Origin of the sequence: Nonomuraea sp. 3N208 (assembly GCF_052245935.1) — a bacterium.
Classification (GTDB): domain Bacteria; phylum Actinomycetota; class Actinomycetes; order Streptosporangiales; family Streptosporangiaceae; genus Nonomuraea.
This window is the reverse complement of sequence record NZ_JBQQBR010000033.1, coordinates 1-114,720: the sequence shown is the minus strand read 5'-3', so window position 1 is coordinate 114,720 and position 114,720 is coordinate 1. Positions and strand designations below refer to the sequence as shown.

Sequence of the window (114,720 nt, the reverse complement as noted above, 5' to 3'; positions counted from 1 at the left end):
TCGGGAGCGACGCCTCACCGCGGAGATGCAGGCCGACCCCCGTAGCGCCGCCCGCGACAAGCTCGCCAAGCAGCGCGCGACGACCGACCAGGCCATAAGCGCCTTCCGCCCCCTGGCAGCCCTGGACGCCCCCAACGGGCAGGAGGGGCTCACCGACGCCATCGCCCGGACCGAACGCAGCCTCGGCCTCCTCGATCAGCAGCGCCGGGCGGTGGACGCCGGTTGGTCCAGCGCGCAGAATGCGTTCGACTACTACAGCGGCCTCCTCGAGGCAGACCTCAGCGTATTGACCGCCCTCAGCAACACCGACGAGGGCCAGGTGAACAGCCAGGCGCAGACACTGGTCGACCTTTACTGGGTCGTCGACATGATCGGCCGCGAAGACGCCGTTCTGGCTCGCGGCTGGAAGACGGGAGGACTGGCGCGGGGTGATTACGGCCTTGTCGCCGACGCCATCGGCACCAGGAAGCACCTCATGGAGTCCCGGGTGCTTCCCAGTCTCACAGGCAACGAGACCCCGTACGGAAAGCTGACGGCCAGCAAGGCGTGGGAGACCATGGCCGCTCTGGAAGGGCGGTTGGTCGCCTCCGGGAGCGGCGCCGGGGACAACCAGGTGACACTCCCCGACGACCGCGCCGAGTGGCGCTCCTCGGTGGACACCGTCACTGCGCAACTGCTGAAACTCCTCAACCTCCGGTTCGAAAATGTCGGCAAGATCGGCTACGGCCACGCCGACATGCTCTTCACGGTCTTCATCAGTGTCACCACCGTGGGTCTGCTCGCCTTGGGGCTGGTGATCTTCACCAGCTGGCGCCTCACCGCCATTCTTCGCCGGCGCATCCTCCACCTGCGCCAGGATGCCCAGGGACTCCAGGAACGGCTGCCCAACGTGGTCGCCCGGCTGGAGCGTGGCGAGGACGTCGACGTGGACGCGGAAGTACGCATGGTCGAGCCCACCCCCGACGAGCTCGGCGAGCTCGGGCAGGCCCTCAACATGGCCAGCCGCAGCGCTGTCTTCACCGCCGTGCGGCAGGCCGAACAACACCGTGGCTTCCAGCGCATGCTCCAGCGCATCGCCCGCCGTACCCAGATCCTCATCGGCCTTCAGCTGAAGAAGCTGGACGAACTGGAGCGTAGGCACGAGGACCCCGAAGTGCTGGAGGGCCTGTTCGACCTGGACCATCTCACCGCCCGGCTGCGCCGCTACGAAGAGAACCTGGTGATCCTCGGCGGCGGGCAGCCGCAGCGCCGCTGGCGCAAGCCGGTACACCTGCTCGATGTACTGCGCGCCGCGCAAGGCGAGGTTCAGGACTACCGCCGGATCTCAATCGACGTCGAGGGGGAACCCTGGATAGCCGAGCGCGCGGTGGGACCGCTGGTCCACGTCTTGGCGGAACTCATGGAGAACGCCACCACCTTCTCCAAGCCGCAGACCCCCGTCGAGGTACGGGCCGCACCGGTCAGCCGGGGCATCGCCGTGGAGATCGAGGACCGCGGCCTGGGCATGGAATCCGAGGAGTACGCCGCCGCCAACGAACTGTTGAAGTCGCCACCGCAGCTCGATGTGATGACCCACGCCGACGATGTGCGGCTCGGCCTGTACGTGGTCGCCCGGCTCTCCGCGGGCCTGGGCCTCAGGGTGGAACTGCGGTCGTCGGCCTTCGGCGGCACCCGTGTCATCGTGCTGCTCCCGAAATCGCTGGTGGTTGACCGCCCCCGTGCGGTACCCGTGCCGGCCACGATCCCCGAGGAAGTCCCCCAGGACGCCACCGGTTCGCGGCCACGCGCGCAGGAAGGTCAGGAAGGTACGGTCGGTCCCCGCCCGCCTCAGGAGGACGGGCAGTTGCCGACTCGCTCCAGGGGACGCGCGATGGCGTACATGGCGGCACCTGCCGGATCGCCGGATCGGGACGACGCACCGCCATCGTCCGACCGCCGGCCGCTGCCCCAGCGGGTGCGCCAGGCCAGCCTTGCCGACGAGCTCAAAGTCCCGGTGGACAGGGACGAAGGAACCGACCAGGAGACCTGGGCCGTACGCGACCGGCCCAGCCGATCCAGTGCCACGATCGGCGCATTCCAGCGGCAGTCCCGCAGGCGCCGGAGCGGTGACGACGCCCCCCAGCCCCGGCCGAGCGGATCCCCTGAGCCCAGTTCCCCTACGACGGAAGAGCGAAGATGACGCAGCGAACCACCGCCACCAACATTGACCTGGACTGGCTCCTGGACAGCCTGGTCGATCAGGTCGCGGGCACCCGGCACGCCATCGTGTTGTCCGACGACGGACTGGTGATCAGCCGGTCCCGGAGCATCGAACGCTCGGATGCCGAACGCCTCGCCGCGATCGCCACCGGCCAGCAGAGCCTGGCGCGCGGTGTCGGGCAGCTCTTCAGCGGCGGGCCGGTCCACCAGGTCATCATCGAGATGGCCGACCTGTGGCTGTTCGTCACAGCCGCGGGCCGTGGCACCCATCTGGCCGTCGTCGCGTCCCAGGACGTCGACGCCGAACTGATGAGCGTCGCGATGCACACCCTGATCCAGCAGGTCGGCCAGAAGCTGGGAACCGACGCGCGTCCCCCGCAGGGCCGTGACGTGGGGGGACACGGATGAAACACTGGACGGAGGGCTTCGAGGACGATGACGCCGACGAGCCCCTTGTCCGTCCCTATACGATCACCGGCGGACGAACCGCCCCCGAGCGGGACGACTTAACGCTGATCACCCTGGTGACGGCGGCTTCCGAGGTCTCTTCGGAAACCAGACGCGGTCTGAGGAGAATGCAACCGGAGCACCGCACCATTTTCGCTCTGTGCAATCGGCCCCTGGCGGTGGCCGAAGTCGCCTCCGCGCTGAACCTCCCGGTGTCAGTGACGAAGATCCTCATCGGCGATCTGATCGAGACCGGTCAGATGCGGGCTCGGCCACCGCTGGCGTTCGCACAAGCAGGCGGCTTTCCCGATATGGCAATCCTTGAGGCGGTGAGGGATGGGTTACGCAAACTCTGACCACGGGGACGATGCTCCCCTGGCAGTGAAGATCCTTATCGCCGGTGGTTTCGGCGTCGGGAAGACCACGCTGGTCGGCGCGGTGAGTGAGGTCGCCCCATTGCGTACGGAGGAGTACCTGACCCATGCCAGCGTCGGTGTCGACGATCTGGAAGGGGTGAGCGGCAAGTCCACCACCACCGTCGCACTGGACTTCGGGCGCATCACCATCAACAACGAGCTCGTGCTTTACCTGTTCGGCACCCCCGGGCAGGAACGCTTCTGGTTCATGTGGAACGACCTTGTCAACGGAGCGATGGGCGCGGTCGTCCTGGTCGACACCCGCCGGCTGGATGTGAGCTTCGCGTCGATCGACTTCTTCGAGAGCCGCGGTATACCGTTCGTGGTCGGCGTCAATTGCTTCCATGGTGTCAGGGACCGGACACAGGAGGAGATCCGAAGGGCACTCGATCTCGATCCGCAGGTGCCGCTGGTGCTCTGTGACGCCCGCGACCGGACGGCAGGGCGCGATGTGCTGCTAGCACTAATCGACCACCTGATGGCCGCCCCATCCCGCACCACACCGCATCCCGTGGCCTGACCGTCCCGGCACCGGGGCGCCGGCCTCGGCCCGTCCCTGCTCCCGCCCGGCGGCGAAGGAGGCGAGGCACCCTCGCAGCGAGGCCGGCTGGCTTTCTGTGAACCGCAAACAGCGACGCCGGCCGGTGTGCTCGACGCGACGTCATCGGCGGGGCTTCCGGAGGCCTGCGTCACGCCGCACTCAGGTTGAAGCGCGGTGGATGACGTGCGGAGACAAGGAGGTGGGGGTCAGGCGCGGCTTGCGGCCTGACAGGCTCGCCACCACTGCCTCGGCCAGAGTGCGGCCCACCTTCTCCAGGTCGAAGGCGACCGTGCTGAGCGGTGGATCGGCCACCTGGGCGAGGGGGATGTCGTCGGCGCCTATGACCGCCAGATCCTCGGGGGCGGTGAGCTTGGCGTGGCGCATGCCCGCCAGGAGAGCGATCGCGACCTCGTCGTTGTAGGCGCACACGGCAGTCACCGACTCCCGTCGCCACCGCCGCGCTGCGCGTGCCATGGCAGCGGTGTCGAGCTTGGTGTCGAGCGCCAGCGGAGGGTCGATGCCGGCTTGCGCGCAGGCCTCGGCGACCCCGAGCAGCCGCTCATCGGCGATCTTGCGGAGCAGAGCGTGCTCCGGCATGGCGTAGCCGAGGCGATCATGGCCCAGGGCGATGAGATGCTCGGCCTGGAGGCGGCCCATGCGCCGCATGGTGGGGTGGGCCTCCACCTCGGTGGTGAACACGATGTCCGCGCCCGCCCGGCGGACAGCCTGCGCGATGTCGTCGTCCAACGGATCGATGCTGGCAACCACCGAGGCGTCGATGGCGGCGCAGACATCGGGAAGCGACCGCCCGGGTGCTCCGGCCAGATGAGTGACCAAGGTCAGACCGGCGTGGGCCAGCGATGTGGCGAACTGTTCCACGAATCGGGTGATCCCGGGGCCGATCGACAGATGCGGGATGGACAGCAGGACGACGTCGCTGCGCCCGGCTGCCAGAGAGCGGGCCGAGCCGCGCGGCCGGTAGTCGAGCTGCTTGACCGCCTCCAGGACCCGGCGCCTCGTCTCTTCGGGGATCGACTGCCCTGGCGTGTCGTTGAGCACAAAGCTCACGGTCGCGCCGGAGACGCCGGCCGCTCGGGCGACATCGGTGATGGTGACCCGCTTTGCTGGGCGCCTCATGTCGGCTCATCGTAGGGGACTGTTGGACACATATGTGAACGGTGTCTCGTTGCGTAGTTGTTACGGGCGGATGTCTTGCGATCCGTGCGGCAGCCAACGATAGGTTACTAATGCGCTTAAGTAACGAGCTGCAGTTTCTCCGGCCCTGACTTCATTGGGAAGGGTGTTCATGGCGACTCCCCCCTCTCTCGAACCCCCCGACACCGAGGCGTCCGACGACCTGCCGCGGGTCAGCGCGAGCTACATCTTCTGGATGATGGCCGCCAACTTCGGCATCTCCATGGCGTTCGTGGTCCCGCTCGCCTTCTCGCTGGCGGTGCGGATCGACGAGCTCGCTCCCGGACGCGAGGAGGTGCTCGGGTACGTCACGGGCACCGCGCAAACGATCTACCTGGTGCTCAGTCCTCTACTCGGTGTGTGGAGCGATCGCACCCGCACCCGCCTCGGCCGTCGCCGCCCCTTCATGTTCGCCGGCCTGCTCCTCGGGTTGGCCGCGCTGGTCGGCATCGCGATCGCGCCGAACCTGCTGCTCGTGGGAGCCGGCTGGATTCTCGCGATGCTCGGCTGGGCGACCGCGTCGCAGGCGATACTCAACGTGCAGGCCGATCGCATCCCCGAGGCCCAGCGCGGCAAGATTTCCGGCTTCACCGGGCTGACCGGCCAGATTGCACCCATTATCGGGATCGGCATCACGTCCGCCGTGACGGGCAACACGTTCCTCGTCTTTGTCCTGCCCGGCCTCATCGGTGCCGTGCTGCTGGTGGTCTTCCTCTTCGTGGGCAAGGAGGAGGACACGCGCGGCGCCGTCCACACGACGGCCGTGTCGATACGAACGCTGGCGTCCAGCTACGTGTTCAATCCCCGCAAGCACCGGGACTTCGGCTGGAACTGGCTGGGGCGCCTGATGTTCTTCATGGGGCTGTACTTCAACACGACGTTCAGCACCTTCTTCTACGCCCAGCGCCTGGAACTGCCGGTGCGGGAGGTCGCGGGGACGGCGGCCATCATCGGAGTCCTCGGCGTCGCCGCGGCGGCTCTCGGCGCGATCGGCGGTGGCTTCCTGTCGGACAAGCTGCGCCGGCGGAGACTGTTCGCCCTCATCGGTTCGCTGTTCTTCGTCGCCGGCGGGCTTGTCGAGGCCTTTGCGTACTCCTTCCCGGTGCTGATGCTCGGATCCGTCCTCATGCAGCTCGCAATCGCGTTCTTCAGCGCTGTCGACCAGGCGATCGTGCTCGCTGTGCTGCCCAGCCGGGAGGAGGCCGGGCGGTACATGGCCGTGGTGGCGTTCGCGCACAAGCTCCCGAGCGCGATCGCGCCGCTCGTCGCTCCGTTCATCATCACGATCGGCGTGATCGACGGCGACAAGAACTACACGCTGCTCTACCTCACCGGCGCGGTGCTGGCGCTCATGGGTGGATTGCTGGTGTTCACGCGCGTGAAGTCGGTGCGATGAGCATGGGTGAGCGCGCACCGTACGACCTTCGCATCGCCGGCGGCGGCGACCGGTTCCCGGTCGCCGAAGAGCGACCGCTGCTGTCGTGGAAGTTGCCGCGGACGTGGAGCGGACAGGACGGCTACGACCTTCAGTTCCGCGTCGACGGCGTCGAGGAGATGGTGCAGAACGTCGTCTCGGCACGGCATCTGTTCGTCGAGTGGCCGCTGGCGCCGCTGCGCAGCCGGCAGTGCGTCGCCTGGCGGGTCCGTGCGCGTCGAAGTGGGCGGTCCTCGGAGTGGTCACCGTGGTACGAGTTCGAGACCGCTCTGCTGGACGGGGACTGGTCGGCGCGATGGATCTCCCCACAGGAAGACGACGCGGAGCCCCGTCCCGCCTACATCCTCGCCGGCAGCGTGGCGCTGCGTGAGGAGATCGCCCAGGCCCGGCTCTACTCCACCGCCCTCGGCGTCTATGAGGCGTTCGTCAACGGCAGGCGGGTGGGGACGGCGGAGCTGGCGCCGGGGTGGACATCGTATGCCGCCACGCTCTACGCCCAGGCGGCGGACGTCACCGCGCTGCTGCGCGGCGGCGTCAACGAGCTGGAGATACTGCTCTCCGACGGCTGGTATCGGGGCAGTGTCGGCACCTGGCGCAAGCGCGACTCGTGGGGCACCACCACCGCGGCTCGGCTCCAGCTCCACGTCCGCTACGTCGGCGGCACCGAAATCGTGGTGGGCACGGACGAGAGCTGGACCTCGCGCCGCAGCGCCATCGTCGCGGCCGACCTCATGGACGGCCAGACGACCGACTTCACCACTCCACCCGATACTCCACGCCCCGCCCGAGTGGATGCCGTCAGCGCGCCGCCGATCAGCTGGTCGCCGGCCCCGCCGGTGCGACAGGTCGAGCAGCTCGCTCCGCGTGCGGTAACCCCGCACGACAACGGCACCTACATCGTGGACTTCGGCCAGAACGCATCTGGCTGGATCATGCTCACCGATCTGGGCCCGGCCGGCACCCGCACCGTGATCGACTACGGCGAGCACCTCGACCCGACCGGAGATCTCACGACCACCCACCTGGACAGCCAGCGCCCGGGTGAGGTCGCGATCCCGTTCGTGCAGCGCGACGAAGTCGTCTCCTCCGGAAGGCCTGGCGAGGTGTTCGAGCCCCGGCACACGCTGCATGGGTTCCGCTACGCGCGCGTCCGCCGCGCCGGCGGAGACCTGGATCCGGCGAGCATCATCATGCAGGTGGTGCACACCGACCTGCGCCCGATGGCGACCTTTGCGTGCAGCGACGCCGACCTCAACCGCCTGCACGAGGTGGCACGCTGGAGCTTCCGCGGCAACGCCGTCGACATCCCGACGGATTGCCCCACGCGTGAGCGTCTCGGATGGGCGGGCGACTACCAGATCTTCGCGCCGACCGCGGCGCGCCTGTACGACGTCGACGGCTTCAGCCGCAAGTGGCTGCGATCGGTCCGCGACGACCAATTGGACGACGGCCGCGTGGTGAACTCCTCTCCGGACGGCAACCGCCTGAAGGTGCACGACGACCCGATGGTGAACGGGATCACCGGCTCCGCGGGGTGGGGCGACGCGATCGCCTTGGTCCCGTGGGTGCTGTATGAGACGTACGGGGACACGGCCGCCCTCGCCGAGAACTGGCCGGCGATGCAGCGGTGGGTGGAATGGGCACTTGCGACCGCGCGCGGCGCCCGGCATCCGTCCCGCGTCGAGCGGTCGGCCGAGCCGCTCGCGCACGAGGAGTTCATCTGGGACGGCTCCTTCCACTGGGGCGAATGGCTGGAGCCGAAGCAGCGCGCGGCGGACGGGTCCCTCATCGATCCGGTGATGAGCGATCCCATGGCGTGGTACATGGCCGACAAGGGCGAGGTAGGTACGGCGTACCTGTTCCGCTCTGTCCGTACCCTCGCCGCCGTGGCGGAAGTGCTGGGGCGCGCCGACGACGGGGCCCGCTACCGCGAGACGGCGGAGAAGGTACGGCAGGCGTGGCAGACGGAGTTCCTGGACGCCGAGGGCCGGACGCAGGCCGGCACACAGGCGAGCTACGTGCGCGCCCTGGCGTTCGACCTCGTGCCCGAGGACCTGCGCGACAAGGCGGCTCGGCACCTCGTGGACCTGATCGACGCCGCCGACGGCCACCTCGGCACGGGCTTCCTCTCGACGGCCGATCTGCTCCCCGTCCTCGCCGACTCCGGCTACCCCGACGTCGCCTACGCGGTGCTCTACCAGCGGACGTCGCCGTCGTGGCTGGGGATGCTCGATCGGGATGCGACGACCATTTGGGAGGATTGGGATGGAGTGTCCGAGGACGGCACGGCCACGGGATCCCTCAACCACTACAGCAAGGGCGCGGTCATCCGCTTCCTGCACACTCACACCCTCGGCCTCCGTCAGGCGCCGGACTCCATCGCGTGGGAGTCCTTCGTCGTGGCGCCCGTGCTCAATGAGGCGATCACCTGGGCCAAGGGCACGTTCGACAGCCCGCAAGGGCAGATCGCCGTCGACTGGCGGATCGAGAACGATCGCCTGGCCATCTCGGTCGACGTGCCCGGAGGCTCCGAGGCGCAGATCCGCTTCCCGGACGGCAGCACGTTCCACACCGGCCCCGGCCACTTCTCCGCACGACGCCCCCTTGCCTGACCACCACGCAAGTTCCCAGGTTGACCAGAACAGAAGGAGACCATCCATGTCCACCGCCGATGTATCGAGCAGATCCCTGGTCGAGCTTGTTTCCTTGAAGGGCCGGGGTGCGGTCGTGACGGGAGGCGGTCGCGGGCTGGGCAAGGCGATCGCGTCGCGCTTGGCGGAGGCCGGCGCCGACCTGCTGATCGGCGACATTGACGAAGAGCTCGCCGTGACCGCCGCCAAGCAGCTCGCCGAGCGCCACGGGGTGCGTGCGATCGGCGCCGCCATGGACGTCGCCGACACGGTGTCCGTGGCGGCGGCGGCCGACCGCGTGGTCGCCGAACTCGGCGGCCTGGACATCTGGGTGAACAATGCCGGCATCTTCCCGAGCGTTCCCCTGCTGGAGCTGAGCGAGGAGACGTGGGACCAGGTCTTCGCCGTGAACGCGCGCGGCGTCTTCGTCGGCGCCCGTGAGGCGGCCCGGCGCATGGCGGCAGCGGGCACGGGCGGTGTCATCGTGAACATCATCTCGACCGCCGGCTTCCGCGGTAGTGCCCCCGGTCTGGCCGCCTATGTCGGATCGAAGCACGCCGCGCGCGGTCTCACCCGCGAGCTGGCCCTCGAACTCGCGCCGCTGGGCATCCGCGTGCTCGGTGTCGCACCGAGCTACGTCCCCACGGAAGGCAACATGATGGCCGCCGCGGCCATGATGACCAGCGACACCCCGCCGACCGACCTCATGCTGAACAGCCCCATCGGCCGGGTCGGTGTTCCTGATGACATCGCACGCGTCGTCCTGTTCTGCGCATCGGACCTGTCGACCTTCATGACGGGCAGCACGCTGCTCGCCGACGGCGGCGAGACCGCCTGACCAGCTGTCGGCGGGCTCCACGCGAGAGCTGCGTCCCGTCGAATCTCCCTCGTGGCAGGTGCTGACCCCGCGGGCGGCCCTGTGCGCCTCGTGCGCCTCACGCCGGAGTGACCGCTACAGTGCCGTGAAGCGCGCGTCCAGCAGACGGGGGTGCCCCTACTCCGTGCTCGACGGTTTACGGCCCGTGAGCGGCTTCCAGCGTGCCCGCAGCGCGTGGGCCGCGGCCTTGGGTCTGCGGTCGCGGGTGAACACGCCCTTCTTGTTGCCGTCGACCCGGTGGATGCCGTGGGAGGTCTGGAAGTCGGCGAAGTTCCACACGTGCTCGCCGACGAACGCCTCGATCCGGTCGAAGACGCGGTGGTGCATCTCGAGGTAGGCCTGCTGGTACTCCTCGGTCCACGGGGTGTCCCAGACCGAGTGCAGGCCGGGCATGGTGTCGGCGCCGTACTCGCTCATCATGATCGGTTTGCCGTGCTTGCCGGCCCAGCCGCGCAGGTCGTGCTCCAGGTAGGTCTCGGCCGTGGCGAGGTCGCCGGTGGCGACGTACCAGCCGTAGTAGCGGTTGATGCACAGGACGTCGAAGAGGTCGGCGAGGCGGTCGTTCTCGTGCGTGGCGAAGATCACGGCCGCGTAGCTCACCGGGCGGGTGGGGTCGAGCTTGCGGGTGAGCTCCACCAGCGGCTCGAAGTACTCGCGCGCGCCCTCCTCGTTGGAGGACGGCTCGTTGGCGATGCACCACATGACGACGCTGGGGTGGTTCTTGTCGCGGGCGATCAGCTCGCGGATCGCCTGGGCGTGCGCCTCTTGGGTGGCCTCGCCGAAGGTCTCCGGTGAGAACGTGGGCTGCGGCGGGACGCCCGTGAGCCCGCCCTGCACGGCCAGGTTGAGCCCGACGGCGGCGGTCTCGTCGATGACGACGATGCCGTGCCGGTCGGCGAACTCCATCACCTCTTCGGCGTAGGGATAGTGCGAGGTGCGGAAGGAGTTGGCGCCGATCCAGTCCATGAGCTGGAAGTCGTGCACGAGGTAGGCGTTGTCATGCCCCTTGCCGCGCACGGGCGTGTCCTCGTGCTTGCCGAACCCGGTGAAGTAGAACGGCTCGCCGTTGATGAGGAACTGCGTGCCACGTACCTCCACCGTCCGTACGCCGAACGGCTCGGTGTAGCTGTCGATCACCTGATCGCCGTCGAGGACTTCGACGAGCAGGTCGTAGAGGTAGGCCGCGCCCGGCCGCCACAGTGTCACGTCGTCGATGCGCAGCATGCCGTGGGCCCCGTCCGCCGCCGCGACCTCCGCGCCGGTGGCGTCGAGCGCTCGCACCCGGACCGGCGCGGGCGCGCTGGTCTGGACCGAATACTGGACCGTCCCGGTGCTTGCTTCGAGGCCCGTCACGATCGTGATGTCCTCGACGTGGACGGCGGGACGGCTGTAGAGCCACACCGAGCGGGCCAGGCCCGCGTAGTTGTAGAAGTCGTGCAGGTACGTCTGCCGGCGCCGCCCGTCGGCGGTCACGGTGATCGTGCCCGGCGGGATCGTCGTGTTGGTCAGCTCGTTGTTGACGCCGATGGTGAGGCGGAACTCCTGCCCGGCGCGCACGTGCTCGGTGATGTCGGCTTCGAAGGGCGTGTAGCCGCCCACGTGCTCGGCCACCAGGACGTCGTCGACGTAGACCTGGCCCTGGTGGGTGGCGGCGTCGACGCGCAGGACGACGCGCTCGCCGGCCCAGCCGCGCGGCACCCGCACGTGGCGCTGGTACCAGACCCAGCCCACGTGGTCGCGGATCGCGCTGTCGGTGAACAGATCGTTGTAGCTGGCCGGGACCGCTGCCTCCAGTGTGGTGTCCAGCGGCCCGGTCCATGGTTGCGTCCCCGCGACCGAGAACCGCCAGAGACCGTCGAGATTCACCAGCTCACGGGAGGGGGTGGATCGGGGCTTCAGCATCGACATGTCAGATCTCTCCTCGGCGGGCGACCTCGCCCAGCCAGGCCAGGCTCGGCTTGGGGTGGCGTTCGAACGTCGTGCGATCGACGGCCATGAGACCGAAGGTGGGCTCCCAGTGGCCCCACTCGAAGTTGTCCAGCGCGCTCCAATGCAGGTAGCCCCGGATGTTGATGCCGTCGTCGATCGCGGCGAACACGTGACCGAGGGCCTCTGAGGTGTAGGCGATCCGTCGCGTGTCGTCAGGGGTGGCGATGCCGTTCTCGGTGATCAGGATCGGCGTGCCGCCGGTCGTCTCCCAGGCGTGCCGGACGGCGATACCGATCGCGTCGGGCCGGTAGGCGTTGCCGGTCATCGTGTTGTCCGGGCTCTGCGGGTGCGGGACGACGCCGTTCTCGTCAACGGCCTGGCTGGAGTAGGACTGCACGCCGATGAAGTCGTCACCGCGGGCCGCCTCCAGGTAGAGGTCCTCGCGGACGTGGCGCACCTCGCGGAGCTTGTCCTCGTTGCCGGGCGTCGGGGTGAGCGCCTGGCAGGCCACCGTCCACCCGACGGCCGCCCCGGTGTGCTGCTTCAGTACCGCGCGGGCCGCGTCGTGCACCTCGACCAGCCGCGCGCCGATCTTCGGGTCGGGGTCGGGAAGCACCGGCCGTGCGGCGCCCTCGACGGTGGGGCTCATCCAGTCCTTGGTCGACCGCTGGGCCTGAGCCTGTGCGTCGCGGGCCATCCCGATCATGAGGGCGAGCATGTTGGGCTCGTTGATCGTGCACACCCATTCGACACCGTCGAGGATGCTCGCGGCCTCCCGTACGTAGGTCTGGAAGCGCTCGATCGCCTGGTCGCCCAGCCATCCGCCGGTCTCGGCGAACCAGCGCGGGTTGGTGAAGTGGTGCAGGGTGACGACGGGGGTGAGGCCCAGGTCCAGGGCGGTGTCGATCATCCTGCGGTAGTGGGCGAGCTCGGCTCGGGAGAATTCCCCGGGAATCGGCTCGATGCGGGCCCACTCGATGCCGAAGCGGTAGGCGTTGAGCCCGGCCTCGGCCAGCAGGCGCATGTCCTCGGCATAGCGGTGGTAGCTGTCGATCGCGTCGCCGCTGTGCTGCATGCCGGGCATCTGCTGTTCGAGTGCCCACCAGTCGCTGTTGACGTTGTTGCCTTCCACCTGGTGCGGCGCGGTCGCCGCACCCCAGAGGAAACCGGAGGGGAGCTGGGGCATGGTTGGTTCCTTGCTCGAGACCATAGGTGTGACGCTGGCGACGGCGTAACGCTAGCATGAAAACCGAATCGCGCTACTAATTTGGAGGGACGTCCATGACGGCACCCGGCAACCGTGGTCCGTACGCGAAGACGGCGGCGGTGCGGCGGCGCGTTCTCGAAGCCTGCGTGGACGCGTTCGGCGAGACCGGCTTCTACGGCGCGACCATGAAGGACGTCGCCAAGCGCGCGGGCATCAGCCACACCGGGCTGCTGCACCACTTCCCGCGCAAGGAAGACCTGCTCCTCGGGGTGCTCGCGTTGCGTGACGAACGCGGCACCGAGTTCCTGGAGTCGGCCAAGGTGCTCGACCCGACGGCCGACCCCATTGAGACCCTCAACGGCATGATCGCCGTCATCGTCGACAACGAACTCCAGCCAGGGCTCATGGAACTGCACTGCGTCGTGTCAGGCGAGGCGACCTCTCCCAACCACCCCGCGCACGCCTACTACGCCGAGCGTTACCGTAATCTCCGCCGCTTCTATGCGGACACCTTCACGGCCCTGGCCGAACGCAACGGGCTGCGACCGTCGATCGACTCCGAGACGCTGGCCACCATGACCATCTCCCTCATCAACGGCCTGCAGGCGCAGTGGCTCTTCGACCGCGACTCCGTGAAGGTCGAGTCCGCGATCCGCCAGTTCTTCCTCTCGGTCATCCCGGGGCTGGCGAGCGAGGCCTTTTCTTAGGGCGGCATGACGACGAGGTCGTGCAGATCCCGGTGGGCGGCGCGCGGTGCGACCGAGGTGAGCTTGCCGTCCGCGTCCAGCAGCGCCTCAAGGAAATCGCGAGCACGTTCCGGAGCTCGTCTCCCAAGCTGTTGTTCGAGAGCGTCAACGAGCCGACTTTCACCGGCAGTTCCGGAGACGCCCAGAACGCCACGCTCCTCAATGAACTCAACACGTCCTTCCGGACCATCGTGCGCCAGTCGGGCGGCAACAACGCGACTCGGTTGCTCGTCCTGCCGACCCTGCACACGTCGGCCGACCAGGCCAGAGTCAACGAGCTGGTCAGCACGTTCAACGCGATGAACGACCCCAACCTCATCGCGACGGTCCACTTCTACGGATACTGGCCGTTCAGCGTCAACGTCGCAGGTGGCACGCGCTTCGACGCCACCGTTCAGCAGGACCTGACCGGCGCCTTCGACCGGGTGCACAACGCCTTCACCGCCCGCGGCATCCCCGTGATCATCGGCGAGTACGGCCTTCTGGGCTTCGACCGGCACACCGGCACCATCCAACAGGGCGAGAAACTGAAATTCTTCGAGTTCCTCGGCTACTACGCACGTACCAAGCAGATCACCACCATGCTGTGGGACAACGGCCAGCACTTCAATCGGACCTCGTTCCAGTGGGCCGATCCCGAGCTGTTCGCGCAGATCAAGTCCAGCTGGACGACGCGCTCGGGTACGGCTTCGTCGGATCAGGTGTTCAACGCGAGGTCGTCCGCCATCACGAGCAAGACACTCACGCTGAACCTGAACGGCACCTCGTTCGTGGGGATCCGCCACGGCAGCACAGACCTGGTACGCGGTACCGACTACACCGTCTCGGGCGACCAGCTCACGTTCACGGCATCCGCGCTCACCCGGCTGACGGGCTCACGGGCCTACGGCGTCAATGCGACGCTGTGGGCTCGGTTCTCCCAGGGCGTCCCGTGGCGGATCGACATCGTCACCTACGACACGCCGACCGTGCAGAACGCGAGCGGAACGACGAGCCCCTTCGCCATCCCCACCGCCTTCAGGGGTGACCAGCTCGCCACCATGGAGGCCAAGTACGCCGACGGCAGCAACGCCGGCCCCCACAACTGGACGTCCTTCAAGGAGTTCGACGTCACCTTCGCGCCCGACTACAGCAGCAACACCATCACACTAAGGCCGGCCTTCTTCGCCGAGGTCAATGACGGCTCACGGGTCACGCTCACCCTCCACTTCTGGAGCGGCGCGACCGTAACCTACTTCGTCACCAAGTCCGGAACCGCGGTCACCGGCACCACGACCTGATCGAGCGGGCTCCGCGTCCCCGGCGGGCCACGGTTCACGAGACTGGATCGTGGCCGGCCTGTATCCCCGGCCACAGGGTGTAACACCTCGGCCGACCGGATCCGCGGCGCAGGCCGCCTGAGTGTCTGACCTACGGTGCGGCGGATCGGCATCCAGGTGGGAGCCGGGATGCCGGTCAGGAAGTCGCCGACCAGCCGAGCGCACAGCTCGGGCCTCTCGTGCAGGAGCAGGTGAGAGGTCTGGGGGCTCGCGGCTAGTCACGATCAGCGTGGCTATCTCACGACCAGCAGGTGTTCGCCGCGAGGGACGAGTTGGCCTATCACCGGGAATCCGGGGATCTCGCCCGCGACGAGCAGGCCGCCCGAGGTCTGCGCGTCGGCGAGGAGCAGCCGCTCGTCCTCCGGCAGGTCGCCGAAGTCGCTGTGGGGGGAGATCCAGTCGAGGTTCCTGCGGGATCCGCCGCTGACGTAACCGTCGCGGATGGCCTCGCGGGCTCCGTCCAAGTAGGGCACGGCGGCGCTGTCGACGACGGCGGAGACGCCGCTCGCCCTGGCCAGCTTGTAGAGGTGGCCGAGCAGGCCGAAACCCGTGACGTCGGTGGCGCACCCGATCCCGGCGGCCAGTGCCAGCCGCGAGGCGTCACGGTTGAGTGTCGTCATCATGGCGACCGCCTCGGGGAAGACCTCCCCGGTCGCCTTGTGCCGCGTGTTGAGCACGCCCAGGCCGAGAGGCTTGGTCAGGGTGAGGGGGAGCCCGGCCTTGCCCGCGTCCACGCGCAGCAGGCGGTCGGGTTCGGCGAGACCGGTGACGGCCAGCCCGTACTTGGGATGGGGGTCGTCGATGCTGTGGCCCCCCGCGAGATGGCACCCCGCCGCCTGCGCCATCGCGGACCCGCCGCGCAGCACCTCGCGGGCGAGCTCCAGGGGCAGGACGCCGCGGGGCCAGCCGAGGAGGTTCAGGGCCATGACGGGCTCGCCGCCGACGGCGTAGACGTCGGAGAGCGCGTTCGTGGCCGCGATCCTTCCGAAGTCGTACGGATCGTCCACGACAGGGGTGAAGAAGTCCGTCGTCGCGACGATGGCCCGGCCTTCGCCTTCCATCTGGAGCACCGCGGCGTCGTCCCCCTGGTCGATCCCCAGCAGTATCCGGCCCGCCGCTGGAGACGAGGCCGGTGTGAGCCCGGCGACCAGGTCCTCTAATTCGCCGGGAGGGATCTTGCAGCTGCAGCCGCCCCCGGTGCCGTATTGCGTGAGCCTGATGGCGTTCATACGGTCTATGATCCGCTTTGGAGGCGTTTAGGTGTCTGGTGGCCCTCCTGGTCTTCAAAACCAGTGGCGCCGAGCATCTCGGCGCGGCGGGTTCGATTCCCGTCCGCCTCCGCTGATCAGTGCATTCGGGATGGTCGTGAGTGGATCGACGCAGTTCTGTGCCGCGGACGGACGTCATCCGGGCCGACCACTCGGCCGGCTCGATTTCCTCCGCCTTCCCTCATCGGATCCGCCCGGGGGATTACTCGGTGCCGGTGCTCTCCTGATCGTCCCAACGGCGGGCGTTGTCGTCGTTGAGCGTCCCCGGAGGATCCGGTATCACGCAGAACGGCAGGCCCGCCGGGTCCTGCATGACCCACCAGCGGCCGTGCACGTATTGCACGCGTTTGGCGCCCAGTCTTTCCAGCCGGGCGACCTCCGCGTCCAGATCGTCGGTGTGGATGTCGACGTGCACCCGGCTCGAGCCTTCCCCGAGCCGCTGGATCAGCAGCCCGAACTCTCCGCTGCCCAGGTCGGCGCCGTGGTACTCGGGATAGCGGGCGTAGTGCGTCAGCGTCTGACCGGTCGCGGCCTGCCAGAATCCGACCTCAGCAGCGTGGTCGGCCTCGTTGACATCGATCACGATCTTGCAGAGCCTGCTGTAGTGCGGCACGCGGGTCCTCTCTGCCTCGTCGAGCCCGACATCGATCAAGGCTCTCTCGCACCTCACGTCAGCGTACAAGAACCGGTCAGCGCTGGAACTGCTCCGTTGCCGGGGAAGGCGGCGAGGTTTCAGCCGGGGTGATGTTGAAGTTGTCGCGGAAGACGTTGTCGGGGTCGTAGCGGCGTTTGAGCGCGCGCAGCCGCCGCAGGGTCTCACCCGGGTATGCGTCGTGGAGGCGCTCGGGCCGCAGGTCGGTCTCGAAGTTGATGTAAATCCCGGAGAAGTGCGGCCGCATCTCATCCCAGAGGCGGTCCAGCCGGGCGCGGCTGGAGCCGAAGGCCACCAGCTGGAAGTTCGCCGACCGGCCCGCGTACGCGGTCGCGTCCGGGGGGACTTCGGAGGCGGCCCCGCCCACGGCGCGGATCTGGAAGAAGTACGGCTCACCGCCGGCGATCAGGCGGGCGGCGGCGTCCGCCAGCTCGGGCGTGAGGTGGTCGGCGAGGGCGGAGCGGGTCACCGGCTCGCCCTGGCCGGCGTGCGTGCCGGGTGGCACGTTCATGATCGTCGCGTACGGCAGGATCTGGATGCTGTAGTCGAGCAGCGGGGCCACGTCGGCGATGGGCTGGAGCCGGCTGATCACGGTCTCGGCGTCGCCGGCGTCCACCACGGTCATGAGCTGGGCGATCAGCGGCTGGCCCGGGCGGGGCCGGCCGATGATGAGTGAGCCGGTGACGTCCCGGGGCGCGGCCTCCATGGCGGCGCCCCAGCTTCGCAGGAACCCCGCCGTGTCGGAGGCGTCCATCACGAACTGCGCGAAGCCGACGTCGCCGACCTCGTCCACCTCGAACTCGAAGGCGGTGACGACGCCGAAGTTCGCCCCCGCGCCGCGCACGCCCCAGAACAGTTCGGGGTGCTCGGTGTCGTCGGCCCTGACCATGGTGCCGTCGGCCAGCACCATCTCCACGGCACGCAGACGGTCGATGGTGAGGCCGTGCTCGCGTACCAGCCAGCCGATGCCACCGGCGGTGGTGAGGCCGCCGACGCCGACGCCGCCGTAGTCGCCGGAGCTGAGCGCCCACCCGTACGGGGCCAGCGCCGCTGCCACGTCGCTCCAGCGGGCGCCGGGACCGACGCGGATGCGGCGGGTCCGCTCGTCGAGGATCTCGATGGCGTTCAGCCGGGAGACGTCGATGACGATGCCGCCGTGGTTGGTGGAGCGGCCGCTGATGCCGTGCCCACCGCTGCGGACGGCCAGCTTCACCGGTTGGGTGCGGGCGAAGGCCAGCGCGTCGGCGATCTCGCCCGGTGTGCCCGGCCGCAGGACCAGGCCGGGAGATCCGCCCCGCAGGTAGGTCGAGCGCACCCGGGCGTACCCGGCGTCACCGGGCTCGACCCGTACCAAGTGCGCGGGCACGGCGTCGTAGTCGATGTCCCGATGACGCCGCCGCCGTACCCGCAGGCTGGGGATCGTGGCCTCGGCCACGCCGCGTGCGGCACGGTCGGTGGCAACGGCCGCCCTGACCGCGGGCGCGATCTGCGCGGCGAAACGGCGCAGGTCGTCGACTCCTGCGCCGGCGAGCAGGAACGTGCTGATGCCGTGCTCAATGGCCAGGGCCGCTAGTTCGCCGGCCGAAGGCGGTCCGGAAACCGGGATGACGGCCAGCCGGCGGATCTCCCGTGGGTTCCGTCCGGCGCGAACCGCCGCCTCGTCGATGATCTTCTGCCGGACGGGCAGCTCCGCCACGTCGCCCAGGACGGTCAGCCAGCCGTCGGCCTGGGCGCCGGCGAGTTCCAGGAGCTCCGGCTGCGTGCCATCGAGCCATACCGGGATGGTGTGGGCAGGCGCCGGCCCCCGCTCGGCGCCGTCCAGGCGGTAGTGGTCACCCGTCAGGCGCAATGGCGCCTGCTCATCGGCCGCCCAGATGCCGCGCACGACCTCGATCGCCTCATCCAGCGCGGCGGCGGCCTGCGCGGGAGGCAACTGTACGGAGCCTTCCGCCTGGTCCGCTTCCCAGCGGCCCGACCCGCTCAGCGCCAGTCCGAGCCGGCCGGAGGCCAGCAGGTCCAAGCTGGCGGCCGAACGGCCCAGCACCGCAGGGGGCCGCGCTCCGGCATCGAGCAGGCCCGTGATGCCGATCGTGCGCGTGCGGGCGGCGACCCAGCTCATCACCGTCCACACGTCGAGCGCGGCGTCGTCGCCGAGGTTGCCGAGGGCGACCAGGTCCAGGCCGAGCTCCTCGCTCAGCGTGGCGTGGGCGACGGCCTCCTGCGGCGAGGAGGTGTCGATCAAGGCGCCGAACCGCAGGGGTTGGCTGTAGTCCACGGTCAGACCTCTGCCTTCGCCTGGCGGGCGGCGGCCACCAGCTCACGGGTGGCCGGCGCGACCTGCCGGCCGAAGATCTCCACGGTCGCCGGGTCGTCGCCCATGAGGATGTAGCCGGAGAAGCCGTACTGCCGGGTCAGCGTGGCGAGTTGCTCGGCCCACTGCTCCGGTGGGCCCGACAGCAGCCGGTCGCTGGGCGGGCCGAACTGCCCGCCGATGTTGAGCAGCCGGCGGATGGCGGCGGGATCGCGGCCGGACTCGACCGCGGCGGCGTCGATGGTCGCGTTCGCCTCGGCGAGCTGGTCCAGGCTCTGGAAGTACGGCAGCGACGGCAGCCAGCCGTCGGCCTTGCGGCCGATCAGCCGCAACATCCGGGGCTTGTAGGCGCCCAGCCAGATCCCGATGTCGTGCGCCGGGGCGGGGCCGCGCTTGGCGCCCTCGACCTGGTAGTACGTGCCGTCCACGCGCAGGCGGGCCTTGTTGCCGGCGTCCCAGACACCGCGGATGATGTCGATGGCCTCATCGAGCGCCTGTACGGACTCGGCGGGGCTCAGGCGGCGCCCGCCCATGGCCTCGATGGCGTCCCAGTACGCCCCCGCGCCCAGCCCGAGCTCAAAGCGGCCGCCGCTGAGCAGGTCCAGGCTGGCCGCCGCGCGGGCGAGCACGGCCGGCGGCCGCAGCGGAAGGTTGATCACATTGCCCGTGACGCGGATGCGCTCGGTGCGGGCCGCGACGTAGCTCAGCAGCGTCCAGGTATCCAAGAAGCCCGGCTGGTAAGGGTGGTCCTGGAAGGTCGCCAGGTCCAGTCCCGCCTCTTCGGAGGCCTGCGCCAAGTCCAGCACCTGCTCAGGAGCGGTGTTGGCAGGGGTGATGAACGACCCGAACAACAGGTCGTGGCCGTAGTCAGCCATGAGTCCCCTGACTCCCTTCATCGATCTGCCGCACAGACGTGTGGCTGCACAAACTGTATGTGGAGAATATGTGTTGTTGAACCACGCATCTTCCTCGGCTATTCCAGGCCATGGCAGCACGACAGCGGCCTCCGGCGCCGAAGCGCCGGAGGCCGCGATGACGACATACTGCTACGCGCCGGGGGAGGCGGAACCGGTGCTGAGCACCTCTTCGACCACTACACAGGGATCGGTGTCCGGCGCGATGTCGCGCACGCCGCAAGCCGCCCGCCGCAGCAGCTTCCGGAACACCTCACGGTCGTCCGCGTCCAGTGCCTCGAGAACGCGGTCTTCGATCGCCCGCACCCGCTGCTCGAGGTCGCGCAGCGTGGCGGTCCCCTTGTCGGTGGGGACGATCTTGCGCTGCCGCCGGTCGGCCGGGTTGAGCCGGCGCTCCACCAGGCCCGCCTCGACCAGATCGTCGATGAGGTACGTCAGCACGGTCCTGTCGATCCCTAGATGTGCCGCCAACGCCAGCTGACTGGGCTGATTACCGTGGACCACGGTGGACAACGTCTGATAGCCACGCGGTCCGTGCGGCAGATCACCCAGCACCGACTCCAGCGAGTCGTGGAGCGCCCGCAACAGCACCCCAAGGGACCAGGCGAAGTCTCCCTCGGCGTGCTCGGCCGCCGGTGACGACGTCCCGTTGGTGCTCATGAATTCGACTATACGGCCGGCGTGCCGCCGCGCCGCCCTGCCGCCCACACCGGCCACGACGCCTTCATGGTGGAGAACCATTTCTGGCGCAGCGTGACCAGCGTGCCCGACAGGGCGGACCAGGGCAGCCGGACCCGTACGTCAGCTCTGGCAGTGGACCGGGTAGGCGACTTCCATGGACGGCTTGTTGTGGTTCAGCACCTCAAGCCGGACGACGCCGTCGGTCTTCGGGTTCCGGTCCCAGTGGAAGGCCTGTGCCTGCAGGAACCCGGCATCCTGCGTCTTGCTCGTGACCGTGTTCTGCGCCTTGCCGTCGACGACCCACCGGTACGAGATCTCCGTTCCCGGGGCGGCGAGGAGCGTGGCGTGGGCGGTCGGGTACGGTGCCGCGGCGCAGTCGCCGTAGTAGGCCATCGGGGTGAAGCTGCCGAACCGTACCGTGCCGGGTTCGGGGGTCTGCGTCCAGCACGTGCGGCGGTAGGGGGCTTCCTTGGCCACCTTGCTGTGGTTGAGCAGCTCGATGCGGACCGTGCCGGTCTTGGTGCCCTTCGTCCAGTCGTACCAGAAGTCGCCGATCGACAGGAGGCGCCCGGCTCTGAGCTTCTCGGTCCTGGTCACACCGGGCTTGCCGTCGACCACGACACGGTAGCTGATCTCGGTGTCCCGGTCGGACATGACCCTCGCTCTGGCGGTGAGCGCGTAGTAGGAGGTGCAGTCACCCTGGTAGACCGGGCTCAGCACGTCGTGCATGACCACCTTGGCGGTGTCGGGCTCCTCGCACTTGACGGTGAACTGCCGCTCGGCGGGCTCGGACGGGCCGCCCTCGGCCAAGATGCCCACGCTGTGGCGACCGCCGGCGCTGATCGGCCAGATGGCGGAGATGTGCTGGGAACGGGGTTGGTCACTGGCCGGGAGGTCCACGGTGTGCTCCCGCCACTTGACACCGTCCAGAAGCCACCAGAAGGTGACCTTCTGCGCGGCTCCGGCCGGGAGGTTGATGCTTCCCGTGGCCTCGTACGCGATGGGCTCCGCGCAGCTTCCCTCGTAGTCCCCGGGCCAGAGGCTGAGGATCTGCGGCGTCGGCTTCTGACCGGGCTGGCCGGTGGGCGTCGAGGTCGGCGTGCCGGTGGGGGTGGGGGTGCCGGTCGCGGTGGGAGTGCCGGTCGGGGTGGGAGTGCCGGTCGGGGTGGGAGTCCCGCTCGGGGTGCCGGTCGGAGTCGGTGTCGGGCCGGGCTTGCAGGTCACGTGGTACGCGGCCCGCCCGGAGTCGTGGCCGCCCGGGTTGAGGATGTGGATGGCCTTCCAGCCGCTCATGGAGTTCCCCACGCTGAGCGGCAGTGTGACCTGGCGAACGCGCGGACCGCCGGCGGCGAAGTACAGTGACGCCGGCCGTCCCTCGCCGGTGGCGCTGTCGATCCACTGGTAGTCGACCTTGGCCGGGGTCCGCGACACCTGGATGGCGCCGGTGAACGTCACCGTCGTCGGGCAGGCGCCGTTGTAGGCCGCCGGGCTGACGTCGACGTCGGCGGCGGACACCAAGGGCTTGCCCGTGCCGGCCGGCAGCGGGTGGGAAGAGTCCCACACCGCGGCGGGCCCCTCACAGGCGAGCCTGAACCGGGCCTTGCTCGACAACCCCCGCTTACCGAGGATCTCCACCGCCTGCCACCCGGACGTCGTGCGGTCGAACGTCTGCCGATCGCGTACGACAACCTTGCGCGCGCCGTTGACGCGGAAGCTCTTGATCGCGCCCTTGCTGCCGTCACCGCGTACCCACCGGTAGCGAACGGTGCCCTTGCCCTTGGCCGCCACCACGGCGGAGAAGCCGACCGTGGTGGGGCACTCGCCGGAACGCTTGGCGGGGCTTGCCTTGACCTGCGCCACCGCCGTTTTGATCGCCGGCGCGGCGAGCGCGGGAGGAGCGGCCAGCAGACCACTGAGCACCGCGGCGCCCAGCAGCAACGCTGTCCTCTTCATGGGGGTCCCTTTCTCTGCTCTGGAAAGCCACATGATCGCGAACAGCGCTTGGAAATCACTGCAATCTCACTTGTAACAGAGGTTTTGGAATATATCATTCCGTTCCGCAGTGCGGCGGTCGCGACCTCAACTGTCCGAACCCAGCTCAAAGCGGTCGTGATGGCGTTTGGGGTGGGACGAGGAGGTGGTCCTGACGCCTCTTGACTAGGCATTGACAATCTTGCTGGGAGCTATGACACTCTGCGAAACACGTCAGAAGCGGTGACGCGATCCCGTCGTCATCGTCCGGCCGGGATGGTCGCCAGATCCTCAGCTGCCGGGGCGTACGTCGGCACGGGATGTTAGCGCAAACATTGATCTTCGTGGACCTGATGCGATCTGCCTCGTAGAAGGGTGCCCGTCGTGGCCCTCCGCCGAATGATCGTCGCGGGCGTCGCGTTACTGACGGCTGACGGTCTCAACTGGATGCCGCTCAACCAAAACAATCCGGTCGCCACACCGACCGCCGGCATGCAAACCCGCAATCAGCACGCGGTCATCTACTCCGCGAACAACGGCACCCGCGACGTGTTCATGGTCAACTACAGCGCCGGCTCCGACCTGACCGCCCGGCAGGACGCCACTTTCCAGGTCACGTACTAGGAACGAGTTCTTCCAAGGGAGGATCAGCATGACCAGAGGGTTATGTGTGAAGGCCATGAGCCTGTTCCGGGTGATCGCGGCCGCAGCCCTGCTCGCCGGAACTGTCATCGTCCATGCCGTGTCACCGGCACACGCTGCTCCGGTGACCATCACCAACGGCACCCAGTTCCGTGACACCAGCGGGAATGTGCTGCACGCCCATGGCGGCGGCGTACTGAAGGCAGGCGATTACTACTACTGGTTCGGTGAGCACCGCAATCCCGACAACACCTTCCGCGCGGTGTCGGTCTACCGGTCCACGGACCTGCTGAACTGGGAATTCCGCAACAACGTCCTCACCCAGTCGTCGCACGCCGAGCTGAACGTCGCCAACATCGAACGACCGAAGGTCATCTACAACAGCTCCACCGGCAAATTCGTCATGTGGATGCACAAGGAGAACGGATCCAACTACAGCGAGGCGCGTGCCGCCGTCGCCTCCTCCTCGACCGTGGACGGCAACTACACCTACCACGGCAGCTTCCGCCCGCTGGGGCAGCACATGTCGAGGGACATCACGCTCTACAACGACAACGGCACCGCCTACATGATCTCGGCAGCGGATGAGAACTACGACCTGCACATCTACCGGCTCACGCCGGACTACCTGAACGTCAGCTCGCTGGTGGGCAACTTCTGGAACGACGCCCACCGCGAAGCCCCTGCCATGTTCAAACGGGGCAACGTCTATTTCCTGCTGACGTCGGGAGCGACGGGCTGGAATCCGAACCAGGCGCGATACGCGACCGCGTCGAGCATCTCCGGCCCATGGACCGGGTGGACCAACGTCGGCGACGGCACGACGTTCAGCTCCCAGCCGGCGTATGTGCTGCCGATCCAGGGCTCGTCGACCACTGGCTACCTGTACATGGGGGACCGCTGGGCCGGTGCCTGGGGTGGACCGGTGAACGATTCCCAGTACGTCTGGCTACCGATCACGTTCCCCTCCGCCACCAGCATGAGCCTTACCTGGTACCCCCAGATCACCATCGACACCGCCACCGGCGTCATCACCGGGAGTGGCTCCACCCTCTACTACCGGATCACCGCCCGCCACAGCGGCAAGGTGATGGACGTCGTCAGTGCCTCGACGGCGAACAACGCCGAGGTGAAGCAGTATCCGTGGAACGGCGGCGGCAACCAGAAGTGGCGGTTCGAGGACGCCGGTGGCGGCTACTACCGGCTGGTGAGCCAGAACAGCAGTAAGTGCCTGGACGTGGCCGGCAGTTCCACGGCGGATGGGGCGAACGTCATCCAGTACACCTGTGGCGGTGGTGCCAACCAGCAGTGGCAGTGGGTGGCCACGGGCAGCTACTTCCAGCTCAGGGCCCGTCACAGCGGCAAGTGCCTGGACGTGGCCAACGCGTCCACGGCCGACGGCGCCGACATCCAGCAGTGGACTTGCGGGAGCGGCACTCACCAGCAGTGGTCCCGCACACAGTCCTGAGCCGACCCCAGGCACCGGACGCACGAGCAACCGGGGGCCGGGAGCGGGCGGCCCTCGGCGTCGAACAGTACGCGCGGGACGCTACGGTAGCGCATCGACGCGGCGTCAGCCTCAGCTGGATGGGCGTGTCCGGGTTAGGCCTGCTGCGGGGAGCGGCCGGTGCGTCATCTGACGACCCGGCCGCGGTGAATGACGCGCACGGGACTGTCCAGGACTGTCAAGTCGGTACGGGGGTCCTGGTCGAAGGCCACGACGTCGGCGGACGCTCCCGGCTCCAGACCGGGATATCCCAGGAAAGATCGTGCCGTCCACGACGCTGCGCCGATCGCTGCCACTGCGGGCATCGGCGCTGCCGCGAGGTGGCGTACCTCGCCGCTCACCCGGCCGTGCGGGAGTACGGGCGTCCCGTAACTGTCGGTTCCGGCCAGCACCGTCACGCCTGCCTCGTGCGCGGCGGACACCAGCGGCCCGAGGCGGGCGTGGGCGGCGCGGAACCAGTCGCGGAAGCGGGCCGAGCGCGAGACGCGCGTGACGTGCTCGAAGGTGCGCCAGACGGTGAACGTGGGCACGAGCGCCGTGTGCTGGGCAGCCATCCGGTCCAGGAGATCCACCTCGAGGCCTAGGCCGTGCTCCAGGCTGTCCACCCCGGCCTCGACCGCTGCCCTGGCGCCCTCGGCCGTCTGCGAGTGCACGGCGACCCGCCCTCCTACGGCGTGCACCCGCCGGGTGGCCTCGGCGAGCCGGTCGGCAGGCAAGTGGGGACCGTGCAGGCCGCCTTCGTCGACCACCCAGTCGGCGTAGATCTTGCACCAGCCGCCGGAGGCGAGTGCCTCCTCGACCGCCGCGTCGGCCATCTCCGCCTCGCCGACGTGCCGTATCCAGCCTTCGTAGAACATGCCGGGCAGCCCCAGCCAGCGGCCCGCGGACAGCACCCGCGGCTGGTCCGGCTCCGTGCCGAACCAGCTCGGCAGGCGATCCGCCGAGCCTGGCACGCGCAGCAGCGTCACACCCGCCGCCAGATGCTCCCTGCCGTGCCGCCGGAGCAGGTTCGCATCGAGCGGGTCTCCCGGCTGTTCGGCGCCGGGGTGGGTGTGGGAATCCACGAGGCCTGGCAGCAGCCAGGCGCCGTCCACGACAGTCGTGGCGCCCGGCACCAGCTCATCCGTCAACAGGCCGTCCTTGATCCAGAACTCGACGACCTCCTCCGACGGCAGCGCGATGCCGCGCAGATGCATCGACTCGGTCACGAGGACCGGTTTCCCCAGGCTGCGCTGTGGGAACCTCTCCGGACGTTTCTGCCGCCGGCATCGCTCTCGGCTCGATCGGAGTTCTTGACGCAACCGCCCGGTTGCCATAATGTGGCAACCGAACGATTGCTACTTGTTAGAGGTCGTCATGGGTTTTCCTGATCGCATCGAGCGGACCGTGGAGCTCGCTCACCCGCCGGACAAGGTGTGGGCGGCGCTCACCACGGCCGAGGGGCTCGGCGCCTGGTTCGGTAACGAGGCGACGATCGACCTGCGCCCGGGCGGGGCGGCTCAGATGAGATGGTCCGACGGGTCCACGGTCGACATGCGCGTGGAACGGGTGGAGGAGCCGACGGTGTTCGGGTTCACCTGGCAGATCGACGAGCTGCCCGACGATGATCCCCGCCGTTCCTATGTCGAGTTCACGCTCGAACCGGCCGGTGCGGGCACGCGGTTGCGGGTGGTCGAGACCGGTTTCGCCCAGCTGCCGGAGGATGTCTACCGCGAGGCGTATGACGGCCATGTCCAGGGGTGGGAGCGCGAGCTCGGCGAACTGGCCGGCTACCTCGGTGCCGGCTGATATCGAGGCGATCGCCGAGCAGGTCTTCATCGCCCTGGCCGACCCGAGCCGGCGTGCCATCCTGGCCGCGCTGGCCGCAGAGGGGCCGGCCACGGCCACTGACCTGGCCGGCCGGCTGCCGATCACGCGGCAGGCGATCGCCAAACATCTGGCGCTGCTGGCCGAGGCCGGCCTGGTGACGGCCGAGCCGGGGGAGCGGCGCCGGGTGCGCTACCGGCTGCGTTCCGCGCCGATGCAGGTGGCGCAGCAGTTCCTGGCTGCGCTGGCCCGTGACTGGGATGGCCCGCTCGAGGCGTTGAAGGACCACCTCGACCGAGATACGCGCGGGGACGCCACAACACCGCACGGCGAGAACCGAGGACGTCATCGCTGACCAAGGAAGGTGAACATCACGATGAAGACACCACCGATCGTCACACCGAGTGAGTGGGAGGCAGCGCGCCAGCAGCTGCTCGTCAAGGAGAAAGAGCTGACCCACGCCCGGGACGCGCTGGCCGCGGAGCGTCGGCGGATGCCGTGGCTGGCCGTGGAGAAGGACTACCAGTTCGACGGACCCAAGGGTAAGGCGAGCCTGCTGGACCTGTTCGAGGGCCGTCGTCAGCTGATCGTCTACCGCGCCTTCTTCGATCCCGGCGTGGAAGGCTGGCCCGACCACGCGTGCGTCGGCTGCTCCATGGTGGCCGATCATGTCGGCCACCTCGCCCATCTGAACGCCCGCGACACCACTCTCGCCTTCGTCTCGCGCGCACCCCAGACGGACATCGCGCGGGTGAAGGAGCGGATGGGCTGGACGATGCCCTGGTACACCCTGACCGACGAGTTCGACGCCGACTTCGGCGTGGACGAATGGCATGGCACGAACGCGTTCATCCGCGATGGCGACAGGGTGTTCCGCACGTACTTCATCAACAGCCGTGGCGACGAGGCGCTGGGGAGCACGTGGAGCTACCTCGACATGACCGCGCTCGGACGGCAGGAGGAGTGGGAGGACTCGCCCGAGGGCTATCCCCAGACTCCGCCGTACGAGTGGTGGAACTGGCACGACGAGTACGGCGCCGCCAAGCCGGCGCAAGGCTAGCCGGCGAGGCCGGCGGGCCCTTCCTCTGCACGGCCTCTCACGGTATGAACGAATCATCAACCGCCTGAGCAGGTCGCCTCGGAGGTGACGGCAGATGCGCCGTCGGAGCCTGATCCTGTCCGCCATGGCGTTATCCGCCGTGTTGCTCACCTCCACCGCCGCGGACGCGGCACCCGGTGGCCACGTGCGGGACGACCAGCCGTTGCCCGGCTACACGATCGACAACCCGCCCCTGGAGCCCATGATCGTGGCGGGGCGGCCCAGCCGGGTGCTGCAGGGCGTGCACGGGCATGCGGCCTTCGACATCGAGGTACCGCCACGGTGGAACGGTGGTCTGCTGATGTGGGCCCACGGGTTCCGCGGCGACACCCGAGTGCTCACCGTGGACCCGCCCGGGTACGGGTTGCGGCGGCGGCTGCTGGATCAGGGCTATGCGTGGGCCGCGTCCTCCTACTACGCCAACGACTATGACGTGCGGGCCGGCGTGCTGAGCACCCGCGGCCTTGCCGATCACTTCGGGCGCGTGGTGGGCAAGCCACGGCGGACGTTCCTGGCGGGGGTGTCCATGGGGGGTCACGTCACGGTCCGTTCACTCGAGCAGTACCCGGGCTACTACGACGCGGCCCTGCCGATGTGCGGGGTGCTCGGCGACCACGAGCTGTTCGACTTCTTCCTCGACTACCACCTCGTCGCGCAGGATCTGGCGGACGTGCCCGCCTACCCGTTCCCTGCCGACTACGCCACCTCCGCCGTGCCGAAGATCCAGGAACGGCTTGGGCTGGCCGGCTCGGGTCCGGTGAATGAGCTCGGCGAGCAGTTCCGCGCCATCGTCGTCAATCTCGGCGGCGGCGAGCGCCCAGGGGCGCATGCCGCGTTCGCGTACTGGAAGGACTTCCTGTTCGGGCTCGCAGGGCCGGCCGGGGAAGGCACGCTGGCGCAGGAGCCGGGCAGGGTGGCGACGAACCTCGACACCAGCTACCGCCCGGACTCGCCGGTGAACGTCGACGCGAGCGTGCAGCGGGTGCCTCCCGAGGATCCGGTGGCGCGCAGGACGCATCGGTTGACCGCCGTGCCCGCCGTCTCCGGCAGGATCGACGTGCCCGTGCTCTCCTTACACAACCTGGGCGACAACTTCGTGCCGTTCTCCATGGAGCAGTACTACCGGGCCGACGTGTCCCGTCACGGGCGCGACGAGTTGCTGGTGCAGCGGGCGATCCGGGCGGTGGGGCACTGCGAGTTCAGCGACGCCGAGGCCGGGGCCGCGTGGGACGACCTGGTCAGATGGGAACGCGGCGGTCCGCGACCTGCGGGGGACGACGTGACCGATGCGGCCACGGTGTCGAACCCCGGCTACGGGTGCCGATTCACCGACCCGGACGCCTGGTCCACCGGCACCCGCCCGCTGTTCCCTGCCTGCCCGGCGCAGGAGGAAACGGGAGCATCGTTCCGTGCTCATCTCGACCCGGCACGGCCATCATCCCCTGGGGTGGCTGCGCGTCAGTGAGGAGGGCTGGCGAACATGGACGCCTCGAATTGAGTGGAGTGCGGCGATTTTGGCTGACCACGGCGATCGTGATCGACGCTCCCGATGAGCTGGGTCAGTCGCGGCTGCGCGGTGCGCCGTACCAGCGCCAGTTCGTCCGGCGGGGGCGATCAGGCGTCTCCATACGTCCGGTAGCCCACAGAAGGGTCGACCACGGAGTATCGGTGATGGGTACGTCGGGGAACAGCCGCGCAAGGGCTCGCTCGCTCAAGTCCTGTGGGGGCTCCCAGGCGCGCTGCATTCCCTGAGTGATGTCGTGGGTGTGGACGAGGATCTCGACGACGCCCATCGCGGCGAACCCCTCCGGATCGGAGGCGCCGAAAACGTGCGGGGCCAACGCGGTAGGGGCGGTGGTGTCGACGACGGTTGCGAGCAGTCCGCCGCAAGCCTCCAGAACGGTTAGGAGTCCCTCAGGTCCCGCCTCCTTGTCGCCGAAGATGACATTGGCCGGCCCTTCCGGCCGACCGCGGGAGATTCGCAGCGGCACGCGTGGCACGTCCATCGGCTTCGCGAGTCCGAACCGCAGAGCGTAGGTGAGCAGGTCGTCCGCGAGGTGTTCGAGGGTCTCCCAGCATGTCCACTCCAGGCCGCTGGCCCGGACATGCCATTGGGCCGCAGGGACGCCAGTGAGGCCGTTGACACAGTGGGCGACGGCCTGGCGTACGTGCTTCCCGCTCACCAGCATGTGCGGCTCTCCGGACTGCGGCATGCCGCAAGCCTAAAAGGCCGGGTCGGTAACCTGCGCCCATGCCGAATGGTGAAACGTGAACGTGCTTCCCGTGCGCGCGGGCGGTCGCCTCGACGCTCTCGCCGCACCACACGGTGCTTCAGTAGGTCCAGTCCGAGTCGCCCTCCGGTGTGACGCCGTGGGGCGAATTGCGGAGCGGTTCGCCGCTCTCCAGTGCGTGCGCGACGTCCTCGAGGAAGTCCACGTAGGAAGGCCAGGCCCAGCTGCCGGTGAAGGTCAGGCCTTCCTCGTGGTAGAAGCTGCCGACCCGGCCCTTGCCGTCGAGCACCAGGTTGTCGCCGCCGCCGTCCATGGCGAAGGGGATCGCGCTGCCGTGCCACCAGAACCCTTCGGGGCCGACGTACCCCTTGGGCTCCTTGGGGCTCGACGGCATCATGTCCTCGGACACGTCGCAGCTGACCTTCCAGTCGTTCACGATCACGCACGCTGAACGCCAGCCAGGTGCCGCGCAGATTGCCGGCGATCGCCCAGCGCACCCCGAGGCCGGCCCCGACGTGGCCGCGACTGCGGGGGGGGGGCTTGTCGTGCCGCACGTGGGTTCCTTCCGTCGAACGCTGCCTCCATCATGCCGTGCCCGGCGTCGTGATCGACGACGCCGTTTACCCAAGCGCTGCTGGGGCCGATCCAGTCATGGCCCCTGATCAGTTTCGGCTGGTCGTGGGGCGTCGGTCCGGCGGCGTTGGATGCGATCGTGGCGGGGCCAGTGCACGTCGGTGGCCCAGCCCAGCCGCTCGAACAGGCGGATCACGCCGGCCGTGAGGTCGAGCTGGCCGCGTTCCCGGCCGTGCCGGGCGGAGCTGGGGTCGCTGTGGTGGCCGTTGTGCCAGCTCTCCCCGAACGACAGCAGGGCCAGCGGCCACAGGTTGGTCGAGCGGTCATGGCGGCGGGTCGTGAACGGCCTGCTGCCGATCACATGGCACAACGAGTTGACGCTCCACGTGACGTGCTGCAAGAGCGCGACGCGGACCAGACCGGCCCACAGGAACGCGGTCAGCCCGCCGTAGAGGGTGCCGGTGATCGCCCAGCCGATCAGGAACGGCAGCGCCAGCGAGACGGCGCACAGCGCGGGGAAGGCGCGCCCCACCCGAACCATCGCCGGATCGGCCAGCAGGTCGGGAGCGTAGCGTTCGGCGGAGGTCCGGTCGTCGATGAACATCCAGCCGAGGTGGGCATGGGCAAGCCCCCGTAGCTGCCCGCGCAGGCCGGTGCCGTACCGGTAGGGGGAGTGCGGATCTCCTGGCCGGTCGGTGAAGGCGTGATGGCGACGATGGACCGCTACCCAGTCGATGACATTGCCCTGGAAGCTCATCGACCCGGCGATGCCCAGCGCTACCCGCAGCCACGGCCGTGCGGCGAAGGACCTGTGGGTGAGCAGCCGGTGGTATCCGATCGTCACGCCGAGCCCGGTCGCCACGTAGAAGGCCACGGCCATGAGCAGATCCGTGAGCGTGATGTGCCGCCCCCACCCCAGGAAGATCGCGATGCCGAGGGCGACGAACGGCAGGACCACAATGGCGGTCGTCAGTCCTGCTTGGGCCTTGCCGACCGGGGCGTCCTCCGCTGTTTCCGGGAACGGAGACGCGCCGTCATAGTCCGTTCGGCGATTCACCGGTTGTTTGGTCAGAGTCATGGGTCTCCTTCGTTTCGCTACACGGTCCGCCCGTGTACGTAGCACCAGCGCCAGGCCGACCCGGGCTCCAGCGCACTGACCACCGGGTGGTCGGTCTCCCAGTAGTGCTCCCTGGCGTGGCCTCCCGGTGAGTCGTCGGAGCAGGCCACCCAGCCGCATGTCAGGCACATCAGCAGGCGTTGCCAGGTCCAGCCGAGTGCCAGACAGGGTTGGCATTCGGGCACGCCGTGCTGCGCAGCCGGGAGCCGGTCGAGGTGATCGCAACGCGGTCGCTGGCCGTTCAGGCCGGGGCCTGTCGTCGCGTTCGCGCTCTCTGCGCACGGCGTCATCGCGGCCCTCTCCGGTGACGGCGGCGCGGGGTGCGCCGCCGGTCGTTCACCCAGTCAAGGTGCTCAGCGAGTTGCCGGAAACGGCCAATCCGAGCAAGCTCCATCACCTGGGGCGATGGCGAGCCGGATGATCGAGCCAGCCGAGTTGCCGGGCCAGCCGCCTGGCGCTGTCGAGGACGGCGGCGATATGGGGAGAGGGATTGGCCTCATGCCACAGGAGCGACCAGGGGTAGTGGACCGTGGGTTCGGTCAGAGGGCGCCAGCTGGTGCCCGGCAGGTTGGAGCTTCGCGAGGAGGCGGGAAGACAGAAGACGCAGCGGCGCGCGAGGACGAGGTCGGCGGCGGCACGGCTGCTCTCGACGGTCCCCTCGTAGAGGGTCGGTGTGAATCCGGCGGATTCACACATCTCCCCGATGAACTGGTTGAATTCCGGGCTCTGTGCTTCCTCTCCGAGGAGCAGGGGTTCGTCCGCGAGCGCGGCGACGGGGACGCGGTCCAGACCCGCGAGGCGGTGGTCGACCGGGATCAGCACACCGAACGGGTCGAGCCGGATCAGTTCCGTGGCCACGCCGGGAGGGGGCTGGGACGCGCGGCCGATCCCGACGTCAAGCCGTCCGTCGGCCAGTTGCCGGTACTGCTCGGGGGCGCCCGCCTCGACCTGGTGAATGGTTAGGTCGGGATGGTGGAGCTGCACGTGGCGCAGGATCTGGGGCATCGTGTCGTAGCCGGCGTCGATGATGCCGGCGCGAAGCGTGGGCGTGGAGGCGGCGGCGTTGCGTGCGGCCTGCCCGGCCCGGCTGACGTGGTCGAGGATCTGGCGGGCCTCGGCGAGGAAGGTGACGCCGGCAGGGGTGAGGTTCACATGGTGGCTGCTGCGATCCAGCAGCCGCACTCCCAGCTCGCGTTCCAGCCGCTGGATCTGCTGGCTCAGGGCGGACTGCACGATGTGCTCCCGGGCCGCCGCCCGGCCGAAGTGCAGTTCCTCGGCCAGCGTCACGAAATAACGCAGCTGACGTAACTCCATGGCCGCCACCCCTTCCCATGCTGGGCGGCGCGGATGCGGACCGACATCACCACTTTAGGATGGGTAGCTGAACAGCATATTGCCTGCCCAGTGGGGTGTAGCTGCGCGGGCTTGGCGACGTGTCGCGGTGGGATCCCGATGGCGCAGCCGAACGAGGTCCCGTCAATACGATCCGCGTCCGGCCGCTACCCTTGCTGCGGAGGCCCGAGTGTCCCGCCGATGTTTTCGGGGGCGTCGGCCACAATCTGAGAGCGAGACGAAACATGAGTAGTGCTCGCAAAACCGGTGACCAGGCCGCCACGGATCCCGTCCAGCGCAACAAGGCCGACCAACAGGCTGAGCACGCGGCCAACGCGCAGTGGCTCAAGGACAACCCGGTCGCAGTGCCACAGGTGGGCGCATGTCGCTGGGCCGTCTACGATAACGCCGGCCACCTGCGTGGTCACCTCGTCGGCGACGGTCCGACCCGCGATACCCGTTTCAAGGCGATCGCCGCGGAGGATGAGGAGATGCCCGACGACAGCGCGCCGGGCGCCTACGGCATCACCCTGCACGATGCCGGGGCGCATCTTCTCGACGGCCGCGGTGAGCGCGATGACCTCGACCAGGGGGAGAGCGCCTGAGCATCGTCGTACCGGTGCCGCGACTCTACGGCACCGGTACGGTCTTGTCCCCGGCCTTTTTGGAGATCGTCCGCCGGAATCTTCGACGAAGACTTGAGCCGGTCAGGCGGTCAAGTCACCGATGCGACCCCGTCCGCCCTGGGGTCGCTGGCCGCGGCCCGCCCTTCAGGGGTCAGTCGGGCTGTCTGGACGTGGCCCGCATCGTCGTGGAGTGCGGGAAACTCGGCGGGATGGGGCAGAGCGTGTGCGGCGGCCTGAATGTTTCGGACAACCAGAGCATCTCGCGCTCGAACGCCGGCCCCTCCTGCCCGCCGGAAGAGATCCTCCTTTTGGGACTTCTTGGTGCCATTGGGGAAAGGAGTTCATCTGGCCGAAACCTAAGGCGGGATCAGTCTGGGTAGAGTCCCGCCATCCTCGACAACGTTGATCCCTTCATCGGCACCGCGGCGACCGACCTGCCTTCAGCACGCGGTCTGGCCGCCACTTGGTGGTGGCCGAAACCCCAGGTGGGCAACACCCACCCCGGTGCTACGTCGCCGCTGGGCATGGTGTCGGCCTGCGCCTACTCCGGCGCGTACCCGACCGGGTACGGCCGGTACGCGAAGAACACCGAGGGTGTGCCTGAGGAGATGTTCGAGCAGCTACAGGCATCCGGGTTCACCCATTTCCAGCAGTCCGGCACCGGCGCGATCCGCAAGTACTACAACTACGTTCGGGTCACCCCGATGGTGCAGCCGCTGGACGTGCTCGGGGAGGCTTGGCGGCTGCACGACGAGGTGGCGGAGGCGGGCTACTACGCGGCCACCCTGGACACCGGGATTCGCTGCGAGCTCACCGTGGGCACGAAGGTCGCCGTGCATCGGTACACCTTTCCTGAGCACAGCAGCGCCCGCGTAGTGGTCGACCTGTCCTGCGGTGGCCTGGCCATCGAGCTCGGCCAGACCGTGCCGTTGCGGGCACAGGTGGAGAGCCACGGCCACGGCCGAGCCCAGGGCACGGTGGTGATGGAGGGTGTCCCGCTGTCGGTGTACCTGGACGTCGACAGCCCTGGCTGGCGGCAGATGCTCTGGTACGACCGGCGGCTCATCGACGGCGGCACTCGCCTGGACTTCGACAGCATCCGGCACACCACGCTGCGACCTTTCGGCATGCTGTTCATGGGCCCGGCCGTAGCGGGGCAGACCATCGAGGTGCGGCTCGGGTTCTCGCTGCGCGGGTGCGAGCAGGCGCGGCAGAACCTGGAGCGCGAGTGCGGGCACGGGCAGCCGGCGTTCGACGTGGTACGTTCCCGGACCCAGGCCCGCTGGCGCGAGCACCTCGACCGTGTCCAGGTCGAGGGTGGCACGCCCGCACGCCGCACCGTGTTCGGGACAGCGCTCTACCATGCGCTGATCAAGCCGTGCATCGCCGACGACGAAAGCCCGTTCTGGCCGACCGCCGGACCGTTCGCGTTCGACGTCTGCACCATGTGGGACATCTACAAGACACAGCTGCCGCTGCTCGCGGCCATCGTCCCGGACCGATTCGAGGACCTGCTGGAGTCGCTGATCCGGGTCTGCGAGGAGGAAGGCAACTTCCCCGTCGGGTACCGGATGTCCCGCGGCGCCGACCGGTTCTTCCGCCAGGCCAGCGCCCTCGTCCACACCGCGCTGGCGGACGCCCACGCTCTCGGCCGGGCGGACCTGGACTGGAGCTGGGCGCTCGTGCACATGGTCGGTGACCTGCGTCGCCTGTACGGCGAAGACTTCTTCGAGCACGGAGTCGTGCACCCGATCACCCATACCCTCGACCTCGCCTACGGCCACCACTGCACGGCACAGGTCGCCCGGGCGCTGAACGACCGGCGCCTGGCCGACGATCTCGAGGACCGCAGCCGCCAGTGGTCCAACGCCTTCGACCCGAGCACGGGACTGCTGCGCGACTCGGAGTTCTACGAGGGCGGCAAGTGGAACTACTCGTTCCGGTTGCTGCACGACATGGCCGCGAGGATCGCCCTGGCCGGCGGTGACAAGGACTTCATCGACAAGCTGGACAGGTTCTTCGGCTTCGACGCCGCACCGGTGACGCAGCCCGGCCGGCGCCCGCAGGCGGCGGAGATGGCGGCCGGATACGCCCTGAACCGGTTCGAGGGGTTGAACAACGAGCCCGACATGGAGGCGCCGTGGGCGTACCACTACGCGGGCCGGCCCGACCGCACGGCCGAGGTGGTACACGCGGCGCTGACCTGGCAGTTCGGCACCGGACCCGGCGGGCTGCCCGGTAATGACGACTCCGGCGGCCTGAGCTCGTGGTACGTCTGGGCGTCGCTGGGGCTGTTCCCGATCGCGGGGCAGAACCTGTTCCTGGTCAACGCGCCCGCGTTCGCCCGGGCCGTGCTCCGGGCCGGTGGCAACGAGTTCGTCATCGAGACCAGCGGGCACCGCGAGACGCCGATCGGCGTCGACGGCATCGATCGTGACGCACCGGCGCAGTACGTCCAGTCGGCGACCCTCAACGGCAAACCCCTGCACGCAACGCACCTGAGCGCCGCCACCGTGCACCGTGGCGGCCGGTTGCACCTGCGGCTGGGCCCGGAGCCGTCAGAGTGGGGGCGCGGGATCCGCCCGCCGTCCCTGTCCGATCCGCCCGCGACACCGGAGGAAGCGCGATGACCCATACCAGTCGCCGTCTTGTCATCGTGGTCAGAGCTGACCCCGTCATCTGTGGTCACTCCGGCGAAGCCCGTAACCTCGCCGAGGTGGCGCTGACCCGCGGGTTCTCCGACGTACGGCTGTTGACCTGGCCGATTCCGACGCTGCAGGCGGTCGGACTGCCGCTCAAGCCGCTGGACCGGCTGCTGCCGTACAGCGCCGGGATCACCGTGGAGCGGCCGGAGGCCGTCGGGGACTACCGGGTGCCGGACGGGCGCCACCAGGCCGGCCTCACCGGCCGCCTCGTCGAGCTGCTCGCCGAACCGATCCCTACGACCTGCCTGTCCATGTACCTCTCTCCGCACACGTCGGTGGTCGTGGACGCGGTCGCAGCGGCGCGCGCGGCCGGGTTCGCGCCGAACGTCCACACCGTCGCGAAAGCAGTCGGCTCCGACGTGACCAACGTGATCAAGTCGTGCCTGCGGGAAGGCCGGTTCGGCGCGGCGACCGTGCTGTTCACCACGTTCCTGGCCAACGACGAGGTCGTCGCGGTCTCCGAGTACACCCGACAGGAGATCCTTGCCTCGGCCGAGCAGGTGGACGCTCAGTGCGGCACCACGTTCGCGGAACAATGCCGGCGCCGCGTGACCATCAGCTACCCGCCGATCGACTCCGCCGCCTTCCTCGACCTGGATCCGGCAGACGTGGACGCGGCACTCGCGCAACGCGGTCTGGAGCGTGACAGGTACATCCTGTTCCTGTCCCGGGTGACTCCGGCCAAGGGGATCTACGACCTGGTGTCCGCCTTCGGGCAGATGCGCTGCCGGTCGCGCGTGAAACTGGTCGTCGCCGGCACCGGGCCGGTGCTGGAGCACGTACGGGCGATGGCCGCGGGGGACGACCGGGTGGTCTTCCTCACCGATGTCGACGACCACGAGAAGCCGCTGCTCATGCGCGGATGTGCGGCCTACGCCCTGCCCACCAAGCCCGAGCCCGACTTCGTCGAGACGTTCGGCATCGCCCTGGCCGAGAAGATGCTGGCCGGCGGCGGACCGATCATCACCACCATGACGGGCGGGACCCTTGAGGCGGTCGGCGACACTGCCGTCATCGTCGAGCCGGGGGACATCGCCGGTCTGGCCGCGGTCGTGGACCGGGTGGTCCTGGACATGCCCGCCGCGGAGCGGCAGGACCTGGAGCTTCGCGCCCGCGCCCGCGCGATGTCCTTCGACCGGGTCGCGGTGTTCGACAGCCTCTTCCCGCGGAAGGCGCCCGCCTTTGGGGTTCGCTGACCGGCAGGCGCTCTGTGGGGCCGGCTGGGCGGCGCGCTCAGCTGACCGGCACTGGTCGGCTTCTGGCCGGGCGCGCTCTCACACTGAGGCCGCCTGCTCGTTCTGGACGATTTCCCGCAGCCTGTAGTGCTGCAGCTTGCCGTTCGCGTTGCGCGGCAGGGAGTCGCAGAACCGCACGTCGCGCGGGTACTTGAACGGGGCCAGGACCTGCTTGACGTGGTCCTGAATCTCCTTGGCCTTGGCGGCGTCGCCGCTCGCCCCCTCGCGGAGCACGACGAAGGCGCAGACCACCGAGCCGCGCTCGGCGTCGGGCCGGCCGACGACGGCGGACTCGATCACGTCGGGGTGGGTGTCGATCGCCGCTTCGACCTCCGGCCCGCCGATGTTGTAGCCCGAAGAGACGATCATGTTGTCGCTGCGTGCGTGATAGTAGAAGTAACCGGCCTCGTCCCTGGAGAAGATGTCGCCGGTGACATTCCAGCCGTTGAGGACATAGTTCTTCTGACGTACGTCGTCGAGGTAGCGGCAGCCGACGGGGCCGATCACACCCAGCAGTCCCGGCTCGCCGGGACCGAGCTCCGAGCCGTCGGGGGCGAGGACGGCGGCGCGGTAACCCGGCACGGGCTTCCCCGTGGCGCCGGGGCGTACGTCGTCACCGGCGGCCGAGATGAAGATGTGCAACATCTCGGTGGCGCCGATGCCGTCGATGACCCTGAGGCCGAGCCGGTCTCGTAGCTGCTCCCACGTGTCCTGAGGGATGTGCTCGCCTGCCGAGACCGCGGTCCGCAGCCCGGCGAGCCGCTGTTCCCTGCCTTCTCGCAGGATCGCCTTGTAGGCCGTGGGCGCCGTCGCGAGAACGGTGACGCCCTCCCGCTGGACGATCTCCGCGAGCTGCGGCGGGGTGGCGGCCTCGGTCAGCAGGGCGCAGGCGCCCGCTCGCAGCGGGAATACGACGAGCATGCCGAGGCCGAAGGTGAAGGCCAAGGGGGCGGAGCAGGCGACGACGTCGTCCGGGACCAGCTTCAGCGCATGGCGGCCGAAGGTGTTGTCGATGGACAGGAGGTCGCGGTGGAAATGCATGGTGATCTTTGGGGCGCCGGTGGTGCCGGAGGTCGGTCCGAGGAGCGCCACGTCATCAGCGGCGGTGTCTACGGCGGTGAACTCGCCCGGCTTGGCGGCGGCGCGGATGATGAGATCCTCCCGGACAGTGCCGCCGTATTCGATGACGGTCAGCGACGGCAGGACGGTGTCGCGGAGGGTGTGGACGTCTTCGGCGCACCGGTGGTCGACCAGTGCGATCGAGGGCCTGGTCCGTTCCACGATGGGGGCGAGCTCGCGAGCACGCAACGCGGCCATCGTGGTCACGACGACGCCGCCTGCTTTGAGCACGCCGAGCCAGGCAGCGACCGTCCACGGGGTGTTGGGCGAGCGCAGCATGACGCGCTGGCCCGGAACCAGTCCGAGGTCCTCGGTGAGCACGTGGGCGACTTGATTGGCCCGGGTCCGCAGCTCGCCGTAGGACCAGGTCTCTCCGCCCGGTGTCCGCAGCGCCGGCCGCTCGGCCCCGTACGTCGCGACGGGGACGTCGATGAGCTCGGCGGCGGCGTTGAGACGGGCCGGATACCGCAGCTCCGGCGTGGTGAACTCGATCGTCGGCCACAGATGGGCGGGGGGCAGGTGGTCGCGAGCAAAGGTGTCCAGGTGTGCTGAGGCCGAAGGATGCAACGGGGGATTCCTTCCAGAAGAACCGCCGAGCGGGGTCGGCGGGTCAGGCGGTGCGGGGGATCACCGGTCCAACCAGTCGCGCAGGTCGGCGTCCGCGACATCGGGCAGGTTGACCACGATGTTCTCCGGCGTCCGGGTGGTCATCCACACCAGCGGCTTGGTGCGCGAGAGGTTGCACTCGACGTGCGGCATGTACGGCGGTACGAAGACCCAGTCGCCCACTTCCATGTCGACGTAGTCCTCGAACTTCTCGCCGAAGTAGATGCGCGCCCGGCCCGACAGGACGTAGCCGCCGGTCTCGGCCTCGCCGTGATGGTGGGACACCGAGCGGTAGCCGGGCTCGTTGCTGACCTTGCCGAACCAGAGCCGGGTGGCGGGGGTGTGCTGGATGCTGACGCCGGAGACACGGACGGCGCCGCCTGAGTCGGCGGTGTTGATGTCCTCGTGACCGCCGCGAGTCACCACCGGGGCGACGAGACCGCTGGGCAGCCGGTACATCGAGTTGTCGCCGTCGAGGCGGTACTTGCTGAGGTCGGGCTCCATGAGGCCGGCTCCCTTTCGGTCGCTGTGGTCGGCTGGATACTTATCTCGTATTTTTCACGGTCGTCATGAATTGTCAATGAAGTGCGTGGCGTTCAGCACAAAGAAGCGAGCCAGGAGGCCGGCCATGGACGGCTCCGGTCCTCGTCCCGGGGAGCGTGCACGACCACGTAGCGCCCTGTCGCGGCCCGCCGCCGGGGGCGTCCGTCGAACTCCTCCCCCCAGACCTCGAAGCGGAAGGTCATGGAGGACGTGCCGACGGCTTCGACGTTCAGCATGACGGTGACCTGCTGGCCGAAGAACAGGCGTTGCTCGAAGTCGACCTCGTAGCGCACCCGAGGCGCGTTGCCGAAGTAATCGGTGATCCCGCGCTCGCGCATCAACGCGGCCTCGGCCGCCTCCACGAACCTGGTCACAGCCGTGTTGTGGTGGTGTCCTGAGGCGTCGGTGTCGCTCCATTCGACCCGCGCCACATGTTCGACGGCGGCCTTGCCGGTCACGCCCGGTCGCCGGTCGGCGAGGGAGAGGCCGTGGTCAGGACACACGGATGACCCCTTCCTGCGCGACCGTGGCGAGGTGGCGTTCTTGGCGGTCGAAGAAGCGGCCAAGTCCCAGACCACGGCCGTTCTGGGCCGCATCGGCCTCCTGGGCGTAGAGCAGCCAGTCGTCCATCGTGGCGGGGCGGTGGAACCACATGGCGTGGTCGAGGCTGGCGGTGGTGAGCCCCGGGCGGGCCCACGGCAGGTCGAGGACGCGCAGGATCGGCTCCAGGATGGTGTAGTCGCAGACGTAGGCGAGGGCGGCCAGGTCGCGTGCGCGTGAGGTGAGCCCTTCGACGGGTCGGAGCGGGTCGAAGGGCCGGACCCAGATCGCCTGGTGCGGGACCGGGTCGCCGTCCACCTGGAGATAGACCGGGCCGGGCACGTGCCGCATGTCGAAGCCGCGGCCCGACGACCAGTACTCCTTCGACTCCTTCGTCATGGTGCCGCCCGCCTCCGTACCCGGATCGGTCGCGTCCAGGTAGGCGGCGCTGGTCGGCAGCGCGTCGGGATCGGGGAGGCCTTCCGGCGCGGTCGCGGCGTGCTCGCCCCCTTGCTCCACGGCGTGGAAGGAAGCCATCGCGATGTACGCGAGCTTGCCGCCGGAATACCCCCGGACGTGCCGCGTGGAGTAGCTCCGCCCGTCCCTGAGGCGTTCGATCTCGTAGCGGATCTCGGCGCTGACCTCGACAGGGCGCATGAAGTAACTGTGCAGCGAATGCAGGGTCCTGTCGTCGCTGACCGAACGCATCACCGCGGCTGCGGCCTGCGCGACGAGGTCGCCTCCGTACGCCTTGGGCCAGGGGCAGTCCTGCGACCTGGCGACGTAGGCCTCGTCGAAGTGCTCCGGAGCCGTCGGGGTGAGGCTGAGCGCCGCCGTCACGATCTCCGAGGTGGGGCTCATGGATGTGGCTGTCCCTTCAGATCGATGGTCCGCGGATGCGGAACGGGTGAACCAGCGCGAATATATCGTATTCTTCGCGATCGTCAGATAATGTCAATATGCACACCGAGTCGAGGAGGACCGCCGTGAAGCCCATCGCCGTCAATCCCGCAGCCCTTCCGGCGCCGAGCGGCTACTCGCATGGCACGCTGCACGGGAACACGCTCTACCTGGGCGGCCAGACCGCGCTGGACAAGGACATGCGCATCGTGGACGGGGGCATCGTCGCCCAGTTCCGGCAGGCGTTCGGCAATCTGCTGACCACGTTGCGCGAGGCGGGCGGAGAGCCCGAGGACCTGGTCAGCATCACGATCTACCTCACCGACATCGCCGACTACCAGGCGCACGGCAGGGAGATCGGCAAGGTCTGGCGGGAGCTGGCCGGGCCTGTCTACCCGGCCATGGCCGGCATCGGATGCACCGAGCTGTGGCAACCGGAGGCCATGATCGAAATCCTCGGCACCGCGGTGATTCCTGACGAGAGGCTGAAGGTTCCCCAGGAGTGAGGTGCCGATCAGGTGTGGGACATGGAGCAGTCGGCCTCTAGAAATTACGCTTAATTGACGATCGTTCAGAAAACGCGATAACTTGGGAGTCCGGCCCGTCGTCACAAGAGGAGGACATCGTGCGGATTGCGGTCATCGGGGGAGGCCCTGGCGGCCTGTACTTCTCCGTGCTGGCCAAGCAGCTGGGACCGGGACATGAGATCACCGTCTGGGAGCGCAACGCCCAGGACGACACCTTCGGATTCGGTGTGGTGTTCTCCGATGAGACCCTCGGCGGGATCGAGCACGCCGATCCCGGTATCTACCGCCGGATGGAGGCGGAGTTCGCCCGCTGGGACGACATCGACGTCCACTACCGGGGACAGGTGCTCACCAGCGGCGGTCACGCCTTCGCGGCGCTGAGCCGCAAGCGCCTGCTGGAGATCATGCAGCAGCGCTGCCGGGAGCTCGGCGTCACGATCCACTTCCTCACCGACGCGCCGGACGTGTCCCAGCTCGCGGCGACCCACGACCTGGTGGTCGCCGCCGACGGGGTGAATTCGGCCGTCCGCTCGAAGTACGCCGACTCCTTCCACCCCGACCTGGAGCAGCGGGCCTGCAAATACATGTGGCTCGGCACCGACAAGGTGTTCGACGCCTTCAAGTTCTACGTCGTCGAAACGCCGTACGGCGTGATGCAGGGGCACGGCTACCCCTTCGACGCCCACGGCAGCACCTTCATCGTCGAGATGCACGAGGACGTCTGGCGCCGGGCCGGATTCGACGCCCTCGCCGCCCGCCCGTTCGCTCCCGGCGAGTCCGACGAGAGGTCCATCGAGCGGGTCAAGGAGATCTTCGCCGAGGAGCTGGGCGGCTGCTCGCTGCTCGCCAACAACAGCAAGTGGATCAACTTCACCACTGTCCGGAACGACAGCTGGCGCCACGAGAACATCGTGCTCCTCGGCGACGCCGCGCACACCGCCCACTTCTCCATCGGCTCGGGAACCAAACTGGCCATGGAGGACGCCCTCAGCCTGGCGGCATGCCTGCACGAGCAGCCCACCCTCGACGAGGCGCTCACCGCGTACGAGAGCGAGCGCAAGTCCGTCGTCCGGTCGACCCAGCGGGCGGCGCAGGCGAGCCTGGAATGGTTCGAGAACCTCGGGCAGTACGTCGGCCAGGAGCCCGAGCAGTTCGCGTTCAACATCATGACCCGCAGCCGCCGGGTCACCTACGACAACCTGCGGCTGCGCGACCCCGAGTTCGTGGCCCGCGTCGACGCCTGGTTCGCCGGCCGGCAGCCGCACCGCGCGGGAGACGGGTCCGGGACGCCGCCGATGTTCCACCCCTTGTGGCTCGGCGAGCTGGAGCTCCCCAACAGGGTCGTGGTGTCGCCGATGGACATGTACCGGGCCGTCGACGGCATGCCGAACGACTTCCACTTCGTCCACCTGGGAGGCAAGGCACTCGGCGGCGCCGGGCTGGTCATGACCGAGATGGTCTGCGTCTCCGAGACCGGCCGCATCACGCCCGGCTGCACGGGCATCTGGAACGACGAGCAGGCGGCGGCGTGGCGCCGGCTCACCGACTTCGTGCATCGCGAGAGCGCGGCGAAGGTCGGCATCCAGGTGGGCCATTCCGGGCGCAAGGGCTCCACGCGCCTCATGTGGGAGGGGATCGACCAGCCGCTGCCCGACGGCAACTGGGAGGTCGTCGCGCCGTCCGCGCTTGCGTACAAGGAAGGGGTCAACCAGGTGCCCCGTGAGCTCACCCGCGCGGACATGGAGGAGATCAAGCGGCAGTTCACCGACGCGGCGCGGCATGCCGACGACGCCGGTTTCGACCTGCTGGAGCTGCACTGTGCGCATGGCTACCTGCTGTCGTCCTTCATCTCCCCGCTGACCAACCGCCGCGCCGACGAGTACGGCGGCGACCTCGCAGGCCGGCTCCGCTACCCACTCGAGGTCTTCCGCGCGATGCGCCGGGTCTGGCCGCGGCACAAGCCGATGACCGTGCGCATCTCGGCCACCGACTGGGTCGAGGACGGCATCACCGGCGACGACGCCGTGGAGATCGCGCGCGCGTTCGCCGACGCCGGCGCGGCGGCCATCGACGTGTCCACGGGCCAGGTCACACCGGAGGAGAAGCCGGCCTTCGGCCGGTCGTATCAGACGCCGTACGCCGACAAGATCCGCAACGAGGTTGGCATCCCGACCATCGCGGTCGGCGTGATCTCCTCCTACGACGACGTCAACTCGATCATCCTGGGGGGCCGGGCCGATCTGTGCGCCCTAGGCCGGGTCCACCTCTACGATCCCAGCTGGACGCTGCACGCGGCGGTGGAGCAGGACTACGCCGGGCCGGGTGCCGCGTGGCCCGACTCATGGCGGGCGGGCCGCCGCAAGCCGCAGACGGGCCGGACCGACGGACCCAAGCCACGGCTGCAGCTCATCCGCGAGGGCGCGGCCACCACCCGGCACGCCCGATGGAGGCCCGAGCGCTGAACGGCGGCCCGCGACGTCAGGGCGTCTTTGTGTCGACCGTCAAAATCTCGCACCATTGAAGGGGGCGGGCTCTGGCGAGTCGGTACGATGAAGACCGTTTGATGCCGGGTAGGGAGCACGCCATCCGCCGGAGTGCGTCCGTGAGCGCGCAAGAGGTGCACCATGGTGGCCAACGAAGACGACGAAGCCAATGGAAAGGGCCAGAAGCCCCGTGCTCTGATCGTCACCGTCTACGGCCTCTACGCACGCGAAGTCGGCGGCTGGATGAGCGTCGCCTCGGTCATCAAGCTGCTCGCCCGGTGCGGCGTGGACGCGCCGTCCGTGCGTTCGGCGATCTTCCGTCTCAAGCGGCGTGGTCTCCTGGCCGCCGCCAAGGTCGACGGGACGGCCGGATACGCGCTCACCGAGGAGGCCTACCAGATCCTGCGCGAAGGTGACCGGCGCATCTTCGAGCGGCGACGGGCCACCTCCAGTGAAGGGTGGCTGCTGGCCATCTTCAGCGTGCCCGAGACCGAACGGGACAAGCGGCACCAGTTGCGCTCCCGGCTGTCCTGGCTCGGATTCGGCACGGTTGCCGCGGGAGTCTGGATCGCGCCCGCCCATCTGCTCGAGGAGACGCGAGACGCCCTCGAGCGCTACGGGCTGAGTGCTTACGTCAATCTCTTCCAGGCCCGCCATCTGGCGTTCACCGACATCAGGGAGCAGATTCCGGGCTGGTGGGACCTGTCTCGCCTGCAGCGCCTCTATGACGAGTTCCTCGATCAGTACGGCCCCGTGCTGGACCGTTATCGCGATCGTAAGGCCCTGGATCCGGCCCAGGCGTTCGCGGACCACGTCAGCGCCCTCACAGACTGGCGCCGGCTGCCGTACTCCGACCCGGGCCTTCCCGCCGAGGTGCTGCCCCCGGACTGGAACGGCGTCAAAGCCGCCGAGACCTTCTTCGAGCTGCACGATCGGCTGGCCAAGCCGGCCCACCGGTTCATCGAAACCGTACTGAAGGACGCGTAAGCCGCTTCCGTCGTGCTGGGCGCATGCCATGTGACCAGCGCGAGCTTCGCCATGCCCGTGGTCGCTCCGGTGGAATGTAACAGGTTCTTAATAGCGAAACCGTGACGGTCGATAGAAAAACGCTATAGCCTCATCGAACTCAAGCGACTCGCTGACCTGTGTCCACCCCCTGAGGAGACCTCATGTCCGAGGAGATCCCACTGTCCGCCACTCTGCCGCTCCGAGCCGCGGGGAGGGAATCGTGAGCAACAACGCGCCGCCTCCCGACTCGAGGTCGAGGCTCGTCGTCGTCGCGCTCTGCAGCGCGGCGATCATCATTGACGGCTACGACCTGATCGTTTATGGCACCGTCGTGCCGACGTTGGCCGACGGGTCCGCCGAGTGGACCCTGGGCGCGGCCGAGATCGGCCGGATCGGTTCGTACGCGTTGATCGGAATGTTGATCGGCGCGATGCTGATCGGCACGATCACCGACCTGGTGGGGCGCAGGCGCGTCATGCTCGGGTGCATCGCGTGGTTCTCGATCGCGATGGCCCTGGCGGCCGCCGCGCCGACCGTGGAGTTGTTTGGACTCGCCCGCTTCGTGGCCGGTATCGGCCTGGGCGGGGTCGTGCCGACGGCCATCGCGCTCACCATGGAGTACGCCCATCCGCGGCACCGCAGCACCACGAACGCGTTCATGTTCTCCGGCTACTCGATCGGCGGGATCCTGGCGTCGCTGACGGCGATCGCCGTGATCCCAGCGCTGGGCTGGCGGGCGATGTTCTGGATCGGCGCCATTCTCGGCGGGCTGCTGCTGCCGCTGGCCTGGCGGATGTTGCCCGAGTCGGCCAACTACCTGCTCCTCCGCGGCCGGGACGCGGAGGCCGCCGAGCTCGCCGCGCGATACGGCGTGACCCTGGAGGAAGCCCCCGCGCGGGCCAAGCAGGGACCGGCCGCAGCGATCAAGTCCCTCTTCGAACGGCGGTTCCTCGCCGGGACGCTCCTGTTCTGGCTCGGCACCGGCGTCGGGTTGCTGCTCGTGTACGGATTGAACACCTGGCTCGCGCAGATCATGCGTCAGGCCGGCTACCCACTGGGCTCGGCGCTGGCCTTCCTGCTGGTGCTGAACCTCGGCGCCATCGTTGGCACGCCGCTGCTCGGCATGGCCGCGGACCGGATGGGCTCCAAGCCGGTGACGGCCGGCATGTTCGTCGTCGCCGCCCTGAGCATCTTCCTGCTGAGCATGCGCCTGCCCAGCGTGCTGCTGTTCGCGCTCGTCGCGATCGCCGGGGCGTGCACGATCGGCACCACTATCCTGGTCAACGCGTACACGGCGAACTTCTACCCGGCCCACATGCGGGCGACCGGGCTGGGCTGGGCGCTGGGCGTCGGCCGGCTCGGCGCCATCTGCGGACCGATCTACGGCGGCGCCATCCTCGCCTCCGGGTGGGGCATCGAGGCCAACTTCTACGCGTTCGCGATTCCCGCCGTGGTGGGGGCCCTGACCATGTTCGTCATCCCGGCGCGGCGAGGCGTGACGAGCGAGGGCGGCATCGGAGCGGCCGCGCAGGAGGTCGATCAGGTGAGGTGAGGCGACCGGCTGTCCTGGGTGAAGTCGCCGTATGTCGGCTTGCCCGCTGGCTGGTAGACGTTGAGCACGCAGCCGCTGCTGGTCGCCTTCGACTCGACCAGGTGCAGCGCCGCCGCCACGCGGCCCGGCTCGAACAGTCGCTTGCCGCTGCCCAGGACGACCGGATAGGTCCACAAACGGAGCTCGTCGATCAGGGCGTGATCCAGCAGCGACTGGGCGAGAACGCCGCTCCCGTGGATTTGGAGCTCGCGGCCAGGACCGGCCCTCAGCTTGGCGATCTCCGCTTGGACGTCGGACTTGATGAGCGTCGTGTTGTTCCACTCGGCCCTGTCCAGGGTCGTCGAGACGACGTACTTGGGAAGGGCGTTGAGGCGTGCCGCGATCAGGTTGTCCTGGTCGGTGACGGTTGGCCAGTAGGCGGCGAAGATCTCATAGGTCTTCCGGCCCAGGAGGAATCCGTCCGCCTCGGCGAACCACTTCTCGCCGTAGGTCCACAGCTCCTCATCGGCGTAGGGAAACTGCCAGCCGCCGTGCTCGAACCCGTTGCTGGTGTCCTCGCGGGGTGTCCCCGGCCCCTGCATGACCCCGTCCAGCGACAGGTACGTCGCCAAGGTGATCTTCATCATCGTGCTCCCCTCGGTTGCCATGTCCACCCGAATGGAGACAGCCTCCGCACCCGAAACTCATCGCTTATGAGCGAAAACGCCTGTGGCGCTGGGAGCGCTACCGCGGAAGGTTGAGGCGATCTACCGCGGCGGGTTGACGACGCAGCGTGCACGCGACCCTAATCTGCGCACGGTCGGCATGTCGCAGCCGGAGGAGGGTCGGAGAGACTGTGGGACTGCGGACCGAGACGCGCCCGTGCTGGCCGTGGGCTGGCCGCATCCGCTGCCTGTCCCCGTACTCGACGGGCCCACCGCCACACTTGAAAGCGTCCCACGACGAGGCCGCCCGGCTGCGAGCCGTCAGGGGCGGACCGGCGCGGGGCCCACTGACTGGCCCGGCACCAGGGTGCAGGGGATGAGGATGTGCGGCGGTCTGTCCTGGACCCCTTCGAGCTGGTCGATCAGCGCGTCCGCGGCGAGGCGGCCGAGCTGGGGAGCCGGTGCGGCCATGACGGTCAGGGACGGCTCGATCATCTCGCCGAGTTCGCGCGTGGTCGACGCCGAGATGATGGACAGGTCGTCCGGTACGGTGCGGCCGAGTGCGCGCGCGCCCTTGACCAGCCCCGCCGAGGCGCCCTCGTTCACCAGGATCACGGCCGTGGTGTCCGGGTGGTTCTCGTGCAGCGTGCGCGCGGCCTCCCGCCCGCCGGCCGAGGTGCCTTCGACGGTGATGACGGCGGGGGGCCGGCCGAGTGCCGCCATCGCGTCGAGGTAGGCGGCTTCCGCCCGCATGATCCGGCCGGGCTCGTCTCCCGGCGCCGCCTTCGTACGCTGCGTGACCAGCGCGATGCGCTGGTGGCCGAACGCGCGGAGATGCTCGACCGCCTGGTCGATCGTGGTGGCGAAATCGATGTCGACGAACGGCAGATCGTCGTTCTCGGTCCGGCCGATCAGGGCGAAGGGGACTCGGGACGCGATGAGCCGGTCGACGCGGGAGTCGCGGAACTGGACCTCCATGAGCAGCGCCCCGTCGACGAGGCCGCCGGCGAGCAGGTGCGACATCTGCTCGTCGCCGTTCACGGGCCACAGCACGAGGTCGTAGCCGCGCTCGCGGGCGCTGTGCGCGGCGCTCATGACGAACTGGATCATCGTGGCGTTCGGCCGGGCTTCGAAGTCGGGGTGCAGCAGCGCGAGGATGTGCGTGCGGGAGCTGGCCAGCGCGCGGGCGACGACGTTTCGCCGGTAGTCCAGCTCTTCGATGGCCGCTTCGATGCGGGCCCGGGTCTCCGGCGCGACGGGCTTGGTGCCGTTGATGACGAAGGAGACCGTGGCGATGGAGACGTTCGCGCGCTCGGCGACGTCGCGCATCGTGACCATGGATGCCGCCTCCCGGCTGCTGAGGGCGCGTGAGGTGCGAGAAAACCCGCGAAGCACTGTGACTATATCCCAAGCGCCCTTCGTAAAAACGCTTAACTTCTTGTTGACATCACCTGACGATCGGCGCAACATACTTCACAAGCGACAGGCGGTTAAGCGCTTTGATTGATCAAATGTCCATAGCCCGGAGCGATGAGGCCTCCGTCCGCTCGTGCCGCGAAAGCGCAGGCGGACGGGCAGCCGCGGCTGGAGGCCGCGTTGGTGGACGGGGCGGGCAACCTGCGGGCGTTCGTCTCGATCGTCGTACCGATCAGCAAGAACGCGATCGTGACCGCCGCCCAGTTCACTTTCCTGTCGGCGTGGAGCGACTTCCTCTTCGCCCTCACCCTGACCAGCACACCCGAAGTACGGCCCATCACCCTCGGCATCTACGACTACATCAGCGCGAACACGCAGGACTGGAGCGCCGTCATGGCGACCGCGGTGCTCGCCTCCGTCCCGGCGGCCCTGCTGCTGATCTTCGCCCAGCGCTACATCGCGGCAGGCGCCGTCAGCGGCGCCGTCAAGTGAATCCATTGAGGAAAGGAACGTCTCATGCGACCGATTCGCGTCACGGTGTGGGGTGAGAACCGCCACGAGCAGGTCGAACCCCGTGTGGCCGAGATCTATCCGGACGGCATGCACAACGCCATCCGCCGTGGGATCGAGCACTGGCTGGGCGAGCAGGCGGCCGTCACCACGGCCACGCTCGACGACCCCGAGCACGGCCTGACCGAGGAGGTGCTCGCCGGCACCGACGTCCTCACCTGGTGGGGCCACGTCGCGCACGCGGAGGTGTCCGACGAGGTGGTCGATCGGGTGCACCGGCACGTCCTGTCAGGCATGGGCCTGGTGGTGCTGCACTCCGGCCACTGGTCGAAGATCTTCACCAAGCTCATGGGCACCACGTGCACGCTGCGCTGGCGCAGTGCCAACGACCGCGAGCTGGTCTGGACGGTGAACCCGGCCCATCCCATCGCCCGCGGCATCCCCCACCCCATCGAGATCCCCGCCCAGGAGATGTACGGCGAGCAGTTCGACATCCCTGCGCCCGACGAGCTGATCTTCATCAGCTCCTTCACCGGCGGCGAGGTGTTCCGCAGCGGCTGCACCTTCCGGCGGGGCAACGGCAAGATCTTCTACTTCAGCCCCGGTGACCAGGACTATCCGGTGTACCACCACCCGGACGTGCTGCACGTCATCGCCAACGGCGTCGAGTGGGCGGTCGGCGACCGGTCCCGGCGCGAGCTGCCGACCCTGCTCCGCTACGAGATGGGCGACTTCTTCAACGGTCACGGCTACCGCGGCGCCCTGCACAACAAGGAGAACTCCCAGTGACCACCTTCGCCCGCGTCGCCGATCCGGCGCGCCCGCTCCGCGTGGTGCAGGTCGGGGCAGGCTCGATGGGCCTGGCGTGGATGCGCACCCTGACCGCGTCCGACGACGTCGAGCTCGTCGGAGTGGCCGACCTCGACGTCGATCGGGCGCAGGCGGCCGTACGCGCCGTCGGCGCCGACGCCAAGGTGGACGTCTCGCTCAGCGGCCTGCTGGCGGCCACCGAGCCGGACGCCGTCGTGAACGTCACCGTCCCGGCGGCTCACAGCCAGGTGAACATCGAGGCGTTGTTCGCCGGGGTCCCGGTCCTGTGCGAGAAGCCCGCCGCGCCGACGCTGGCCGAGGCGGTCGTCCAGGTCGCCGCCGCCGAGGCGGCCGGCCGGCTGCTGATGATCAGCCAATCGCGCCGGTACTTCGCCGCCCTGGCGGAATACCGGCGCCGCGTTGCCGAGCTCGGCACCCCCGGCCTGCTCACCACCGGCTTCTTCCGCGGCCCGCGCTTCGGCGGCTTCCGCGACGAGATGGAGCAACCGCTGCTGGTGGACATGGCCATCCACGCCTTCGACGCGGCCCGCTACCTGCTGGACGCGGAGCCGGTCTCGGTCAGCTGCGAGAGCTGGAATCCCGGCTGGAGCTGGTATCGGGGCGACGCGGCGGCGACGGCGACGTTCCTCTTCGACGGCGGCACCCGATACGTGTACACCGGCGCCTGGTGCGCGGACGGGCTGGAGACGTCCTGGAACGGCCAGTGGCGCGCCACCGGCTCCGGGGGCACCGCGACCTGGGACGGCGAGAACCGCGTCACCTCCAGTGTGAGTGGTGCGGCGGACGTGCCGCCTGGCGCCAACGAGCAGATCGCCGGCGCGCTGGAGGAGTTCGTGGGGGCGCTGCGCACGGGTGTGGAGCCGTCCGGGGCGATCGCGGGCAACATCCGGAGCCTGGCCATGGTCGAGGCGGCGGTACGGTCGGCGGAGTCGGGGTCGCGGGTCCACATCGACGCGTTGCTGGACCAGGCCCATCACGACGCGCTGTCCCATCCCGTCCGCGAGGAGATCCGCGCGCGGCTGGAGTCCTGGGAACCGCGCCCGAGCCCGGCCCGCTGACGGGCCATTCCTGCTGCGTAGAGAGCATCTGGAGGGCGAAGGCCTTGGTCTAGTACGTACGAACGCGGAGGCCTGGTTCACTCCTATGCCGGATGGCGGTGGTCCCCGAGCAGGGATGATGGGCTCCCACACAATGGGGCAATGGCATACCCTCCACAGCCTCACTCGCAAGATCCGTGGGGCTCGCAGGCACAGGGAGCACCGCAGGAACACGGCTGGCCCGGGTACGGCCAGCCGTCGTCCGGCCCAGCGACCCCGCGACCCGGCTACGGACTGCCGGGCACCGGCCTGGGCCAGGGGCCCGGCCAGCCGGGACATGGCCCCCAGCCGCGGCAAGGGGGCCCGCCGGCCGGCTTCGGCCAGCAGCAGGGCCGGCACGGCCCACTCGGGTCATCCAACCCGCAGGGTCCGCACAATCCCTACGACCCCCAGGGCCTCTACGGCGGCTCCGAGAGCCCCTACGACCCCCAGGGCCTCTACGGCGGTTCGCAGAGCCCCTACGACCTCCAGAATCCGTACGGTTCGCAGAGCCAATACGGCCGCGGCGACCCGTACGGCACGCTCCAGGACCAGTACGACTACGGTCTGCCTCCCAAGCGCAACAGCACGCTGATCATCGGGTTGTCCATCGGCTTGGGCGTCCTCCTCCTGGCCGGCGGCACGGTCGGCGCGGTCTCCTACCTCAACTCCTCGGGCTCCAAGACCTCCGTCGCCCTGCCGGGCACCACGACGGAGGCACCCACGACGGCACCTTGGCAGTCCGACCCCCCGTCGGCCGCGCCGTCGGACGAGCCCACCGAGCCGGCCACCGAGCCCACGGGCAGCCCGGCCACCTCGGCGCGGGCCCAGCCGGGATCGCCGATCGCCCACACCGAGTTCGACGACTGGAAGTTCAACCTGACCGGCGTCAAGTTCGATGCCAACAAGGTCGAGGGCTGGACGTACGACACGTGCGATCCGGTGGACGGCGAGGGCGTGCTGGCCAGGAACAACTGTGAGCGCGCCGTCCAGATCGCCTACTCGGCGTACCGTGGGCACCTCAAGGCGGTGCAGGTCATCATGTCGTTCCCCAGCGACAAGGCCGCCAAGGCCACCGCCAACCGGCTGGCGAAGCTCACCTCGAACGCGGTGAACATTCGCAGGGACATGACCCACACCACGTACGCATACGGGAGGATCCGCACGAACGTGGCCAAGAAGTATGTGGTCGCCACGATCGTCACCGCGGACAACACAGCCAAGTCCAAGGCCGAGAAGTTCCACCTCTACCTGCAGGCCGACTCTGTCGGCTACTTCCTGCTGCGCGACGTGACCGTCACCAGCTGACCAGCCACGCCGCCCGGCGTGCGGCAGCCTGTACGCGGCGCGGATCCACCTGTTGAACTGCGCCGCGTCGGGGAAGCCGGCGGACGGGGGTTATCCGATGAGTTCCTGGATGCCGAGCACCGTGAGCAATGCGAGGCGTTCGGCGTCCTCGGTGCCGGGCTCGGCCGTGTAGATCATGATGCGCAGGTCGTTGCCCGCCACGGTGAGCACGTCGCAGTCCAGCGTCAAAGGGCCCACTCGGGGATGACCGATGGTCTTGCGCGCGGCCTCGTGGTGGCCGACGGCGCCGGAGTCCCACAGCTCGGCGAACCGTTCACTGTTCGCGCGCAGCTCCGCGATCAGCTGCCGCAGTCGCTGGTCGGCTGGATAGCGGCCGGCGGCCGCGCGCAGGTCGGCGACCACCGCGGTCTCGAACGGGGGCAGGGACTCCGGTGTGTGCCGGACCCGGCTGCCCGGGCCGAGAAAATGCCGCCACACGCCGTTGCGCTGGTTGCCCCGCCATCCGGACGGATCGCCCATCAAGGCCGCGTACGGCGGGTTCGCGATGAGCAGTGTCCAGGACGCGTCGTAGACCGCGACGGGTGTTCCGGCCAGCCTGTCCAGCAGCCGCTGGACGCTCGGGGTGAGGTACGCGGGTACCGTTTCCGGCCCCGGCGGTGCCAGCCCGGCCAGCCGGAACAGGTGTGCGCGCTCGATCCCCGACAACCGCAGGGCCCTGGCGAGGGCTTCGATGATCTGCGCCGAAGGGTTGGACGCACGGCCCTGCTCGAGACGGGTGACGTAGTCGACGGAGATCCCTGCCAGCAGGGCCAGCTCCTCACGGCGCAGTCCGGACGCGCGCCGGTGACCGCCGGCCGGCAGCCCGGCGGCCTCGGGGGAGACCCGGTCGCGCCAGCGGCGCATGGCCTGCCCGAATTCCGTCGTCATGCCCACCAGTGTGCACCGCCGACCCGGGGATGTGCCTGGTACCGGTTGTCCCAGGAAAACCCGGCACCGGTCCGGGGACGTCAGCCCGTGATCTGCCGGACGATGGTCTCGTCGGTGATCCGGGTGTCGCCCGCCAGCAGAAGGGCCTCGCTGAGGATGACCGCGAGGGGAGAGCTGCATGTGGTGATCCCTCGGTCTTGCGATGAGGACCGTCGGCCTTGATCCCCGCCTTCACCGCAGGAGAGTGTCGCATGCCACCGACAGAAACCGGACGCCGTCATTTGAGGGACCGGGCCGGGACGGCGGGCCTCTCTTCGGATCACGCCCCCGAGTGCAGGAATGCCGCCCAGGCCGAGGGCTGACCTGGCCTGGCCGCGCGCATGCGGCGGGTCGCCAGGTGCAGCGCGAGCGCGCCGGGGATCCGGACCGGAGCGTCGATCGTCTCCCGTAGTTCCCGGTGGAAGTCGGCGGCCATCGTGGCTGCGACGTGGTCGCTGATCTCCCACAGTGTGGCGACGGCCTGGGCGTAGCCGGCCAGCTGGAAGGCAGAGGCCAGGTGGATCGCCTCGTCGGCGAGCTTGGCGCTGCCGCGGGCGGTCGCGCAGGCGGAGAGATAGGCCAGCTCGGCGTCGTCGAGGTGGAGCCGGCTGATGTCGGTGACGCTCAGGGGCCCGTCGTCCAGCAGAAGGTGGCTCGCCGACGGGTCGTACGGGTTGCTGCTGGCGTGGCAGGCGAAATGCGCGACGGTCGCGCCGGGCAGCGCGGCCAGCACGGCGGTGCGGGACGCCTGCGGACCGATGAGCGCCAGGCCGCGCATTCGGGCGTTGACCTCGACGGCCTCACCCGCGGTCTCCGGCAGCGCGGCATGGCCGGGAGTCGCCGGCATGGCCACGGTCAGGCCGGCGCGACGTGACGGCACGGTACGGGAGCGGCTGTGCAGCAGGGCGCGCAGGGTGGGCGTGTAGGAGGTGACCACGCGATCGAGGACCGACGCTCCGGCGATCGCGTGATGGCCGGCGGCGTGCAGGGGAAGGGAGTTGAGCGGACCAGTCGGGGACCACCAAAGCCGAGGCCAGGACCCGTCCTCTGGAGGCTCGGTGAGGCCCAGGTCCCGCAGCACCGGTTCGGCCAGCACGTCCCACAGCCAGCCGAGGGTGTCGAGCAGCACCCCTTGTGCCTGGCCGGCCAGCAGATCCGGACCGGTCTGCACGGTGTGGATCGCGGCGTGGAACGCCTCGGCCTGCTCGATGAGCTCGGCGGCATGCAGGTCCGGCAGCGGCACCAGGCGGACGCCGTCGGCGCACAGAGCCAGTGCGTCGCAGCGGCGCGGGTGGACGTTGATGGTCACCACGGGTCCTTCGGCGGCGGCCGGCCCGAGGTCGGGCATGCCCAGCGGCAGCGGCATCAGGAACCGCCCGAACTCGGGCAGCGCCTGAATTCGGCCGACCAACTCGCTCCAGTCCGCGGCCATGACACGGACGTGCGCGAGTTCTTCCAGCGTCGGTTCATGGCCGACATCGGCGGCGGCCGCGCGGATCCGCTCGCGCAGGGCGACGAAACGCTCGGCCAGCCGGGAGTCGGCGGCCTGCAGGTTCTCCAGCTCCCTGCGCGCGTTGAGCGCGCTGGAGAGCAGCAGCGCGCGCCCGTCCTCCAGCGCTTCCAACGCCGCCGGAGCGTCGCTGTGGCGGATCGCGGACACCGCCTCCTCCGAGGACAGGCGGGCCAGGCCGCTCGACGGAAGGTCGTGCTCGCTCCGTGGGGCCTCCGCCATGGCGCGCAAACCGGCGCGGAACCGCGCCGCCGACCCCCACGCCAGGACGAGCCGCCTGGCCTGCGCCGATTCGCCGGCGAAGAGCCGGCGGGCCAGGCTGACGGCCTCCTGATAAGCCGATTCCTCGTGGGTGAGGTGGTATTGGTGGAACAGCGTGTGTGCGAGGTCCTTCAGCGTCGCCAGATGGTCCGGGTGATCCTCCGGCAGGGCGGCGAGCTTCTCGCGGTTGCGTTTCAGCGCGTCCTCGATCACTGCGAGGGTCTCGAACGGGGACAGCAGCGCGTTGCTCATCACGGACAGGTTCCCGACCATGGTGGCCGACATGTTCAGGGAGCTCATCAGCGATGGGAGCACCTCCATCGACCGGGTCAGCAAGGCGACCGTCTCCTCGATCCGGCCGATCCCGCCCGGTTCGCCGCGGCCGTGCTGCCGCCGGGCCAGCTGCGTCATGATCTGGTTCAGCGTCAGCGCGGCACGTTCCGGATGGTCGTCCGGCAGGTCCCGCAGCAGGCGTTCGCACAAGTCGAGCACTTCGTCGAGACTCGCCGTGTCGGCGGGCGTCGAAGGCGGCTCGGCCGGGGCGAACATCTGCGTCAGCATCGCATCGAGCTGATCGTCGGTGTTCAGGTGGCTGGATCGCCGGCGCATGAGCTCGAGCGCCTTGCGCTCGAGATCGGTGTCCCCGGGGTCGCGCAGGAAACCGGCCAAGAGGTCCATGAGCTGCGCGTAGTGACCCTGGCCGTCGGACGGGGCGATGCCGATCAGCCGGGCGGCGACGGTGAACATGTTGTCCGGTTCGTTCGAGACGTCGCCGCTGGTGGCCGGGATCGCCCGACCGATGAGGCCGGTGAGGTCGTCCACGCGGCGCTGCGTCTCGGGGTCGAGACGGCGGGCGGTGGGCCTCGGAGTGCGCAGCAGTTCGGCCCTGGCGAGCAGCCTCAGCCGGGCGCGCCGCTCAGTGCCGTGCTCGGGGGTGTGCTGCACGGCCCGGCGCAGGGCGGAGACGGCCTCGTCGAGTACGGCGGGATCGGCGTCACCGGTGGCGTCCATCCGGAGCAGCAGCGTGGAGCCCAGGTCGGTGAGCATCTGCGGAAGGTTCTGGTCCCTGCTCGTCGCCGTGTCCGTGGCGAGGCGGAACAGCTCGACGGACTCGGACAGCAGCGCCGGGTCCCGGGTTCCGAGGGACTTGGCCCGCACCGCCACGGCCAGGCCATTGGCGCAGCGGGCGTGGTTCGAGTGCTCTCGTGGGGTGCCCTGGAACGCCTCTCTGAACACCGCGACGGCTTCGTCGAGGTTCGGCGGCTCCGGGCTCTCGTCCGGTGGCGTCAGCGCATCGCTCAGCATGAGCGCGTACCCGAGATTGCTCAGGACCGTCGCACGGGAGGGGTGATCGGGCGGTAGAGGGTGCGCGGCCCGGCGCAGCAGCCCGATCGCCGCCTCGCCGTCGACGCGCCGTCGCAGCCGGGTGAAACGTTCGAGCACGAACATGGCCAGGTTCGACAGCGCCTCGGCGGACGCGTGCGCGCGCTCTTCCCCCACCGGCTCGTCCGGAGCGAGCGCTTCGCTGAACGAGGACCGCACCTGGTCGGGCAGAGCGTCCGGCCGGTCCAGATAGAGGGGCATCAGCAGGACGACCGCGCGGCCCCACTCCTCCTGTTGTCCCGCTTCCTCGGGCGTGACCGCCGCGCGCAGCCAGTGCAGCAGGCCGACCACGTACAACACCTCCTGATCCACGCCTTCCGGCACGGCGAGGAATTCGAGCAGCCGCTCGGCCTCGGCCAAGGCCTCGGGGTCGAGAACGCCGGTCTCGTCGCCGGTGCTCGACACCGAGGCGAACCGTGCGCGGAGCGCGGTGAGCAGCTGGTCGCGCATCGCTCGTCCTCTCAATCAGGTGGCCTTACGGAACCTCTCGCTGATCGTCTTTCCGCGTCCCGGCCGGATCGGGCGCGTCTCGTCGTCGAACCGTTCGAGCAGGTCGTCCAGGTAGACGTCCACGGTGGCCTCGACCAGTTCGGCGTACACCTCGGCGGCCGCTCTCGCCCGCCGCCACGCGACCAGCCCGGCGCACAACCCGATGACGGTGCTCGGCCACCACACCACGCCCAACGCGGCGTACAGCGCGGCCCACCCGCCCAGGGCGGTCGCCTCGTCGAAACGCTGCCTGCTCTCCGTGAGCGGCTCGCGCGCCGAGTCGGGGAGCAGCAACCACAGCCGTGGCCAGGCGGCGCCGAGATCGAGGCCGTACTGCTTGCGGACCCTGGTCCCGGGGGCGTGCAATCGGTCGCCGGTCCAGGTCGGCCGGCGTGGCTCGGTCAGCGCGACGGCGTTCCTCGTCTCGGCGAGCTCGCCGAGCCGGGCGTGATCGCCGTCGGCCTCGGCGTGTTGGTACTCCTGCCTGAGCCGGTTCCAGGCCCGCCTCCGCCGCTCGGTGAGCGCGGTCGCCAGCGGACGCGCGACGGACGGCCACCTCCCGACCAGCAGGTATTCGACGGGCTTACCAAGCGCTCGTGCGACGAATCCGACCCCCGAGGACACGACGAGCAGGGCGACCAGCAGCACCGCGGTCCGCGCCAGATCGGCGTGTTGCTGACCGCCGGCCGCCGCGGCGAACTCGAGCAGCTTTCGCCAGAGCAACCCGGCATCCGCCCAGTTCCGCTGTCCGAGGATGACCGCCGTCGTGGCGACGGCCGTAAACACCAGTCCGGGCAGGACGAGCAGAGCGACCCACCGCTCCGCGACCTTTTTGCCGAGTTCGGCGAGGAAGCCTGTCATGCCGCGTTCTCAGTTCTCGGCCACGAAACGCAGCGCCTGCTCGTGAATCGCGCAGGTGGGTAATTCCGCATCGACCTCGCGGTGTACGAGGCGAGCGCAGGTCCCCTTGGGGCACATGTAGTCGCCGATAACCGGCCTGCGTTCGGAGTCCAGCGGCGTGGGCAGCGAGGAGCGCGGGGACTCGATGTCCTCCGGCGCGGTCGTGGAGCCGCCGATGCCCAATTGGGCCAGGAATCGATCGATCGGCTCGCCACGACGAGCGGCCCGCACCGTCTGCGCCACGATGGCGCGGCGGTCGCTCGACGCCGGGCCGCGCAGCAGCGTGCGCAGCTGCGGCAGGGCGGCGCAGAACACGGCCAGCGCCTCCTGGTCGGGCTCCGCCGTCACGGTTTCCCTCCCGATGCGACCCCTAGCCAACGAAAGAGATCCTAACCGCATCGACGGTCACGCGGCGTCGCACGATCCGGTGTGGAGTTCGCGCAGGCGGGCACTCATGCGCCCGGCGCGTGCTGCCGGAGAAACGCTCTCGCCACCGCCTGCGCCTGGCTCGCTCCCGGGCTGAGCCAGAAGCCCAGATGGTCCTCATGTTCCATCCAATGCCGTTGCGCGTCGGGTATCCGCTCGGCCGCGAATTCTCCGTGCTCGAAAGCCACATCGCCGTCCTGCTTGCCGTGGATCAGCAGGGTCGGAGCCTTGATCTGCCCCAGAGGCAAAGCGCCACGCCGGGTTTGCGCAGCGTCGTTGTCCGTGCCCGTCCAGCGTTCCGGGTAGGGAAACGTCGTCGTGAACATCGCTTCGAAGAACGCCCGCACGTGCGGCGTGTTCACGATGTACGAGACCCGCTCCGTTCGCTGCTTCTCGGTGAAGGTGCTGGTCTCGTCCAACGTTGACGCGACGATGGTCTCGAACGAGACCTTCTCCGTCAGCAGGGTGAGCTTCTCTCCGACAGTCGTCAGGAATGCTCTACGCAGTGAGGAGCTCGGGTTGGCAGGCCGCGGCTTGCTCAATCCGCCGATGGAGATCAACCCCCAGACCCGATCCGGATAGCGTGCGGCGAAGGTGTAGCCCACCGGGCTCCCGGCCGAGATCGCGAGGACGCCGACCCGATCGATGCCGAGCTCGTCCAGCAGCGCGGCGAGCAGGTCGGCCTGCTCCTCATGGGTCCGGCCACTGTCCAGCGGTGTGCCGAGGTAACCCGGCCGCGAGGGGCTCAGGATGCGGAACCCGTCCTTCTGCAGCCAGCTGGCGAACAGCCGCCCCTGGTCGGCGCCGCCGAGCCCGGCGTGAAGGGACAGCAGCACGGGGCCTTCCGCGCCGTACAGGTCGTACTCGATGGGGCCGAGCCGTGTCTCGGCCGTCCGCAGATCGATCTGGACACCACGGATGAGCTCGCGGCGCGGATCGGTGTCGATGCCGCCGTCCCAGAGGAGGAGGCCGGCGATTCCCGCGGCCGGCACCCCGACGAGAACGGCGAGCACCCAAACGACGATCTTGACGACTCTTCGCTTCCACATCGCACCGGCACCCCTTCGGCATCCATGGCCTGGGTCACGGCAGCGTCTCGCGGACGACCGGGACGCGCCCGCCGAGATGCCACCGCACCCGGCCTCAATGGTCGTCCAGCCACTGGGGCACGGGCGTCCCACCAGGGGAGACTTCGCTCATACGACACCGGGACGAGAGATCCGGCGGTCTACCGCCACGGGAGTAGGAGTACTCCCCAGCTCATCGGATCGCCGGGCACGTTCACGGGCGCTCGCTAGGGCTTGCGTCCCACACCGCAGACCGCGTTGATCATCGCCGAGGGTGTCTGTTGCGGCCCCGGAGGCCGCCAGAGTGGCGTGGAGACCACGCCCGGCTCCACGAGTTCGAGCCCTTCGAAGAAGCCGGCCAGCTGTTCGGGGCTGCGGAGCGTGTAGGGGAAAGCGGCCCGCTCGTTGTAGAAGCTCACCGCCTCCACCAGCGCGGGGTTGGCGTTGACGCCGTCGGACAGCGCCAAATGACTGCCGGACGGCAACGCCGCGACATACTGGCGGACCAGGTCGGCGACGAGGTCGGAATCGGGCACCTGGCCGGCGATGCTGAGCATCATCAGGCCGATCGGCTGGGAGAAGTCCAGCGTCTTGGCCGCACCCTCGAGAATGGTGCCGGGATCGCGCACGTCGGCGTCGATGTAGTCGGTCACGCCCTCCGGGCCGCTGGCGAGCAGGGCGCGGGCGTGCACGAGCACCAGTGGGTCGTTGTCGACGTAGACGATGCGGGACTCGGGGGCGATGCGCTGCGCCACCTCGTGGGTGTTGTCGGCGGTCGGCAGGCCCGTGCCGATGTCGAGGAACTGCCTGATGCCCGCCTCGGCGACGAGGTAGGTCACCGCTCGCCGAAGGAACTCGCGCTGGAGCCTGGCCACCTGCGCGAAATCAGGGAACATGCGCAGGAGATTGTCCCCGGCCTCGCGGTCCACGGCGTAATTGTCTTTTCCGCCGAGAAGATAGTCCCAGACCCGGGCGGAATGCGGCTTCGTGCGGTCGATTCTGGGGTCCGCGTCCATTGCCGAAGCTTATACGATCTTCCCGATCAGCCGAGACCGATCAGCCCAGGCCGATCAGCCCAGGCCGCTCAGTCCATGAGGGCGACCAGCCGCTTCGGCGCGATCAGGCGGTAGCTGTCCCTGATCAGCTCGTCGATCTCATCCCAGTCCTGCTCCACGTCGAGCCGGGCGCCGACCCACCCCTTGCCGCCGACGTACGCCGGCACGAAGAAGCGCTCCGGGGCGGACGCCACCAGGGCCTCCTGCGCGCCCGGCCCGGCCTTGAACATCATCGTCAGCCCGTCCTCACCGGTCATCAGGAACAGCTTCTCCCGGACCCGGAACGAGGGCGCCGTGTGGCCACCGAACGGCTTCTCGACCGCCTCTGGCAGAGACAGGCAGATCTCCCGCAGCCGCGCCCCCACCTCGTCGTCGATCACGCACGGTATCGTACGCCTGTTCTACAACTCTCGGGAAGTTCGGCACGCGACCTCCGAGCCCCTGGCCGTGGGGTCAGGGGCGGGAGGTGGGCGACGGTGTGCTCTCGTTGCCGGCGCCCTCGACCTGGGTGGTGGTCAGCGGCGCGATGACGTTGGTCGCCAGCGCGGTCGCGGCCGTGGTGGCGATGGCGATGGCGGCGGCGGCCAGCGGCGCGGCCAGCGTACGCAGCATGCGGATGCTCCTGATGCGCGCCCACGGCTCACCGGCCAGCCGCATCAGCCGCCATTCCCACCAGAGTCCCAGCCCGATGCTGACGACCGCGATGTTGCCCACGGCGACGAGCGTGCCGATCAGCGCCGCATCCGCCGTGGATTGCGGCGTCACGGCCGACGTCGGAGCGGTGATGGCGGCGAGCGTCTGGACGTAGCCGGGCAGTTCGACGAGGAGCGCGGCCACCAGCAGCGCGAGCGACTTCGCGATCGGGTTGCCGCCGCGCACCCGCGGATAGAAGTAGCCGAAGATCATGCAGAGGGCGGGCAGTGAGATCAGCGCCATCGCAGCCAGCAGCGGCTCGGTGTTCTCGCTGCGCCAGATGTCGATGGAGACGATGACCCGTACCGTCGAGAAGGGCAGCGAGAGGAGCGTCCCCATGGCGAGCGCGGCCAGCGCGTTCTGCCACGGCGTCCGCCCAGCGACGGTGGCGAGGGCGTAGTCGGAGTCGACAGGCCCGGTGTGCTGGTCGCTTGCCCGTTCCAGCTCCGCGCGCTGCTCCTCGAAGGCGGCCGGCGAGCCGTCGCCCCCCTGACCCTGCCGCAGCAGGCCGGTCAGGGCCAGGCGGACGGAGCGGCGCCTGATCATGTCGCGGACGAGGGTCCGGTGTTCGGGCTCGGACACCGGTGTCGCGCCCGTCGCGGTGGCGCGGGGCAGCAGCCAGGCGATGCCCGCCCAGGCCAGCAGCATCGTCAGCCCGAGGTACTCGGGGTTCACGGCCAGTCCGCTCAGCACGAGCATGAAGAACACGGCCGTGTAATAGGCGGTCGCGGCGGTCAGGGCAGCGGTTTCCTGGCCGATGCGGCGTACCCGGACGATGAGCGCCGCCATGGCCAGCAGCAGCACGCCGAACGCCGCGAAGGAGTAGACCGAGCTCAGGATGTCCAGGACCCGCCCCGCGTGCCATCGCATCGTCGTCCACTCGGGGATGACCGCGTAGGACTGGACGCCGATCGTCGTCGACACGGTCACGGCGCATATGCCCGCGGTGCGCATGGACCATCGGTGGCTCGCCTCCGTGACCCAGCCGACGGCCAGGACAGACAGGCACACGGCGAGCAGCGCGAACCACACCGCATGGCCGGGGAAGATCCCGCCCACCATGGCCCGTCCCGCCAGCAGCGCGCCGACGGTCAGCGTGCCGAGCGCGATGACCGGTAGCGCACGCCGCCACCGGGGGACCGCCGCCACCACGCCCGTGGCGACCGCGGCGGCGACCGGCCCCCACAGGATGACCGCGTTGCCGGTGAGCGCCCACAGCGCCCACATGGAGAGCACGATGCCGGCCACCGCCGCCGCTCCGGCCGCGACCAGCGTCGGACGGACGTTGCTCACAGCGCGGGCGGCGGAGATGAGCGACAGAAGCGGAATGCCGACCGTCAGGATGAGCACGGTCCCGGCTCCAAGCGGAGAGATGGCCAAGACGTAGGCGACCAGCGGCATGGCCACGAGCACCCAGTTGCGGCGGCGACGCCACCATGCGCCCCCGAGCGCCCGGGCGAGGGCGTACAGCAGGGCCAGCACGGCCGCTCCCGCGAAGACGGCCTGCAGCGCCGTCCAACTCCGCGGGAGGAATTCGAGTTCAGGTGAGTCAGTCGCAACGTCCTCCGGCTGGGCGCCTTCGATGTAGGAGCCGGCCACTGCGGAATCTGTGAGGTAACCGGCCACGGACGCGGTCTGGCCGTCCTTGAGGAAAGCGGCCTTCATCGAGCTCCAGGCATTCATGCGCAGGTAGTGCCGGTCCTGGCTCAGCGGTGGCGAGCCGCGTGTGCCGCCCACCGTCCAGCCGGTGGCGGATACGACGAGCTCGTGCGCCGTCAGGGGAAGCCCGTCTTCGCCGTCGGGCGGCGAGAACTCGACGCCTACGAGGCCGCCCTCGTCGGGGTCGGCGAAGCCATAGGTCCGGCCGGTGAAGGTGACGACGGCCTGGCTCGCGCCGCGCTCCAGCCGTACGACGGGCGTGTCGAAGACGACCGCCAGGCTGGTGGAGTTCGGGTCCGGGGCGACGTCGCCCAGCCTCGTCTCGGCGAACCTGTCGGGTAGAAGAGCAGCGGCACCCGATCGCAGGGCGGCCACGTCGGGATCGTCGGCCGGCAGCCGGAGCTCGTGTGTGACCGTGAACTCGTAGGGAATGTCGTCCGGCTTGTCGACGGCGGTCGCCGCATCCCGGTGGGTGCGCCAGGCGCCGGGATCGGCCTGGGCGAGCGTGACGTACGTGGTCGCGATCCGCCGGAGCTCGGCCGGCGCGGACGGGGTGGGAGTGACCGGGCCCTTCGTGACGACGAGCTCGGCGCTGCCGACCTGGCCGTCGTCCTCGCAAGTGACGATCACTCGGTACTTGCCGGGACTCAGGTTCTCTTCGAGTTCCACCTCGCCGTACCCGGCGGTCTGGTCGAGACCCTGGTTGGGGACGAAGGCGTCGGAGATCACGACGGCGGCGTTGGTCTCGCAGGAAGCAATCACCCGCACCACATCGGTCCCGGCCTGCACCTGCGGCGGGTCCAGAGTCACTCGCAGCGGGGCGGGCGATTCGTGCTCGGCAGGGTACGGGTCCGGGATGGGCGGCACGTCCAAGCGTGCCACCGCCAGCAGACCGCCGGCGACGGCCAGGAGAACGACCCCCACGCCCAGCCACCGTGCCGTCCGGCGACGCGGCCGGGATTCTTCTTGTGCCCCCACATCACGCATGTTCCAGCCCAAGCCCGCGTAGCAGGAAAGGAAGATGCGAAATCGTGATCACTACCTCGAAGGACGCCACTACCGATGTTTTGTCGTCCTGCGTTGCTATAGATGGCGCCATCACCTGACACTTCGAGAAACAGGGCATTCGATGGCATCAGTGACGTTTCGCGATGAGACTGCGACCGGCCGGGGGCTGGAGGAGTTCTCCCTGCCCGGCCTGCCCGAGCGGATCTCGGCCCGCGAGCTCGTACGGCTGCGCGTGCGTGAGGAGGTGGCCCGCCACAACGCCGCCCCGTCCCATCATTTCCGCGGCCTGGTCAAGCCCAGCGACGCCGAGGTCGAGCTGAACGGCTACCGGATGCGCACCCCCCGCAGGCTGGACTGGGAGAAGCAGGCCGACGCCGCCGAGGCCGCGTTCGCCCGTAACGGATTCCTGCTGCTGGTGGGCGAGCGCCAGATCGAGGACCTGGACACCGAAATCGACCTGACCGTCGACCCGGTGGTGTCCTTCGTCAAGCTCGTGCCCCTGGTCGGGGGCTGACGTGAACTGGGACCTTCTCGACGACTCCCCGCTGCGTAACCACTACCACTTCGTCTACCTGGCCAACGATCACAAGGACCTGTTCGAGCGGTTCGACTCCGCTTTCGCCGCGGACGAGGCTTTCAAGGTCAATGAATATGACGAGGGAGAGTTACGCCTCTTCGCCGTGTGGGCGCAGATGCGGCTCAACCTTGGCTGGGACGGCGGCACCGACCACGACGAACGCCGGCTCGACGTCATCCGCCAGGTGATCGACCACCTGCCGCAGCTGCCCAAGGAGGTGGTCACCCAACTCTGGAGCGCCGCCAACGGCCTCATGACCTGGCGGCACACCAACTACGCCGAGCTGTACCGGCTGCCGCTGGCCGCGACCGCCCTGCTTCCCTACCACGAGCGACGCGACGTGCTGAACTCCCTGCCCAGGTGGTTCGCCCAGCACTGGAAGCCTGCCTGGGAGGTCCTTCGCGAACCGGTCCAGGCGCTGCTCACCGAACCGGAGAACAGCGATCCCGGCGCCACGGTCCGCAACATCATGTGGGAGGACGACGCGTTCGCCACCCGAATGATCGCCGATCACGCCACCCGCCTCACCGCCCCCGAGGTGCTGCCGCTGCTGCGGCACTGGAACACCGCCACCGCCTCCAAGCCCAGCGCCAAGTGGATCAGGCGGGCCACCGAGTTGCTGACCCCGCAGGCCGCCGAACTGATCAAAGACATCCTCGGCCAGGTCATCGCCCACCGCGAGGTCACACATCGGCACCCCACCCGCGACGGTGAGTGGACCGAGACCGTCTTCCTGCGCGAGCGCACCGCCGTACCGCTGCGCGGCATGGTGTGGACGTGCGAGCTGATCGACGAGCCGTGGGTGACCGCGCGGCTGGGCGACGTCGCCGTGGCGACCGGCACCGGGATCGGCGGCTCCGGCGCCAACGCCCGCAGTGAGATGCTCGCCAACGCCGCGATCGGGGTGCTGGCCAGGCGCGGCGGCCTTGAGGTGGTCGCCCAGCTGGCCCGGGTGCAGGCCAAGGTACGCAAGAAGACCATCCTGGGAGGCGTGGCCAAGACCTTGGACGCGGTCGCCGTGCAGAGCGGGCTGTCGCCCGAGCAACTGCTGGAGCGCACCGTACCGACCTTCGGCCTGGGCCCCGACGGCACCCGTACCGAACACGGCCTGCGGCTGACCCTCGACGGCGTCGTGGACTTCGCCGACCCCTCGGGCAAGATCCGCAAGACGATCCCCAAGGCGGTCCGCGAGCAGCACAAGGACCTGCTGGCCGAGCTCAAGGCCACCGCCAAGGAGATCAAGAAGGTCCTGCCCGCCGAACGCTTCCGCATCGAACGCGCCCTGGCCGCCGAACGCATCTGGCGCTGGAGCGAGGTGTGCGAGCACTACCTCGACCACCCGGTCACCGGCTCCATGGCCCGGACCTTGATCTGGCAGATTCTCCAGGGGCCGGCCGGGCTCCCGGTCCTCGTGGACGGCGCCTGGGAGCTGACCGACCCGGCCGGGCGCCGCATCCTGCCCGACCCCGACACCCCGGTCCTGCTCTGGCACCCCATCGCCCACGGCATGGAGGAAGTACGCGCCTGGCGCGACCACCTCATGGAGCACGGCCTGCGCCAGCCGTTCAAGCAGGCCTTTCGCGAGGTCTACCTGCTCACCCCCGCCGAGGAGACGACCCTCGACCACTCGCGCCGTTTCACGGGCCATCTGCTGCGATACGGCCAGGCCAAGGCGCTGCTGACCGGACGCGGCTGGACCGGCATGTCGCTGGGCCACTGGGGCTGGGAGTACGGCTCCGACCAGGCCGAAGCCACCAAGGAGCTCCCCGGCGGCCTGGTCGCGCACTGGGGCTTCCACCTGGATGAGGGCTCATTCGACCGAGACGACTTCGGCACGGTGTCCATCTGCGTCAGCGGCGATCTCCACTTCACCGACGACAGCGGGCGCCGGGTCCCGCTGACCGAGGTGCCCCCGATGACGTTGTCGGAGGCGCTGCGCGACGCCGACCTGGCCGTCGGCGTCACCTCCACCGGACTGGACCCGGAGGGTCATGGCGAGTACTGGCAGTCCTACGGGTTCGGCGACCTGACCGAGACCGCCCGCATCCGCCGGGACGCGCTGACCCGGCTGCTGCCCCGCCTGGCCATCGCCGGCCGCTGCACGCTGCTGGACCGCTTCCTGCGCGTCCGCGGAGACCTGCGTACCTACAAGATCCACCTCGGCTCGGGCAACATCCTCATGGAACCCAACGACGCCTACCTGTGCATCGTCCCCCGCAGCTCCGGCGATCAGGTCTTCCTGCCTTTCGAAGAGGACGGGGGCATGCTGTCGATCATCCTGTCGAAGGCGTTCCTGCTGGCCGCGGACACCGCCATCACCGACTCGTCCATCACCCGCCAGATCCGGCCCTGAGCGGCGCCGACCACCGCACCAGCCTGGGTGAGGTTCGCGGGCCGCGGACTCGGCGGTGAGCGGGCTGGTGCGGGCTAGCCCCATGTGAGGGGATCGAGGTGGAGATAGAACTGTTCTCGGTCACGGTCGAGGACGATGCCGTACCGATCGGCGAACGTCTCGTCCGCCCAGTTCGCCTGCCGGTCGTCGGTCCACGTTTCCCGGGCATTGGCGAGAAGGAGGGCGATGTCGGCGTAGGGGTCGGCCCGGCCGAGACGGCCGAGATCGATGAAGCCCGCCACGTTCATGGTGTCCGGGTCGAGGATGATGTTGGGCAGGCACAGGTCCCCGTGGCAGACGACCGTCTGGGCGGCTTCCTGTGCCAGGCGGTACTCGAGCTGTGGGGCGAGGCGGGCCAGCAACTCCTCGGCAGGTGTGTGCTGCTGGTCTTCAGGCAGGAACCCCGGGTTGACCGCACCTCGCCCGACGACATCACGTGCCGTGGCGAACATCTGGGCGAGCTCACGCGTGAACGGGCACTGCCGGGCAGGCAGATCGTGCAATCGGCGCACGGCATCCGCGATCGGGTCCCACGCCGCCTGAAGCTGCGGAGCCGGAACACGATCGGCGGGGACGCCTACGACGGCGCTGGTCACCATGCAGGCGCCGGCGGCGGTGACGCGCCAGTCGAGTACGCGCGGGCCCGGAATACCCTGCGTGCTGAGCCAGTCGACACGATCCCGCTCAGCCTCCAACGAGGTCACATGGTCGGCAGAGACGCACTTGGCGTATTGCGAGCCATCCTCCGAGCGAAAGACACCGGCCCCGGATTCGCCGTCGGTGACGGGGGTCCAGCTGCCCTCATCGCGGCCGGCGGACAGCAGTGTTCGGAACGGGGACGTTGAGTCGATCATGACGACTACCGTAGCCAGCGCAACCGCGCAGTCGAGGCGGCTTCAGGAGACGGGGTGTTCTGTCGTGCGGCGAAGAAGGCATCGAGTTTCGCCTGTTGCTCGCTGGTGAAGGCACGGCGGGGGAGGAAACCGGTGAACAGATCCGGCGTCTGACCGCGACGAACGCTGAAAATTGTCGTACCTTCTCGATAGCTTGGGCGATCATGACTGCGGTTGCGAATGCGGGTGATGGTGCCTGGCACGCCCGGTACACCTACCGGCTTCGCGCGTCGTCGGCCGCCCAGGTCGCCCTGCTGGGTGAGTGGGATCGCTGCCGCTGGGTGTGGAACCAGTGCGTCGCCGCGTCCAAAGCCGCGTACCTGCACAACAAGACCCATCCCGAAGATCAGCGGACATGCGGCCTTGCCCAGCTCGACAAGATGCTGACCGGCTGGCGCGGGGAGCATGCATGGCTTGGGTCGGGGGCGTCGGTGCCGCAGCAGCAGATCATCCGTGACTTCGCCAAGTCCCGCGCCAAGGCACTCAAGGACATCACGGAGCGGCTGCCCGTCCGGCAGCGGGCCGGGATGCCCCGCTTCAAGAAGAAGGACCTGGCCGAGCCGAGCCTGAACTACACGCGGCGCGGCTTCCGCCTCAAGGACGACCGCCTGCACCTGGCCAGGAACATCATTGTGACCGTGGTGTGGTCCCGCGACCTGCCCGCAGACCCGTCCAGCGTGCGCGTTTACCGGGACAGCCTCGGCCACTGGTATGGCTCGTTCGTCGTCCCCGCCCAGACCGAACCGCTGCCCGCCACCGGGCAGGCGATCGGCATCGACTGGGGCGTGAAAGAGGTCGCCACCACCACCAGCGACGACCACGACCTGCCACACCCCGAGTACGGCAAGAAAGCCCAAGCGAAGCTGGCCCGCTACGACCGGATGATGGCCCGCCGCAAACCCGCCCGTGGACAGCCGGGCTCGAAAGGCTATCGCAAGGCGAAGAAGCTGCGCGCCAAGCAGTACAAGAAGATCACCCGCCAGCGCCAGGACACCGGCCGCAAGTGGGCCAAGAAAGTCGTCCGCGACCACGACGTGATCGCGGTAGAGGACTTCCGCCCGAAATTCCTGGCCAAGTCCAGCATGGCCCGTAAGGCCGCCGACGCGGCCATCGGCGCGACCAAGCGCGCCCTGATCGAGATGGCCCGCAAGCACGGCCGCACCCTGCGGCTGGTCAATCCCGCGCACACCACCATGGACTGCGCACAGTGCGGAGCGAGAACCAAGCACGCACTGCCTCTTTCCGAACGTACCTACACCTGCGCCGCGTGCGGAGCCGTCTGCCCGAGAGACAAGAACTCCGCGCGCGTGATGCTGGTCCGGGCTGGTCTGAACCCGGCTGGTGCTGATCGCGTAAGACCTGACCGTCCGCTGGACGGTCAGGCAGCGTGAGCCAGGAATCCCCCACACCTTCAGGCGGGGGGAGCAGTCAAAAAGAACAGCCAGAACTCGCCCTCGCCCGTGCGAGATTGACGCCGCTGGCGATGACCCCGATGTGGCTGAAGGCCTGCGGGAAGTTGCCCATGAAGGCGCCCGTCGAGGGGTCGATCTGCTCGGGTAGCAGCCCGAGCGGGCTCGCCCGGGCGCACAGCGAGGCGTAGAGCTCCTCGGCCTCGTCGATGCGGCCCTGGTAGGTGAGGTTGTCGGCCAGCCAGAAGCTGCACAGCACGAAGGCGCCCTCATCGCCGGCGATGCCGTCAGGGGAGCTGTCGTGCAGGTAGCGGTAGAGCAGGCCGTCGCCGGCCGACAGGCGCTCGGCGATGGCGGTTGCCGTGGCCACCATGCGCGGGTGATCGGCGGGGATGACGTACCGCAGGGGAAGCGCGAGCAGGCTGGCGTCCAAGCCGCCGCTGCCGTCGAGATGCTCCCTCAGGGTCTGCGCGTCCTCGTCCCAGGCCTGCTCAAGGATGCGTCGTCGCAGGTTGCCGGCCATGTCTCTCCACGCTGCGATCGGTCCAGGCAGGCCGAGCCGGTCACCGATCGCGGCCGCACGGTCCAGGGCCACCTGGCACATGCCGGCGGAGTAGGTGAACACTCGGCCGTCGCTGCGTACCTCCCAGATGCCCTGATCCGGCTCCTGCCACGCCGTCGCCGCGGTGTCGGCGAGTTCGGCCAGCTTGGCCCACAGCTCGGGCTGCAGGTCACCTCCGGCGAGAAGCCACTGGTCGGCGCAGTCGAGCACTTCGCCGTAGACGTCGTGCTGGCGCTGATCCGCCGCGCCATTGCCCCATCGCACCGGGGCAGAGCGACGGTAGCCCTCCAATTCGGGGTCTATGACCTCGTCCGGCACCGGGTTGCCGGAGAGGCCGTACATGATCCGTGGTTGCCTGCTCTGCTCGAAGGCGTCGAGGACCCAGCCGAGGAAGGCGTCCGCCTCGCCGGCGAACCCGATGCGGCGCAGGGCGAACACGGTGAAGGCCGCGTCGCGGATCCAGGTGTAGCGGTAGTCCCAGTTGCGGACCCCGCCGATCGGTGCGGGCAAGGAGGAGGTGGGCGCCGCGACCAGCGATCCGTTGACCCAGTCGTCGCACAGCTTCAACGTGATCGCGGCGCGGCGTACCAATGACTCCTGCGGGCCTTGGTAGGTGAAGTGTTTCATCCAACGGCGCCACGCCTCGGCGGTCCCGCGCAGCATCTCCTCGGCGTCGAACCGGTGATGACGATGAACGCGCCCCCAGGACAACACGAGATCCAGGCGATCGCCCTGTTTGAGCTCGTGGGTGCTGGACAGTCCGTTCAGCGGGCGATTGGAGCGCAGGTGCAGGCGCAGGTCCGGCCGTCGGGGCACCTGTACGTCCAGCCCGCTGAACAGGGCCCGGGCTTGTCCGCCGCCGCGGGGCTTCACCTCGACGCGCAGACTGACCTCGCCCGCCAGAACGACGGCCGAACGGACCAGCTCGGCCCGGTCGACCGGGGCGTCATCGGTCAGATCGGCGCCAGAGCGCAAGGTCAGGGCATCGGTGATGCGGACCAGGCCGGTGGCGCTGCGGCACTCGGTCGTCAGCACCCCGGTGTCGTCCTCATAGAGCTGCCGTGCCTCCACCAAGTCCTCCGGCGCGACGGTGAAATGCCCGCCACGCGCGTGGTCCAGGAGGCCGCAGAACAGCGGCTCGGCATCGAAGCGGGGAAGGCACATCCATGGGATGGATCCGTCCAGGCCGACCAGCGCCACCGTCGCGCCGTCCCCGATGAGACCGAGGTCCTCCAGCGGCACATAGCCGTCACGCGTGCGAACCGGCCGGAAGGGTGGATCGGGATCGAGCATGCCGCCCCCTGTCTGGCGTGCCGCGGCCACGGCGGCACGAGCCGATACCTGCGCCTAGAACGAGATCAGCGGCTTGATGACGTCGTCGAGTTTCTTGTCCAGGACCTCGAAGGCCTGTTCCATGTCGTCGAAGTCGAACTCATGGGTCGTCATGCGGGTGGGGTCGATGCGCTTGGCCTGCAGCACCCGCAGCAGCCGCTCCATGCGCACCCGGCCGCCGGGGCACAACCCCGTGGTGATCGTCTGGTCCGCCATCCCGACTCCCCACTCGACGCGGGGGATGCGGACGAACTCTCCTTCTCCGAAATAGCCAATGTTGGACACCGTTCCACCCGGCTTGGTGATCTTGATGGCGGTCTGGAACGTCGCGTCCATGCCGAGCGCCTCGATGGCGGTGTCGACTCCCTCTCCGTGCGTGAGCTCCATGATCCGCTCGACGACGTCCTCGCGGGTGAAGTCCACGATCTCGTCCACGCCGTACGCGCGTGCGAGCTCCTGCCTCTGCGGCACGGATTCGACCCCGATGACCAGGCCCGCGCCGCGTAGCCTGGCCCCGGCCGCGGCCATCATCCCCACCGGCCCCAGAGCCAGAACGGCCACCGTCCCGCCGATCGGGATATTGCCCTTCTCCGCCCCCATGAAGCCGGTGGAAAGCATATCGGCGCAGTAGACGGCCAGGTCATCGGAAATGTCGTCGGGTATTTTCGCCATGTTGGCGTCGGCCTCGTTCACATGGAAATATTCGGCGAAAACTCCGTCCTTGGAGTTCGCGAACTTGAAGCCGCCCAGTGGCATGCCCGACTGCGACGGAAACCCGTTCTGGGAGGCCGGATCGCCCCAATCCGGAGTGATGGCGCCCACCAGGACACGGTCGCCCGGCCGGAAGACTTTGACTTCGCTGCCCACCTCGTGCACCACACCCACCGCTTCGTGACCGAGCGTGAGATTCTCCCGCGGGCCGATTCCTCCTGCGACGGTGTGGGAATCCGACGTGCAGATCAGAGCCTTGGTCGTCCGTACGACGGCGTCGCCGGGCCCCACCCGCGGAATCGGCTTCTCCATGAAACCGACGCTGCCGATTTCCCGCATGACGAACGCCTTCATAATCCCCGTCCCCCTTTTGACGCACCCCTGCCATCACCGCGACAGCGGCCCCCCAGCCGCCCGACAGGCGATGACAGCGATAGCCCTCTTACCCTGGGAGGCGCGACCAGTAACCGTCGTTTCCGGCCGGGGGCTGTCAGAAGGGGAAGGTGCGGTCCTGGTCGCGGACCGTGATCCACTGGAGCTCGCAGAACTCCTCGGCCGCGAAGCCCAGCCCGAACCGGCCCCACCCGCTGTCCTTGACACCGCCGAACGGCATGTGCGGCTCATCGTTGACGGGCTGGTCGTTGACGTGCACGATGCCGACGTCGAGCGCGGAGGCCAGGCGCAGGCCGCGGCGGCCGTCGCCGGTGATGATCGAGGCGGCCAGGCCGAAGTCGGAGCCGTTGGCGCGGGCGACGGCCTCCTCCGCCGAGTCGACCGACTCCAGCACCACCACCGGGCCGAACGTCTCGCCCTGCGCGATCTCGGCCTCGTCCGGAACGTCGGTGAGCACGGTGGCCGGGTAGCACGGCGGTTCGGGGACACCGCCGGCGAGCACGCGGGCGCCGAGCCCGACCGCCTCCTTGACGCGGCGGTCGAGGAGGGCCAGGGCCCACTCGTTGATCACCGGGCCCACGACGGTCGCCGGGTCGGACGGGTCGCCCGTCGGCAGCGCCGCCACCCTGGCCGCGAACCGCTCGGCGAACTTCGCGGCCAGCGGGCGTTCGACGTAGATGCGCCTGGCGCACATGCACACCTGCCCCTGGTGCACGAACGCGCCGTAGGTCGCGGCGTTCACGGCGTACTCGACGTCGGCATCGCCCGCCACGATGAGCGGGTTCTGCCCGCTGAGCTGGAGCACCACGCGCTTCAGATGCCGGCCGGCCTTCTCAGCGAGCCGCCTGCCGGTCGGGGTCGAGCCGGTGAAGTTGATGCGCTTGACGAGTGGGCTGGCGAGCAGCGCGTCGGCGACGGCGCCGGCCTCGCCGGGGGCGTGGGTGACGACGTTGAACGCCCCGGCGGGCAGTCCGGCCTCCTGGAGGATCTCCGCCCAGAGCGCCCCTCCCGTGTACGGGGACTCCTCCGACGGTTTCAGCACCACGGTGTTGCCGAGCGCGAGCGGCCCGATGCTCGCCCGGCCGGCGAGGGCGAGCGAGGCGTTCCACGGCGCGATGGCCGCGACCACCCCCACGGGACGGCGCACGGCCATCGCCTGGGTGCCAGGGGTGTCGGAGGGCAGCAGCTCCCCGGCCGGGCGGTAGGCCAGGTGGGCGGCCTGGCGGAGCAGCTTGAGCACGAACTCGAGCTGCACGCCGCCGAAGTGGCGGCCGCAGCCGGTCTCCGCGGCCAGGGCGGCGAGCACCTCGCCGCGGCGGCCCTCCAGCAGGTCGGCGGCCCGCAGCAAGATCCGCTGCCGCTCCACGGGCAGCGTCCGGGCCCAGCCGCCGAACGCCTCGTGGGCGGCGGCGACCGCGCGTTCCGCGTCCTCGCCGTCCCCAGCGGCGACCTCCCCGAGCACCTCCCCTGACCAGGGCGAACGGTTCGGGTACGTGCGGCCGGAGCCGGGCTCGACCCAGTCGCCCCCGATGAAGTGCCCGATGCGCGGCCTGGGCAGGCCCCTCCCGGCGCGCTCCGCTCCCGCCATGGAGCCCCCGATCTGCTCGCTGTGCGTTGTCCGGCCAGAAGCGTTCACGTGATGGGGACTGGCCGTCAACATCGTTCGAATGCTTAGAACGATAAGGCCGTATTCTGACGCCCGTGACCGATGACGCCTCCCCACGTCCGCGCCGAGCTCCGGGCCGCACGACGGCCGACTCCTCCGCCGCCTTCTCCGTGTCCCTGGAACGCGGGCTGCGCATCCTGTCCGCCTTCAGCGGCGACCGCTCCGTGCTGGGGATCGCCGACCTGGCGCGGGCCGTCGGGCTCAACAAGAGCACGACCTACCGGTACGTCGCCACGCTGGCCAAGCTGGAGTACATCCGGCAGGACCCGGAGACGAAGAAGTACTTCCTGGGCCCGCGGGTGGTGGATCTCGGGTTCGCGGCCATCGACTCCATGGAGCTCACCAAGGTCGCCGGTCCCCTGCTCCAGGCCCTGGCCGACGAGACGGGCTGCACCGCCAGCTTGGGGCTGTGCGACGGGCCGGACGTGGTTTACGTGGACCGCAGGCGCAGCAGCCGGCGCAGCTCCCTGGCCATGGACCTCAACCTGCACGTGGGCTCCCGGCTCCCGGCTTACTGCACGTCGATGGGCAAGGTGCTGCTGGCGTACAAGGACCCCGCGGCGCTCAGGCAGATCCTCGACCGCACCGACATGGCCCGCCACGGCCCCAAGACGATCACTAACAGGGAGCAGCTGATCGTCGCCCTCGCCAAGGTGCGCCAGAGCGCCGTCGCGGTCAACGACGAGGAGCTCGCCCCGGGGCTGCGGTCGTTCGCGTCGCCGGTGCGGGACCGCTCCGGCGAGGTCGTCGCCGCGGTCAACATCGCCGTCCATCTCACCGTCGCGCCGACCACCGTGGACGCGCTGGCCGGACGCCTCGAACCGGCGCTCAGGCGGACCGCCGCCGAGATCTCCCGGCGCCTCGGCCACCGCCCCCAGCCGTAGCCGGCGTTTCAAGGAGACAGATCGCGTTCGAACCTCCGGAACAGAGTGTTGCTCTGGTGTTAACGGGACCGTACGGTCGGCTCAACTTTCGCCACCCGAGGTCCGTGCGGCTCCCCGGCCACGGACCGAGTTACCCCCCAGAGCAACCGCGGTGTGCCCAGGATCAGTGACGCCTGCGCGCGCCGTCGACACAAGGAGTTTGGCGTGAGCGACACCGAGGGTCTGCTGCTCGGCGCGCTGGTCTTCTTCGGGCTGCAGCAGCTGCTCGCCGACTACGGTTTCTGGTACCTCGTGCTCCTGGCGGCCGTCGGCATCGCGGCCGCGCCCTGGCTGCCGCGCGGACTGTGGGGCCTGGTACGCGACAGGACTGGGCTGAGCCTGTTCCCCGTCGGCTACGTCGTACGGACGAAATAGAGAAAGAGGAACCACCTGTGGGACTGCTCGACAGCATCGACTGGCAACGGAAGATCTTCAAGAACGGCACGTGGACGACCGGATACGGCGGCGACTACGCGGTGACCGAGCCCGCCACCGGAGGCGAGCTCGGCCGGATGGGCCTGGCGACCCCCCAAGACGTCGCCGAGGCGGCCGCGAGCGCCGCCGAGGCGCAACAGCAATGGGCCGCGCTGCCGCACACCGCCCGAGCGGCCGTCCTGCGCAAGGCCGGCGACCTGTGGCAGCAGCACGCGGAGGAGATCAGCGGCTGGAACGTCCGCGAGGTCGGCGCGGTCCCGGGCATGGCCGGGTTCGCGCTGCACGTGGCGGCCGAGGAGTGTTATGAGGCGGCCTCGCTGCCCGGCCGGGCGATCGGCGAGCTGCTGCCGTCCGAGCAGCCGCGGCTGTCCATGGTCCGGCGCATGCCGGCCGGGGTGGTGGCGGTGATCTCGCCGTTCAACGTGCCGATCATCCTCGGCATCCGGTCGGTCGCGCCGGCGCTCGCGCTCGGCAACGCCGTCATCCTCAAGCCCGACCCGCGCACCGCGGTCACCGGTGGCACGCTGATGGCCCGTGTGTTCGAGGAGGCCGGGCTGCCGCCGGGAGTGCTGCAGATGGTGCCCGGCGGCGCGGACGTGGGCGAGGCGCTGATCGCCGACCCGCACGTCCGGGTCATCTCCTTCACCGGCTCCACCCCGGTGGGCCGCCGCATCGGCGAGCTGGCCGGCAGCCATCTCAAGCGCGCCCACCTGGAGCTCGGCGGCAACTCCGCGCTGCTGGTCCTGGATGATGCCGACGTGGATGCGGCGGTGAACCTGGCCGCCTGGGGGTCGTTCTTCCACCAGGGCCAGATCTGCATGACCACCGGCCGCCACCTGGTCGCCGACCGCCTCTACGACGACTTCGTGGAACGGCTCGCCGCCAAGGCCGACGCGCTCCCGGTCGGCGACCCGGCCACCGGCCAGGTGGCCCTCGGCCCCGTGATCGACGCCGGCCAGCGCGACAAGATCCACCGCCTGGTGACCGCCAGCATCGACCAGGGCGCGACTCGGGCCGCCGGCGGGACGTACGAGCGGCTGTTCTACCGGCCGACGGTGCTGGCCGACGTCCCGCTGACCGCCCCCGCGTTCGCCGAGGAGGTCTTCGGCCCCGTCGCGCCGGTCACCCGCGTCTCCTCGGCCGAGGAGGCCGCCAAGCTGGCCGCCACCAGCGAGTACGGCCTGTCACTCGGCATCGTGACCCGTGACGTGATGCGCGGTCTGGCCGTCGCCGAGCAGATCCCGACCGGGATCGTGCACATCAACGACCAGACCGTCAACGACGAGGCCAACGCCCCGTTCGGCGGCGTACGCGCCTCCGGCACCGGCTCCCGCTTCGGCGGGGCCGCCGCCAACATCGAGGCGTTCACCGAGACCCGCTGGATCACCATGCGCGGCGAACCGCCGCAGTACCCGTTCTGACCGGCACGTCCCGGCCGGCCCTCGGCCGGGACCCGCGTCACAGGAGTTTGTCCAGGGTGATGGGGAGGTCGCGGATCCGTTTGCCGGTGGCGTTGTGGACGGCGTTCGCCACGGCGGCCGCCGCTCCGACATTGCCCAGCTCGCCGATGCCGCGGGCGCCGAGGTCGCTCAGCAACGTGTCCGGATAATCCAGGAACTCCACAGCGATGGGAGGGATGTCGGCGTTGACGGGAACCAGGTAGTCGGCCATCGTGGCGTTGCCGAACCGGCCCGTCTCCGGCTCGATCCGCAGGTCCTCCAGCAGTGCCTGGCCGATCCCCATGACGACGCCGCCGGCGATCTGGCTGCGGGCCGCCTTGTCATTGACGATCGTGCCCGCGTCCACCACGCACAACCACCCCGTGACCCGCGGCTCTCCGGTCCACCGGTTGACCCGCACCTCGCAGAAGTGCGCGCCGAACGACCTGAACGCGTGATCCCGTACGGGGTTCCGCGGCGAGGTCGCCATGGCCTCGACGGCGGGCACGCCCAGCAACGTCAGGAGTTCGCCGAACGGCATCCCGCCCCCGGCACCCCTGACCTCCCCGGTCGAGAACGTGACCTCCTGACCGTGGAACGGCGACTTCCCATGCTCGGTCGCCAGCTTGACCAGCGCCTCTTTCGCGGCGTCTGCGGCCAGCCGGACGGCGGGCCCGTTGGTGGAGGTCGACCCGGAGCCGCCCGCGTTGGCCGCCGGTGGAGTGGCCGAGTCGCCGAGCTCGGGCACCACCCGGGCGACCGGGATGCCAAGGCGGTCGGCGGCGAGGACGGCGAAGACGGTGGACTGCCCGGTGCCGAGGTCCGCCGCCGTGCCCGACACCACGGCCCGGCCGTCGTCGCACAGCCGTACCTTGATCGAGGCCTGGCCTCGCCCCGCGCCGTACGTCGCCGTCGCCATGCCCAGTCCGATCAGCCAATCACCTTCCGTGACCGTCCCGGGCCGGGAGCTCCGCCGCGACCAGCCGAACCGCTCGGCTCCCACCGTGTAGCACTCCGCCAGATGCTTGCTCGACCAGGGCAATCCGTTGGCCGGATGGGTGGGGGTGTCGTTCTTCCTGCGCAGGTCGAGCGGGTCCATGCCGAGCTCGGCGGCCAGCTCGTCCAGCGCGCTCTCCAGCGCGAAGGAGCCGTTGGACTCCCCGGGCGCGCGCATGATGGTCGTGACCGGGACGTCCAGCGTGACGACCTTCCTGCTCACGTGCAGGTTGGCCGAGCCGTACAGGGCCAGGGAGAGGTTGGCCGGCTGCTCGTGGAAGTCGTTCGAGGCGGACTGGCTGGAGACGCCGTCGTTCTTGACGGCGACGAGCGTGCCGTCCCTGGTGGCGCCGAGCGAGACGCTCTGGGCGGTGAGCGGCCGGTGCCCAACCACGGTGAACACCTGCTCACGGGTGAGGACGGTCTTGATCGGGCGATCCAGGGCCCGGGCCGCCGCCGCGGTCAGCGGGGTGTGCGCCCACATGCCCCACTTGTTGCCGAAGCCGCCCCCGACGTAGGGGTTGATGACGCGGATCCTCGCGGAATCCATGGCGAGCGTCTCCGACAGCCGGTCCACGACCAGCCGTACGCCCTGGGTCGCGGTGTGGACGGTGAGCCGGTCTCCGGTCCAGAACGCCACCGTGGCGTGCGGCTCCATCGCGACGTGGGTCTCGGCGGGGGTGGTGTACGTGGCGGTGACCGTGACGTCGCTCGCCGCCAGCGCCTCGTCGATGGAGGAGATCCCGTCGGCCAGAACGTCCACGACGGATGTGCCGGTAGGCAGGCCGTCGGCGAAGGACGCTCTGGGGCGTTCTGCGTCGTACTGAGTGATCACCATCGCTGCGGCATCCCTGGCCTGCTCGAACGTCTCCGCGACGACCAGCCCGATGGCCTGGCCGTGGTAACGGATGCCGGTGTTCTGCAGCGGCGGGGTGAGCTCGGCGGTCTCCTCCTTGGCGTACGGGTGGAGCTCGAGCGGATGGAACGGGGTGTAGATCGCGATCACCCCGGGCGCCTTCTCCGCGAGGGCGGTGTCCATGGTGACGATGGTGCCGCGCGCGATCGTGCTGGTGAGCAGGTAGCCGTACGCGAGTCCGTCCAGATGATGGTCGGCCGCGTACACCGCCGCACCCGTGACCTTGACGGGGCCGTCCTCCCTGTCCACCGACCTCATCGCGGGCCTGCCAGTTCTGTCAGAGCACGCAGGATCACGCGCTGCACCAGTGTCACTTTGAACGCGTTGCCGGCCAGCGGGCGCGCTCCTTCCGCGGCGAGCGCGGCCGCCGCCTCATGGCTTCGGCCGGCGCGGAGCGCCGCCTCGACGGCAGGCAGCCGCCAGGGCACGGTCCCCACGCCGCCGACCGCGACCCGGGCGTCGTGGACGGCGCCGCCGCGGAGCTCGACCGCGACGGCGGCCGAGGCCAGGGCGAACTCGTAAGACTGACGGTCGCGGACCTTGACGTAGACCGAATGCCGGGCCCATTCCAGCGGTGGCACGATCACCTCGGTGATGAGCTCCCCGGGCGCCAGCACGTTCTCCATGTGCGGCGTGTCGCCGGGCCGCAGATAGAAGTCCGCGAGCGGCACCGTCCGCTCGCCGTCGAGCTCCGCGGCGCCGCGCAGCCGTACGGACGCGTCCAGTGCGACCAGCGCGACCGCGACGTCGCTGGCGTGCGTGGCGGCGCAGGAGGCGCTCGTGCCGAGGATGGCGTGGGCCCTGTTGTCGCCGTTCTGTGCCGGACAGCCACTGCCGGGTGCGCGCTTGTTGCACGGCGTCGCCACGTCGCGGAAGTAGCCGCATCGGGTGCGCTGCAGGAGGTTGCCGCCGATGCTGGCCATGTTGCGCAGCTGCGGTGAGGCGCTGAGCAGCAGCGCCTGTGAGATGAGCGGGTAGTGGGCGGCGACGGCGTCGTCGCGGGCGATGTCCTCCATCCTCTCCAGCGCGCCGATGCGCAGGCCGTCCGGTCCGAGCCGGATCCCGCGCAGGGGGAGGCGGTTGATGTCGATGAGCTGCTCGGGGGCGAGCACGTCGAGCTTCATCAGGTCGATCAGCGTGGTGCCGCCGGCGAGGAACGCCGAGGTGTCCCCGGCCATGCCGAGGGCGTCGGCGACGTCGCGAGGGGCGGTGAAGCCGAACGCGCGCATCAGGATCTCGCCTGCTTCACGGCCTCGACGATGGCCGGGTAAGCGCCGCAGCGGCAGATGTTTCCCGACATGGCCTCGCGAATCTGTGCGTCGGTGGTCGCGTGCCCCTCGCGCAGCACCGCCACAGCCGACATGATCTGCCCCGACGTGCAGAATCCGCACTGGAACCCGTCGCACTCGATGAAGGCCCGCTGCACCGGGTGCAGCCGATCGCCCTCGGCCAGGCCCTCGATCGTGGTGACCTCCCGGCCCTCCACCATGGCCACGAGGGTCAGACAGGACAGCACCCGCCTGCCGTCCACGTGCACGGTGCAGGCACCGCACTGTCCGCGGTCACAGCCCTTCTTCGTGCCGGTCAGCTGCAGGAGCTCCCGCAGGGCATCGAGCAGCGTGGTCCGCGGGTCCACGCGTAGGCGCTCGGCCGTTCCGTTGACCTTGAACGCCACCTCGACCCGGCCGTCCGCGGCCTGTCGTTGCGAGGAGAGATCCATACGGCCGAACGTTAAGGTCTCATGCTCATCCGGTCAAGAGTAGACATCGGATGATTGGTGGGGTGGATCCGCAGCCATAGCCGCAACCGAGGCTTTGACATGTCCAATTTCCTCCGATGACTGGCGAATGAATCCAGAGGAAGCGGGCGGGCCATCAGCGGCCCCGGGCTGCCCGCCACTCCGGTGCCAGAACCGACCAGACCTCCATATCGTGCCGCTTTCCCCGGTGCGGGTAGCTCTCCCGGAGCACGCCGTCCCTCGTCATCCCGAGCCGCCGGGCCACGGCGATGCTGGCCTGGTTCTCCGCCGAGGCCTGCCACTCCACGCGATGGATGCCCCGCTCTTCGACGGCCCAATCGATGATCACACGCGTGGCCCTGGTCACCAGACCTTTGCCCACCGCCGACGGCTCCAGCCAGCAGCCCGCCTCGGCGGTGCCGTGCTCGACGTCCATCGTCCGGAAGAGGACTCCGCCGACCAGCTTGCCGTCCATCCAGATGCCGTAGATCCGCCCCGCGTCGGCCGCGGCCTTGTCCGCGTACGACTGGAGGAACGAGCGGCTCGACGCCAGGTTCTTGACCACGTGCGGCAGCCCGATGTATTGCCCGATGAACTCCCGTCCCCGGTCGATGTGGGTCAGGAACTCCTCTGCTCGCCACGGCTCGAGCGGCCGCAGCTCAGCGCCGTCGTCGCCCAGCGATATCGCGTACATCGTCCCCCATCCCTCCGGAAATCAGGCGTATTGCGAAGAGATCTTCTCATGAGCTTCATCATGGACCCTCAGCAGCGGGATGGCCGCGACGAGCGTGCCGGCGAACAGGACCAGCGTGCCGCCCGTGCGGCCCAGGAGTCTGCCGGGAGTGATCACCTGACGGTGGCTGAGCAGGGCAATCGCAGCGTTGACATCGGCGATCTTCATCTCAAGCTGGAGCGCGAGTTCGTGGCGCAGGCTTCAGGCAGTGGGTGCCAGGTCCCGGCGGCGCAGGAACGCCAGCCCCGTCGCGGCCAGTGCCGCGGCCACCATCGTCAGCCCGAGCAGCGGTGCCCACGGTGACGTGGTGCTGCCCAGCAACATCGCCGGTACGTGCACGAACGGTGACAGATCCTGGACGAACCCGGTGGCCAGCTCGAACTCGGCCAGCAGGTCCACCACCAGGATGAGGCCGAGCACCGTCCAGCTCACGGCCGCCGCCACCCGGGGCAGCACGCCGAACAGGAGCGTCGCGAATCCGACCACGGTCCAGACCGCGGGCAGGTAGGCGAGCGTGGCCCCGGCGACGCGGACCGGGTCGCCGTCGTAGGTGAGCCCGGCCGCCGCGCCCAGCATGGCGAGCAGCACCGCGGAGCCCGCGATGGCGAACACCAGATGGCTCAGCGCCCAGCGCAGCCGGTCGACCGGGGTGGACAGCAGCAGGTCGGCCCGGCCCGCCGCCTCCTCGCCACGGGCGCGCAGCGCGGGCACCAGTGCCGCGCCGGCGACGAGCTGGCTGAGCACGTACATCATGAAGGTGAAGAACACATCCGAGATGCGGGCATCGGCACCACCGATGGCGGCGGCGAGTTCGCGGAACTGCGCTGTGTCCAGCTGCGCATCCAGGCCGCGGGCAGACACGCCGAGCAACGCGCCGAACAGGCCGAAACCGATCGCGAAGCCGGCGAGGGTGCCCCGGTGCAGCCGTCCGGCCAGGCCGAAGACGCCCGACAGCGTCCCGGCGCCGGGTCCGGGGCGCGCAGGCAGCAGGCCGCCGGCCACGTCACGCCGCGTGGACACCACGAACGCGGACGCCGCCAGGGCGGCGACGAACACCACGACCAGCCCCAGCACCCACCATCGGTCGCCGGCGTAGGGCTTGGTCAGCCGGACCCAGCCGAACGGCGACACCCACGCGAGCCAGGCGATGCCGCCGAGGTCGGCGAGCGAACGCAGCGCGAACAGCAGGCCGCCGAGGGCGATCGCGATGCCGCGCGCCGTACCGGATGAGGAGGTGAGCTGCGCGGCGACGGCGGCCATGACCGCGAATGCCCAGCCCCCGGCCGCGGTGGAGAGCCCGAACAGCAGCGAGGAGCTCGCAGGCAGCCCGTTGCCGACCAGGCCGGGAACCGACAGCAGGCCCAGCAGCAGATTGGCGGCGAGCACGACCGCGAGCGCGGCGGCCACCGGGGCGTGGCGGCCGATGACGCCCGAGGACAGCAGCTCGCGCCGGCCGCTCTCCTCCTCGGCCCTGGTGTGCCTGATCATCAGCAGGACGCTGATCAGCCCGCCGATCAGTGCGGTGGACGAGCCGAGCGTCCATGCGGTCAGGCCGCCGACGCTCGCGTCATAGATGACGCCGCGGGTGGCCAGCTGCGCGGGGTTGCTCATCGAGGCCGCCGCGAACGCGTCGCGGGCGGCCTGGTCGGCATACAGCCCGGCGGTGGCGGACGCGATGCTCGCCGGGAACAATGCGCTGATGGCGATCCACGCCGGCAGCAGCACGCGGTCTCTGCGCAGGATGAGCCGGATCAGCGTCCAGGTGCCGATCATCTCGCGGCTCCCTCGTAGTGGCGCAGGAACAGCTCTTCCAGCGTCGGCGGATGCGTGGTCAGCGCGCGTACGCCGGCCCTGGCCAGCTCGGCGAGCACTGGCGTGAGCGCGTCACCGTCCACCTGGCAACGCAGCCGGGCGCCGTCCACGGCGAGGTCGTGCACGCCGGGCAGCGCGGCCAGGCCGGGTGCGGGTCCGGCCAGCTCGGCCGTCACCGAGGTGCGGGTGAGATGGCGCAGGTCGGCCAGGCTGCCGGATTCGACGGTACGGCCGGCGCGGATGATGCTCACCCGGTCGCACAGCGCCTCCACCTCCGACAGGATGTGGCTGGACAGCAGCACGGTGCGGCCGCGGCGTTTCTCCTGCTGGACGCACTCGTTGAAGACCGCCTCCATCAGCGGGTCCAGGCCCGAGGTCGGCTCGTCAAGCACCAGCAGCTCCACGTCGGAGGCGAAGGCGGCCACCAGCGCCACCTTCTGCCGGTTGCCCTTGGAGTAGGTGCGGCACTTCTTGCGCGGATCGAGCTCGAAGCGCTCGAGTAACTCGGCGCGCCGCTGGGGGTCGAGGCCGCCGCGTACCCTGCCGAGCAGGTCGATGACCTCGCCGCCGGTCAGCGAGGGCCACAGGGTGACGTCGCCGGGCACGTAGGCGAGCCGCTGGTGCAGCCGCGTGGCGTCGTGCCAGGGATCGCCGCCGAGCAGCTCTGCCTGGCCGCTGTCGGCCCGCATCTGGCCCAGGAGGATACGGATCGCGGTGGTCTTCCCTGCGCCGTTGGGGCCGAGGAATCCGTGCACCTCGCCCGTCTTGACGGTGAGGTCGAGCCCGTTCAGAGCCCTCGTCTGGCCGAAGGTCTTGACCAGCCCGCCGGTGTGCACTGCGGCGTTCATCGTTGCCCCTCGAACTTCTCCAGGCCCGCCCGCGCCTGCTCGAACAGCTCGCGGCCGAGGAATTCCGGTTTGATCAGGTCGAGCTGGGCCTTGCCGACGCGCAGCGCGCCCTGCGGGCCGTAGAGATCCGTGCCGAGAGCACGGGAGACGTGCTCGTGCAGCACGGTGATGCCCAGCTTCATCGCCGTCAGCAGGGTCGCACGGGCACGGTGGTCGGCCTCGGAGTGGCCCTCGCGGGCCAGATTGTCCTCCGTCACGTTCACGAGCTCGTCGAACATGGCGGCGGCTTCGGGCGAGCCGTCCACGAGCGCGCGGCCGAGGTATTTCATCAGCGGCGGCGCGGTGCGATGGACGTTCTCAATGAACTCGGGCTTTTCCAGGTTGCGCTCAGAGACGCCGGCGTTGACCTGCTCGCGTACGTAGCTCAGGACGTACTCGTCGCAGGACTGCCTCAGCTCCTCCTTGCTGCCGAAGTGGTGCTGCACGAGGCCGGGGGAGACTCCGGCCGCTTGGGCGATCCCGCGGATCGTGGTGGCCTTGACCCCTTGCTCGGCGAACAAGGCCATCGCGACGTCGCGAATCCGGGCGCGAGCCGTCAGATCCTCTTCAGAGATTGGTCGCATGTCCAGCATGCTATACGAATGTATTGGAAGCCGTGCAACTGTCCAGCAGTGGGTCCGCGCGCTCGATCGAGTACGAGACGATGCTGCGCTCAACCGGCAGACATCCGCCATGATGCGCGCCGGGCTGGTGGAACGCCACGGTGGAGGGTGCTGGTCAGGAAGTCGGCTTGGCTTTCGGCTGTCCGAGTTTCTCGGCGGGCGGCTGCTGTACCTGGTCGGCGGGTGGGGCGGTGACTGAGACCTGGGTGCCGAAGTCGCTGAAGTCCGTCACGGTCGGGTGGCCCGTGTCGCTGAAGGCGACCTCCAGATGCCGGACCCGGCCCTGGTCGTCCACGTCCACGACTCCTGTGGCCCCCACTGAGGCGCCCGCTTTGAGGTCGGTGCCGGCCGTGGCCTCCAGCGAGAACGTGAACCGCTTGCCCGTCCAGCCCTGTCCTGAGGCGGTGCCGCTCTCGCGGACGTCGGTGGCCGATCGGAGCCGCTGGAGCGCCGCCTGGGGGTCCAGTGGGGCGAGCTTGACCAGGGCGACGGCCGGCGGTGCCTGCTCCAACTCGGCATCGCTGCGCGGAGAGACCATCCACGTGGTCTCGCCGCTCTCCCTGACGTACACCAGGTCGCCGACGAACCGGGTCTCCGTCCCGTCGGTCCTCGTGATGACACCCACCCGCCGGACGGGGTCGAAGGCGCCGTCGAACTCCCTCTCGCCGGCCGTGGTGTGAATGCGGTAGCTCTCCTGGCTGGTGTTCTCGACGGCGGCGACCACCTGGGCCTGCGCCGTGGACTGGGTCGCGGGCAGGACGACCGCGACCGCGGCCACCGTGGCGGCGGCGCCCAGCGCGGCGAGCGGGACCAGGACCCTGGCCAGCCGGCGTCTCGGCAGCGCCGGCATGAGGTCGATGCCCGCCGGCCGGTCCTCGGTCGCCTTGGTGAGCAGCGTGCGGATTTCATGCTCGTTCATGGACGGCTCCTCGTGTTGGCTTCTCACCGGATCCCACTCCCTTCCTCCTCGGTTCGGTTGACCAGCGTGCCGGGCGAGATCAGCCGCCGCATCGCCTGCAGGCCGCGGTGGGTGTGGGTCTTGACCGTCCCCACCGAGCAGCCCATCAGTTCGGCGACCTCCGCCTCCGGGAGGTCCACGAAGAATCGCAGCACCAAAGCCGTCCGCTGCCTGACCGGCAGCTTCGCCAGCGCGTTCCGTACGTCCTCCGCCACGGCCCCGGCGTCTCCCACGTCGCCCGGACCGGGCGGATCGGGCAGCTCAGCGCGGGGGATCTCGCGGCGCCATCGCGCACGCCACCACGATCGGTACGTGTTGACCAGAATGCGGCGCAGGTAGGCGTCGGGGTCGCTGCTGGTATCCAGCCGGTGCCACACCCGATACAGCTTGCCCAGGCAGGACTGCACCAGATCTTCAGCCAGGTGCCAATCCCCGGTGAGCAGGACCGCCGTTCTCAGGTGGTGGTCTCCCCGGTGCCGCACGAACTCCACGAATTCCGCGTCCACCCGCTCTCCTCTCCTTCATAGGACCACCTCCTGACACTCCCTGAGGTTCGTCCTGGGTTGACCGGAAGCCCATGGATATTTCATCGATGCCGAGCTGTGCCCGGTTGTTCCCTTCCTGTAACAGATGACCAGAATGAGTTGATCGTTCCTCTTCCCTTCAGCCTCTCCATGCACACCGTTCACTCGTGGGATCCACTCTGTCCGCCCGAGGGCAAGCCTCTTGGAACGTAAATAGAAGGGACCGCACCCGATGCAGCAAGAGTTACTGGGTGCCTTACGGAGCCGAGGACGTCTCGGCACGGCCGTCGTGGTCGCGGTGCTGCTGGTGAGCAGCCTCGTGACCGCCGCGTACGCCGACCCGGGGCAGGGGGAGCAGGATCGGGGGCGGCCCAGCCCGACGCCGACCACCTCCCAGAGCCCTCCGGCACTCACCCCGGCCGGCGGCTCGTACCTCGAGGGCGCGGTGAAGGTCGCGGCGGTGCCGACCGCGGCCGGTGACAGCGTCACGAAGCTCGACCTCGACGGCACCGCGCTGAACGCCACCCGGACGGTGGGCGTCTCCAAGCTCCGCTTCGACGTCGGCTCGAACTCGACCTCGGGGCTGTACCACAACCACGTGCTCGTCAACGGCGCGTACCGGAGCGACATCGGCGACTACGTCAACGAGCGGGCGACCATCGAGATCCCGAACGAGCACCTCGTCAAGGGCGAGAACACCGTCGAGATCGTCGTCGGCGCCATCCAGTCCTCGTGCGGCCTCAACTACGACGACTTCGTGCTGTTCGACGTGGGCCTCGAACTGCTCGGCGAGGTCGCGGACGGCGAGGACAACCCCTACTCCCTCTCCTTCGGCGACGGCGATTGCGGCACGAACGCCTCGCTGCTGAAGCGCGCCACGCTCAAGTTCTTCGTCCTGGGCGACCCGCAGGGCACCACGGGTCTGGCCGCGGACGTGGACACCACGACGCTGGCCAATGGCGAGCACGCCATCACCGCCACGACCGCGGCCGGGGTCACGGTCAAGAACACCGTGACCGTGAACAACGCCCCCGCCGGGGCGCCGCGGCTGCTGCCCACGGACGGCACGCTCGTGGCCGGCACCAAGCCGGTCTTCGCGACCGTCCCGGCCGCCGGCGAGGCCGGCGTCAAGTCCCTCACCGTCGATGGCAAGGAACCCGCCACGAAGGCCACTCTGGGCAACGGCGCCGCGATGTTCGCCTTCGACGTGGGTGCGGACTCGATCGACGACAGGTTCGACAACTTCCTGCTCGTCAACGGCAAGCGCATCGACCTGGGCGGATCCTGGGCGAGCCGGCGCGTGACCGTCGCGGTCCCGGCACGATTCCTGGTGCCGGGCGAGAACACGATCAAGGTCGTCACCGGGGACTACCGGGAGTCCTGCGGCAACAACCGCGACGACTTCACGATCTCGAACCTCGCGCTCGGCCTCGACGGCGGCACCGTGACCGGCCAGGACGTCAAACCGTCGTACGAGATGGGCGACGGCGCCTGCGGCAGCAGCCAGACCGCGCTGCGCGAAGCCGAGTTGCGCTACACGATCGACGCCCCGGCGGTGCACCTCGTCGAAACGCTCGGCTCGGGCAACGCCACGCTCAGCTTCAACGTGGGCGGCAACGCGATCGAGGCGCGCTATCAGAACTTCGTGCTCGTCAACGGCCAGAAGATCGTGCTGGACGGCGACTTCCTGAGCCGGCGCGTCGACTTCACGATCCCGAACGAGTACCTCGTGCCCGGCTGGAACACGATCGACTTCGTGACCGGCACCTTTCCGACATCCTGCGGCAACAACCGCGACGACTTCACGATCTCGAACATCGTCCTCACCCCGGCGCAGGGCACGGCAGCCGGCCAGATGCTCAAGACCTCGTACGGCATGGGCGACGGCGACTGCGGCGCCAACGTCAACCCGCTGAGGGAGATCGACCTCGAGTTCCTCGTGACCGCGCCGGCCCGCGGCCTGCGCGCGGACCTCGACACCACCAAGCTCGAGGACGGCAAGCACACCATCGCCGCGGCGTCGACCACGGGGGAGACCGCCACCCGCCTCTTGATCAGCGACAATACGGCGCCGAAGGTCGCCCAGAGCGTGCCGGGCGCGGACGAGAAGATCACCGCCTCGGTCGTGCTGGACGTCAAGCTGGAGGACGCCAACGGTGTCGTGTCGGGGCCGGACGTCAGGCTCGACGGCCAGCCGATCGCGCTGGGCGCCAAGGTGGGCCTCGGCCTGCGGGCCGGCAAGCACACGCTCTCCGTAACCGGCGCCGACGGGCTCGGGAACACCGCGACCCGCGAGGTCGTGTTCGAGTCCGCGGGCATCCCGGACGTGCCCGCCGAGCTGTCCCCGGCGCTGGGGGCCGTCGACGTGTCGGATCCCGTCACGCTCTCGGCCAAGGTGGCCGAGCCCGACGGCGGCCAGGTGACGGCGACGTTCTCCGAGGCCAAGATCCTGACCCCGAACCAGGTGTTCCAGGGCACGGCCCAGTCCGTCCCCACGACCCTGCGGGTCCCGGACGAGCAGCACGTCAAGGCCGACGGGCTTGAGCCCGCCGACGGCAAGACGCTCGACGCGCCCGCCGGACAGGATCTCACCTACCAGCGGTACGACATCCAGGTGAAGGGTCACGTGGACTCCCCGGTCCTGCGCTGGGAAGGCGCCATCGACCCCGAGCGCCTGGCGTCACTGCGGGTGTGGAACACGAAGGCCAAGGCATGGGACCTGCTGACAAGCGCTCGCGGCGCGGCCGAGGGCAAGACCGTGCTCAGCGCCGTCGTCGACGCGGACTACATCGACAGGCAGCAGGTTCACGTCATGGTGACGGGTGAGGACCCGTTCGCCGACGACATCGAGCCCGGTGACCCGAACGGCTTCGCCGACCCCGCCACGTACGACTTCTCGATCGCGCACTTCACCGACACGCAGTACATCTCCGAGGGGGCGGTCGAGCAGGAGAGCGCCGAGGAGCGCGCGGTGTGGGAGTCCGCCTACGCCGGCATCGTCAACTGGATCAAGGACAACAAGGACCAGCGCAAGATCTCGTACGTCGCGCACACCGGCGACATCATCGAGAACAACATCCGCAAGCCCGCCAACGAAGCCCAGCAGCGGCAGGTGACCGGCGAGTTCGAGGTGTCGTCGAGGCAGCAGCGTGTGCTGGACGACGCGAAAATCCCGAACGGTGTGGTCGCCGGAAACCACGACAACCAGTCGGGCACCGAGAACGGGCCGGAGGCCATCTACAACAAGTACTACGGCCCCAGCCGGTACCAGAACGCGTCGCAGGGCTGGCAGCACGCCGAGTACGGCGGTCCATGGAAGGAAGGCGACAACCAGAACCACTACGACCTGTTCTCCGCCGGCGGGCTGGACTTCGTCGTGGTCGGCCTGTCGTACGGGGTGACGAGGGAGGAGGCCGAATGGGCCGACTCCGTCTTCAAGAAGTTCGCCGGCCGCAACGGCATCCTGCTCTCGCACGACTACATCGTGCCGAGCACCAGCCCCGACGGGCGCGGCGCCGGGTTCGCGGCGCCCGACGGCTCGGTGTTGTACAAGACGGTGGTCGAGAAGAACCCGAACGTCTTCCTCATCCTCGCCGGGCACGAGCACGGCGTGGGCACCAACGTGAAGCCGAAGGTCGGCCAGGTCGGCAACGGCGTCGTCGAGCTCCTGGCGGACTACCAGTTCTACACGGTGTCGGCCGACCGCCTCGGGCTCACTGAGGTCGGCGGATACAACCCGACCGACCAGCTCCAGTTCGGCGCGAGCTTCTTCCGGCTGCTGCAGTTCAACGTCAAGCGGGCGGAGCTGAGCGTGGACACCTACTCCCCGCTGCTCAACGACTTCGGCGCCGGCGAGTTCGACCCGAGGCGCCGCTACAACGGCCTCGAGGACAACATGGTGTTGCCGGTCGACCTCACCTCCCGCACGACGACGTTCCAGACCGATTCCCTGGCGCTCTACGAGCCCACCAGGATCATCGGCAAGAGCACGGTCGCGTCGGGTCAGGTCGCCTCGGTGACCTGGGACCGCCTCAAGGCCAACACGGCCTACGCCTGGTTCGTCACGGCACGCTCCACCGGCGGCGGCGTGACCGCCTCCGAGCCGAGCGTCTTCATCACGAAGGACGAGCACGGGCGCCCCGGCACGTGGGGACCTGACTCACCGATGTACCGCTGGTTCGAGCGCTGACCCATCGCCGCCCCGGGCTTCCTGTCCGGGGCGGCTTTCACCCCCGATTCCTGGAGAAACGACACATGTCCCGCAGGAGCTGGTGGTCCGCCGTCGTCCTCTTCGGCGTCGTCGTGGCGGGCCTGGTGCATCCCGCTCCCGCGGTGGCGCACGACGCGACCACGAAGGCCCATGCCGAGGTGACCGGTACGGGCGCGAACGTCAAGGTCGTGCTCGACCTCGAGTACGACCTCCTCATGAAGTCGGCCTGGCTCTACGCGGAGGCCTACGAGGCGAAGGAGCGGACCGAGCAACTCCGTCAGCTCACGATCAATCGCGACGCCGTGACCGAGTACGTCACGGAACGCTTCGCCGTGGCCTACGACGACAAGGCCTGCACGCCCACGATGGCCGGCGACGCGGACGTGCGCATGCGCGGCAAGGCCGCCTTCGCGGTGCTGACCTTCGCCTACGCCTGCGGCGACGAGGCCGGGGGAGTCCACGCGATCTCGAGTGCGCTGTTCCCCGACGCCGAGACCTTCGTGCACAGCACGGAGACGATCGTCCGGTACGACCTCGCCGGTGAGAAGGGCTCCGCGGTCCTGGCCGCCGCGCACCCGACGCTGCGGGTCGGCGAGCACGACCTGTGGCAGCAGGTGGGAGAGTTCTTCCTGCTCGGCGCCGAGCACCTGGTGTTCGGCCTCGACCACATCCTCTTCCTGCTCGCCCTGCTCATCGGCGCGCGCGGTCTCCGCGACGTGGTCATCACGGTTTCCGCCTTCACGGCCGCCCACAGCATCACGTTCCTGCTGGCGGCGATGGGAGTCGTGGACGTTCCCGGAGAGATCGTCGAGCCGGTCATCGCGGTGTCGATCATTGTCGTGGCGATCGCCAACCTCCTGGGCCGCGAGGCGGACAGGCTGGGCAAATGGCGGTTGCCTGTCGTCTTCGCCTTCGGCCTGATGCACGGGCTGGGCTTCGCGGGCGCGCTGGACATCGACCAGAGCGGGTCGTGGGAGCTGCTCCTGTCGCTCCTGAGCTTCAACGTCGGCATCGAGGTGACGCAGCTCGCGATCATCGCGGTGTTGTTCCCGCTGCTGGTACTGCTGCGCCGGACGTCCGCCGCCCGCTGGGCGGTGGTCGCGATGTCTGTCCCCATCGTGGTGGTCAGCCTGTACTGGTTCTTCGACCGCATCCCGCTGCCGCTCTGACTCAGGTATCTGTTCGGCCGGGGAGGATCGGTATACCGTCGGGCGACACAGCCCCCCTCAAGGAGACGCCAACCGTGCGATCCCCGTTCCTGGCCTTGTTCGCGGCCGCGGTGGCAGTTGCCACGGCACTCACGCTCCACGCTCCTCCCGCCCACGCGGCCAGGGCGCAGGACGACCTGCTGGACAGGCTCACCGCCATCCCCGGACTCACCGTGGTGTCGGAGACCCAGCCGGTCGGCTACCGGTTCTTCGTCCTGGCCTTCACTCAGCCGGTCGATCACAGAAACCCCGGCAAGGGGACCTTCCAGCAGCGACTCACCCTGCTCCACCGGTCGACCGAGGCACCCGTGGTCCTCTACACAGGCGGGTACGGGCTGCCCGTCAATCCCGCGGCCTCGCGTACCGAACCGACCCGGCTGCTCGACGGCAACCAGGTCTCCGTCGAACACCGCTTCTTCCGCTCCTCGCGTCCGGCGCCGGCCGACTGGGACGACCTGACCATCTGGCAGGAGGCGACGGACGAGCACCGGATCGTTCAGGCGCTCAAGACGGTCTACTCGGGGAAATGGATCCAGACGGGCGCGAGCAAGGGCGGCATGACGTCCGTCTACCACCGGCGTTTCTACCCCGCCGACGTGGACGGCGTGGTGGCCTACGTCGCCCCCAACGACCGGGTGAATCCCCTCGATCACGAGTACGACGGGTTCTTCGCCGGCGTCGGCGCCGCGTCGTGCCGGACCGCGCTGGAGACCGTGCAGCGTGAAGCACTTCAACGGCGTGACCGGATGGTGGCGCTCCTGGAGTCGGACGCCGAGCGCAACGGCTACACCTTCACCAAGACGCTCGGCAGCGCCGACCGGTCGTTCGAGATGACGATCCTTGATACGGCATGGGCGTTCTGGCAGTACTCATCGGCGGCGGACTGCGCCGCCGTGCCTCCTGCGACCGCGACGGACGCGGAACTGTACGCCTGGATCGACTCCGTCGCCTTCTTCGGGTTCTACACCGACCAGGGCTTGGAGTACTACACGCCGTACTACTACCAGGCCGCCACCCAGCTCGGCTGGCCCGATCTCGCGTTCAAGCACCTGCGCGGGCTGATCCGCTACCGCGGCCTCTACCAGCCCAACTCGGTGCTGCCCGCCGAACTCCGTGCCCGGCACGACGCGCGTCCGATGCTGGACGTGGACTACTGGGTGCGGACGCGGTCGGAGCGGATGATGTTCATCTACGGCGAGAACGATCCGTGGAGCGCTGAGCGGTTCACCCCGAGCCGGCGTGACTCCTCCCTCTATGTCGCGCCCGGCGCCAACCACGGCGCCAACATCTCGCTCCTGTCCGAGGCGGATCGCGCGGCGGCGACGGCCACCCTGCGCCGCTGGGCGGAGGTGGCGCCGGCGCAGCGGCGCCAGGAGCCGGCGGCCATTCCGGACGACGACATGCTCACCGACCGCCGGACCCGCTGACGGCGAAGGGGCGGATCCGGCCTGGAGCCCTGGCGGCTGTCAGGGCTCCAAGGTCAGGCGTTCCTGTCATCCGGCGGCGGCGCGAACTGGCCGTAGCGGACGTCGCGGGTCTCGTCCCCGAAGGGCGCCTGGCCCTGCGGGGGCGCGGGGTACCCGTACTGGCTGGATCCGTACTGGTCGGGCCCGTACTGGCCGGGCTGCCCGTACTGGCCGGGCTGCCCGGACTGGACATGGCCGTTGTGCTGGGGCGATCCGTACTGTGCGGCTTCGTAGCCGTACGCACCCTGCGCCGGCTGCTGCACGGGAGGTGACACCTGGGCCTGGCCGGCCGGGAGCTGCCGCCACTGAGGCGGCGGCACCGCGCCGTACGAGGGCGGGGCGAAGGACGGCTGGGGGCGCCGGCGCCGGCGTCGGCGCAGGGCCATGACCAGCACGAGAGCGATCACGACGGCGAGCAGCACGCCGGCCCCGATGAGCACCCACATCAGGATCGGCTTGGGCGTCTCGTCCTTGCCCGCGGAGATGGCCTGCTGCGTGTCGCTGATGTACTTGGCCACGTACGGGTGGTTCGGGAACAGCGCCTGGACCTCGCGGAACTTCGGCAGCGCGGCCGAGTAGTGGTGCCGGAAGAAGTCGTTGAGCGCCTCGTTGTAGCGGGTCGACGTGATGGTCTGAGCGGGCTTGATGTTCTTCTCGCCCAGCTTCTCCTTGATGATGCCCACCGGCAGGACGAAGCTCTCGTTCTCCGAGGCCTCGCCGCCCTCGCTCACCGTGCCGGCGATCAGCATGCCGATGACCTTGCCGTCCTTGCTGAACACCGGGCCACCGGAGTTGCCCTTGTAGGAAGGCGCCTGCGTCTGGATGTACGGCACGCCGGTCTGCGTGGTGCGCTTGGCGTTGTACGGGCCCTCGGTCAGCGCCGGCTCCAGCTTGGACTCAAGGCTGAAGAACGGCGTGTTCGTGACCAGGCCGGGGAAACCGCTGATGTACAGCGTGTCGCCGGTACGCACATCGGCGTCGTCGCCCAGCGGCACGGTCGGCAGGTTCTGCTGCCCGTTGACCTTGAGCAGCGCGAAGTCCTTGCCGGGGTAGCTCTCGCCCACCGACACCAGCTCGGCCGGGACGGCCTTGGCGGTCTTGTCCACGCCACCGCCGGGCAGGCTCTGCATCACATTCAGGCTCTGCTTCAGGTTGCTGAGCTTCATGTTGTTCGTGTTGAACGTGATATAGATCTGCTGCGCGAGCTTGAGGATCTCTTCGTCGGCCGCGAGGTCGCCCAGGCCGCTGATGATCTCCTTGGCGTCCTGCTCGTTGAACTTCTTCAGCGCCTGCTGCGCGAACAGCTGGCTGAGCTCGGTCTCGCCGACCTGGACGCAGTGTGCTCCGGTGACCATGTAGCCGTCGGGAGTGACCCACCAGCCGGTGCACATGCCGCCGACCTCGGCGTCGACCGTACGCTCGGGGGTGGTCGCGGAGACGTAGGCGTCCACGTTGGCCGCGATCTGCTGGAATATCCACTTGGCGATGCTGCGCTCGTCCGAGGAGATCTTGCCCGCCGTCACGGCCGTGACGGCCTGCTGACTGAGCTGCTCGATCTGAGCCTGGTTGATCGTGTTGGACGGCACGGAGACCGTCGCGGTGTAGGTGAAGCTGGTCAGCTGGACCGCGGGCTGGGTCCGGGCGGCCAGCCAGGTGCCGACGGGCACGTCGGGCCGCTCATCGGGCGTGGGGTCGGCCAGCGCGGGTGACGCGGGCAACGCGACCGCCATGACGACCGCCGCCGCAGCGGCGATCTTCGTAAACCTTTTCCTGATATTTCCGTCCACAGCTGGAATGGTGGGGGACGGCTCTTGTGGGTGGCTTGGAGTCGACTGGGCTGCTGCTCTCCAGCCCTTCAAGACAAGGCAAGGCCCTTCAAAACACGGGAAGCTCTACCCGCCGCCCCAATCCGAACTCCCCTGCCTTGTCGTGCGTGACCATGGCGAAGGCGCCGCCGGGCACTCCGTCGAGAACGACCGCGCGGGAGGCGATGCTCAGGAGCGTGACTTCTTCGGCCCCGCTGATGAAGAAGACATAGACGTCCCCGAACTCCTCACTGTCGTCGAAGACCTCCGCCTCCCCCTGCTGCTCCCTCTCGAAGATGAACTCGTCGATCACATCGATCCACGGAAAGGCGTAGTCGTCTTCGGAGACCCGTGGATCCGCGACCAGTGGAACGTGGATCTCAACGACAAGATTGGCCATGCCCCTATAGTGCCTGGTTCCTGAGCGGGCGGACCGAGTCGCGGACGATGATGTGGGTGCCGAGCAGGACGTGCTCGGCCATGCCCGACCGGTCCTGCCCGCGTGCGAGTGCCAGGCGTACGGCGGTGCGGCCCAGTTCCTCGTGCGGCACGTGCACGGTGGTGAGGTCGATGTCGGCGGCCGGGGGCAGGTCGTCGAAGCCGACCATGGAGACGTCGTCGGGGACGCGCAGCCCGTGCTCGCGCAGCGCCTGGCGGGCGCCTGCCGCGATGAGGTCGTTGCCGGCGAAGATGGCCGTGAAGTCGCGTGGCCCGGCCGCGAGCCGTTCGCGGACCATGCGGTAACCCTCCAGCCGCTCCATCGTGCCCTTGACCTCCAGGCCGGGATCGTGCGGCACGCTGTGGTCGGCCAGGGCCTTGCGGTAGCCGGTGACGCGGCTCTCCGGGGTGGTGTAGCCGTCGCGCCGGCCGAGGAACAGGATGCGCCGGTGGCCTGCCGACAGCAGGTGGCTGGTGATGGCGTAGGCGCCGCCGGTGTTGTCGTACTCGACGACGAGGGCAGGCACGTCGGGGCCCAGCGGCGGGCGCCCGCACAGGACGAGCTGCGAGCCGGCGAGCGCCAGCGCGCGGGCGTATTCGGCCATGCGCTCGCGGTAGGCCTCGTCGTTGACGACGTTGCCGACGAGGATCACGCATTCGGCGTGCTCCTGACGCATGAGCTGCACGGTGGCGAGCTCGCGCTCCGGGTCGCCGCCGGTGGTGCCGACGATGCACAGCTTGCCTTCGAGCGCGGCCTGCGCGTGCACACCCTGCGCGACGTGGGCGTAGTGCGGGGAGACGACGGAGTTGACGATGATGGCGACGCTCCGGCTGCTCGCGCCGGCAAGCCCGCGCGCGTTGGCGTTGGCCACGTAGTCGAGCTCGCGGACCGCGCGCATGACCTTGCTCCGGGTGGCGGGCGCGCTGGGGTAGGTGCCGGACAGGATCCGGGAGACCGTGGCGACGGACACGCCCGCGTGTGCGGCCACGTCACGGATCGTCGTCGGCCGCCGCACCTCGTCGCCGGACGCCGCACGCCGGGCCATCCCACCTCCACCTGGCGCTGGAACACGCTGGGCATGAAACGTGCTGGTAAACCGCTTACATGCGATGGTTCCGCGTCGCGACCACACTGTCAAATCGCTGCTCGAGCGCCTTCTGGAGCAGGGCAAAAGCCCGCGCAGCCGGTTAGTCGCGGGTCGTCGCTGCAAACGTATCCCTCGATTGCAGTGGCCTCTTGACAGGCCTTACCCCTCATGCTGCGATCAGCCCTTAGTAAACGGTTTAACAACTGGCCGTTTCATCGCTGTTACGCCAACCGAGTGGAGCCCCCCATGGCGATGATGTCCCGACGAAACCTGCTTTTGAGCGCCGCGGCGGTCGGCGCAGCGGGGCAGGTCGGCTGGACCGCGGGATCGGCGCGTGCCGAGTCCGCAGCGGTCACCCCAGCGGCGAGCGGAGCGCTCGAGGACGGTGTCCAGCTCCGGTGGCTGGAAGGCGGCGCACCCCGGCAGCTCGCCGCGGGATCCACGTGGGGCGTGCCGTGGCCGAAGGGCGCCGTGCCCAAGGACCAGGCCTTCGCGTTGCGTACGGCCGCGGGGCAGCAGGTGCCCGTGCAGACCTGGGCCACCGGGTACTGGCCTGACGGGTCGCTCAAGTGGACCGCGCACGCCATCGGCACCGAGGTCGCCCCGGCCGAGCAGTACGTGCTCACCGCCGGACAGCCGGCCACGCCCGCGGCGGCCGTGACGGTCACGGACGGCGGCGACCAGGTCGAGGTGAGCACCGGCGTCATCCGGTGCCTGATCCCGAAGAAGGGCGACCGGCTGGTGAGCGCCATCCTGCGGGGCGACCGCGAGATCGCCCGCGACGGCGAGCTCGTCTGCCTGCGACAGGGCGAGCCCGAGGACGACGAGAGCGGCTCGGTGAAGCAGGAGAGGTTCACCGGCCGGACGGAGAAGGTGACGGTCGAGCAGTCAGGTCCGGTCCGCGCGGTGGTCAGGATCGAGGGCGGACATCGGCGCGGCAACCGGTCCTGGCTGCCCTTCACCGTGCGCCTGTACTTCTACGCCGGCAGCGACGGCATCCGCGCGGTGCACAGCTTCGTCTACGACGGCGACGAGCGGGAGGACTTCATCAGCGGCCTCGGCATCCGGTTCCAGGTCCCGATGCGCGACGAGCTGTACAACAGGCACGTGCGCTTCGCAGGAACGGGCGACGGCGTCCTGGCGGAGGCGGTGCGCGGCATCACCGGCCTGCGCCGCGACCCGGGCGCCGCGGTCCGCCAGGCGCAGGTCGCCGGGAAGGCGACTCCGCCGGTGGCGACCTGGGACACCCGGGTCAGCTCGCGGCTGCACCTCATCCCGGCCTTCGGCGACTACTCGCTGCGCCAGCTCACCGCCGACGGCTTCCAGATCCGCAAGCGCACGAAGAAGGGCCACGGCTGGATCCCGGTCGACGCCGGCGGCCGGGCCGGCGGGCTCGGGTACGTCGGCGGCCCCAGCGGCGGCTTCGCCTTCGGCATGCGCAACTTCTGGCAGCTGCACCCCACCCAGCTCGACATCCGCGGCGCGGCGGGCGAGAACGCCGAAGTCACCTTGTGGTTGTGGTCGCCCGACGCCGGGCCCATGGACCTGCGGTTCTACCACGACGGGATGGGCCAGGACACCTACGCCGAGCAGCTCGAGGGCTTGGAGATCACGTACGAGGACTACGAGCCGGGCTTCGGCACGCCGTACGGCATCGCGCGCACGACCGAGTTGATGTTCTGGGCGCTGGAGGCCACCCCGGCCGCCGAGAAGGTGGCGGAGCTGGCCCACGCCGTGCAGACGCCGCCGCTCGTCGTCGCGCCGCCCGCGCACCTGCACGCGGCCAAGGTGTTCGGCGACTGGTCGCCGGTCGACCGCTCGACCCCCGCCAAGGCCCGCATCGAAGACCGGCTGGACTTCCTGTTCGACTTCCACAGCAAGCAGGTCGAGCAGAGGTCCTGGTACGGCTTCTGGGACTACGGCGACATCATGCACAGCTACGACCCCGACCGGCACGTCTGGCGTTACGACGTCGGCGGTTACGCCTGGGCCAACTCCGAGCTGTCGCCCGACCTGTGGCTCTGGTACCACTACCTGCGCACCGGCAAGGCCGAGGCGTTCCGCTTCGCCGAATCGATGACCCGGCACACCGGCGAGGTCGACGTCTACCACCTCGGCAAATGGCGGGACCTGGGGACCCGGCACGGCGTTCAGCATTGGGCCGACAGCGCCAAGCAACTGCGCATCAGCACCGCCGGCTACCGGCGATTCATGTACTTCCTCACCGCCGACGAGCGCATCGGCGACCTGATGCACGATCTCGTCGACTCCGACAAGACGTTCCTGGTCCTTGACCCCATCCGCAAGATCCGCACGGGCCCGTACGAGCCGGACCCGCACGCCCTCTCCGTCGGCACCGGCACCGACTGGAGCGGCCTCGCCCTGGCCTGGCTGACCGAATGGGAGCGCGGCGGCGACCCGATCGCCAAGGAGAAGCTCCTGAACAGCATGCGCTCCATCGCCGCGATGCCCAACGGCTTCGCGCGCGGCGGCGGCCTGTACGACCTCGACGACGGCACCTTCAAGCCCACCGAGCCGGCCGTCAGCGTCGGCTCGCTCGGCTCGGTGTTCGGGCTGGTCGAGGTCTGCAGCGAGGTCATCCACCTGACCGGGGACGAGGCGTTCACCAAGGCGTGGTTGCAGTATTGCCGCCTCTACAACGGCACCGCCGCCGAGCAGACGGCGGAGACCGGGCAGTCGTGGGGAAACCTGAACCTGCGCCAGGCCCACTCCCGGCTCACCGCCTACGCCGCCGCCAAGCTCGGCGACGCGACCCTGGCCGCGCGGGCGTGGAAGGAGTTCGACACCGGCCACGCCGGATACCCCAAGACTCTGGAGTTCAAGGCGGTGCGCGTGGAGGGCTCGAAGGTGCTCAAGCCGGTCGACGAGACCTCCTTCGCCTCGACCAACGCCTCCTCGCAGTACGGCCTGGCCGCCATCCAGTGCCTCGCCCTCGTGGGCGACCACCTTCCCGCGTAATGGCGGGTTCCACGTCCACAGCGCCGGCCCTCGAGGGCCCCCGCCCAGGCCCGCCCAGGCCCGCCCAGGCCGAACATCACCTACGCCGGAAGCTAAGCTCCTTTGTCTATGTCAATGCGCCTCCCAACGCCCGATGACCGACTGTCCCGCTACACCGGGTGGACTCGCGCGCATTGGGAGGCCGTGGCCGATCACCTGCTGTCGTCCGTGGTGCCGTACGCGACGGACGACTTCGCCCAGTTCCGCCTGCCCGGCAGGACCAGCAGGTCGGGGCAGGTGAGTGACGGCCTCGAGGGCTTCGCCCGCACGTTCCTGCTCGCCGCCTTCCGGATCGCGGGCGCGGGCGGGGACGTGCCGGCCGCGCTGCTGGAGCGGTACGCGAGGGGCCTCGCCGCCGGGACCGACCCGGCGCACCCGTACGCGTGGCCGGCGCTGGCCGACATGTCGCAGCAACTCGTCGAGGCGGCTTCGGTGGCGCTCGCATTGCACGAGACCCGGCCGTGGTTGTTCGACCGGCTGCCGCCCGCGGAGCAGGAGCGGGTGGTGGCGTGGCTGGCCGGCTTCGTGGGACGGCGCACGCCGGACAACAATTGGGTGTTGTTCCGGGTGGTCGTCGAGCAGTTCCTGGCCGGGGTGGGCGGCCCGCACGAGCCCGGCGAGATCACCGGCGGGCTGGAGCGGATCGAGGAGTGGTACGCCGGCGACGGCTGGTACTCCGACGGCAAGGGCAAGAACTTCGACTACTACTGCGGCTGGGCGATGCACCTGTATCCGTCGCTGTGGGCGCGGATGGCCGGCGACACTGCCCGGCAGGAGCTCTACGCGGCGCGGCTGCACCGCTTTCTCGGCCAATACCAGCATTTCTTCGCCGCCGACGGCGGCCCGGTACACCAGGGCCGCTCGCTGACCTACCGGTTCGCGACGGTCGCGCCGCTGTGGCTGGGTGCGCTGACCGGCGCCTCGCCGCTTCCGCCCGGCCGGACCCGGCGCATCGCCAGCGGCGTGCTGCGTCACTTCGCCGAGCGGGGCGTGCCGGACGAGCGCGGGCTGCTCACCCTCGGCTGGTACGACCCCTTCCTGCCGGTCACGCAGGACTATTCGGGTCCGGCGTCACCGTACTGGGCGAGCAAGGCCTTCCTCGGTCTGCTGCTGCCGCCCGGGCACCCGGTCTGGACGGACGCCGAGCAGGCGGCGCCGATCGACCTCGCCGACCAGGCGGTGGCGATGCCCGCGCCCGGCTGGCTGCTGCACGCCACCCGCTCGGACGGCGTGGTACGGCTCGTCAACCACGGCAGCGACCGGGACCGCGTCCAGGACCCGAGCGGGTCGCCCGATCCGCACTACCTCAAGTTCGCCTACACCAGCCACACGGGCCCTGAGCTGGGGGAGTTCGAGGTGGGAGAGAAGGCGTCCGGCGTGGACAACCACCTGGCCGTCATCGCACCCGACGGGACCGCCTCACTCAGGCGGCGCATCGAACCCCTGGCCGTGTCGGACCGGTTCGCCGCCTCCGCCTACCAGGACGGTCCGGTTCGGGTGGTCACGGCCTCGGTCCTCGACGGGGCGGCGGAGATCAGGATCCACCGGGTCACCGCCCCCGCCGGACACCGGGTCAGGGACGGCGGCCACGCCCTGGCCGCGGCGGTCCCGCTCGACCTGCGCGAAGGTGACGGGGTGGCGCTGGCCCGGCGTCCGGACGGGCTGAGCAGCGCCGTACGCGCCCTGCACGGCTACACAGGCGCGGGCCTGGTGACGGCGGAGGGCACCAACGCCTTCGGCGCGCACTCGGCCACGCCGTACGTCGTCGCCGACGCCCACCCCGGTGGCACCGCCGTCTATGTCAGCCTCGTGCGGCTCGCGGTCACGGCAGAGGAGCCGCCCGCGCCCGGCGTGCACGTCGAGGGCGACCTGGTCGCCCTGGCCATGGCCGGCGGAGAGACGGTGAAGGTCCGCCTGGGCGACGTCCCCACCTGCGAACGCTGACAGGGCTGCCAACGCGCCCTGATGGGCCGGCCCGTAGAGTGGTCGTGCTTCTGTAACCGTTTACACTGATTCCTGCCCGATAGGAGCTGACTCCGTGCCACGGCGACCCGTCGCGGTCTTCGCCATCGCCCCCTGGGCGCTCGGCGGCGTCTTCCCGGCCGACCTCCTCACCCGGCTGGGGGAACTGGCCGACATCGATCCGGCGACGACGTTCACCTCGTTCGAAGGGCCGGCCGCCGCCGCGGCCCTGGCGGAGGCGCACATCCTGGTCACCGGATGGGGATGCCCGCGCATCGACGCCGGCGTGCTGGCGGCCGCGCCGCGGCTGCGCGCCGTCGTGCACGCCGCCGGCACGGTCAAGGCCCTCGTCGATCCCCTCGTGTTCGAGCGCGGTGTCATCGTGTCCTCCGCCGCCGAGGCGAACGCCGTCCCAGTGGCCGACTACACCATGGCCATGCTCATTCTCGGCGCCAAGCAGACCTTCAGCCGTGCCCGGCGGTACGCGAGCGCCGTCGAGGGCACGCCCAGGGACTGGCTGGCGGGCGAGGGCACTGGGCTCCATGACTGCACGGTCGGGGTGATCGGCGCCTCCCGGATCGGCCGCCTCGTCCTGCGGCGGCTCCGGTCGTTCGACGTCCAGGTCCTGCTCTACGACCCGTACGTGACCGCCGCAGAAGCGTCAGACCTCGGCGTCGAGCAGGTGAGCATGGACGAGCTCTGCCGCCGCAGCGACCTCGTCACCGTGCACGCCCCCGCCCTGCCCGAGACCCGCCACATACTCGACGGCCGCAGGTTGGACCTCCTGCCCGACGGAGCGGTCGTCGTCAACACCGCCCGCGGGTCGCTCATCGACACCGAGGCACTGACCCGCTCGTGCGCCGGCGGCCGGATCTCCGCCATCCTCGACGTGACCGATCCCGAGCCGCTGCCGCCAGGACATTCGCTCTTCGCCCTGCCCAACGTCCTGATCACCCCGCACCTGGCCGGAGCTCAGGGCCGCGAGCTACGGCGCCTCGGCGAGTTCGCCGTCGCCGAGGTGAGCCAGCTCCTCAGTGGGGCGCCGCTGCTCGGGCGGGTGGAGCCTGAGCAGCTTTCGTACATCGCTTGATCGTTTACGTGGGGGTGACGGTCACGAACAGGTGGACCCGGTCGGGCGGGATCAGCGGGCCGCTGTTGGAGATCCGGAGAGGGGGGCGGCCAGAACGTACGGCCTTCCCACCCTGATCCATCCGTCGGGCGCGTTGTACCGCACCGCGTTGTCCAGCCGGTTCGCCAGCAGGCGTTCGAGCGGGGCGCGGTCGCCGGAGGCAGGCGCCGGATCGAGGAAGGATTCGACTCGGATCCCGCCTGGGTGTCGGCCTCTGAATCGGCGGGCGCGACCTCGGCCATTGCGTCTGCTCGGCGTTCAGGCCGGGGTGTGCGCTGCGATATCTCTGAAGATGAGCGCTCCAAAGACCGCTCCGCGCCTCGGGGGAGAGTTCGAAGAAGATGGCTCGGCGGTGCGCCAGGTCGTGCGCGCTGAACGCCTCATAGGTATGTGGCAGATTCGCCTTGTTCTCCTGAACCCATTTCTCGGCCGGCGAGGGGGAGGTCGCAGCGGCTTGGGCAAGCGACGTCCTCCCGACGATTACGGACACGGCGACGCCTAAGCCGGCCAGCCGGAGGAACTGACGGCGACCTCCGGACGCGGCGTGAGACGCATTTTCGTCTCCCCCTGCTTCCTGTTCTCACCAAGGGTGCGCAGCAGACTGTAGGTCCCGCGGATCCCCAGGTGAGCGGCGAGCCGGATCGCCATGTCGCCGCCAGCCCATGCCCGTACTCCGCCGTCCCCGACCCTGATCAGAGTGGGAGCGTATGGTGCGCTTTCGCCGAGTGCTTGCTCACGCCACGCGACGACGTCCGGATGCGCGAGCGGCATGATTTCGAGACGGTGCTCGCCGATGTGCTTCACTTGCTCGGCGAGACCGCGACATCGGCCGCAAGAAGCATCAAACGCAAGGATCCAACGAATATCGGCGTCCATAACCGTTTCGCCTTTCTTTGAAATGAATGTGCCTGTGCATTTGAGAGGCCGTGATGTATGTCGCTAGCCGTCCTCGTAAGGGCAGCCGGCTAATGGCTCGACCGTGTGCTGGAAACCTCCGCTTCGGAGCCGCTCGAAAGTCAAGGTGTAGCAGCGGATGAACGTCGTCGAGCCGATGAGGTTCTCCTTCCCCGTGGTCACTGCGACTTTCAGAACGAGATTCTGAGTACCGCGAGCTGACGAGAATATCGCGACCTCACCGACGGAGCTCTTAACCTCGCTTGCGGCTGGCAGCTCGGTCCCCCAGCCCTGCTGCAGTCTGGCTGCGAAGAACTCCGCCGTCCGTTCATTATTGCTGGTCGCGGCGCTCACGGCATACGCTGTGTAGAGATAGTGGAAGATGAAGGGGCTGAGCGCTCCGATGACGAGGATGACCGAGAGGGCAACCAGAAGGGCGACAAGACGCCGGCTCGGCCGTCCATTTTTTTCCATCATATCCGCGCACTCGACTTCTGCTTCGAAATTGGAGATGCTGATCGGCCTGCTCATGCAGGCCGATCAGGAGTTTACCAGCCGGTGTAGTTCACGGCTTGAAGGTGACTCATGAAGACGCTGGCGTAAGCTCGCGCTCCTTCTGCGTTCGGATGCATCGAGGTGCGGCTCGCGCACCTGGCGCCATCGAAGATGCAGCCGGTCCACACATCCCCAACGTCACCGAAGTCACCGGGGCCTGTCTGGTTGAAAGTGATGCTGTTGATCCATCGTGTGCTTTCCGGCTTGCAGGATCCGTGGTTGTGGAACGTGGGCATCGGATCGGCAAACGACACCTCGATTCCGGCCGATTTCGCTGCCTGTGCCATCTTATTCTCTTCTGCCGTGAAGTACTGCGCCAGTCGCTGCATCATGTCCTGCTCATTCGATTCGAAATTGGTGCAGTCGGGCACCCCGGTGCTGGTGATCTCGGGATAACCCATCAGCACTATCTTCGCCTTCTTCGTGCGCAAGGGACTGTAATTCTGAACGCGGCTGTTGATCTGCTCTAGAATGTCTCTGACATTGGCCTGTTCGCTTAGCTCTGTCTTGTTGAACACAGCAGCGGTGACGTCCGCCTTGAGATCAGTCGGCCCATGCAGTATTGGTGGGTTGATGAACCCCAGCAGCATTGGGGCTACCGGCTGGAGTGGAGTAGCTACTACGGCCGATACTTCAACAAGTGGGGAAACCTGGCCGGCTGTTCGGGTGACCCTTGGCACGATACAATTGCCGTGAATTACGACACGGCCGCCGCATACGGTCGCAACACGACACTGCTGCATGCGGACCGTTGTATAGACCGGGACTCTACCGGAATCTATACCCGATGCTACTGGAGGAGGAACGGCGAATGACGATGAAGGGGAAAGGATCCGCTATCGCCGGTATCGTCGCCGTGGCAATGGGGACGCTCGCGGTCGTCGGTTTCACGGCCAGCCATGTGTCTGACAGCGGCGCGACGGCGCTGGCCACGGTCGACCCGACCGTCGGGCCCCGCCGAAGAGAAGCGGATAGCCGTCGTTGACGCCAAGTGCCAAGCGGAGGTCAATCTCGTAGGCATATACAAGACGGTCAGGGCCGCGTACGAGCAGCGGCTTCTCGATGAGAACAAGTCGAAGATCTCCGAAAGCAAGGCCATCATCGACGGCTGGAAGAAGAACGCAGCGGCAATCATGAAGACCGGCTGAGGCGATTAGGGGACCAGCACGTCTGGAACTCTGGGGGCCGCCGCTCGATTCGAGCGGCGGTCCGTGTCGTCGGACATGTGGGAATCAGCAATTCTCGAGAATCGACTCCATCGCGTTCTTCTCCGCCGACGTGACCCACACTTCGTACTTGGCCTTCACGTCGATCTGCCGGGAGATGTACGTGCAGCGGTACGCCTTGCGCGGCGGCAGCCAGGTGGCGGTGACCGAGGCGCTGACCCGCTCGTGCGCCGACGGCCGGATCTCCGCCATCCTGGATGTGACCGACCCGGAGCCGCTGCCGCCCGGGCACCCGCTCTTCTCCCTGCCGAACGTCATGATCACCCCGCACCTGGCCGGAGCTCAGGGCCGCGAGCTGCGGCGCCTCGGGGAGTTCGCCGTCGACGAGGTGGGCCGGTTCCTCAGCGGCGCGCCGCTGCTCGGGCGGGTGGAGCCGGAGCACCTCGCGTACATCGCGTGATCTTCCAAGGAGGGCGACGGCCACGTCGAGCCCGCCCTCCTGGCGGGGCCGTTGTTGGAGCTCCGGAGCGTGGGGCGGCCCGACCGTACGGCCGTCAGGGCGGCGAGCGCGACCTCGGCCATCGCGCGCTGCACCGTCAGCGGGGGTGCGCAGCTCGTTGTCCAGAGCGTCCATCCTGATGCGGTGGCAAACACCGACACCACGCGCCGAGCCGACTGCACAAGCCCACCAGTGACATGCGCACCAGCCAGCGCGCCGCTAGTGCGCCGCTAGTGGGCCACTAGTTTATCAACGAGCCGGTGGCCGGCGATCTACGTTTGCGTGACCAGCCGGTGAACTGTGCTCAGAAGATCTGTCGTCGGATTCGGTCTTGACCCAGGCTCCTTTCCGGGCGGTATCAGAACCCGTCCAAACGGAAGGAACCATGATGAAAAACCTGCTCAAGACCGCTGTGGTCGGAGCTGCCGTGGTCGCGTCGAGCCTTGCCATGGCACAGCCGGCGATGGCCAGCTCGTTCTCGTGGAACGTCGGCGACGGCGTCATCTCCTACGACGATGCCTCGAACAAGTTCTGCGTGCGGGCGTACGACTCCGAGGGCGCCCGCTCGGTGGAGGTAGAGCTGCCAGCCGGCGGCAGCACGTTCACCATCACCGACCTCAACAACTATTACGGTAAGCCGGGCGGCACGTGCAGGTACCTGAACAACATCTACAGTGAGAACAGATCCCTCACTGTGACCGCCGAGTCGTACTGGGGCGAGCGCGGCACCTGGGTGGATCGCGGGAGCAAATCGTTCACCACCTGACCAACCTGCGGGGAGCGGGCTCGGCGAGGACAGTACTGATGGATCGTTTACGTGAGGGTGACGGTCACGTCGAGCCCGCCCTCCTGCCGAGGGCGGGCCTCGAGCGTGCCGTGGTGCGCCTCGACGATGGCGGCCACGATCGACAGGCCCAGTCCCAGCCCGTCGCCGCCGGCCTTTCTACCGCCCTCCAGGCGCTGGAAGGGCTGAATGAGCTGGTGGACCCGGTCGGGCGGGATCACCGGGCCGCTGTTGGAGACCCGGAGAGTGGAGCGGCCCGACCGTACGGCTGTCTCCACCGTGATCCATCCGCCGGGCACGTTGTACCGCACCGCGTTGTCCAGCAGGTTCGCCACCAGGCGTTCGATGAGGGCGTGGTCCCCGGACAGGGGCGCCGGGTCGAGAGTGGACTCGATACGGATCCCGCCAGGGTCTTCGAGGGCCTGCCGTGTGATCGCGGCCAGGTCCACGGGCCCGCGCTCCTGCAGGCCCTGCTGGCTGCGGGCCAGGGTGAGCAGAGCCTCGATGAGCCGTTCCTGGTGCTTGCCCGCGGCCACCATACGTTCCAGCACGGTGCGCAGCTCCCGGCTGCCGACCTCCGGGTCGGCCAGCGCGACCTCGGCCATGGCGCGCTGCAACGTCAGCGGGGTGCGCAACTCGTGGGAGGCGTTGGCGACGAAGCGCCGCTGCGCGGTGAACGCTGACTCCAGCCGGTCCAGCAGCTCATCGAAGGTGTCGGCCAGCCGCTTGAGCTCATCGTCCGGCCCGGAGGCGGCCAGCCGCCGGTCGAGCCGATCGGCCGTGATGCGGCGGACGGTGGCGGTCATCTCGCCCAGCGGCCGCAGCACCCGCCCGGCCATGAGCCAACCCAGCAACATCGCCGCCAATGCCATGACGGCCAACGCGATCAGCGAGTTGACCAGGAGCCTGCGCAGGGTGCCGGACTGCTCGGCCTGGGGTGCCGGGCCGGGCACGTCGAACCCGCCCGGTGCGGGGGCGGCCGGCGGGGCGGGGAACGGTGAGTACTCCACCAGGAGGTAGATGAGGGCGACCAGCACCACGCCGGCCATCAGGAACAGGCCGCTGTAGAGCAGGGTCAGGCGCAGCCGTACGGTCCGCCTCATAAGCGGTATCCGGCCTGCGGGACGGTCTCAATCAGCGGCGGGTCGCCGAGCTTGCGGCGCAGCCGGCTGATCGTCACCTTCACGGTCTGGGTGAACGGGTCGGCGAACTCGTCCCAGCAGCGCTCCAGCAACTGTTCGGCGGAGACCACCGCACCCTCGGCGGCCAGTAACAGTTCCAGTACGGCGAATTCCTTGGGGCTCAGCGGCAGCCGGCGCCCGTCACGGGTGGCGATCCGGGTGCCGGGATCCAGCCGCAGGTCGCCCCGGACGAGCACCGGCGGGAGCGCGCGGGCCGACCGCCTGGCCAGCGCCCGGATGCGGGCCACCAGCTCGGCGAAGGCGAACGGCTTGGGCAGGTAGTCGTCGGCGCCGACGCTCAGCCCGGTCACCTTGTCGTCGATCGTCCCGGCGGCGGTGAGCATCAGCACCCGGGCCGGATGGCCGACGCCGGCCAGCGACCTGCACACCTCGTCGCCGTGCAGGCCCGGCAGGTCCCGGTCGAGCACGATCACGTCGTAATGGTTGACCGAGGTGCGCTCGAGCGCGGCAGGTCCATCCAGCACCACGTCAACGGCCATGCCGTCGCGGCGCAGTCCCGCGGCCACCGTCAAGGCCAGTTCCTCGTGGTCCTCGACCACCAACACCCGCATGATCTCCAGGATGCCTCTTCACCCCCTTACAGCGGGGTAACAGTCGCCGTTTCCGCCCTGTAACCGGTCCCGGGCTTGGCTGGGTGCACCGAAGGAAAAGGAGGCATCATGGTCGGCTCAACAATCAGAAGGATGGTCCTGGCCGCGGCGGTCCTCGCCGCGGGCATGGGCGGGATGGCGGCCGCCGCGGACGAGGCGCCTGCGGGGAACGTCAAGGAATTCGTCGCCTGTATGCGTTCGCACGGGCTGCCCGACTTCCCCGAGGTGGCGCTCTCCTCGGACGGGCTGGTCAACCTGCACATCAAGGGCGAGCGGGTCGACGTCCTTTCCAAGAAGTATGGGGCCGCGGTCAAGGCGTGCGAGTCGCTGTTGCCCGCCGGCGCCTGGCTGCCGAATGCTCCCGCGGCACCGGCCGCGCCGTCACTCCCGTCCTGAGAGGGCGCGGAGGAGCCCGGGGAAGGCTTCGTCGATCTCGTCGCGGCGCAGGGCGTTCATGCGGGAGGTGCCCACGTAGTACTGCCGGATGAGACCGGCCTCGCGCAGCACGTTGAAGTGGTGGGTGGCGGTGGACTTGCTGACCGGCAGGTCGAACGTGCCGCAGCGCATGTCCTGGCCGCCGGCGTAGAGCTCGCCGACGATCCGGCGGCGTACCGGGTCGACCAGGGCCTCGAGCACCTGCTGCAGAGTGATCGTCTGAATGTCCGGGTGGGGCGGGATGCGGTCCCGCCCGGCTTGCCGCGTTGCCACCACGCCATCGTACGACACTCATCGAAGTACGATAAGCATCGAAGTTTGACAGGCGTCGTACTTTCCGCTTGAGTGAGGCCACCGATCAGAAGGGGCGATGCGTGATGGTGAAGACGGTGCGGTTCCACGAGGTCGGCGGGCCGGACGTGCTGCGGCTGGAGGACGTCGAGGTCGGCGAGCCCGGTCCCGGTGAGGTGTTGATCCGGGTGGACGCGATCGGGCTCAACCGGGCCGAGGTGTTGTTCCGCAGCGGCCACTACATCGAGCCGGTCAAGGAGTTCCCCGCCCGGCTCGGCGCCGAGGCCGCGGGGGTGGTCGAGGTCGTCGGCGCGGAGGTGGCGGGATTCGAGGCCGGGCAGCCGGTCAGCGTGGTGCCCGCGTTCTCGATGAACGACTACGGCGTCTACGCCGAGTACGCGATCGTGCCGGCGGCCGCGGTGCTCCGCCGCCCTGCCTTCCTCGACGAGGTCGGTGGTGCGGCGGTGTGGATGCCCTACTTGACGGCATATGGCGCGCTGGTGGAGGTCGGCGGGATGCGTGCCGGGGACACGGTCGTGCTGACCGCCGCCTCCAGCAGCGTGGGCCTGGCCGCGATCCAGGTCGCCAACCGCGTCGGCGCGGTGCCCATCGCCACTACCCGTACCCGTGCCAAGGCCGAACGGCTCCGCAAGGCGGGCGCGGCCGAGGTGATCGTCACTGACGAGGAGGACGTCGTCGAGCGGGTGCTCGACCTGACCGGCGGGCGGGGCGCCGAGTTCGTCTTCGACGCCGTCGCAGGTCCGGGTGTGGTCGGGCTGGCCAAGGTGGTCGCCCCCGGTGGCACGCTCCTGCTGTACGGGGCGCTGAGCGGCGAGGCGACTCCCTACCCGGGGTTCGAGCTAGGCATGCCAGCCCTGAACATGCGTACCTACACCGTCCACGAGACGACCACCGATCCGGAGCGGCTGCGCCGAGCCGCGGCGTTCGTCTCCTCCGGTCTGCGGAGCGGCGCCTTTGAGCCCGTTGTGGACCGGGTCTTCAGCTTGGACGAGATCGTCGCGGCGCACCGCCACCTGGAGGCGGGCCACCAGGTCGGCAAGATCGTCGTTGCCGTCGACCACTGATCTGGATTCCCGGTGATGCCGAGGCACGGCGCGCGCCGGGCGTCACCCGCCTGGCAGCAGACGGGCGCCGTCCACGGTGAACCCGACCGCGGCCCCGCGGCCGGGCCGGGCTCTCGCGAAGACCGTGCCGCCGTGTGCTTCGGCGACGTCACGCACGATGGCCAGGCCGAGCCCGGACCCGGGCAGGCCGCGGGCGGTGCCGGCCCGGTAGAACCGGTCGAACACGCGTACCGCGTCGTCGGTGTGGATGCCGGGCCCGCAGTCGGAGACGGTGATCGTGCCTTGGCGGATGTGCACCTCGATCGGCTCGGTGCCGTCGCCGTCGAACTTGGCGGCGTTCTCCAGCAGGTTGCTGATCGCGCGTTCAAGTCTCTGGCGGCGGCCGCGGACCAGAGAGCCGTCGGCGTCGATTCGCACCGGCCGGCCAGTGCGCCGGCGCAGGCGTTGCGCGGCGCGGTGGGCGACGGCCGCCAGCTCCACGGGCGCTTCGTCCTCGTCGTTGTACCGGGCGAGGGCGAGCTCGACGAGCTCGTCGGCCAGGTGGCTGAGCTCGCGAGCCTCGCCCTCGACGTCGTCGAGGAGCCGGTCACGGGCGTCGGGGGAGAGCTCGGTGTAGCGGCGCAGCACACTGGTATTGGTACGCAGGCTGGTCAGCGGGGTCCGCAGCTCGTGTGCGGCGTCCTCCACCAACCTGTCCTGGGCCTCGCGGGCGGCGGCGAGGCGGCCGAGCATCGTGTTGAACGCGGCCGAGAGCCGGCCGACCTCATCCGATCCGTCCACCGGCACCTCGCGGTCGACGAGGCCGTGGACGCTGACCTCTTCGGCCACCCCGGCGAGCCGTACCAGGCGCCGGGTGATGCGCCGGGCCACCAGCCAGCCCGTGGCCGCGGCGGCGAGCATGACCGCGAGGCTGAGCACCGCGATCTCGTTGGCCACGCCGCCCAGCATGCGGTTCGTGGGGTCGATGTGGATCGCGACCTGCAGGGCTCCCCGGCCCCCGCCGAGCGCGGTCGTCAACTGGCGGTAGCAGTGGCCGTCCACGACGACCTCGGCGGTGTGCGTGCGCCCGGCGGCGGCGGAGGCGGCAAGGCCGCGGGTGACGTCGGTGACCGGCAGCGTGATGGTCGGGCCGCCCAGATGCCTGGCCGTGCCGTCACCGGCCACGGCCTGCGCGACCAGCTCATACCTTTCGTCGTCGTCCCGGCGGGGCCCGGGACGCTTCGCGAGGGCGCCGGAGGAGACCGGCACCTGATCCTGGCCACTGGCGAGGGCCGCCGTGGTGTCCCGCAACGAGCGGTCGATCTCCGCGGTGATGCGCTCGGAGGCGGCGCAGTAGCTCAGTACACCGACCAGCGCCGACACCGCGGCGGCGACGACGGCGAAGGCGAGCGCGAACCGTGAGCGCAGGCTCATGGCCGCCGCACCGTGTATCCCACGCCGCGCACCGTGTGGATCACGTGGGGCGCGCCGGCGTCGGCGAGCTTGCGCCGCAGATAGCCGATGTAGACCGCCAGGTTCTTGGAGTCCGGACCGAAATCGTAGCCCCAGATCCGGCGGTAAATAGTCGAGTGGTCCAGCACGATCCCCGCGTTGCGCACCATGAGCTCCAGCAGGTCGAACTCGGTCCTGGTCAGTTGCAGTTCCGCGTCGGCCCACCACGCGCACCGGGCGGTCGGGTCGACACGCAGCTCCGCGATCTGGAGCACGGCCTCCGCCTGCTCCAGCCCGTCGCCCGCCGACGCCAGCGTGGCGCGACGCACCAGCGCCCGCAGACGGGCGAGCAGCTCGTCGAGCTCGAAGGGTTTGGGCAGGTAGTCGTCGGCGCCGGCGTCGAGGCCGGCCACCCGGTCCGGGGTCTCGACCCGGGCGGTGAGCATCAACACCGGGGTACGGTCGCCCTCGGCACGCAGCACGCGGCATACGGCCAGGCCGTCGACATGAGGCATCATCACGTCGACGACCAGGGCGTGGAAGGAGTCGCGGCGGGCCCGGGTCAGGGCCTCCACGCCGTCGGCGGCTGCGACGACGTCGTAACCTTCCAGCTCCAGCGCACGCGCAAGGGACTCGCGGATGGCACGATCGTCGTCGGCGATGAGGACACGATTCGGCACCCCTAAATGGTGCCTTATGCCCGGTCTACTTCAACCCCCAGTCGTGACGGGGCATGGTGGTCGCTAACGCACCGTCTGCGGCTCCCAGGAGAAGACGGCGGAAGACTTCGGGTCGGCGGTGACGCGCAACCAGTTGGCGGCGGTGTCGCCGTACGTCTCCAGGCGAGTCAGGTTGGGCACCCCGGCGTAGCCGGGCTCCACCTCGTAGACGTGCTCGTCGCCGTGCGCGAGCACCACCGGCTTGCCGTAGGCCCGTGCCTGCTCGGCGACGCGCGCCCTGATCTCGGCGAATCCGGCGGTGTCCACGGGCTCGGCCTGCATCATCAGCAGCACGCCGGGCGCCTGCGTACGGCGGGCGACGGCGAAGGCGTTGTCGATCCAGTCCAGCGCGGCGGCCTTGCGCGCCTCGAACTCGGCCAGCCGCTCCGCGGGCCGGTCGCCGCCGGGCAGCTGACTCCAGGGGGCCAGGTCGTTCTCGCTGCCGACCACGTGCACCGTGGCGAAGACCACGCCGGATCGGGTGAAGAGCACGTTCTCCCGGTAGTCGCGGTGGCGGGCATCGCGAGCCTGGGTGCGCACGCCCATCGGGTGGCCGCCGATGGTGCGTCCCGCGATGGGATAGAAGATGCGGCGGACCGCCTCCAGTCGTTCGGTGGGGACGTAGCCGCCGGCGGCGGTGCGATGGCAGTCGGTCCACTCGTTGTCGCCGGGCGTCAGCACGAACGGGTCGTCGAACGTGCCGAACAGCCCGGCCAACGTCTCGAAGCGGGCGTCGTCGCAGGTGGAGGAGCCGTTCTTGACGTCACCTGCGTGCAGCACGAAACGTACGTCCGGGTCGGCGTCGATGGAGTCGACCAGCTTCGGGAACACGGCCTGCTGGGCGTCGCCGTAGGGGGTGTCGCCGATCAGGGCGAACGTGACGGCGGGCCCGGAGTCGGCGTGCGCCGGGCCGGACGGCACGACCAGCGACGCGGAGATCAGGGCGGCGAGGAGCAGAGATTTGCGCATGCGCGAATCTCTAACAGCCGCCGATGAAGCCGAGCCGACGGGCCGGACAACCCGGGATGTGAAACCGGAGACACACGTGCAACCTTTCACCGGTTGGGTCGCGTTGGCATAGGGGCGAGAGGAGACCACATTGGATCATCACGACGGCTTCCGCGAGTTCGTGCTGGCCCGCCAGCAGTCGCTGATGCGGACCGCGTACCTGCTCATGGGAGACGCACATCTCGCCGAGGATTTGCTGCAGAGCGTGCTGTCCAAGGTCGTCGGACAGTGGTCCAAGCTGTCCAGGAGCGGCAACCCCGAGGCGTACACGCGCAAGGCGCTGGTCAACCAGTACATCTCCTGGAGGCGCCGCCACCGTCCCGAGTTGCCGAGCGCGCACCCGCCCGAGCGGAGCGCCTCCTATGACGATGTCACGCTGGATCGGATCGTTCTGCGGCAGGCGCTGGCCAAGCTAGGTCGCAAGCAACGGGCCGTGATCGTGCTGCGCTTCTGGGAGGACCTCACCGAGGCCCAGACGGCCGACGTGCTCGGCTGCTCGATCGGCACCGTCAAGAGCCAGACCCACCGCGCGCTGGCCCGCCTGCGCGAGATCGCGCCCGAGCTGATGGATCTGCACGTCGAGGAGGTGGCCCGATGACGAGGCTGCGCAACGCGCTGGAGGGTCTAGCGGCGGAGGCTCCGCTGGTGAGCCTGGCCGACGCGGCCATCGAGGGGCACCGGCGCAGGCGGCGCGCCACGTTGGTGCTGGGCACCGTCGCGACGGTCGTGGCGATGGTGGTGGTGACGACGGCGGGGGCCGTCATCGCCTGGCCGCGTACCGACCAGACGGCCACGCAGAAGCGGACGGACACGGTGCCCGACCTGCCCTCCGGCAAGGTGGGGCCGATCAGCCACGCGTTCCAGACGCCGTGCGAGTTCGACGAGGCGGCCCGCACCGCCGACTGCAGTGCGGTGGAGTGGCGGGTGGTCACCCGGAGTGGGGAGACGTACCGGGTGCCGGACGCGCTCGTCTCGACCCGCACGGACCAGCAGGCGCCTCTCGCGATCAGCCGGGACGGGCGCATGCTTGCCTACTACGAACGCAGGGCCCAGACGTTCGTCGTCCACAAGCTGGAGAGCGGCAACAGGACGGTCGCCTCCGTCACGGTGAAAGAAGACCGGATCGGCATCGGGGCCATGCTCGCGGTCTCCGACGACGGCCGGTACGTGGCCTTCGACCCACGCGAGGGAAGCAAGGAACCCGGCCTGCTGATCGATCTGGCCAACACCGAGACGGTGTCGATACCCGGCAAGTACGAGGTGATCAGCATCAAGAACCGCGTCGCCGAGCTGATCCGTTACCGCAAGACCGACCTGTGGTTGATGCCGGTCACGGGCGGAGGCAAGCCGGTGCGCTTCGACGGCGTGTTCATCCACTTCAGCGAGCTGTCCCCGGACGGCCGCACGGTGGCCGCCGTCGAGTTCTCAGACGCCAACAAGCGGGGCTTCGGCAGGCTCACGCTGCTCGACGCCAAGACGGGGCGGACCCTGCGCAAGGTGACCGTGCGCGGCCTGCCGAAGAACGGGGCCGTCGACGGCACCAGCCTCTGGCCGAGCCGCTCCGAGGTCCTGGTCACCGTCAACGACAAGGGGCACATGTACTCCTATGCGGTCGACGTCACAACCGGGCGGGCGAAGCGCTGGGCCGACTACTCCAACGTGCACCGCGCGGCTCTCGTCCTGCCCGGAGTGAGCTAAAAGCGGCGGCCCGGCGGGGGAGCACCCCCC

Annotated in this window: 99 protein-coding genes, 1 tRNA gene and 1 pseudogene (1 of these 101 only partly in view); 46 read left to right on the top strand and 55 right to left on the bottom strand. The window is 69.3% G+C overall.

What is annotated here, in order from left to right:
- The 4 genes in view from ACTWPT_RS40520 to ACTWPT_RS40505 are tightly spaced (each overlapping or abutting the next) and all read left to right on the top strand, a layout consistent with a single transcriptional unit that may run on beyond the window.
- Positions 1-2,179, top strand: the 3' portion of a protein-coding gene (locus ACTWPT_RS40520) for a nitrate- and nitrite sensing domain-containing protein (protein ID WP_443182834.1). The gene continues 101 nt to the left of window position 1, outside the view; 2,179 of the gene's 2,280 nt are visible here — the last part of the coding sequence; the start codon falls outside the window, past its left edge; it ends in the stop codon at positions 2,177-2,179.
- Complete coding sequence (locus ACTWPT_RS40515) at positions 2,176-2,607, top strand: roadblock/LC7 domain-containing protein (RefSeq protein WP_443182833.1); 432 nt, start codon at positions 2,176-2,178, stop codon at positions 2,605-2,607. Before ACTWPT_RS40520 ends, ACTWPT_RS40515 begins: the two co-directional genes overlap by 4 nt.
- On the top strand, positions 2,604-3,002 hold the full coding sequence (locus ACTWPT_RS40510) for a DUF742 domain-containing protein (RefSeq protein ID WP_443182832.1): 399 nt from the start codon (positions 2,604-2,606) through the stop codon (positions 3,000-3,002). The genes ACTWPT_RS40515 and ACTWPT_RS40510 overlap by 4 nt, the downstream gene beginning before the upstream one ends.
- Positions 2,983-3,582 (top strand): GTP-binding protein, encoded by a 600-nt coding sequence (locus tag ACTWPT_RS40505; RefSeq protein ID WP_443182831.1) that lies wholly within the window; start codon positions 2,983-2,985, stop codon positions 3,580-3,582. The genes ACTWPT_RS40510 and ACTWPT_RS40505 overlap by 20 nt, the downstream gene beginning before the upstream one ends.
- Positions 3,583-3,762: 180 nt before the next feature.
- Here the strand turns inward: ACTWPT_RS40505 and ACTWPT_RS40500 are convergent, their stop codons facing one another.
- Positions 3,763-4,740: a LacI family DNA-binding transcriptional regulator gene (locus ACTWPT_RS40500; RefSeq protein ID WP_443182830.1), complete on the bottom strand. Its 978-nt coding sequence runs from the start codon at positions 4,738-4,740 to the stop codon at positions 3,763-3,765.
- A 169-nt stretch (positions 4,741-4,909) separates the two neighbouring features.
- Here ACTWPT_RS40500 and ACTWPT_RS40495 point away from each other — a divergent pair, with 169 nt between their 5' ends.
- The 3 genes from ACTWPT_RS40495 to ACTWPT_RS40485 are packed head-to-tail and all read left to right on the top strand — an operon-like array spanning position 4,910 to position 9,700.
- Positions 4,910-6,193 carry an MFS transporter gene (locus ACTWPT_RS40495; RefSeq protein WP_443182829.1) on the top strand — a complete coding sequence of 428 codons (1,284 nt, stop codon included), beginning with the start codon at positions 4,910-4,912 and terminating at the stop codon, positions 6,191-6,193.
- Positions 6,194-6,195: 2 nt separating this feature from the next.
- The gene (locus ACTWPT_RS40490) at positions 6,196-8,844 is read left to right on the top strand and encodes a family 78 glycoside hydrolase catalytic domain (protein ID WP_443182828.1); all 2,649 of its coding nucleotides are present in this window, start codon (positions 6,196-6,198) and stop codon (positions 8,842-8,844) included.
- Positions 8,845-8,890: 46 nt separating this feature from the next.
- Entirely contained in the window at positions 8,891-9,700 is an 810-nt protein-coding gene (locus ACTWPT_RS40485) for an SDR family NAD(P)-dependent oxidoreductase (protein WP_443182827.1), read from the top strand.
- 156 nt (positions 9,701-9,856) lie between these two features.
- On the opposite strand, the gene uidA is transcribed toward ACTWPT_RS40485, so the two are convergent.
- Positions 9,857-11,647 (bottom strand): beta-glucuronidase, encoded by a 1,791-nt coding sequence (gene uidA / locus ACTWPT_RS40480; RefSeq protein ID WP_443182826.1) that lies wholly within the window; start codon positions 11,645-11,647, stop codon positions 9,857-9,859.
- 1 nt (position 11,648) lies between these two features.
- Positions 11,649-12,854, bottom strand: coding sequence for a family 1 glycosylhydrolase (locus ACTWPT_RS40475; protein ID WP_443182825.1), 1,206 nt, complete (start codon positions 12,852-12,854; stop codon positions 11,649-11,651).
- Between the two features lie 95 nt (positions 12,855-12,949).
- Between ACTWPT_RS40475 and ACTWPT_RS40470 the strand changes: the two genes are divergently transcribed.
- Positions 12,950-13,582: a TetR/AcrR family transcriptional regulator gene (locus ACTWPT_RS40470; RefSeq protein WP_443182824.1), complete on the top strand. Its 633-nt coding sequence runs from the start codon at positions 12,950-12,952 to the stop codon at positions 13,580-13,582.
- Between the two features lie 20 nt (positions 13,583-13,602).
- Complete coding sequence (locus ACTWPT_RS40465) at positions 13,603-14,901, top strand: cellulase family glycosylhydrolase (RefSeq protein WP_443182823.1); 1,299 nt, start codon at positions 13,603-13,605, stop codon at positions 14,899-14,901.
- A gap of 272 nt (positions 14,902-15,173) precedes the next feature.
- On the opposite strand, the gene selD is transcribed toward ACTWPT_RS40465, so the two are convergent.
- A complete protein-coding gene (gene selD, locus ACTWPT_RS40460; protein ID WP_443182822.1) occupies positions 15,174-16,169 on the bottom strand; it encodes a selenide, water dikinase SelD in 996 nt (331 codons plus the stop codon).
- A gap of 19 nt (positions 16,170-16,188) precedes the next feature.
- Between selD and ACTWPT_RS40455 the strand changes: the two genes are divergently transcribed.
- Positions 16,189-16,282, top strand: a tRNA-Sec gene (locus ACTWPT_RS40455).
- A gap of 128 nt (positions 16,283-16,410) precedes the next feature.
- Here the strand turns inward: ACTWPT_RS40455 and ACTWPT_RS40450 are convergent.
- The 5 genes and pseudogenes from ACTWPT_RS40450 to ACTWPT_RS40430 all read right to left on the bottom strand — a co-directional run bounded on the left by ACTWPT_RS40450 (position 16,411) and on the right by ACTWPT_RS40430 (position 22,719).
- On the bottom strand, positions 16,411-16,860 hold the full coding sequence (locus ACTWPT_RS40450; protein WP_443182821.1) for a VOC family protein: 450 nt from the start codon (positions 16,858-16,860) through the stop codon (positions 16,411-16,413).
- A gap of 37 nt (positions 16,861-16,897) precedes the next feature.
- A complete protein-coding gene (locus ACTWPT_RS40445; RefSeq protein WP_443182820.1) occupies positions 16,898-19,135 on the bottom strand; it encodes an LLM class flavin-dependent oxidoreductase in 2,238 nt (745 codons plus the stop codon).
- Between the two features lie 23 nt (positions 19,136-19,158).
- Positions 19,159-20,046: pseudogene (locus ACTWPT_RS40440) on the bottom strand (LLM class flavin-dependent oxidoreductase); the annotation flags it as partial.
- 171 nt (positions 20,047-20,217) lie between these two features.
- The gene (locus tag ACTWPT_RS40435) at positions 20,218-20,745 is read right to left on the bottom strand and encodes a MarR family winged helix-turn-helix transcriptional regulator (RefSeq protein WP_443182819.1); all 528 of its coding nucleotides are present in this window, start codon (positions 20,743-20,745) and stop codon (positions 20,218-20,220) included.
- 141 nt (positions 20,746-20,886) lie between these two features.
- Positions 20,887-22,719 carry a hypothetical protein gene (locus ACTWPT_RS40430; RefSeq protein WP_443182818.1) on the bottom strand — a complete coding sequence of 611 codons (1,833 nt, stop codon included), beginning with the start codon at positions 22,717-22,719 and terminating at the stop codon, positions 20,887-20,889.
- A gap of 402 nt (positions 22,720-23,121) precedes the next feature.
- Here ACTWPT_RS40430 and ACTWPT_RS40425 point away from each other — a divergent pair, with 402 nt between their 5' ends.
- A complete protein-coding gene (locus ACTWPT_RS40425) occupies positions 23,122-23,361 on the top strand; it encodes a hypothetical protein (RefSeq protein ID WP_443182817.1) in 240 nt (79 codons plus the stop codon).
- A gap of 28 nt (positions 23,362-23,389) precedes the next feature.
- Positions 23,390-24,847 carry an RICIN domain-containing protein gene (locus ACTWPT_RS40420; RefSeq protein WP_443182816.1) on the top strand — a complete coding sequence of 486 codons (1,458 nt, stop codon included), beginning with the start codon at positions 23,390-23,392 and terminating at the stop codon, positions 24,845-24,847.
- A 164-nt stretch (positions 24,848-25,011) separates the two neighbouring features.
- Here ACTWPT_RS40420 and ACTWPT_RS40415 read toward each other — a convergent pair whose 3' ends face one another.
- Positions 25,012-26,094, bottom strand: coding sequence for an amidohydrolase family protein (locus ACTWPT_RS40415; RefSeq protein ID WP_443182815.1), 1,083 nt, complete (start codon positions 26,092-26,094; stop codon positions 25,012-25,014).
- A 148-nt stretch (positions 26,095-26,242) separates the two neighbouring features.
- Between ACTWPT_RS40415 and ACTWPT_RS40410 the strand changes: the two genes are divergently transcribed.
- From ACTWPT_RS40410 to ACTWPT_RS40395, 4 genes are all read left to right on the top strand, one after another.
- Positions 26,243-26,674: an SRPBCC domain-containing protein gene (locus ACTWPT_RS40410; RefSeq protein WP_443182814.1), complete on the top strand. Its 432-nt coding sequence runs from the start codon at positions 26,243-26,245 to the stop codon at positions 26,672-26,674.
- Positions 26,664-27,047: an ArsR/SmtB family transcription factor gene (locus tag ACTWPT_RS40405; RefSeq protein WP_443182813.1), complete on the top strand. Its 384-nt coding sequence runs from the start codon at positions 26,664-26,666 to the stop codon at positions 27,045-27,047. Before ACTWPT_RS40410 ends, ACTWPT_RS40405 begins: the two co-directional genes overlap by 11 nt.
- A 21-nt stretch (positions 27,048-27,068) precedes the next feature.
- Positions 27,069-27,752: a DUF899 domain-containing protein gene (locus ACTWPT_RS40400; RefSeq protein ID WP_443182812.1), complete on the top strand. Its 684-nt coding sequence runs from the start codon at positions 27,069-27,071 to the stop codon at positions 27,750-27,752.
- A gap of 94 nt (positions 27,753-27,846) precedes the next feature.
- Positions 27,847-29,256, top strand: coding sequence for an alpha/beta hydrolase family protein (locus tag ACTWPT_RS40395; RefSeq protein ID WP_443182811.1), 1,410 nt, complete (start codon positions 27,847-27,849; stop codon positions 29,254-29,256).
- 94 nt (positions 29,257-29,350) lie between these two features.
- On the opposite strand, the gene ACTWPT_RS40390 is transcribed toward ACTWPT_RS40395, so the two are convergent.
- From ACTWPT_RS40390 to ACTWPT_RS40370, 5 genes are all read right to left on the bottom strand, one after another.
- A complete protein-coding gene (locus ACTWPT_RS40390; RefSeq protein ID WP_443182810.1) occupies positions 29,351-30,004 on the bottom strand; it encodes a hypothetical protein in 654 nt (217 codons plus the stop codon).
- A 118-nt stretch (positions 30,005-30,122) separates the two neighbouring features.
- Positions 30,123-30,458 (bottom strand): hypothetical protein, encoded by a 336-nt coding sequence (locus tag ACTWPT_RS40385; RefSeq protein ID WP_443182809.1) that lies wholly within the window; start codon positions 30,456-30,458, stop codon positions 30,123-30,125.
- 213 nt (positions 30,459-30,671) lie between these two features.
- Positions 30,672-31,673, bottom strand: a complete 1,002-nt coding sequence (locus ACTWPT_RS40380) for an acyl-CoA desaturase (RefSeq protein ID WP_443182808.1) — start codon at positions 31,671-31,673, stop codon at positions 30,672-30,674.
- A gap of 17 nt (positions 31,674-31,690) precedes the next feature.
- Entirely contained in the window at positions 31,691-31,897 is a 207-nt protein-coding gene (locus ACTWPT_RS40375) for a UBP-type zinc finger domain-containing protein (RefSeq protein ID WP_443182807.1), read from the bottom strand.
- A 208-nt stretch (positions 31,898-32,105) separates the two neighbouring features.
- The gene (locus tag ACTWPT_RS40370; RefSeq protein ID WP_443182806.1) at positions 32,106-33,026 is read right to left on the bottom strand and encodes a LysR family transcriptional regulator; all 921 of its coding nucleotides are present in this window, start codon (positions 33,024-33,026) and stop codon (positions 32,106-32,108) included.
- A 263-nt stretch (positions 33,027-33,289) separates the two neighbouring features.
- Between ACTWPT_RS40370 and ACTWPT_RS40365 the strand changes: the two genes are divergently transcribed.
- The 3 genes from ACTWPT_RS40365 (at position 33,290) to ACTWPT_RS40355 (ending at position 37,571) form a co-directional block, all read left to right on the top strand.
- Positions 33,290-33,649, top strand: coding sequence for a hypothetical protein (locus ACTWPT_RS40365; protein WP_443182805.1), 360 nt, complete (start codon positions 33,290-33,292; stop codon positions 33,647-33,649).
- 410 nt (positions 33,650-34,059) lie between these two features.
- Positions 34,060-36,300: a GH92 family glycosyl hydrolase gene (locus ACTWPT_RS40360; RefSeq protein WP_443182856.1), complete on the top strand. Its 2,241-nt coding sequence runs from the start codon at positions 34,060-34,062 to the stop codon at positions 36,298-36,300.
- Entirely contained in the window at positions 36,297-37,571 is a 1,275-nt protein-coding gene (locus ACTWPT_RS40355) for a glycosyltransferase (protein ID WP_443182804.1), read from the top strand. Before ACTWPT_RS40360 ends, ACTWPT_RS40355 begins: the two co-directional genes overlap by 4 nt.
- A 78-nt stretch (positions 37,572-37,649) precedes the next feature.
- Here ACTWPT_RS40355 and ACTWPT_RS40350 read toward each other — a convergent pair whose 3' ends face one another.
- From ACTWPT_RS40350 to ACTWPT_RS40335, 4 genes are all read right to left on the bottom strand, one after another.
- Entirely contained in the window at positions 37,650-39,296 is a 1,647-nt protein-coding gene (locus ACTWPT_RS40350; protein WP_443182803.1) for an AMP-binding protein, read from the bottom strand.
- A 60-nt stretch (positions 39,297-39,356) separates the two neighbouring features.
- Positions 39,357-39,839 carry a cupin domain-containing protein gene (locus ACTWPT_RS40345; protein ID WP_443182802.1) on the bottom strand — a complete coding sequence of 161 codons (483 nt, stop codon included), beginning with the start codon at positions 39,837-39,839 and terminating at the stop codon, positions 39,357-39,359.
- Positions 39,840-39,931: 92 nt separating this feature from the next.
- A complete protein-coding gene (locus ACTWPT_RS40340) occupies positions 39,932-40,381 on the bottom strand; it encodes an acyl-CoA thioesterase (RefSeq protein ID WP_443182801.1) in 450 nt (149 codons plus the stop codon).
- Entirely contained in the window at positions 40,371-41,279 is a 909-nt protein-coding gene (locus tag ACTWPT_RS40335) for an acyl-CoA thioesterase (protein WP_443182800.1), read from the bottom strand. Before ACTWPT_RS40335 ends, ACTWPT_RS40340 begins: the two co-directional genes overlap by 11 nt.
- A 125-nt stretch (positions 41,280-41,404) precedes the next feature.
- Between ACTWPT_RS40335 and ACTWPT_RS40330 the strand changes: the two genes are divergently transcribed.
- The 4 genes from ACTWPT_RS40330 (at position 41,405) to ACTWPT_RS40315 (ending at position 46,888) form a co-directional block, all read left to right on the top strand.
- Positions 41,405-41,824 (top strand): RidA family protein, encoded by a 420-nt coding sequence (locus tag ACTWPT_RS40330; protein ID WP_443182799.1) that lies wholly within the window; start codon positions 41,405-41,407, stop codon positions 41,822-41,824.
- A 119-nt stretch (positions 41,825-41,943) separates the two neighbouring features.
- Positions 41,944-44,307 (top strand): bifunctional salicylyl-CoA 5-hydroxylase/oxidoreductase, encoded by a 2,364-nt coding sequence (locus ACTWPT_RS40325; protein WP_443182798.1) that lies wholly within the window; start codon positions 41,944-41,946, stop codon positions 44,305-44,307.
- 162 nt (positions 44,308-44,469) lie between these two features.
- Positions 44,470-45,315: a PaaX family transcriptional regulator gene (locus ACTWPT_RS40320; protein ID WP_443182797.1), complete on the top strand. Its 846-nt coding sequence runs from the start codon at positions 44,470-44,472 to the stop codon at positions 45,313-45,315.
- A gap of 241 nt (positions 45,316-45,556) precedes the next feature.
- Positions 45,557-46,888 carry an MFS transporter gene (locus ACTWPT_RS40315; protein ID WP_443182796.1) on the top strand — a complete coding sequence of 444 codons (1,332 nt, stop codon included), beginning with the start codon at positions 45,557-45,559 and terminating at the stop codon, positions 46,886-46,888.
- Here the strand turns inward: ACTWPT_RS40315 and ACTWPT_RS40310 are convergent.
- Together ACTWPT_RS40310 and ACTWPT_RS40305 are read right to left on the bottom strand one after the other, a co-directional pair.
- Positions 46,876-47,514, bottom strand: coding sequence for a dihydrofolate reductase family protein (locus ACTWPT_RS40310; protein ID WP_443182795.1), 639 nt, complete (start codon positions 47,512-47,514; stop codon positions 46,876-46,878). The two genes, ACTWPT_RS40315 and ACTWPT_RS40310, sit on opposite strands and share 13 nt — an antisense overlap.
- Positions 47,515-47,853: 339 nt before the next feature.
- The gene (locus ACTWPT_RS40305) at positions 47,854-48,870 is read right to left on the bottom strand and encodes a LacI family DNA-binding transcriptional regulator (RefSeq protein WP_443182794.1); all 1,017 of its coding nucleotides are present in this window, start codon (positions 48,868-48,870) and stop codon (positions 47,854-47,856) included.
- Positions 48,871-49,062: 192 nt separating this feature from the next.
- On the opposite strand from ACTWPT_RS40305, the gene ACTWPT_RS40300 reads away from it, so the two are divergent.
- The 4 genes from ACTWPT_RS40300 to ACTWPT_RS40285 all read left to right on the top strand — a co-directional run bounded on the left by ACTWPT_RS40300 (position 49,063) and on the right by ACTWPT_RS40285 (position 52,673).
- On the top strand, positions 49,063-49,440 hold the full coding sequence (locus ACTWPT_RS40300) for a carbohydrate ABC transporter permease (RefSeq protein ID WP_443182793.1): 378 nt from the start codon (positions 49,063-49,065) through the stop codon (positions 49,438-49,440).
- Between the two features lie 24 nt (positions 49,441-49,464).
- On the top strand, positions 49,465-50,247 hold the full coding sequence (locus ACTWPT_RS40295) for a ThuA domain-containing protein (RefSeq protein WP_443182792.1): 783 nt from the start codon (positions 49,465-49,467) through the stop codon (positions 50,245-50,247).
- The gene (locus ACTWPT_RS40290) at positions 50,244-51,347 is read left to right on the top strand and encodes a Gfo/Idh/MocA family protein (protein ID WP_443182791.1); all 1,104 of its coding nucleotides are present in this window, start codon (positions 50,244-50,246) and stop codon (positions 51,345-51,347) included. The genes ACTWPT_RS40295 and ACTWPT_RS40290 overlap by 4 nt, the downstream gene beginning before the upstream one ends.
- Before the next feature lie 141 nt (positions 51,348-51,488).
- Positions 51,489-52,673: a hypothetical protein gene (locus ACTWPT_RS40285; protein WP_443182790.1), complete on the top strand. Its 1,185-nt coding sequence runs from the start codon at positions 51,489-51,491 to the stop codon at positions 52,671-52,673.
- Between the two features lie 90 nt (positions 52,674-52,763).
- On the opposite strand, the gene ACTWPT_RS40280 is transcribed toward ACTWPT_RS40285, so the two are convergent.
- The 8 genes from ACTWPT_RS40280 to ACTWPT_RS40245 form a co-directional block, all read right to left on the bottom strand.
- The gene (locus tag ACTWPT_RS40280; protein WP_443182789.1) at positions 52,764-53,600 is read right to left on the bottom strand and encodes a helix-turn-helix transcriptional regulator; all 837 of its coding nucleotides are present in this window, start codon (positions 53,598-53,600) and stop codon (positions 52,764-52,766) included.
- A 319-nt stretch (positions 53,601-53,919) separates the two neighbouring features.
- Positions 53,920-57,243: a CHAT domain-containing protein gene (locus tag ACTWPT_RS40275; RefSeq protein WP_443182788.1), complete on the bottom strand. Its 3,324-nt coding sequence runs from the start codon at positions 57,241-57,243 to the stop codon at positions 53,920-53,922.
- Between the two features lie 15 nt (positions 57,244-57,258).
- Positions 57,259-58,143 (bottom strand): hypothetical protein, encoded by an 885-nt coding sequence (locus ACTWPT_RS40270; RefSeq protein ID WP_443182787.1) that lies wholly within the window; start codon positions 58,141-58,143, stop codon positions 57,259-57,261.
- 9 nt (positions 58,144-58,152) lie between these two features.
- On the bottom strand, positions 58,153-58,530 hold the full coding sequence (locus tag ACTWPT_RS40265) for a hypothetical protein (RefSeq protein ID WP_443182786.1): 378 nt from the start codon (positions 58,528-58,530) through the stop codon (positions 58,153-58,155).
- Between the two features lie 104 nt (positions 58,531-58,634).
- Positions 58,635-59,657 carry an alpha/beta fold hydrolase gene (locus ACTWPT_RS40260; RefSeq protein ID WP_443182785.1) on the bottom strand — a complete coding sequence of 341 codons (1,023 nt, stop codon included), beginning with the start codon at positions 59,655-59,657 and terminating at the stop codon, positions 58,635-58,637.
- A 245-nt stretch (positions 59,658-59,902) separates the two neighbouring features.
- Positions 59,903-60,691 (bottom strand): SAM-dependent methyltransferase, encoded by a 789-nt coding sequence (locus tag ACTWPT_RS40255; RefSeq protein ID WP_443182784.1) that lies wholly within the window; start codon positions 60,689-60,691, stop codon positions 59,903-59,905.
- 68 nt (positions 60,692-60,759) lie between these two features.
- On the bottom strand, positions 60,760-61,110 hold the full coding sequence (locus ACTWPT_RS40250; RefSeq protein ID WP_443182783.1) for an MmcQ/YjbR family DNA-binding protein: 351 nt from the start codon (positions 61,108-61,110) through the stop codon (positions 60,760-60,762).
- Between the two features lie 73 nt (positions 61,111-61,183).
- Positions 61,184-64,006, bottom strand: a complete 2,823-nt coding sequence (locus ACTWPT_RS40245; RefSeq protein WP_443182782.1) for a hypothetical protein — start codon at positions 64,004-64,006, stop codon at positions 61,184-61,186.
- A gap of 205 nt (positions 64,007-64,211) precedes the next feature.
- On the opposite strand from ACTWPT_RS40245, the gene ACTWPT_RS40240 reads away from it, so the two are divergent.
- Together ACTWPT_RS40240 and ACTWPT_RS40235 are read left to right on the top strand one after the other, a co-directional pair.
- Complete coding sequence (locus ACTWPT_RS40240; RefSeq protein WP_443182781.1) at positions 64,212-64,604, top strand: hypothetical protein; 393 nt, start codon at positions 64,212-64,214, stop codon at positions 64,602-64,604.
- A 1-nt stretch (position 64,605) separates the two neighbouring features.
- A complete protein-coding gene (locus ACTWPT_RS40235; protein ID WP_443182780.1) occupies positions 64,606-67,020 on the top strand; it encodes a DUF4132 domain-containing protein in 2,415 nt (804 codons plus the stop codon).
- A 74-nt stretch (positions 67,021-67,094) separates the two neighbouring features.
- On the opposite strand, the gene ACTWPT_RS40230 is transcribed toward ACTWPT_RS40235, so the two are convergent.
- Positions 67,095-67,913 carry an APH(3'') family aminoglycoside O-phosphotransferase gene (locus ACTWPT_RS40230; RefSeq protein WP_443182779.1) on the bottom strand — a complete coding sequence of 273 codons (819 nt, stop codon included), beginning with the start codon at positions 67,911-67,913 and terminating at the stop codon, positions 67,095-67,097.
- A gap of 95 nt (positions 67,914-68,008) precedes the next feature.
- Here ACTWPT_RS40230 and ACTWPT_RS40225 point away from each other — a divergent pair, with 95 nt between their 5' ends.
- Entirely contained in the window at positions 68,009-69,343 is a 1,335-nt protein-coding gene (locus ACTWPT_RS40225; RefSeq protein ID WP_443182778.1) for an RNA-guided endonuclease InsQ/TnpB family protein, read from the top strand.
- Positions 69,344-69,380: 37 nt separating this feature from the next.
- Here the strand turns inward: ACTWPT_RS40225 and ACTWPT_RS40220 are convergent, their stop codons facing one another.
- The 3 genes from ACTWPT_RS40220 to ACTWPT_RS40210 all read right to left on the bottom strand — a co-directional run bounded on the left by ACTWPT_RS40220 (position 69,381) and on the right by ACTWPT_RS40210 (position 73,995).
- Positions 69,381-71,216, bottom strand: coding sequence for a glycoside hydrolase family 15 protein (locus tag ACTWPT_RS40220; RefSeq protein WP_443182777.1), 1,836 nt, complete (start codon positions 71,214-71,216; stop codon positions 69,381-69,383).
- Between the two features lie 54 nt (positions 71,217-71,270).
- On the bottom strand, positions 71,271-72,278 hold the full coding sequence (locus ACTWPT_RS40215) for a zinc-binding dehydrogenase (protein WP_443182776.1): 1,008 nt from the start codon (positions 72,276-72,278) through the stop codon (positions 71,271-71,273).
- A 178-nt stretch (positions 72,279-72,456) separates the two neighbouring features.
- Entirely contained in the window at positions 72,457-73,995 is a 1,539-nt protein-coding gene (locus ACTWPT_RS40210) for an aldehyde dehydrogenase family protein (RefSeq protein ID WP_443182775.1), read from the bottom strand.
- 65 nt (positions 73,996-74,060) lie between these two features.
- Between ACTWPT_RS40210 and ACTWPT_RS40205 the strand changes: the two genes are divergently transcribed.
- The 3 genes from ACTWPT_RS40205 to ACTWPT_RS40195 all read left to right on the top strand — a co-directional run bounded on the left by ACTWPT_RS40205 (position 74,061) and on the right by ACTWPT_RS40195 (position 76,804).
- Complete coding sequence (locus ACTWPT_RS40205; RefSeq protein ID WP_443182774.1) at positions 74,061-74,909, top strand: IclR family transcriptional regulator; 849 nt, start codon at positions 74,061-74,063, stop codon at positions 74,907-74,909.
- Between the two features lie 204 nt (positions 74,910-75,113).
- Positions 75,114-75,323: a hypothetical protein gene (locus tag ACTWPT_RS40200; protein ID WP_443182773.1), complete on the top strand. Its 210-nt coding sequence runs from the start codon at positions 75,114-75,116 to the stop codon at positions 75,321-75,323.
- A 17-nt stretch (positions 75,324-75,340) separates the two neighbouring features.
- Positions 75,341-76,804 (top strand): benzaldehyde dehydrogenase, encoded by a 1,464-nt coding sequence (locus ACTWPT_RS40195; protein ID WP_443182772.1) that lies wholly within the window; start codon positions 75,341-75,343, stop codon positions 76,802-76,804.
- Between the two features lie 37 nt (positions 76,805-76,841).
- Here ACTWPT_RS40195 and ACTWPT_RS40190 read toward each other — a convergent pair whose 3' ends face one another.
- The 10 genes from ACTWPT_RS40190 to ACTWPT_RS40145 all read right to left on the bottom strand — a co-directional run bounded on the left by ACTWPT_RS40190 (position 76,842) and on the right by ACTWPT_RS40145 (position 85,991).
- Entirely contained in the window at positions 76,842-78,992 is a 2,151-nt protein-coding gene (locus tag ACTWPT_RS40190; protein ID WP_443182771.1) for a xanthine dehydrogenase family protein molybdopterin-binding subunit, read from the bottom strand.
- Positions 78,989-79,963, bottom strand: a complete 975-nt coding sequence (locus tag ACTWPT_RS40185; protein WP_443182770.1) for an FAD binding domain-containing protein — start codon at positions 79,961-79,963, stop codon at positions 78,989-78,991. The genes ACTWPT_RS40190 and ACTWPT_RS40185 overlap by 4 nt, the downstream gene beginning before the upstream one ends.
- Positions 79,963-80,454 carry a (2Fe-2S)-binding protein gene (locus tag ACTWPT_RS40180; RefSeq protein ID WP_443182769.1) on the bottom strand — a complete coding sequence of 164 codons (492 nt, stop codon included), beginning with the start codon at positions 80,452-80,454 and terminating at the stop codon, positions 79,963-79,965. The genes ACTWPT_RS40185 and ACTWPT_RS40180 overlap by 1 nt, the downstream gene beginning before the upstream one ends.
- 154 nt (positions 80,455-80,608) lie before the next feature.
- Positions 80,609-81,166 (bottom strand): GNAT family N-acetyltransferase, encoded by a 558-nt coding sequence (locus tag ACTWPT_RS40175; RefSeq protein ID WP_443182768.1) that lies wholly within the window; start codon positions 81,164-81,166, stop codon positions 80,609-80,611.
- Positions 81,167-81,187: 21 nt separating this feature from the next.
- On the bottom strand, positions 81,188-81,373 hold the full coding sequence (locus tag ACTWPT_RS40170) for a hypothetical protein (RefSeq protein ID WP_443182767.1): 186 nt from the start codon (positions 81,371-81,373) through the stop codon (positions 81,188-81,190).
- A 33-nt stretch (positions 81,374-81,406) separates the two neighbouring features.
- Positions 81,407-82,978 (bottom strand): ABC transporter permease, encoded by a 1,572-nt coding sequence (locus tag ACTWPT_RS40165; RefSeq protein WP_443182766.1) that lies wholly within the window; start codon positions 82,976-82,978, stop codon positions 81,407-81,409.
- Entirely contained in the window at positions 82,975-83,865 is an 891-nt protein-coding gene (locus ACTWPT_RS40160; protein WP_443182765.1) for an ABC transporter ATP-binding protein, read from the bottom strand. Before ACTWPT_RS40160 ends, ACTWPT_RS40165 begins: the two co-directional genes overlap by 4 nt.
- A complete protein-coding gene (locus tag ACTWPT_RS40155; protein WP_443182764.1) occupies positions 83,862-84,488 on the bottom strand; it encodes a TetR/AcrR family transcriptional regulator in 627 nt (208 codons plus the stop codon). Before ACTWPT_RS40155 ends, ACTWPT_RS40160 begins: the two co-directional genes overlap by 4 nt.
- Positions 84,489-84,642: 154 nt before the next feature.
- Positions 84,643-85,446, bottom strand: a complete 804-nt coding sequence (locus ACTWPT_RS40150) for a hypothetical protein (protein ID WP_443182763.1) — start codon at positions 85,444-85,446, stop codon at positions 84,643-84,645.
- A 23-nt stretch (positions 85,447-85,469) separates the two neighbouring features.
- Positions 85,470-85,991, bottom strand: a complete 522-nt coding sequence (locus tag ACTWPT_RS40145; RefSeq protein WP_443182762.1) for a SigE family RNA polymerase sigma factor — start codon at positions 85,989-85,991, stop codon at positions 85,470-85,472.
- A 250-nt stretch (positions 85,992-86,241) separates the two neighbouring features.
- On the opposite strand from ACTWPT_RS40145, the gene ACTWPT_RS40140 reads away from it, so the two are divergent.
- From ACTWPT_RS40140 to ACTWPT_RS40130, 3 genes are all read left to right on the top strand, one after another.
- Entirely contained in the window at positions 86,242-90,198 is a 3,957-nt protein-coding gene (locus ACTWPT_RS40140) for a metallophosphoesterase (RefSeq protein ID WP_443182761.1), read from the top strand.
- A 65-nt stretch (positions 90,199-90,263) separates the two neighbouring features.
- On the top strand, positions 90,264-91,388 hold the full coding sequence (locus tag ACTWPT_RS40135; RefSeq protein WP_443182760.1) for a HupE/UreJ family protein: 1,125 nt from the start codon (positions 90,264-90,266) through the stop codon (positions 91,386-91,388).
- A 74-nt stretch (positions 91,389-91,462) separates the two neighbouring features.
- Entirely contained in the window at positions 91,463-92,854 is a 1,392-nt protein-coding gene (locus tag ACTWPT_RS40130; protein ID WP_443182759.1) for a S28 family serine protease, read from the top strand.
- Between the two features lie 53 nt (positions 92,855-92,907).
- Here the strand turns inward: ACTWPT_RS40130 and ACTWPT_RS40125 are convergent, their stop codons facing one another.
- From ACTWPT_RS40125 to ACTWPT_RS40115, 3 genes are all read right to left on the bottom strand, one after another.
- Positions 92,908-94,680, bottom strand: coding sequence for a S1 family peptidase (locus ACTWPT_RS40125; RefSeq protein WP_443182758.1), 1,773 nt, complete (start codon positions 94,678-94,680; stop codon positions 92,908-92,910).
- Between the two features lie 88 nt (positions 94,681-94,768).
- On the bottom strand, positions 94,769-95,098 hold the full coding sequence (locus ACTWPT_RS40120; protein ID WP_327589950.1) for a hypothetical protein: 330 nt from the start codon (positions 95,096-95,098) through the stop codon (positions 94,769-94,771).
- Between the two features lie 4 nt (positions 95,099-95,102).
- Positions 95,103-96,182 carry a LacI family DNA-binding transcriptional regulator gene (locus ACTWPT_RS40115; protein WP_443182757.1) on the bottom strand — a complete coding sequence of 360 codons (1,080 nt, stop codon included), beginning with the start codon at positions 96,180-96,182 and terminating at the stop codon, positions 95,103-95,105.
- 288 nt (positions 96,183-96,470) lie between these two features.
- Here ACTWPT_RS40115 and ACTWPT_RS40110 point away from each other — a divergent pair, with 288 nt between their 5' ends.
- From ACTWPT_RS40110 to ACTWPT_RS40100, 3 genes are all read left to right on the top strand, one after another.
- On the top strand, positions 96,471-99,203 hold the full coding sequence (locus tag ACTWPT_RS40110; RefSeq protein ID WP_443182756.1) for an exo-rhamnogalacturonan lyase family protein: 2,733 nt from the start codon (positions 96,471-96,473) through the stop codon (positions 99,201-99,203).
- 114 nt (positions 99,204-99,317) lie between these two features.
- Positions 99,318-101,186, top strand: a complete 1,869-nt coding sequence (locus tag ACTWPT_RS40105) for a DUF2264 domain-containing protein (RefSeq protein ID WP_443182755.1) — start codon at positions 99,318-99,320, stop codon at positions 101,184-101,186.
- Positions 101,187-101,280: 94 nt separating this feature from the next.
- Complete coding sequence (locus ACTWPT_RS40100; RefSeq protein WP_443182754.1) at positions 101,281-102,294, top strand: hydroxyacid dehydrogenase; 1,014 nt, start codon at positions 101,281-101,283, stop codon at positions 102,292-102,294.
- A 537-nt stretch (positions 102,295-102,831) separates the two neighbouring features.
- On the opposite strand, the gene ACTWPT_RS40095 is transcribed toward ACTWPT_RS40100, so the two are convergent.
- The 3 genes from ACTWPT_RS40095 to ACTWPT_RS40085 form a co-directional block, all read right to left on the bottom strand.
- Complete coding sequence (locus tag ACTWPT_RS40095; protein ID WP_443182753.1) at positions 102,832-103,209, bottom strand: hypothetical protein; 378 nt, start codon at positions 103,207-103,209, stop codon at positions 102,832-102,834.
- 63 nt (positions 103,210-103,272) lie between these two features.
- Positions 103,273-103,758: a hypothetical protein gene (locus ACTWPT_RS40090; RefSeq protein WP_443182752.1), complete on the bottom strand. Its 486-nt coding sequence runs from the start codon at positions 103,756-103,758 to the stop codon at positions 103,273-103,275.
- A gap of 17 nt (positions 103,759-103,775) precedes the next feature.
- Complete coding sequence (locus ACTWPT_RS40085; protein WP_443182751.1) at positions 103,776-104,372, bottom strand: hypothetical protein; 597 nt, start codon at positions 104,370-104,372, stop codon at positions 103,776-103,778.
- A 309-nt stretch (positions 104,373-104,681) separates the two neighbouring features.
- Here ACTWPT_RS40085 and ACTWPT_RS40080 point away from each other — a divergent pair, with 309 nt between their 5' ends.
- The 3 genes from ACTWPT_RS40080 (at position 104,682) to ACTWPT_RS40070 (ending at position 106,213) form a co-directional block, all read left to right on the top strand.
- A complete protein-coding gene (locus ACTWPT_RS40080; RefSeq protein WP_443182750.1) occupies positions 104,682-104,930 on the top strand; it encodes a hypothetical protein in 249 nt (82 codons plus the stop codon).
- A gap of 130 nt (positions 104,931-105,060) precedes the next feature.
- On the top strand, positions 105,061-105,408 hold the full coding sequence (locus tag ACTWPT_RS40075; protein ID WP_443182749.1) for an NAD(P)-dependent oxidoreductase: 348 nt from the start codon (positions 105,061-105,063) through the stop codon (positions 105,406-105,408).
- A 424-nt stretch (positions 105,409-105,832) separates the two neighbouring features.
- Positions 105,833-106,213 carry a hypothetical protein gene (locus ACTWPT_RS40070; RefSeq protein ID WP_443182748.1) on the top strand — a complete coding sequence of 127 codons (381 nt, stop codon included), beginning with the start codon at positions 105,833-105,835 and terminating at the stop codon, positions 106,211-106,213.
- Positions 106,214-106,260: 47 nt separating this feature from the next.
- Here the strand turns inward: ACTWPT_RS40070 and ACTWPT_RS40065 are convergent, their stop codons facing one another.
- Both ACTWPT_RS40065 and ACTWPT_RS40060 read right to left on the bottom strand, forming a co-directional pair.
- The gene (locus tag ACTWPT_RS40065; protein ID WP_443182747.1) at positions 106,261-107,334 is read right to left on the bottom strand and encodes a sensor histidine kinase; all 1,074 of its coding nucleotides are present in this window, start codon (positions 107,332-107,334) and stop codon (positions 106,261-106,263) included.
- Positions 107,331-107,984 carry a response regulator transcription factor gene (locus tag ACTWPT_RS40060; protein WP_443182746.1) on the bottom strand — a complete coding sequence of 218 codons (654 nt, stop codon included), beginning with the start codon at positions 107,982-107,984 and terminating at the stop codon, positions 107,331-107,333. The genes ACTWPT_RS40065 and ACTWPT_RS40060 overlap by 4 nt, the downstream gene beginning before the upstream one ends.
- A gap of 108 nt (positions 107,985-108,092) precedes the next feature.
- Between ACTWPT_RS40060 and ACTWPT_RS40055 the strand changes: the two genes are divergently transcribed.
- Positions 108,093-108,419, top strand: coding sequence for a hypothetical protein (locus ACTWPT_RS40055; RefSeq protein WP_443182745.1), 327 nt, complete (start codon positions 108,093-108,095; stop codon positions 108,417-108,419).
- Here the strand turns inward: ACTWPT_RS40055 and ACTWPT_RS40050 are convergent.
- Positions 108,405-108,731 (bottom strand): ArsR/SmtB family transcription factor, encoded by a 327-nt coding sequence (locus tag ACTWPT_RS40050; protein ID WP_443182744.1) that lies wholly within the window; start codon positions 108,729-108,731, stop codon positions 108,405-108,407. The genes ACTWPT_RS40055 and ACTWPT_RS40050 overlap by 15 nt on opposite strands.
- 104 nt (positions 108,732-108,835) lie before the next feature.
- Between ACTWPT_RS40050 and ACTWPT_RS40045 the strand changes: the two genes are divergently transcribed.
- Positions 108,836-109,834: a zinc-dependent alcohol dehydrogenase family protein gene (locus ACTWPT_RS40045; protein WP_443182855.1), complete on the top strand. Its 999-nt coding sequence runs from the start codon at positions 108,836-108,838 to the stop codon at positions 109,832-109,834.
- Positions 109,835-109,876: 42 nt separating this feature from the next.
- Here ACTWPT_RS40045 and ACTWPT_RS40040 read toward each other — a convergent pair whose 3' ends face one another.
- The 3 genes from ACTWPT_RS40040 to ACTWPT_RS40030 form a co-directional block, all read right to left on the bottom strand.
- Entirely contained in the window at positions 109,877-111,247 is a 1,371-nt protein-coding gene (locus ACTWPT_RS40040; RefSeq protein ID WP_443182743.1) for a HAMP domain-containing sensor histidine kinase, read from the bottom strand.
- Positions 111,244-111,945 (bottom strand): response regulator transcription factor, encoded by a 702-nt coding sequence (locus tag ACTWPT_RS40035; protein WP_443182742.1) that lies wholly within the window; start codon positions 111,943-111,945, stop codon positions 111,244-111,246. Before ACTWPT_RS40035 ends, ACTWPT_RS40040 begins: the two co-directional genes overlap by 4 nt.
- A 63-nt stretch (positions 111,946-112,008) precedes the next feature.
- Positions 112,009-112,953: a metallophosphoesterase gene (locus ACTWPT_RS40030; RefSeq protein WP_443182741.1), complete on the bottom strand. Its 945-nt coding sequence runs from the start codon at positions 112,951-112,953 to the stop codon at positions 112,009-112,011.
- A gap of 130 nt (positions 112,954-113,083) precedes the next feature.
- Here ACTWPT_RS40030 and ACTWPT_RS40025 point away from each other — a divergent pair, with 130 nt between their 5' ends.
- On the top strand, positions 113,084-113,590 hold the full coding sequence (locus ACTWPT_RS40025; RefSeq protein ID WP_443182740.1) for a SigE family RNA polymerase sigma factor: 507 nt from the start codon (positions 113,084-113,086) through the stop codon (positions 113,588-113,590).
- Positions 113,587-114,690: a hypothetical protein gene (locus tag ACTWPT_RS40020; protein ID WP_443182739.1), complete on the top strand. Its 1,104-nt coding sequence runs from the start codon at positions 113,587-113,589 to the stop codon at positions 114,688-114,690. The genes ACTWPT_RS40025 and ACTWPT_RS40020 overlap by 4 nt, the downstream gene beginning before the upstream one ends.
- The last annotated feature ends 30 nt before the right edge of the window (positions 114,691-114,720 follow it).

Coding starts and splice junctions, on each gene's coding strand:
- ACTWPT_RS40380 (WP_443182808.1), bottom strand. CDS start 31,673: ATGACTCTGACCAAACAACCGGTGAATCGCCGAACGGACTATGACGGC.
- ACTWPT_RS40345 (WP_443182802.1), bottom strand. CDS start 39,839: ATGGAGCCCGACCTCAGCAAGTACCGCCTCGACGGCGACAACTCGATG.
- ACTWPT_RS40435 (WP_443182819.1), bottom strand. CDS start 20,745: ATGAGCACCAACGGGACGTCGTCACCGGCGGCCGAGCACGCCGAGGGA.
- ACTWPT_RS40105 (WP_443182755.1), top strand. CDS start 99,318: ATGCGCCTCCCAACGCCCGATGACCGACTGTCCCGCTACACCGGGTGG.
- uidA (WP_443182826.1), bottom strand. CDS start 11,647: ATGTCGATGCTGAAGCCCCGATCCACCCCCTCCCGTGAGCTGGTGAAT.
- ACTWPT_RS40475 (WP_443182825.1), bottom strand. CDS start 12,854: ATGCCCCAGCTCCCCTCCGGTTTCCTCTGGGGTGCGGCGACCGCGCCG.
- ACTWPT_RS40030 (WP_443182741.1), bottom strand. CDS start 112,953: ATGCGCAAATCTCTGCTCCTCGCCGCCCTGATCTCCGCGTCGCTGGTC.
- ACTWPT_RS40065 (WP_443182747.1), bottom strand. CDS start 107,334: ATGAGGCGGACCGTACGGCTGCGCCTGACCCTGCTCTACAGCGGCCTG.
- ACTWPT_RS40180 (WP_443182769.1), bottom strand. CDS start 80,454: ATGGATCTCTCCTCGCAACGACAGGCCGCGGACGGCCGGGTCGAGGTG.
- ACTWPT_RS40515 (WP_443182833.1), top strand. CDS start 2,176: ATGACGCAGCGAACCACCGCCACCAACATTGACCTGGACTGGCTCCTG.
- ACTWPT_RS40300 (WP_443182793.1), top strand. CDS start 49,063: ATGAGGCCTCCGTCCGCTCGTGCCGCGAAAGCGCAGGCGGACGGGCAG.
- ACTWPT_RS40275 (WP_443182788.1), bottom strand. CDS start 57,243: ATGCGCGACCAGCTGCTCACCGCGCTCCGCGCACGGTTCGCCTCGGTG.
- ACTWPT_RS40165 (WP_443182766.1), bottom strand. CDS start 82,978: ATGATCGGCACCTGGACGCTGATCCGGCTCATCCTGCGCAGAGACCGC.
- ACTWPT_RS40140 (WP_443182761.1), top strand. CDS start 86,242: ATGCAGCAAGAGTTACTGGGTGCCTTACGGAGCCGAGGACGTCTCGGC.
- ACTWPT_RS40220 (WP_443182777.1), bottom strand. CDS start 71,216: ATGCTCGATCCCGATCCACCCTTCCGGCCGGTTCGCACGCGTGACGGC.
- ACTWPT_RS40240 (WP_443182781.1), top strand. CDS start 64,212: ATGGCATCAGTGACGTTTCGCGATGAGACTGCGACCGGCCGGGGGCTG.
- ACTWPT_RS40400 (WP_443182812.1), top strand. CDS start 27,069: ATGAAGACACCACCGATCGTCACACCGAGTGAGTGGGAGGCAGCGCGC.
- ACTWPT_RS40020 (WP_443182739.1), top strand. CDS start 113,587: ATGACGAGGCTGCGCAACGCGCTGGAGGGTCTAGCGGCGGAGGCTCCG.
- ACTWPT_RS40115 (WP_443182757.1), bottom strand. CDS start 96,182: ATGGCCCGGCGTGCGGCGTCCGGCGACGAGGTGCGGCGGCCGACGACG.
- ACTWPT_RS40390 (WP_443182810.1), bottom strand. CDS start 30,004: ATGCCGCAGTCCGGAGAGCCGCACATGCTGGTGAGCGGGAAGCACGTA.
- ACTWPT_RS40295 (WP_443182792.1), top strand. CDS start 49,465: ATGCGACCGATTCGCGTCACGGTGTGGGGTGAGAACCGCCACGAGCAG.
- ACTWPT_RS40120 (WP_327589950.1), bottom strand. CDS start 95,098: ATGGCCAATCTTGTCGTTGAGATCCACGTTCCACTGGTCGCGGATCCA.
- ACTWPT_RS40490 (WP_443182828.1), top strand. CDS start 6,196: ATGGGTGAGCGCGCACCGTACGACCTTCGCATCGCCGGCGGCGGCGAC.
- ACTWPT_RS40080 (WP_443182750.1), top strand. CDS start 104,682: ATGTGTCTGACAGCGGCGCGACGGCGCTGGCCACGGTCGACCCGACCG.
- ACTWPT_RS40185 (WP_443182770.1), bottom strand. CDS start 79,963: ATGCGCGCGTTCGGCTTCACCGCCCCTCGCGACGTCGCCGACGCCCTC.
- ACTWPT_RS40045 (WP_443182855.1), top strand. CDS start 108,836: ATGGTGAAGACGGTGCGGTTCCACGAGGTCGGCGGGCCGGACGTGCTG.
- ACTWPT_RS40055 (WP_443182745.1), top strand. CDS start 108,093: ATGGTCGGCTCAACAATCAGAAGGATGGTCCTGGCCGCGGCGGTCCTC.
- ACTWPT_RS40310 (WP_443182795.1), bottom strand. CDS start 47,514: ATGATGAAGATCACCTTGGCGACGTACCTGTCGCTGGACGGGGTCATG.
- ACTWPT_RS40170 (WP_443182767.1), bottom strand. CDS start 81,373: ATGAAGATCGCCGATGTCAACGCTGCGATTGCCCTGCTCAGCCACCGT.
- ACTWPT_RS40095 (WP_443182753.1), bottom strand. CDS start 103,209: ATGGACGCCGATATTCGTTGGATCCTTGCGTTTGATGCTTCTTGCGGC.
- ACTWPT_RS40135 (WP_443182760.1), top strand. CDS start 90,264: ATGTCCCGCAGGAGCTGGTGGTCCGCCGTCGTCCTCTTCGGCGTCGTC.
- ACTWPT_RS40150 (WP_443182763.1), bottom strand. CDS start 85,446: ATGAACGAGCATGAAATCCGCACGCTGCTCACCAAGGCGACCGAGGAC.
- ACTWPT_RS40495 (WP_443182829.1), top strand. CDS start 4,910: ATGGCGACTCCCCCCTCTCTCGAACCCCCCGACACCGAGGCGTCCGAC.
- ACTWPT_RS40255 (WP_443182784.1), bottom strand. CDS start 60,691: ATGGACGCGGACCCCAGAATCGACCGCACGAAGCCGCATTCCGCCCGG.
- ACTWPT_RS40500 (WP_443182830.1), bottom strand. CDS start 4,740: ATGAGGCGCCCAGCAAAGCGGGTCACCATCACCGATGTCGCCCGAGCG.
- ACTWPT_RS40395 (WP_443182811.1), top strand. CDS start 27,847: ATGCGCCGTCGGAGCCTGATCCTGTCCGCCATGGCGTTATCCGCCGTG.
- ACTWPT_RS40485 (WP_443182827.1), top strand. CDS start 8,891: ATGTCCACCGCCGATGTATCGAGCAGATCCCTGGTCGAGCTTGTTTCC.
- ACTWPT_RS40320 (WP_443182797.1), top strand. CDS start 44,470: ATGGTGGCCAACGAAGACGACGAAGCCAATGGAAAGGGCCAGAAGCCC.
- ACTWPT_RS40355 (WP_443182804.1), top strand. CDS start 36,297: ATGACCCATACCAGTCGCCGTCTTGTCATCGTGGTCAGAGCTGACCCC.
- ACTWPT_RS40505 (WP_443182831.1), top strand. CDS start 2,983: ATGGGTTACGCAAACTCTGACCACGGGGACGATGCTCCCCTGGCAGTG.
- ACTWPT_RS40280 (WP_443182789.1), bottom strand. CDS start 53,600: ATGACGACGGAATTCGGGCAGGCCATGCGCCGCTGGCGCGACCGGGTC.
- ACTWPT_RS40040 (WP_443182743.1), bottom strand. CDS start 111,247: ATGAGCCTGCGCTCACGGTTCGCGCTCGCCTTCGCCGTCGTCGCCGCC.
- ACTWPT_RS40215 (WP_443182776.1), bottom strand. CDS start 72,278: ATGGAGAAGCCGATTCCGCGGGTGGGGCCCGGCGACGCCGTCGTACGG.
- ACTWPT_RS40175 (WP_443182768.1), bottom strand. CDS start 81,166: ATGTACGCGATATCGCTGGGCGACGACGGCGCTGAGCTGCGGCCGCTC.
- ACTWPT_RS40430 (WP_443182818.1), bottom strand. CDS start 22,719: ATGAAGAGGACAGCGTTGCTGCTGGGCGCCGCGGTGCTCAGTGGTCTG.
- ACTWPT_RS40085 (WP_443182751.1), bottom strand. CDS start 104,372: ATGCTGCTGGGGTTCATCAACCCACCAATACTGCATGGGCCGACTGAT.
- ACTWPT_RS40365 (WP_443182805.1), top strand. CDS start 33,290: ATGAGTAGTGCTCGCAAAACCGGTGACCAGGCCGCCACGGATCCCGTC.
- ACTWPT_RS40305 (WP_443182794.1), bottom strand. CDS start 48,870: ATGGTCACGATGCGCGACGTCGCCGAGCGCGCGAACGTCTCCATCGCC.
- ACTWPT_RS40070 (WP_443182748.1), top strand. CDS start 105,833: ATGATGAAAAACCTGCTCAAGACCGCTGTGGTCGGAGCTGCCGTGGTC.
- ACTWPT_RS40510 (WP_443182832.1), top strand. CDS start 2,604: ATGAAACACTGGACGGAGGGCTTCGAGGACGATGACGCCGACGAGCCC.
- ACTWPT_RS40285 (WP_443182790.1), top strand. CDS start 51,489: ATGGCATACCCTCCACAGCCTCACTCGCAAGATCCGTGGGGCTCGCAG.
- ACTWPT_RS40110 (WP_443182756.1), top strand. CDS start 96,471: ATGGCGATGATGTCCCGACGAAACCTGCTTTTGAGCGCCGCGGCGGTC.
- ACTWPT_RS40420 (WP_443182816.1), top strand. CDS start 23,390: ATGACCAGAGGGTTATGTGTGAAGGCCATGAGCCTGTTCCGGGTGATC.
- ACTWPT_RS40090 (WP_443182752.1), bottom strand. CDS start 103,758: ATGAGCAGGCCGATCAGCATCTCCAATTTCGAAGCAGAAGTCGAGTGC.
- ACTWPT_RS40190 (WP_443182771.1), bottom strand. CDS start 78,992: ATGAGGTCGGTGGACAGGGAGGACGGCCCCGTCAAGGTCACGGGTGCG.
- ACTWPT_RS40060 (WP_443182746.1), bottom strand. CDS start 107,984: ATGCGGGTGTTGGTGGTCGAGGACCACGAGGAACTGGCCTTGACGGTG.
- ACTWPT_RS40230 (WP_443182779.1), bottom strand. CDS start 67,913: ATGATCGACTCAACGTCCCCGTTCCGAACACTGCTGTCCGCCGGCCGC.
- selD (WP_443182822.1), bottom strand. CDS start 16,169: ATGAACGCCATCAGGCTCACGCAATACGGCACCGGGGGCGGCTGCAGC.
- ACTWPT_RS40160 (WP_443182765.1), bottom strand. CDS start 83,865: ATGAACGCCGCAGTGCACACCGGCGGGCTGGTCAAGACCTTCGGCCAG.
- ACTWPT_RS40260 (WP_443182785.1), bottom strand. CDS start 59,657: ATGTGGAAGCGAAGAGTCGTCAAGATCGTCGTTTGGGTGCTCGCCGTT.
- ACTWPT_RS40155 (WP_443182764.1), bottom strand. CDS start 84,488: ATGCGACCAATCTCTGAAGAGGATCTGACGGCTCGCGCCCGGATTCGC.
- ACTWPT_RS40335 (WP_443182800.1), bottom strand. CDS start 41,279: ATGAGCCCCACCTCGGAGATCGTGACGGCGGCGCTCAGCCTCACCCCG.
- ACTWPT_RS40370 (WP_443182806.1), bottom strand. CDS start 33,026: ATGGAGTTACGTCAGCTGCGTTATTTCGTGACGCTGGCCGAGGAACTG.
- ACTWPT_RS40470 (WP_443182824.1), top strand. CDS start 12,950: ATGACGGCACCCGGCAACCGTGGTCCGTACGCGAAGACGGCGGCGGTG.
- ACTWPT_RS40410 (WP_443182814.1), top strand. CDS start 26,243: ATGGGTTTTCCTGATCGCATCGAGCGGACCGTGGAGCTCGCTCACCCG.
- ACTWPT_RS40270 (WP_443182787.1), bottom strand. CDS start 58,143: ATGACAGGCTTCCTCGCCGAACTCGGCAAAAAGGTCGCGGAGCGGTGG.